We start from the raw sequence: 114544 nt of genomic DNA, 5'->3' as shown, positions 1-114544 counted from the left end.
AGCGTGGTCAATGTTCCGTCAGCGTTCAGCTCTACCTCGTCCACCGTGTAGCCCATTGTCTCCATCTGACGCGCACGGGTTGCACTCCACTTCTTCCTCTGTCTGGTCATGATCCTTCCTCCTAATCAAGCGCCGGTAGCGCTAGTTCGTCGTCGTTCTTGTCGTCTTCCTCGTCGGGGACCTCGATGAACCCGAAGCTCTCATCGAGGTCGTCATACGCTTCGGTCAACGGCTCATCCGGCTCGGCCGTTATCGCCGCCAGAGCCGAGCGCAGCCCATCACCCTTCGCACGATGTGCCATGATCACGTCGATGATGTCTTCATCACTGCTGTAGGCAAAGCGCACCCGTACCGGCTGTCCGGTCTCCTCCTTCACGAACCCGATCCCCGCGGTGCGGTAGCCGTTCTGCTTCAGCGCAGCAGGGATTCTGGTCGAGTCGAACCCTTCCGCGGCGGCGGGGCCACCGTCCATGAGGAACAGATCGTTGAAGTAGACCGAAGGCTGGCGCAGGACAATCTTGTTCACGAAGTTGCCACGCATACGACCGAGTAGTTCCTTGTCCGCCTCCTGAGTGGCGGCGATTACGAACACTCCCGGGGCGCGGCCGAGTGCCAGGATCTGGGTCAGCAAGGTGATGTACTTCGCCATGCCACGCTGACCTTGCAGATCGAGGAGCAGCGAGAGAATCTCGTCGATGATCAGGATGATCAACGGGTTCTCCGGCGTGTAGGCCCTGGATCGTCCCAGGTCCCCCGACTCGATGTCTGCCTTCGTGCTTCGAAGCCGGGTCATCATGAGCGTGTGAACCGTCTCGATCATCTCGGCAATCTTCGCCGTGCCGTAGGCCAGGTCCACAAAAAGCGAGGAGCTTTCGTAGTGCGGTAGCTCGTCGTGCTTCGGATCAGCCCCATAGAGCTTCACTCGCCCCTGCGCCTGCGCCGGAGCAAGCTGCCGGATCACAGCGTGAAGAGGGCCAGCCTTACCGGAGCCAGTGCTGCCGAGCACCAGGGTGTGATGGGTACCGAGTGACCAAACGCTTCCGTCTGCCTTCACAGCCATAGGGATGGACGCGAGGTCGTCCGACACTGGGTGCTCATCGAGGAACGCAGCGGTCTTCTTCATGCTGATGAGTCGGTCGTCCGGCGCCACCCGATGGGCGATGAACCGTACGGACGAGTAGTCCTCCGCGTCGGCAGGGTCTAGCGAGTGCAGCCCGAGTTGGGACTTGATTACTGCTGCGAGGTTGCGCACCTTCGCCTCGGCGGACCCGGCCAGCTTCAACGTGATCGAGAAGTGCTCCGGTCCGGCGTTGGCCGGTTGTTCGTGGTCCGGCAGCGCGGCGACGGTGATGCATGAGGCCGCGGCGTGCACCTGTGACCGTACGAGGGTGACAGCCTTCTTGCTCTCACGTCGAGGCCTCTTGTTCGCAAGCTTCACTGCCTTCGGGTACGGCGAGAGCCAGTGCACCTGCTTACGCTTCTTCTTCTCGGGGTCGTGACGCTTCTGGAAACGGTCTGTCGGCGCGTACAGCTCGATCACGTCAGGGTGTTCCAGCAGTTCCTGTTTGATCGAGAACGCCTCTCGTTCCTCCGCGGGCAACTTCCACAACGCTAGGAACCGAACGCCTTTGCCGATCAGGAGGCGGCCACCGACAGTCATCACAACAATCACTACGAGCAAGCCGATCACCACCGGGACGATGTTGTCTAGCAGCTCTTCCATCACTGGTCCTCCTTCCCGCTATCCGCAGGATCGTTCTGTAGGTCTTCGGGCATGTTGATGCGAAGGAACTCGCTGATCACGATGAGTTCAGCAAGCTCGTCCGCCGTGAAGTCAGCGTCGGTAAATCGCGGTCCGGGCATGTCAGTCCGCAATCGTGTCTAGGATCTTGAACGGAGTGCCGAAGCGATCCTCGATCGGCAGGATGAGGAGCTTCCCTGACTCGACCAGATTGAGTCCAGCATTCTTGTCGGCCTGCAGGATGCGCTTCGCGATGGACTCTTGAGCGGTGAAGTAAACCACCCGCTCGTACACAACCGGACGGGCTACCTCTTTCGCCATAGTGGCGAGAATCATCTCTAGCTCGCGCCACGATTTGTTCGACAGCTCGACCTCGATCAGCAGCGATTTCCCTCGTAGCGAGGATCGGTTCTTGTCCAGGTCGATCACCAGATCCGGCCAGTGAGCGTCCTTGAACCGCGGCGAGGTGGGGTCGGCGTTCGGACGACCGATGGTGCGTAACTCTGGGTACTTCAGGAGCAGGTCTCCGACTGCCAGCTTGCCCTCCCCGATTTCGGTCGCCGCTTGGTTGAGGGTGCGCTCGCGCCATGTGCCGAAACCGGGGTTGTCTTTGTCCCGCGCCTCGAGCATCTTCTGGATCGGACGCTGTTCGCGGCGCATCCTCGGTTCGCTGATGAGTTGATCGACTGTCACCGGGCCGATGCCGAGCTTCTTGGAGTAGACCCCGCCGATGAAGTTCGCCCCTACCTGTGCGATGGCCCGGTAGTGATTTTGGGTGCGTCGCTTCATGTCTTTCAGCACGTACTGATTCGGCTGCGAGTCCTCCAGGAGGTACCCGAAGCGCTGTGCCGCCGCAATCCCCGCCTCCGTAACACCCCACAGAAGGGAGACGCGATCATCCCGGGAGTACGTTGCCTGAACCATGCCGAGCTTTTCGAGACGCTTCAGCTTGTCGTGCATCCCGTCCGGCGTCAGCATGCGACCACCGGTTGATACGCGGCTCTCACGTGCGCGGAGGACGGTGGAGGCTGCGACGGTGGTCGCAACCTGAACCTCGTTGAGATAGGCGAGAAGCGGCGCATCGTTCTCAGTTACACGAGCGCGAGGGGTACCTCTGTGCGGGTGCGGCTTGCCCTTACCGAAACCCTTCTCACCGAAGCGGGGTTCACGATGCACCGGCGTCGGGCGGTTCGCGTCGCTGCGCGGTAGGACAACTCGCGGACCGGCGACGACCTGCTCGTCGTCGTCCTCATCGAGCATCGGGTTGAAGATGGGTGAATCGGTCATGATCTGCTCCTGGGTTGAACCGTCGAGTTCGCAATATCGCTTTAACTCGACGGTTCAGACTCGGAGCAGCTTTCGAAGAACCTACCGACCGTACTAGCGTCGAGCTGAAGCGACGGGACACCCCTTGGAACCACACGTCGCCTTTTGATTTTTCGGCGCGGTAATCTTGCCTTTCGGCTTCGCCGACCGGAAACGTCGTCCCCTGGACCCCTGTAAAAGCTCGATCCCTATATCCCTTATCTCAAGGGACTCATCCACTTCTGCAAGCTTCTGAACCTCCGACCACATCTCGCTAGCGCTGTTTGGTTCCGCTCTCATCACGGGGCCATGAGTCGTCTCTGTCGATAGAGCCTCGACTACGGAACACGACTCGTTTCGAGGGGTGCCCCCTTCTTGAACCTGCTCGATGCTTTGTGAAGCACCCGACCTTGCACACTTGAAAGGGCGACGGCACGCCCTTCAAACTTCCGTGCCGGTGGACTGGGACGACAAGCGACCCCAGTCCGAGAACTAGCAACACGAAGGTGTCGCACGCTCGTCAAGGTGCAGACACTCGACGTTTGGTCGCTCCGACGAGAACGTGTCGCACACTCGTGAAGGTGTCGCACGTTCCTAGGCGACCCTTCTAATCACGCTGGCAGCGAAAGTGCACACACTCTCTCTCGCGAGCACTGGCGAAGGTGCGCACACTCCGGTGTCAGTTACTGGCGAAGGCGTGCACACCCAAGTGGCAAGCGAACGTTGACGGTGCACACCGTCGCCAGCACTCCGTTCGCGCACGATCGGTGGCCGTAGCAAGTCGGTCTGCACCTTCGCCGGTGACCAGCCCAACCTTCGCGCGAACTACGCGCTGAGGGTGCGCACCTTCCGGCTGGCTCTCGAACGGCAGGCTTTTTTTAACTCGAGTTGATAGAAGACTACGAATCCACTTCGTTCGATTCAAGGTCGCCGGTTGACTCTCACACCGCCCGGCTTCCTCCCGCCCCCGTTGCGCTCGTGCTCTCGCGACGGGGGCGGTCGTTAGAGAAGCCGATATAGAAACTCGTCGCTGTGAGAGGCGACGCGAACGATTGAGGTGATCACGTTGAGAGTTTGACCTGACTGGGCATATTGGGGTCTGTAGTGGACGTGTCTTTTGCTGAACTCTCCGAGATGAGCGCCCCGCCCTTCACGTAAAGACCCGCGTCCGGGCACCCTTCGCACAACCAGCGCCTTGCACTCGGCTGGTAGGGAAGTGGCGAAGCAGTAAGGTGCCCGCCGAAAGAACCGGCAGAGCGGTGGAGGTGTACACCTTTGCAAGCTCGATTAGAGGGACGCTACGCACCTGGCTTTTCTGGGTCACTGGAACCTAGGGTGGGCGACTCGGACGGGTGCGAGAAACGAGCTACGGGTCGCCACCATAGGGAGCCGTGTATCCGCTTGCCTATCCGTACTACCGATAGCTACACCCACTTCAACACTTCCGGGAAGGAGACACCTTGACCACGTCCGATCCGAAACTTGCCCGCCTCGCACTCCAAGCCCTTCGTGCTCGCGACCGCTACTTCGCTTCCGAGCGGCAACGCATGGCCGTGGCATCGGCTCTCACGACGGGACGCTACGACGCGCTGTCCTCGCATCCTGAAGTGATGACGAAGTCAGTTACCGCCTACCGAGCTTGGATCGTCTGCGAGAAGGCCTACACCAGATACGTGAAGGACACGCAGCGATGACCAATGCGATGGAGACTCTGACGCTAGCTGTCATGCGCGTAGCGGCGGGCCAGGTCACCCGTCCTGCTCCACCGCCGACTTGTTGGCCGGACGAGGACGAGCACTTGCTCGTGCAGCGAACCAACGCCTACTACTCGTTCCTCCCCACCTCGCGTGTCTCAAACGCTCTCAGTACGCGAGGGGCAGGGCTGCCGGTCGGGGTGATGGATCACGAAGCCGACCGGCTCTACGGAGGTCTGTCCGAACTTTGGCTGCTGGATGAGGTGCAGGTCGGCACTTGGACCGTTCCGGGTGGCGATCCCCTTGACTTGCTGATCGAGGTCGCGCCCGCCTTGTGGGCGGACCTCCACTCTGAACTCATCGTGGACGACCTTCGATGGCGTGCACACGACGACGGTCCCTACCCGCACGCTCGTCTCCTGGCACAACTCGACGCGAGGAGGTGAACCGATGATCGATCGTGACCTCACCCGTTTGTGCGTGGACGCCATCAGCGCTCGAAGCTGGCGACAGTGGGTGCTCGAACAGGACGCACCGTGCCTTCCTCGCGAGGGCCACGACGCCTGACCTCAACATGCACGAAGCCCCCTGCCTCGAACGGTAGGGGGCTTCTTCGTTGTGGGACGCTATTCTTCGCTGCGGACCAACTGGACGATCTTCGCCAGGGGGACGCGCGCGATGCGGGCCGCCTCCCGAATACGCAAGGCCCAAGCAGTCAGATCCGGTGCGTCGTCGTCGCGGTCGAGAAGCAGGCTGTCCAGGGCGTGGGCGGTCGTCCTTGCATCGAGGAGCTGCTCGACTTGTTCGAGAAGCTCTGCGTGAAAGCGTACCGTGGGGGAAGTGTCGCCGCCGGATTTCAAAGATTCTCGGCCGCGGTACCACTGTTCAGCGTCCGCGATGTCAAGTGCTTTGGCAAAGGCACCGACCTTCTCTTGCACGCTCAGGTCTGCTTCGCGTAGTGATCGGCTTAAGCTCATGGCCCGAGCCTATCGACCTCGTTCGATCAAGACTCGTCAGTGCCGCCGTGTGCCACGCCACTCCGAACCCGCGCCGTGCGGCAGACTGTGGTCATGGCTCCCGCTCCGCTCGAACCCTCGTACCGCGCTCTACAGCAAGCAGCGAAGCGAGACCTTGGACTCCCTGCGCTGTCGCCGAAGCTTCTCGACTGCATCGCCGGCTCGCTCGCCTTCCTGCGAGACAACGCGACGAAGGCGCCGATCACGTCAAAGGTGCCGGGCAAGACCTACTTCGGCTTCGAGTACGGCACCCGCGCGTCGCGCGCAATCAACGAGGGCTTCTTCCTCGATGACGTGGACGAGGTTGTGACGACGGTGGAGGCGCTTCTACGCGGCGAGGTTCCGTCCGACCCGTTGGACCTGCACGCCGCCCTTTACAGCGCCGCTATCGCTTTCCCGGCCGTGACCGACATCACGAAGAACGGTGACCGAAAGTCGCCGGGGTCGTTCCTCGAGTTCTTCGTGGGACACCTCGCCGCGACCGCCTTCGACGCCATCCCCTCGCGACAGATCACCGTGCCGACACTCGACCTGCAGATGTCCCTGCCGACCGACTTCGTGTTCGACCTCGGCCCTAACCGCAGCCGCATTCACCTTCCGGTGAAAGCCTCGACCCGCGAGCGAGTGATCCAGGTTTGGGCGCATCAGCGTGTGCTCGACGGCATGCACGGTGTCAACCGGTTCCGCGGCCTGCTCGTCGTGCTTGCGGAGACGAACCGTCAAACCGCGGACAACACGGTGACAGAAGTATGCCTGCCCGACCAGTGGACGGCCTACCAAATGTACATCGCGCAACTGCATCGGGTGTACTACTTCGACGTGCCGGACAAGTACCGCAAGCTGCGCGAGCGGTACCCGTTCCTCGAGGTCAAGCCGTTCGCGGACTTCTTCTACGAGTACGACGAGATCGCCCAACCGAGTCTTTCGATGGAGACCCAGGTTGAACAGGCGATGGCCGAGACAGACTAGCTAGTCGGACTCGATTCGACCGGGCCAGCGTCGCGTCTTCGGAGCCTTCCAGAACACGAGGAAGTAGGAATGGTTCTTTCGAGCATGACGCTGGCGGATCTGACGACTCACGCCTGGCTTCGTCAGACGGGTCACGACGAAAAGGTCCTCGGTCTGGAAGCCCATCGGCTCAATCTCGTTGATGAGTTCAACGTGAGTGAGACGCTGTTTGTTCGCGCAGACCTCGTCCTGGCACTTCACGATGAACATTCCGCCGTCACGTAGGACACGCAAGGCCTCGCGAGCGGCGTCGAAGTACAGTTCGAGGACCGCCTCGTGGTACTTCGCTCCTGAGGTGCTCTGAGTCGCGTTGTTGCGGTAGTAGTTCTCGAAGTTCTGGTGACCGACGTGCGCACCCTGACCCGGAGTGTGCATGTACGGCGGATCGAGCACTACGGCGTCGATGCTGCCGGACTCGTAGGGCAGATCACGGCAGTCCACCCCGTCGCGCAGGTCGGTCGCCAGCAATGTGATGTCGGTGCGATCAACCTTGGACCAAAACGCCCCGTTGCCGAAGGTTACGTCTGCGACCGTCGCGCCGTGGTCCACATACAGATCGAGGATGTCAGGGAAGACGTCGGCGTTGTTGCCCGCGCTCGAGGACATGACGAGGTCGTTGGTAGCCGCCCCGCTCTGACGTCGCGCGGAACGAATCGGGAGGGCGGTCGGTTCAGGCAGCGAGGCCGGCTGATCGAGGTCCTGGTCCGGGCGCGAGATGAGCGTCATGGGTCAACCGTAACAAGCACTCGCCTGCCATGCGTGAGCGACGCGTAACGGTGCCCTTCCCGTTCCCGTCGTCCGGCGTGGCGCGCCCGCGCGGGGGACCGCATGACCGAGCCGATACGGTCCTTCGGGACTCTCAACGTCTCGCACCAGCCCGCAGGACAGCGTCTCGCAGCGTTCCACGGCGGCGACGACGCATGACCCGAGCGAAGCTCTGACCGGCTCAAACTGCCCCTGAGCGGGCGTCTACGCGGTCAATAAAGGAACACGCCTTGGCACGCGGTTCTCTCCGCTACCGCATCTAAAGGTCTTTCTGGAACGCGAGTGCCGCGATCCACTCCGTTCTTACTCGTCAAGCACCCCTGCCTTTTTCGCCAGAGCCACCATCGGGAGCTGTTGGTAAGCCTCCTCAAGCAGGACATTACGGCCAGCCCTTCGCCCTTCAACCCAGGCTGGGACCGAGATGAAGTTTCGGCCGTTCTCGAAGTCGGGTGCGGACTCGACTAGCGCCCGTCGCTCCCCTGCGTCCATGGCGACGAAGCGCTCGACGAAGTCCACGCCAACGACTGCCGTCAACCCGTCAGGCTTCGGTAGTGCCGTCTGCACGAAGGGCTGATCGACCATGTCGAAGTTACCTAGGGTGACCAGCAGCGAGAGCACCGGACGATCTCTGGGCAGGAAGTCGAGTGCTGCCGACCGATCCCTATAGAGGCCAAGTGTGCGATTGAGCTGTTTGATGCCTTTCGCCAACGCCGTCCGATGAGAATCGACGTGCTCAACCAGGCCCTCGCGGATACTCTGAGCCGGCATGGCGCTCTTGCACTCGACAAGTAGCACCACCTCCGGAGTGACTACAAACCAGTCGATCGTTCGTTGATCCCTCCCGTAAACCACTTCCGGGCGTACTTGCATTGCATCGTTCGACCGAAGTTGGCGCCCCACGTACTGCTCGAAGCGATTGCCAAGATCGTTGCGGAAGCGCACCCCCCACTTCTCCGATCCTGCGTAGGCCAAACCAACCGGTGAGGTCTTTAGGTTCAACGTGGGCGGACACGGCGCAAGCCACTTGTCTCCAAATGCGCCCCGAACGAGCGGTGTCGAAAGAAGCGGGTTGAAAGCGAATGGCTCTCGAAGGAACTTTTGCGCGTCAGCGTCCGCTCCGCTTTCCACGACATCTCGGCGGGCAACTTTGAACCTATCGATGTCCGTGGTGAAGTTGCGGACAGCAAACGAGTCGAAGCGCTCCGCTCCCCCGAGCGCCTCAGGAATCTCTTTCATCTCTCCATCCCACCTGAATGGAAACGGGTTGCCCTGATTGCAGCTGGCCCACAGCACCCCTCCGACTGTTACGAAGTCGGTCACGGACCCGCCAAAAAGCTCATCCTGCCACCCGGGTCGCATCACTTCGGGGAGGTAGGAATCGAGGAAGGGTGTCGTGTCGAACAGACACACGCATCTGGCCCAATCGCGCGTTGTCACCCGATTGAAGGGCCATTGCTCGTAAGCCCATCGCAGGAGAAGCCCATAGGTCGCCTGCGATCCATCGAGCTGTTGTGGTGTTTCAATGCGCGAGAACTCGCCCGCAATGTGTAGTAGGTCGATCTTACGGGGCTGCTTGCCCCCAGTCGTACCGCGCGTGATAGCGACCGCCGCCGCTCCAGCGAAGTTCCAAGGCAACTCCTCTTTCGGCCGCCCGTCGGCACCGAACGGGTTGCCGTCCCAGCCGAGGCAGCACTGAGACATGCCCTGAATTAGCAAGTCACGATCGAACCGTCGAATCAGGGAAATGAAGTCCTGATACCTCAGCAGGTTGGCGTCCGTCTTCACGCTCTGATCCTAAACCCACGACGAACGATCCGGCTCGGACTCCGCGACGAAGCCCCTTGAAACCATGGGTTTGACAGTCTCGAGTGACGTGCCTCGCTCAAGTTGATATTAGTGCCAGGGTTTCAAACCTTGGCACGAATCCGTCCCTTCAACACGGCGGCTCTTGCCCTACTCAAGGAGCATCGCACCATGTCTTTCACCGCATCTTCCTCTTTCGGGCTACTCATCGGCTTCTTCCTCGGAGTCGTCCAGCTCATCACCACCGTCCACTGATCGGGCTTCACACAAAGGACGAACACTCATGACTTTCATCGACCTCAACGACTTGAACGACCCGAACACGCAGAACTTCCTAATCAGCGCTACTGACCTCACCGAGAACAATCTGTTCGCCCGAGGTGTTGCTCGCGACTCGGAGGACTCTGAAGTCCTCGCTGATGCACTCACCGGCTGGCTTTACAACCACGCGGACGCCTGGCTCTTTGCCGAGGACATTGACGCCGCGATTGCCGTGATCGATGCGTTCTGGGCCGCTAACCCGATCTGGGACGAGCGTTACCCCACCTGATTCACCGGAGGGGCGGCGGTCGCCGCCCCTTTCCTTTTCAACTCTCAAGGAGTCTCCATGAAACACATCATCGGATACGCCCGCGTATCGACCGCGCAGCAGTCCACGGACTTACAGCGTCGGGCACTCACCGCTTCCGGCTGCACCGAACTCTTCATTGATGAAGCCGTGTCCGGCTCCCAGAATCATGATTCGGCGCAGTTCAAGGCCATGATGCGCAGGGTTAAGGAACTGCGTACACGTAACGCGACCGTGCTCGTGCGCGTGACGAAGCTAGACCGATTCTCGCGGTCGCTACCGCACCTGCTCGACAGCGTGGAGCACCTCGGAAACCTTGGGGCGTCGTTCGAAGCCGCAGACGACAGCTTCGTTTACGACGCGAACAGCCCGACCAGCGTGCTCATGCTTTCGATGCTCGGCGCGCTCGCGCAGTTCGAACGCTCTTTGATCAAAGCACGCATGGCCGAGGGTCGCGCCTACGCCAAGGCGAACGGCCGCATCTTTGGTCGCCGCCCGACCCTTACGCAGGCAGCGGTCGATGCGATCCGCAAGGAGCGGGCTGAGGACGGTACAACGGACCGCCAGCTCGCGAAGAAGTGGGACGTTTCTCGCACCCTGATTCAGCGGGTGCTGAACATCGCGGGCTACACGAAGCCGTACGTGACGGCTGATGAGTGGGACGCGGCGCGAAAGGCCACCGCAAAGAAGGGCTGACCAGTGAACGGCCCTGTGGCTACATCTACGACCACGAGTCGAACACGATCATCCCTAACCCGTCCTACCCCTGTTCCCTGATCGATCCAACCCTCACCGAGGAGAAAGGCAATGACTACCGCAAGTGACAGCATCCCGACCGCCGCCGAAGCACTGGCCCACTGGGGCTACATCTACCGCATCACGAACACGATCACCGGTCGTGTCTACATCGGCATTCACGCATCGAAGCCGTCTGAGACTTGGGACGGCTACCAAGGGTCCGGCACCTACTTGAAGCAGGAGCAGGACAGCTACGGAGTGAACTCGTTCACTAAAGAGTTCGTGGAGTGGGTCGAGTCGGAACCCGAGGCCGTCACCGTCGAGGCCAAGCACATCAGCGCCGCCCTTCGGACCGGCCCTTGCTACAACTCGAACAACGCATACTCCACCGAGCCGCTCGCGTCTGACGCACTCTTCCACTCGTTCGCGTTCAAAGCCTCCTTCCGTCCGACGAAGCGACTCAACGCGCTCGTGAACACGCTTGTCCGGCAGCAGCGTGACGCCGACTCGCTGGAAGAGAAACGCCGTCTGCAACGCACCATCGAGGCGCATCTTCTCGCACTCAATCTGAAACGCCTTCGCCAGGCCACCACGCAACGCAAGGACCGCAAGCCATGACCATCACCGCATCACACACCGCACCGCGCACTCCGTCGCTCCATCGCGTCGGGCAGGTCTTCTCGAAGATCACGTGGGCTGCACTCGCCGTCCTCGCGGTGCTTGTCGTCGGCCTCGCCGCCGCGCAAGCCTCCGGCGTGCTCACCCTCGACAGAATCCTCACCGGTTCGATGGAGCCGACCCTTCTGACCGGCGACTACGTGCTCTCGCGCGGGCCGTCCGGTCACGATCTTCACCGCGGCGCGATCATCGCCTACTCGAACCCTGCTGCGTACGACGGTCTGCGCATCACCCACCGTGTGCACTCCGTCACGACCGGTCGGGCCGTGATGCAAGGTGACCACAACCCGGGACCGGACCCGTACCGCATCGCTGAGTCCGACGTGCGAGGAGTGATCGTCGGACACATCGGCGGCTTCGGCGCACGCATCGTCGAGCAGTTCGTGGTGACTCCGCAGTGGCGAACCGATTTAGGTTCGCTGATCCATGACCACGACACCGCAGCCGTTCCCGCGCTACTCGGAGGCGCGCCTTGGGGTCTCGTCGCAGCCCTCGTTCTCATGGCGCTAACGGCGCTCCTGGACCGATTCGTACTGCGTCCGCGCGGGGAGTGATCGGCTGTCCTTGTACGGAAGCGATATGGGTGCTACCCAAACCTTCAAAGGAGCACCGCCATGCGCAAGCACAGAAAGGTCCAAGAAGACGGCTTCACGCTAATCGAGCTTGTCATCGTCGTAGTCATCATCGGCGTTCTCACCGCCGTAGCCATACCAACCTACGGGTCGATACAGGGCCACGCAACGGTGAACTCTCTCAAGACGGCGAATCACGATGCGCTCACTGAGTACCGCGCTGACGAGGCGGCCGGAATACTCACCGTCGGTACGAAGATCGACTACTACGACTACAACCGCGACTTCAGCAACGACGTTGACAAGGGCGAAATATCTTCACGCGTCACCGCCTACCGAACAATGACGTGGGTGAAAGCGGCGGTGATAAAGGCGGGTTACACCGGTGACTACTCCGAGTACGCAGACGGCGCAACCTGTGTGCAGTCCGTTCTGCACCCAAACACTGATCAGGCTGTCGTCCGAGTGAGCGGCGATCCTATCTGCAAGTACATGGGTGGTGATTACGGCTATGACTCGATCAAGTAGAAAGCGTAGCGATCAAGGTTTCACGCTCATCGAGCTTGTGATCATGGTCGTAGTGCTCGGCATTCTCACCGCGATCGCGGTCCCCTCCTTCCTCCTAATCAAGCGCACTGCGTTGGAGCACAACCTGAAGTCCGATACGCAGACCGCTGTTTCCGCCATGCAAACACGCGCCACAGCCGTTGGCGGGGTCGAGAGCATGACCGACGAAGAACGCTCGGTCATCAGTGGCAAGTGTTCCGAGGCTGTCAAAGGCGGGTACGCATACTGCACCGTCACGCGCGCGTTCACCGGCTACAACGTTCGGGAGAAGGACCCTACGTACGTCGGCGACGGCGTTTTCTGTTCCTACGCCGCCTCGCGGTACGCAGGAGCGATCATCACGCGCATAACCGTCTCCGACAAAGCCTGCCGACTGTTCGACGCCTTCAAGAAGGAGCAGGGCTGACATGCGTTTGATAGACCGTTGGTCATCCTTGTACGGAAGGAGAGGTTCATGAGGTACCACAAGACCGCAGAAGGCACGTGGATGCGCTGCCGTGCAATCACACGCCGCGGTCAGGGCGTGACCGATTGCCCCATCGGCGGTGACGGACACGTCTCCGGTCGTGCGGGGATCGCCGCTCGCGGCGGCGGCGTCGAGGCACGATGGGAGAACGGTGACCACGTACACGCGAAAGTGAGCTCTATGGGCGAGGACGGGACGTTCACCGTCACATCGCCGAAGGGCTTCCGGAAGGTGTACACCGCCGTAGGACGACTGCTCACCCTTCGGGAGCGGGCGAAAGCCACTCTCCGGTCCGAGTGACCCAGACTCGGGAGGGTCGATCACCTGACCCTGTTTGCAAACGACCTCAACGCGGTCGATCCTCCGCACATCTATAGCTGCGTTCTCACGCGGCAACACCCCAGATCCGTATAACTCATCGGATCTGGGGTTTGTGCTGAAACCACCCCGCTAGCTGCGCTTAGCACCCCTCTACTCCCGCGGACTAGTGCGGGACTTTTCGGCGGTGAGCATAGCGCTGTTTTGAGCTATCGACGGAAGGCGCAGAGGTGCGCGCTAGCTCGGCTCGAAAACTCTCCCAAACTTTTTTGCTGGCGGGGTTGTGGACTACTAGTCGCCTGTCAAAGTTGGCCCCATGACGAACACCGCTTCTTCCACCAAGGACACCGCCGCCGCCGTTGACGCCACCGAGGTTCGCCGCCTCGTCGCGATGGTGCGACACGAACTCTCGGAGACCCTGGCCGACGCCCGGCGTGCGAAGCCGTTCTACGCCGCAACCCAGGACGAGGCCGCCGCCAAGGCCAAGGCCGCATCGAAGGCGCTCAACGAGTTCGCCTCGACCCTCAACAAGATCAAGGTTCAGGGCTGACTCCATCGATCATCCAACGAAGGCCCCGGTTTACACCGGGGCCTTCCTCATGAGAGGACACCATGCCGACTTTCGACGCCACAGAGGCGCACAAGCGCGTGAAGCCGGAAATGATGGAGGCTTTCAAGCAGGCCCTTGCAGACGCAGACCGTGAAGGGCAGGAGGTGTACTCCGTCATCGTTGTGAACGGCGTACCGCTCATGTACTCAGTGCGCGACCGGGCCTGAACGAGCAAAGCCCCGCCTCCGCATGCTACGTGCGGGGGCGATGCTTTCAGACTGGGCGAGAATCACGCAGGCCACGTGCTCGCCGCTCGTGCGTGGTGAGCCTTCGCTCTACGGTTGGGAAGCGTGCGGCTTCCCGTTCAGTCGACACCCATTCCTCCACCTCGCGCAGCTCGGTGTAGTACGAGTCTCCATCGGTCGCGGATATGTGCTCGGTGTAGAGGCTCCATCGTTGCTCGTAGAGACCGTCTATCTCTTCGTCCTCGCCGTAGCGGTAGACCTCACCCTTGTGCGCGTCCACAAAGTCCTGGTGCAGGCGGCGCAACGCTTCGCTGATCCGCCGCCAATCCTTTGACCGTTCGGCGTCTCTTCAGGTGGTCTTCGGCGCGCCCTTCTTGGCCTTCTTGTCCGCGGCTTCCGATGCGGCCTTCTGCGCGCGTCGGTCAATCTCGTCTCGAACCTCGGTGGGTGATACCTCTCCGGCCCACGACTGCAAGGTCGAGTAGCCCACCCCCAGCACCTCTCGAACGGCGGCGATCAGGTCCAGCTTGGTCTTGCTGTCCCCGACGGTGTGCACCTCATCCCGTGCCTCTTTGAGCGGCACCGACAGGGTTTCAACGATGACCGCACGGCGTGCTGCCGACGTCGAGTCCACGCGCCGCTTGCTGGTCTTCAGGTACTCGGTCATCGCGGCAATGCCCTCAACGCCGGACACTGCGTCACTCTGAGCCTCCTCGCTCCACGTGTCGAGCCATGCTTGCTGCACCTTCTCCGGCAGCTTGTCGAAGTCTTTGATGGACTCCTTGCGAGCCGTGAGGTGATCCCCGGTAGGCAGATCGAAGTAGGTGACGCCGCTGGCGTCGGTGAGGCGTACTGCGGGCATCGGAAGTCCCCCTTGAATCAGTGAATCTGTACAGTCATGGTAGGGGCATGAGCATCTCTCGTTGGCCCGTTCCGCGACACCCTTCCGAGGGCCGACCGTCAGGAGGGCACTGTGGGCAAGCCAAAACCACCAAGCCGAGGTGAGCTCGATCCGCCACCGGAGGGCGGCTACCCAAGCGCCGCGGATCTTCCGGCCTTCCGGAAGATGAAACAGGAAGCCGCCGGACTCCGTTTCCTCGTCGCCTTTCGACCGTCAATGCGGAAAGAACTAAAGCGCCTCGAGAAGCAACTCGCACACCTCACCGACTCGATTGACCGCTTCTACGAGCTGCTCGCTGATCGACACTGGGTTTTCCACGGGTCGCTGAACCTCGACCGCTTAACAGAGGCTTTGACCGCTGGCCAGGCCGATCAGCTTCAGCTTGCCGTAATAGATCAATACGCCGATCCAGAGAAGATGAAGTTCGATCTGCTGCGCGCAAAAGCAGTGCCTGAACTTCGTCGCTACTCGACATTGATCGATCTCGCGTTCGATGACTACCTCAACGCTCGCTTCTACTCGACAACTCTCACCCTGCTTCCAATACTTGACCAGTTTGCGTCGGCGGTCAGCGATGATCGGCGTGGTCTACACTCTCTCGAAGAGCAGAAACTGATCGTCTCGAACTCACTTGTCGCTCATCACAAGGGGCTTGGTGCGACGCAAAAGTCCTTCACGAAGAGCTTCAACACTGTGAGTGATGAGCCTTTGCACGAGCTGCACCGCAACGGCATTCTTCACGGAAACTTCACAAACTTCAACAACATCATCGTTGCCTCGAAGGCATGGAACCGGCTGTTTGCGCTGCTCGATTGGCGAGAGTCACTGATCGAAGCGGCTCGACTACCGGAAAAACAGGTCAAGCTCACGGATGCTCTTTCCCAGCTGGCGGAGACTCGAGCGCGCACCAAGGTCATCGAAGCCTGGCAACCGCGCCCCGCGCGGTCGGTGTCGGAGCACGGTCAATCGGCAGTAGAGGAAGAGCCGGTCACGCAGGCGACAGTGGCCTTGCTCGAGGCATGGAAGGCGAAGAACTACGGCGCACTCGTTGCCTACCTCTCGGAGTCCTCGAAAGGGAAGACCAAAGGCGCGCATATTGGAGAGGTGCGCAAGCGCTTCGCCGAATCTACGCTAGATCATTTCGAGCTCGTCAGCGTCGAGATGCGCGGCGCGGCTGCTGGGCACGTCGTTGCGGACCTCACGGTTGATGGCGTTACGCAGCGCTCCGAGTTCCGAATGCTCTACACAGATGAACTCGGCCATGTGTATCCGGAAGGAGACCCGAAGGGGACATGGCGGAGCATCGCTACTGGTCCGGCTGCGATTGTCGGGAGGACTTGGCCCGCCAAGGAATAGCAAGCTGCTGGCACGACTACCTGACAGCTATTGAGAGCCGAGGACGGTGTGAGTTAGCTCTCCATTTTGCCCTTGCCCCCCACGAAAGCAACGGCCGCTAGGGCAACAACTCCGACGGTCGCCCCGACCACCGACAGGGTCTTGACGATGAATTGCTTGTTACGCTCGTCCTTCGCATCCACCTGATGTGCGGCGTCGAGAATCCGCTCGTAGAGGTCGCGCCGTTCCTCACTTGACAGGTTGTCACGGTCAAGCTCCTTGATGTAAGCATCCTGCGCCATCGTAAACGCTCGTTGAGCGCGCTTCTGACTCTTGTCGTTGGACTTGAAGGTGGTTGCAAGTTGCTCGTTGACCGCCCGGAGGGTTTCGGTCGCGAGCAGCTTGAAGTCAGGGAACTGCTCCGCGATCTTTAGGGCCACCTCGGTGTTCATTTCCGGCATCATCGCGACAAGCTTCATGACACCATCCCGCGAGAGATTGCGCCACGAGTCGATCCCAAGGGCCTGCTTTACGCCGTCTTCGCTCTGCTCCACCACTACTACTCCCTCGCCGAACCACGCTCTGCCGTTGCCGTTCCGGAGCGATCTTCAGTCATCATCTCAGACTGGTCAGGCTCCGGCCCGAGGCATGACACGTCAGTCGGATCGGCTGGTTCGGTGAACAGCTGCCAGAGTCGGTCCACCATCGCCGGATCGCTTTCCGCGGTGAGTGTCATCCCTTGCCACTCCTCCGCCGTCAATCTCGGCACCTCGGGGTGCGGTTGCTTCCACACGATGTCCACGCGCCGCTCTAGGGCACCGGGTGCTCGCGACGGCGCGCCTTTCTCGGCCTTCGCGATCAGCACCGCCTCCACCTCCGACCGGATCGCGTTCTGTTTCTCCTCGAAAGACGCTTGTGTGCTGTTCAGGGCGGCGCTCGTCGTCCACGCATGCTCTACACGGTTCGCAGGAGCGAGCACCGTCTGAGCGTAGAAGGCGTCTCGTTCCCTGGTGAGGTGGCTCTGCTTCTCTTCAAGCTTCTGCACCTGAGGGAAGACGACCGCCCCGCTCAGTTCGCCCCTGCTGTATGTCTCCATCAGCTCATCGATACGACCGACAACGCTGGCAAGTTCGTCCTCGCCGCTCCACACAGCCTGCTTGGGCTGCACGTCAATCGCACCACGGTACGCGCGTGCCGTCACGTACTCGAACACCTCCGTCGTGACGTACGCCTCCAGGCGCTTCGCGTTGATGGCCAGGTGTGTCGCGGCCTTCCCGCTGTTGCAGGAGTAACTGCTTCTCTCCACCGGATCGACGAGTTGTCCGTAGAGCTTTCCGCCGCAGACGCCGCAGCGAACCAGCGTCGAGAGCAGCCACTTGCCCTCTTTGACTCCGCGCCGTGTTCGACGCTCAAGCATGGCGAGACCGGCACTGCGCTCTTCGAGGGTGATGATCGGCTCCCAGTTACCCATCACCAATGCGCCGCTGTCGTCGTACAGAGGCTCGTGGTTCAAACTGCGCACGCCCGCGGTCTTCCAGCCGAAGAGAGTGCGTTTCACCGGCGTCCACCCCCATGACGACTTGCCGTCAGTAGTGAGTACGCCGTCCCGCTCCCACTGGCGGCGAATCGATGTGATCGATGCGCCAGCGATGATCGACCGCACCGCCTCACGGATCGCCTCCGCTTCGGCCGGCCGATGTGTCTTCCCATCGTGCTCGAAGCCGAACGCGCGGCGGTGCTGTAGCCCCGGTTCGCCGTTCAACGCCTTTTGCAGATTCGCTCGCTTCGTGCGCTCCGAGATGCGCTCGGCCTCGGCCGCATCCCACGCTGCGATGGTGAGCGCTACCGCTCGTCCGTCCGCCGTCGCCAGGTTGTGCTCGCCGGAGACCACCGTCCGAATCTCAACACCGTTGCTCTTGTAGAGCTCGATGAGTTCTAGGTACTCCCGGACGCGTCGAGTCAGGCGGCTGTTCGAGTAGGCGAGGATGTACTCGAACTCGCCAGCACGCGCTTGATCGAGCATGGCCGCGTACTGCTTACGCACCTTGTGCTTCGCCGTCTTGTCACTCGCACCGACATCGTTCTCCGGGTAGAACGCGACCACCTCGAAGCCGAGACGCTTAGCGAGGTCACGACAGTCCTTCTCCTGGCGCGCGATACCGAGGCCTTCACCTTCGCGGTCGTCGCTGATCCGCACGTAGATCGCGGCACGTCCTTGTGTCATGGACACCCTTCCTCGAGGGTTCGATCCTGACACATACTTTGACGACAACGCGCCAGGCCGTGGTCGCGTTCGTGATCCTGACCGCCGAGGCCGCTGCCGACGTCGACCGGACCTCCGCGTCGACCGAACTCCGCAACTGGGTCGGCAAGCGGATCGGCGCGATCGCGAAGCCGCGACAGGTCGTCATCGTCCCCGAGCTGCCGAAGACGCGGTCCGGCAAGATCATGCGGCGGCTCCTCCGCGACGCGGCCGAGGGCCGCCGCATCGGCGACACGACGACGCTGTCCGACCCGACGATCATGGCGACCATCGCGGAACTGATGTGACGCGGTGAACGTGCGGAGAGCCTCCAGGCCGGTCGGTCTGGAGGCTCTCCTGCTGTCCGCGGACGGGTCACGTCCGCCGGTGGTTCAGTCCGTCAACTCGACGATCAGCTCCACCTCGACGGGGGCGTCGAGCGGGAGCACCGCGACGCCGACGGCACTGCGGGCGTGGACGCCCGCTTCGCCGAAGACGTCGCCGACGAGCTGCGACGCGCCGTTGGCGACCCCGGGCTGGCCGGTGAAGGACGGGTCCGAGGCGACGAACACCGTCACCTTGACGACCTTCGCCACCCGGTCGAGCGACCCGGCGACGCTCTGCACGGCGGCGAGGCCGTTCAGTGCGGCCTGACGCGCCTGCGCGGTCGCGGTCTCGGCGTCGACCTCGGCGCCGACCTTGCCGGTGACCGGCAGTGCGCCGTCCACGAAGGGCAGCTGCCCCGCGGTGAAGACGTGGCTGCCGGAGACGACGGCCGGGACGTACGCGGCGACCGGCGCCGCGACGGCCGGGATCCTGAGGCCGAGCTCGCGCAGGCGGTCCTCGATGCTCACGCGTCGGCCTTCGGACGCTTCAGGTAGGCGACCAGGCCGCCCTCGGGGCCGGTGACGACCTGGACCAGCTCCCAGCCCTCGTCACCGAAGTTGTTGAGGATGGCGGTGGTGTTGTGGATGATCAACGGAGTCGTGAGGTATTCCCAGCGGCGCATGCGGTTCCTTGCCAGCCTTTCAGTCCGAGGTGTCGTTTAGGCTGCATCCTATGTCTGCCCAGAAGACGTCTGCCCGTCGGACCAAGCCCGTCTCCGCAGTCGGCGCCTTCATCGGTTTCGTCGGCTTCAGCGCGCTCGCCGGTCTGCTCGTCACGATCGGTGTCACGCCGGCCATCGCGGTCGCCGGTGTCACGACGACCTCGACGATCGGTGTGTTCGAGTCCCTGCCCGAGTACATCGAGCTCGGTGACCTCCCCCAGCGCAACGAGGTCCTGGCGTACCAGGGCGGCAAGCCCGTGCACCTGGCGACGGTCTACGACCAGAACCGCCAGGAACTGAAGTACGACCAGATCAGCGACAACCTCAAGAACGCCGCCATCGACGGCGAGGACAAGCGCTTCTGGGACCACGGTGGTGTCGACATGACGTCGCTCGTCCGTGCCGGCGTGGGCACGGTCGCGGGCGGTGGGCTCGGCGACTCCGGCGGTGGCTCGACCCTGACCATGCAGCTGGTCCGCAACATCAAGATGCAGCAGGCCCTCGAGCTCCCGACCCCGGAAGAGCGCCTGAAGGCCTACAACGAGGCGACGAAGGTCTCGGTCTCCCGCAAGCTCGAGGAGATGAAGCTCGCGATCGGGCTGGCCAAGAAGTACCCGAAGAAGGACATCCTCACCGGGTACCTCAACATCGCCTTCTTCGGTGACCAGACGTACGGCGTGCAGGCCGCGGCGCAGCACTACTACGGCAAGAACGCGACGGACCTGACCCCTGCCGAGGGCGCGTCGATCCTGGCGATCGTGCAGTCCCCGAACACCCGCAACCTGTCGGACCCCAAGTTCTACGACGCCAACGTCGCCCGACGTGACGTCATCCTCAAGTCGATGTACGCGCAGAAGCACATCGACAAGAAGCAGTTCGACGAGGCGATCGCGTCGAAGCCGGCCGACTACGTGCACCTGACCGACCCGACGCAGGGCTGCAAGGCCGCCGCCGGCAACGGTTCGCAGTTCTTCTGTGACTACGCGGTGCAGATCGTCAAGGAGATGTCGCAGCTCGGCGCCACGCAGAAGCAGCGTGACGCAGCCTGGCGCAACGGCGGGTACACGATCCAGACCACGCTGAACCTGGACCTCAACAACGCGCAGAAGGACCTGATCAATCAGTACGCCCCGAACACCGAGGCCCGCTTCAAGCTCGGTGGTGTGCTCAACTCGGTCGAGGCCGACACCGGTCGTGTCCTGACGATGGTGCAGAACAAGAACTACAACCAGCTCGCCGCATGTGGTTCAGAAGGCGCCGACCCCAACGCGTGCGCTCCGGCCACGGACACCGGGCTCAACCTGAGTGTGGACAAGCAGTACGGCGGCGGTGAGGGCTTCCAGACGGGTTCGACCTTCAAGCCGTTCACGCTGCTGAACTGGCTGCAGAACGGCCACGGACTGCAGGAGATCGTGAACGGCACACCGCGCACCTTCTCGAGCTTCACGCAGTGCAAGACCCCGATCTCCGCTGCGTACCCGGTGCGGAACGACGCGCCTGGTGAGGGCGGGAACATGACGGTCGAGAACGCCACCTACCGCTCGATCAACAACTCCTACGTCCAGATGGCCCAGAAGCTCGACTTCTGCGACATCCGCGACACGGCTGAGAGCCTCGGCGTGCACCTGGCACAGCCCCGCGCCACCTCGACCGAGTACGCGGACGACATGTCGAAGAAGACGACCACCGACGTCCGTACCAACCCGTCGTTCGTCCTCGGCACCAACTACATCGCGCCCCTGACGATGGCGGCGGCGTACGCCGGCATCGCGAACAAGGGCACGTTCTGCCGACCGATCGCGATCGACAACATCACCAACGCGGACGGCAAGTCGCTCGGTGGTCAGCCGAAGGAGTGCACGCAGGCCGTCGACCCGGAGGTCACGGCGACCGCCATCTACGCGCTGAAGAAGGTCCTGACCATCGGGACCGCGGTCAATGGCCGGACGCCGGACGGGATGGACGAGTTCGCCAAGACCGGTACCACTGACGACGCGGACCAGCTCTGGCTCGTCGGCGCCACCACGAAGGTCGCGACGGCTGCGTGGCTCGGGAACATCGAGGGCAAGCAGAGCCTCCGGGCTGTCTACGGTCCGAACGGCCAGTACGCCAGCTCCCGCACGGCGCTCTGGCGGCAGGCGCAGACCGTCGCGAACACCCAGTACCCGGGCGGCCAGTTCGAGACTCCGTCCGCAGCGGCGATCCGCGGCAACAGCATCACGGTCCCGAACGTCGCCGGTCAGAGCCCTGACGCGGCTCGTGCAACGCTCGCGAGCGCCGGTCTGACGTACGTCGACGGCGGCGTCCAGTCCGGCGGCGGGACCGCGGGGACGGTCTCGTCGACCAGCCCCGCCGCGGGGCTGCAGCTCTCGAAGGGCTCGAGCGTCACGGTGTACACCACCGACGGCTCGCAGGCGTCGATCCCCGACGTCGGCGGCAAGAAGGTCGACGACGCGAAGTCGACGCTGTCCGGTGCCGGGTTCACCAACGTGGCGATCGCCGGCGACTACGAACGCGGCAACGGGAAGAACGAGTGCACCGTCGCCGCCGTGGACCCGGGTGCCGGGACGGCCACCGCCAAGAGCACCGGGGTGACCCTGAAGCTGTTCGGCGACAAGGACGGCAAGGCGCCGAAGGACTGCCGATGACCCGCGGCCGCGGTGCCCTCGGCGTCCTCGCCGCGGGCGCCGCGGTCGGTGTCGCCTCGGCCGCCTGGGGCTCGCTCGTCGAACGCCGGCGCTTCGGCATCCGCTGGGAGACGGTCCCCGTCCTGCCCGAGGGCTCCCGCGACGTGACGGTGCTGCACCTCTCCGACATCCACATGGCCCCGTGGCAGGCCGACAAGCAGCAGTGGATCCGCGACCTCAGCCTGGTCGAGCCCGACTTCATCGTGAACACCGGCGACAACCTCGGCCACGAGACCGCCAACGCCGCCGTCGAGTACGCCCTCGAACCGTTCCGCGGCATCCCGGGGGCGTTCGTGTACGGCTCGAACGACTTCTTCGGCCCCTCGCCCCGCAACCCGGTCAAGTACCTCTCCGGCCCGAGCTCGATGCGTCCCTCCGCGCAACCGGTGAAGCTCGACGTCGATCGGCAGACGGCGTTCTTCGAGTCGCTCGGTTGGCTCGACCTCAACGACCACGCCCGCGCCATCGAGGTCCGCGGCTCCCGGTTCGAGCTCTTCGGTACCTCCGACGCGCACCGCGACTGGGACCGCCTCGACCTGCTGCCGGCGAACGTCGACGAGATGCGGTCCGAGGTCCCCTGGTCCGAGGACGCGTCCGGCCCCTCGCCCGTGTCCATCGGCGTCACCCACGCGCCGTACCGCCGGGTGCTCGACGCGTTCGTCACGCAGGGTGCGGACGTCGTCTTCGCCGGGCACACCCACGGCGGTCAGGTCGCCGTCCCCGGAGTCGGAGCCCTGGTGACGAACTCGGATCTGCCCCGGCGGTACGCCAGTGGCCTGCACCAGTGGCAGAACCGGACGCACTGGTCCTGGCTCAACGTCTCCGCCGGTCTCGGCACCTCGATCTACGCCCCGATCCGGTTCGCGGTGCGTCCCGAGGCCGTCGTCGTCACCCTCACCGCGCGGGGCTGAGGCCGACCCGGCACCCCGCCGGGCGTCCGCGCTGGTGTCCCGTGGCAATCGTGGGGCTGCGTCGACTGCTGCCACCTGCGTGGAAGCGGCTGACGTGCCGGGTCCAGCGACGCCGTGCTGTCGATGCCACGTCGGAGACCGAGCACGTCGGCCGGCAGGTGCCGCGACGGGCAGCAGGCCGCAGGTCGGCCAGGAGGCGCGGCTCAACTCCGCCCCGCCACCGTCGGACCGCGACGCGCCCGGCCGACATCGCGTGGTCGTGAGCACCCCCGAACATCGGATAGACTTCTGGGGTTGCTCCGGGAACGGAGTGATCGCACCGCGGGGTGTGGCGCAGCTTGGTAGCGCGCGTCGTTCGGGACGACGAGGTCGCAGGTTCAAATCCTGTCACCCCGACAGCCACGGCCCTGGTTCCACTCGGAACCAGGGCCGTTCTCTGTATCCGGGATCGCTTCGAGCCGCAGGCAGACCGCCTCGCCGGACCGCAGCAGCAGCCCGCCCGCGTCGCCGAACCGGGCACCGCCACCGTACGGGCAGGGCCACCGCGGCGCCGCGGTCCGTCGCCGCATAACCAGAACCGGTCCGAACCACGGGATCCCGCGGCGCGAACCGGTTCGAGCAGTGCCCATCCACCCGGAACCGGCTCAGGCGCAGCCGACGCCGGGCGCAGCCTGCCCCGGCCGAGCCGGCTCAGGCGCAGCCAGCCCCGGGCGAGCCCGCTCCCCTAGGCCGCGACGCCTGCGCGGACCAGACGGCCCTCGGCGTGCAGTCCGGCGACGACCTCGAGCGCCTGGTGCCGGTACCGCGACTGCGCGGCACCCGGGGCGACGATCACGCCGTCCGCACCGGTGGACTCGACCAGGTCGTTGATCTTCGCCGCGACCTCGTCCCGCGTGCCGTACGCCTGACGCTCCGTGCGTGCGGCGATGAAGCGGCGCTCGAGGTCCGAGAACTGGTACGCGCGGGCCTCGTCCATGGACACCGGCTCGGGCTTGGTGCCCTGACGCATCCGGATGAACGAGATCATGCCCGGAGCGCTCTGCTCCTCGACCACGGCCGGGTCCTCGTCGGTGACGACCTGCACGCCGATCAGGGCGAGCGGCTCGGACCGGAAGCGCGACGGCCGGAACGACTGGTGGTACAGCGCGAGCGCCGCCTCGGTGTTGTCCGAGGCGAAGTGGTGCGCGAAGGCGAAGGCGATGCCGAGGGCGCCGGCGACCTGGGCGCTGTAGCCGGAGGAACCGAGCAGCCAGAAGTCGGGGACGTCGCCGTAGCCGGGGACGGCGCGGATCCGCGAGAGCGGGTTGGACTCCTCCATCCCGGTGAAGAACCCGACGAGGTCGGCGAGCTGCTGCGGGAAGTCGTCGACGTCCAGGCGGTCGGTGCGGCGCAGGGCCATCGCGGTCGCCCCGTCGGTCCCGGGGGCCCGGCCGATGCCGAGGTCGACGCGGTCGCCGTAGAGGGCGCGGAGGGTGCCGAACTGCTCGGCGATGACCAGGGGTGCGTGGTTCGGCAGCATCACACCACCGGATCCGATGCGGATGGTGGAGGTCGCGGCTCCGACGGCGCTGAGCAGGACAGCCGGCGCTGACGAGGTGATGCCGGGCATGCCGTGGTGCTCGGCGACCCAGAACCGTTCGTAGCCGAGCTGCTCGGCCCGCACGGCCATGTCGATCGAGCCCTGCAGGGCTTCGGTGTTCGACTGGCCGTACTCGCGCGTGGCGAGGTCGAGGACGGAAAGGTGCAGGGGTGCGTCGCTCATGTCGGAGCCAACGTGAGCCGCCCCGTGACCATTCCGCGCCTCCCGGCCGGGAAGGTGCGTCAGCGCTCGGCCGCGCCGTCCAGCCGCCCGCCGGACTCGGTGAGGTAGCAGTTGGCGCAGAGTGACTCGTACTCGACGTCGGCGCCGTCGATGGCGACCTGCGACCCGTCGAAGACGAACTGGCCGTGGATCTTCCGCGCGTTGAACACGGCCTTGCGGCCGCAGCGGCAGATCGTCTTGAGTTCTTCGAGGGAGTGCGCGACCTCGAGCAGTCGTCGGCTGCCGGGGAACGCCTCGGTGCGGAAGTCGGTGCGGATGCCGTACGCCAGGACCGGGATCTGGTCGAGGACCGCGATCCGCAGCAGGTCGTCGACCTGCCGCGGGGTGAGGAACTGTGCCTCGTCGACGAGCACGCAGCTGACCGGGCGGACCATGCCGTCCAGGTGCGCGGACTCCGGGTCGGTGGCACCGGCCTCCGCGACGGCGGCGCGGACGTCGACGTCAGGGGGCAGGACCACGTCGACGGTGCGGGTCACGCCCAGCCGAGAGACGATCTCGCGGTCACCCTTCGTGTCGACCGCGGGCTTCGCGAGCAGGACGCGTTGGCCGCGCTCCTCGTAGTTGTAGGCGGCCTGCAGGAGTCCGGTGCTCTTGCCGCTGTTCATCGCGCCGAAGCGGAAGTAGAGCTTCGCCACTACGCGAGGAAGCCGTCCTCCGCCGCACGACGGATCAGGTCGGACTTCTTGGACGCCGGACGACCGACCTTCGCGTACTTCTCGCGGACACGGCGCAGGTAGGTCTTGGCGGTCTCGTACTGCACGTTCATCTGCGCGGCGACCTCGTTGGTGGAGTAGCCGGAGACGTACAGACGGAGTGCTTCTTCTTCGCCGTGGCTGAGCTTCGGTCGCTGGTGGGCGCTCGCGCCGGTGGGCAGCGGCCGCCATTCGCGCTGGGCGGGGGTCTCGCGGGCGACACCCATCACCTCGCGGGCGATGTCCATGACCTCACGCATCGGCAGGGACTTCGACAGGAAGGCGGCGGCGCCGGCGGCGAGCGACCGGTCGCGGGACTCACGGGCGTCGACGCTGGAGAGCACGATGACCTTCGCGCCGGCGGCGCGGCAGGTGCGGACCCGGGCCTCGATCGAGACCGGCTCCTTCAGCTGGAAGTCGAGGAACACCAGGTCGGTCGGGAAGCTGTCGCTGTGGACCATCTCGAGCCAGGTGTGTGCGGTGAGGGCCAGGTCGAAGTCGAAGGCGTTCACCGCGATCCAGCTCGACAGGCTGTCGAGCAGGACCTCGTGGTCGTCGAGGATGGCCAAACGCACCCGGCGCGAACCCGGGGTCGGCATCGACGGGCCGCCCTCCGCGAGCCGGTTCGGGTCAGTGCTGGTCATACGAGAACCTTAATGTCAGTGACGATGGTCGGACGGCGACGTCGGTGTCGGGGAACGTCACGCGGAGGACGGCGAAGTACGGGTCGAACGTACGGTGGATGCCGACGTCGGAGTCGGCGACCACCACGTCGAAGGTCATCGCGACCCGCGGGCTCGCACCGGCCGGTCCCCCAGGTGCTGCAGCCGGGCCGTCCGCCCCGAGTCCGGGCGCGAGCGCGCCGACGGGGGCCACGGTGATGCGGACACCGGCCGGGTCGACGGTGGCGGCACCGAGCAGCGCCCGCACGAAGGTCCGGACGACGGTCCGCTGGTCGGCGTCCATCGTCGCCACCAGGCCGTCGGGGTCGTGGACGGTGACGGCGGCGTCCCCGGACACCCGCACCGCGTACTCGAGCCAGGTCCGGTCCGCCTCGGCGACCATCGCCTGGCGGATGCCGTCGGCGATCGACCGGGCACGTTCTCGGTCGGCGTCGGTGATCGCGGCCCGGGTGCGGAGCTCGGCGAAGAACGGTGCGACGTCGCGCGCCAGGATCGTGGACCGGTCCTGCTGCACGCTCGCGGTGATGCCGTCGCGTTCGGCACGTTCGACGGAGTAGGACCCGGCACGGATCTGCACGCGTTCCGCGAGTCCCGCGAAGGTCCGCGCGAACACGGCAGCCGCGGCGGTCAGGACGAGGGTCGGTGCGGCTGCCAGGAACGCGGCCACGGAGACCGGGACGCCCGCCGGGTACACGGCGGCGACCGTCCCGGCGGTCACGGCGTTCACGACCGCCAGCACGACCCCGCCCACGACGAGGTCCGTCCACGGTCGGTACGGTGCGACCGAGACGATGCCGACGGCGCAGAGCAGCACCATGAAGTCGTTGACGAGGGACCGGTCCGGCCCCCACTGCGCCGCCGCACTCGTGACCGCCGCGGCCGCGAGCAGGGCGACGTGGGCGACGTACGCCCAGCGTGGGAAGGGCGCACGGAACGGACTGGAGGCGGTGATCACCACCACCGCAGAGGCCGCCAGCAGCAGGACGGTCAGGGCGCTCACCGTCGGGGTGCCGACGACGTCGCGGTCGAACAGGGACACCAGTGTGGCCCAGACCACCCCGCCGGCGCCGATCACGGCCGCCAGGGGACGGGACCCCATCGCGCCGAGCGGGTCGTACTGCTGCGCGGTCCGTCGAGCATCCGTGCGCCCGCGCACCGGGCGGCCAGCGGTCACGAGGCGCGCTCCACGTCGTCGTCGCCGGCGAGGTGCACGACCGGTGCGGGCCCGATCGCCGCCGTGTACGGGACGCTCATCATGACGCTCGTACCGGAGCCGGGCGACGACCACACCTGGACGTCACCGCCGACCCGGCCGATGCGTTCGCGGACCGAGTTCCGGAGGCCCATCCGGTCGGCGCCGGTCGCCTGCTCGTCGAACCCGCGCCCGTCGTCGACGACCATCACCGTGCAGGCGACGCCGTCGTCGAACACGCTGACCTCGGCGGTGTCCGTGCCGGCGTGCTTCGTGACGTTCGCCAGGCACTGGCCGACGGCCCGGACGAGCGCCGTCATCGCGTGCGGGTCCAGGCGGCCGACCGACGACGGATCCCCCGTCACGGTGACCTGGAGGCCCGTGGCACGCTGCTCGTCGAGCATGCGTTCGAAGGCGGCGACCGCCCCGGACGCGGTGTCCGCCGGGTCGGCACCGTCCGGCACGACGGGGTCACCGGCGAGCCAGGCGCGGCCGGTGAGCATCGCGACGTCGGACTCCATCGTGCGGGCGAGGTGCTCGTCCATCGGCCCGGCCGGCGCGAGGGCGATGGCGTTGAGGTGGTTGAGGACGGTGTCGTGCAGGATCGCCGCCGCTTCGGCCTCGATGCCGGCCCGGTACGCGGTCACGTGCTCTTCACGGGCCGATCGCAGCAGTTCGGGCTGGACGCGTTCCGACCGCGGCGTCGACCGGCTCACCGCGACGACGAGCGCGATCACGAAGCCGAGCGTCACCCAGGCGAGGACGAGGGGGTGGTCCGGGCCGCCGGACTGCACCGCTGCGACAGCGGTCACGACCCGTCCGACGACGAACCCGGACGCCGACCAGAGGGCGACCCGGACCGTGCCGCTGCCGGAGCCGCCGACGAGGACGAGCGGCACCACGACCAGGGACAGCAGGTACGAGGTCACCCAGGGGACGTCGGCGAGCTCGCGCTGCACGACGGTGGCGAACCACCACGCGCAGATCCCCCCGACCACGAGGAACGCGACCCCGGACCGCCAGGTCCCGACGTGGGTGTGCACCGCGATCATCACGAGCATCGGCACGACGGCCAGGACCGCGCCGAGGACGTGGTCGTTCGGGGCATCGAGACGGTAGAGCAGCAGCAGGACCGCGGCGGCGACGAGGGACCCGATCGCCGCGGCGTGGAAGGCGCGCACGGTCGACCACGCGTTCACCCGGGGGGCGAGATGCGTGGGGATGCCGAGCACCGGGGTGGTCCTTCCGTGCGGTCGATGGGTCACGGAACACTCGACCAGCGAGTGCTCTCCGCCGCCGACCGGTTGGGAGGTCGTTCGGCTGCGGGCGCGCCACGTTCGATCCAACCACGATGCACGTCGTGGTGTACCCCGATCAGATCCTCCGGCGGCAGACCGGACCATGCTAGCTGCGGCCACCGACCGTCTGCTGTCCCCCGGACTGCTGCGCGTGGCCCCTCGTGACCCCTCGACGACTCAGAACAGCCGCGGCCCGCCGGACCCCGCCGAAGGCGACGCTGCGCCCGATGCGGGCGCAGACGTGCTGACCGGCACCCGGGCAGCCGTCGTCCGCTGCCCGCCCGTCGGTGGCTGCCCGTTCGTCGGGCGCTGCCCGTCCGTCGGCCACTGCCCCTTCGTCGGCCGGTACTCCGCCCGGTGGGCGTACCCGGGGTCGGCGCGCTTCAGCGGCGACTGGTCGGACGTTCGGGGGACGGCGTCGTCCGAGAAGCCCATCGACCCGGTGGCCGGGTCGACCTGGCCGAGCGACAGCCCGTGCTCGCGGAGGATCGGCCGGACCCGCTCCGCCAGCCAGCGCCGGTAGTCCTTCGGCGCGTAGGTGTTGTCGAGGTACATCGACCGGTAGCGCCCGACCAGGTCCGGGTGAGTGCGGCCGAGCCACTCGTACCACCACGGCTTGATGCCCGGCTTGAGGTGCAGCGCCGAGTACATCAGGCTCGTGGCGCCGGATGCCGCCGCACGACCGACGGCGTCCTGCAGGTGCGCGCGCGTGTCGGTGATGTACGGCAGGACCGGCATGAGGAAGACCGAGCAGTCGAGCCCGGCGTCACGGACGGCCCGCACCGTCGCCAACCGGGCCGAGGTCGTCGGCGTCCCCGGCTCGACCGACTGCTGCAGGTCGTCGTCGTACACCGCGATCGACATGGCGATGTCCACCGGCACGGACTTCGCCGCCTCGGCCAGCAGCGGGATGTCCCGCCGCAGCAGGCTGCCCTTGGTGAGGATGCTGAACGGCGTCCCCGACTCCGCCAACGCCCGGATGATGCCGGGCATCAGCCGGTAGCGCCCCTCGGCCCGCTGGTACGGGTCGGTGTTCGTGCCGAGGGCGACCGGGTGCCGGTCCCAGCTCGGCTTCGCGAGTTCCCGCGTCAGGACGTCCGCCACGTTCGTCTTCACGACGATCTGCTGGTCGAAGTCGGCGCCGCCGTCGAACTCCAGGTAGGTGTGCGTCGGCCGGGCGAAGCAGTAGACGCACGCGTGACTGCACCCGCGGTACGGGTTGATCGTCATCCCCCACGTGCCGCCGTCCGCTCCCCCGACCTTGTTCAGCGCCGACTTCGCCAGGACCTCGTGGAACGTGACGCCGGCGAACTCGGGCGTCGTCACACTCCGGACGAACCCGCTGTTCGACTCGAGCCCGGGGAGCATGTCGCTCCGCTCGGCCGTGATCGCCTGTCCGTCCCACCGCATGCCCCCATTCGAACACACGTTCGAACGAGACGCAAGACGGTGGGGTTCAGCGGTGCAGTCCGAGCACCGCCGCAGTGCGCTCGAGCGTGGCGTCCGCCAGCGCGGCGTCGTCGCCGAGGTCCTGCCCGTAGGTCGGGACCATCTCGTGGACGGCGCCCTGCCAGCCGTCCCACCGGTCCGGGAAGCACTTGCGGAGCATGCTCAGCATGATCGGGACCGCCGTCGACGCGCCCGGTGAGGCACCGAGCAACCCGGCGATCGACCCGTCCGCGGACGTGATGACCTCGGTGCCGAACTGCAGGACGCCGCCCTTGTCCTTGTCCGGCTTGATCACCTGGACGCGCTGCCCGGCCGTGATCCGGTGCCAGTCCTCCGGCTCGGCAGCGGGCATGAAGTCACGGAGGGCGTCGAACTTGGCCTGCTTCGACGCCAGGAGCTGCCCGACCAGGTACCGCACCAGGTCGAAGTTCGAGAACGCGACGCTGAGCATGGGCCGCAGGTTGTGCGGACGGATCGAGGCGAACAGGTCGAGGACCGAGCCCTGCTTGAGGAACTTCGGGCTGAACCCGGCGTACGGGCCGAACATCAGCGAGGCGCTGCCGTCCACGATGCGGGTGTCCAGGTGCGGCACGGACATCGGCGGAGCACCGACGCTCGCCTTGCCGTAGACCTTCGCTGAGTGCTTCTGCACCACCTCGGGGTCGTCGGTGCGGAGGAACTCGCCGGACACCGGGAAGCCGCCGTAGCCGCGGATCTCGGGGATGCCGGACTTCTGCAGCAGCTGCAGGGCGCCACCACCCGCGCCGACGAAGACGAAGTTCGCCGCGATGCGCTGCTTGGTGCGACCGACCTCGTTGCGGACGTCGAGCACCCACCCGTCGGACACCTTCGAGCGGACGATCTTGGTCACGCGGTGCGACGGCTCGAACTCGAGTCCGTCGATCTCGAGCTGGTCGAACAGCTGCCGCGTGAGCGACCCGAAGTCGACGTCCGACCCGGCGGCGGAGTACGTCGCCGCGATCGGCTGGTCCTTCTTGCGACCGGGGATGAGCGCCGGTGCCCACTTGCGGATCTGCTCGGCGTCCTCGCTGTACTCGAGGCCGGCGAAGAGCGGGTGGTCCTTCATGGCGTCGTAGCGGGCACGCATGTAGGCGACGTTGTCCGCGCCCCACACGAACGAGATGTGCGGGGTCGGGTTGATGAAGCTCGTCGGGTCGGGCAGGGTGCCGTCCTCGACCAGGTGCGACCAGAACTGGCGCGAGACCTGGAACTGCTCGTTGACCGTCACGGCCTTCGCGATCTCGACGCGACCGTCCGGCAGCTCCGGCGTGTAGTTCAGCTCGCAGAGCGCCGAGTGGCCGGTCCCGGCGTTGTTCCACGGGTTCGACGACTCCTGCGCAGCCGAGCCGAGCCGCTCGTACACGCGGATCTTCCAGTCCGGCTCGAGCCGGTGGATGATCGCGGCGAGCGTGGCGCTCATGATCCCTCCTCCGACGAGGACGACATCGATGGGGTCCACCTGCTTCACTGCCACCCGTCGAGCCTACCTCCGACCGCTGACCACCGGCCCGGCGTGCCGACAGACGGACGGGAGGCGCGTCACCAGCTGGTGACGCGCCTCCCGTCCGGGCGGCCAGCCGTCGGTCAGACGCGGACCGCGCGACGCGCGATGACGACCTCGGCGATCTGCACGGCGTTCAGCGCCGCGCCCTTCCGCAGGTTGTCGTTGCTGACGAAGAGCGCGAGACCGTGTCCGGCGGGTGCCGACTGGTCGGCGCGGATGCGACCGACGAAGGTCGGGTCCTGCCCGGCCGCCTGCAGCGGGGTCGGCACGTCGGAGAGTTCGACGCCCGGGGCGGACGCGAGCACCTCGGTCGCGCGCTCCGGCGAGAGCGGACGCGCGAACTCGGCGTGCACCGAGATCGAGTGACCGGTGAAGACGGGCACGCGGACACAGGTACCGGCGACGAGCAGGTCCGGCAGGTCGAGGATCTTCCGGCTCTCGTTGCGGAGCTTCTGCTCCTCGTCGGTCTCGCCCGAGCCGTCCTCGACGATGCTGCCGGCGAGCGGGACGACGTCGAACGCGATCGGGCGGACGTACTTGACCGGCTCCGGGAACGTCACGGCCGAGCCGTCGTGGGTGAGCGCTGCGGTGTCCTGCTCGAGTGCGGCGCGCGCCTGCCCGAGGAGTTCCTCGACCCCCGCCAGGCCGCTGCCGGAGACCGCCTGGTAGGTCGTCGCGACCAGGCGACGCAGGCCGGACTCGGTGTCGAGCGCCTTGAGGACCGGCATGATCGCCATCGTCGTGCAGTTCGGGTTCGCGATGATGCCCTTCTCGGCGGCGTCGATCGCGTCCGGGTTCACCTCGCTGACCACGAGCGGGACCTGGGGGTCGAGTCGCCAGGCGCTCGAGTTGTCGATGACCAGAGCACCGGCCGCGGCGAAACGGGGTGCCAACGTGCGGGACGCCGTCGCACCGGCCGAGAAGAGCGCGATGTCGATGCCGGACGGGTCGGCGGTCTCGGAGTCCTCGACCACGATCTGCTGGCCACGGAACGGCAGCGTCGTCCCCGCGGACCGGGCACTCGCGAAGAAGCGGACGGTGTCGGCCGGGAAGTCGCGCTCCTCGAGCAGGCGGCGCATCACGGCACCGACCTGACCGGTGGCGCCGACGACCGCGACGGTGAGCTGGCTGATGTCGTGCTGCATGGTGCTCCTGCTCGGGTTCAGCGGCCGGTGCCGGCGTAGACGACGGCCTCGTTGTCGGCGTCGAGGCCGAACGCCTCGTGCACGACGCGCATGGCCTCGTTCAGGGTGTCGGCGCGGGTGACGACCGAGATGCGGATCTCCGACGTCGAGATCATCTCGATGTTGATCGAGGCGTCGTGGAGCGCGCGGAACAGTTGCGCGGAGACGCCGGCGTTCGTGCGCATGCCGGCGCCGACCAGGGCGAGCTTGCCGATCTGGTCGTCGTACTGGATGCCCTCGTAGCCGATGTCCGACTTCGAGACCTCGAGCGCCGTCAGCACGCTCTGGCCCTGGTCCTTCGGCAGCGTGAAGGAGATGTCGGTCCGGCCGGTCGAGGCCGCCGAGACGTTCTGCACGATCATGTCGATGTTCGCGCCGGCGCGGGCCACGATCGTGAAGATCTCGGCCGCCTTCCCGGGCTGGTCGGGCACACCGACGACGGTGATCTTGCCCTCGGAGAGGTCGCCGGCGATGCCGGTGATGATCGGTTCTTCCACGGTTTCCCCCTCGGCAGGGTTGTAGACGATGGTGCCCTCGACGTTGCTGAACGAGGAACGGACGTGCAGGGTGACACCGTGCCGGCGGGCGTACTCGACGGCACGGATGTAGAGGACCTTCGCACCGGAGGCTGCGAGCTCGAGCATCTCCTCGGTCGTGACCCGGTCGATCTTGCGGGCCTTCGGCACGATGCGGGGGTCGGCGGTGAAGATACCGTCGACGTCGGTGTAGATCTCGCAGACGTCGGCGTCGAGCGCGGCGGCCAGGGCGACGGCGGTCGTGTCGGAGCCACCGCGGCCGAGGGTGGTGATCTCCCCCGTGGTGCGGTTGAAGCCCTGGAAGCCGGCGACGATGGCGACGTGCCCGGCGTCGAGCGCCTCCCGCACGCGCTTCGGGGTGACGTCGACGATGCGGGCCTTGCCGTGCTGGGCGTCGGTGAGCATGCCCGCCTGGCTGCCCGTGTAGGACGAGGCTTCGACGCCGAGGCTCTTGATCGCCATCGCGAGGAGCGCCATCGAGATCCGCTCGCCCGCGGTGAGGAGCATGTCGAGCTCGCGGCCGGCCGGGATCGGCGTGACCTCGTGCGCCAGGTCGACGAGTTCGTCGGTGGTGTCCCCCATCGCGGACACCGCCACGACGACGTCGTTGCCGGCCTTCTTCGTCTGCACGATGCGCTTCGCGACGCGCTTGATGCTCTCGGCATCCGCGACGGACGAACCACCGAACTTCTGCACGATCAAGGCCACGGGCACGCACTCCTGGGGACGGTTCTCCGCGACGTCACGCGGCTCGACAATCGTAGACGGTGTTCCACGGATGTTGCGTCCGAGCGGGTCGGCACGCAACGATCCCGCGTGGCTCGAGGGCCCCGCGGAACCGGGCCGGTCAGCCGCCGACGACCCGACGGCCCTCGAAGGCACGGCCGAGGGTGACCTCGTCCGCGTACTCCAGGTCGCCGCCGACGGGCAGCCCCGAGGCCAGGCGGGTCGTCCGGATGCCCATCGGGACGAGCAACCGGCTGAGGTAGGTCGCGGTCGCCTCGCCCTCGAGGTTCGGGTCCGTGGCGATGATGACCTCGTCCACCGTGCCGTCGGCGAGGCGGACCATGAGCTGCTGGATCCGCAGGTCGTCCGGTCCGATGCCGTCGATCGGGCTGATCGCGCCGCCGAGCACGTGGTACAGCCCACGGAACTCGCGGGTGCGCTCGATTGCGGCGACGTCCTTGGCCTCCTCGACCACGCAGATCGTGGCCGGCGAGCGTCGGGGGTCGCGGCAGATGCTGCACTGCACGTTCTCAGTGACGTTGCCGCAGACCTCGCAGAAGCGGACCCGCTCCTTGACGTCCGCCAGGAGCTCCGACAGGCGGGTCGGGTCGAACGACTCGGTCTGCAGGATGTGGAACGCGATGCGCTGCGCCGACTTCGGGCCGATGCCGGGCAGCCGCCCGAACTCGTCGATGAGGTCCTGCACGATGCCGTCGTACATCAGATCGTCCCCTCGTTCAGCGACGTCTCCTCGATGAACTGGGCGCCGAGGATCTCACGCACGACCGCCTCGCCGTACCGCCCGGGCACCGGTGCGCGGCGCACACCGGACCGGGCCGGTGCCTGCTGGGCCTGCTGTGCGGGGGCGCTCGACGGCTGCTGGGCGCTCTGCTGCGCGGCGGCCGGCTGCTGGGTTGCCGTCTGCTGCGCGGCCGGCTGCGACGGGGCGCGGCCCGCCGGGGCGGTCCGACCGTGGCCGGGGTCCGGGAACGGGGCGCCGTCGTCGAACGGCTCGTCGTCCAGCGGGTAGTCGTCCACCGGGATGCCGGCGGCCGGCACGGGAGGCGCGGCGGACCCACCCGGGGCCGCTGCGGTCGCCGACGCCCCACCTCGGGCGCGGTCCTGGCCACCGGGGGTCGTCCCGCTCGCCGGCTGCGGCGGCGTGCTGGCCGCGGCAGGTGCGGCCGGTGCCGTGGGTTCGGCAGGAGCGACGGTCGCGTCCGAGGGCACCGTGCCGAACGGGGCACCCCAGGCGGGGACGACGTCCTCCGGCACGGCGCCGGTGGTCGGGTCCGAGGCGGGGATCGTCGCGACGGCCCACTCGGTGACCGGGCCGGCGTCCTGGGCTGCGGGCTGCTCGGCGGCAGGCCGTTCGGCAGTGGATCGCTCGGCGGACTGCTCCGCCGCGCGCTGCTCGTGTGCGCCCTGCTCGTGTGCGCCCTGCTTCGATGCCGGACGGTCCGCTGTCGGACGGTCAGCTACCGTCGGTGCTGCCGGGGCGCGGTCGGACTGCGGCCGGGCCGTGTCGTCCGACGTCGTGCCGGTCGTCTGGTCGGACGTCCGCTGCGGCGCCTGCGCCTGCCGTGGCTGTCCGGCCTGCGGCGACTCCTGCGCGGGCCGATCGGCCTGCTGTGGCTTCGCGTCGCGCTCGGTCGGGTGGCCGGGTGCCGACTGCGCGGGTGCCGGCTGTGCCGGCGCCTCCTCGGCCCGTGCCGGCTGTGCCGGTTCCGACTGCGCGGGGGCCGGCTGTGCGGGTGCCTGCTTCGCCGGGGCCTGCGCCGGCCGGGCACCGGCAGCGCCCGGTCCACGCGCGACGAACTTCACCCGGAAACCGAGCAGGTCCGTGATCGCGCTGCGCAGGTGCTCGCTGACGCTGGTGTCCGGCCCGCTCATCTCCTTGAACGAGGCCACGTCCTGCTGGCTCGGGAAGGTCAGGGTCAGGACGTCGTCCTTGAGCGCGGTGACCTGCGCCGTCGCCACGACCGCCCACGCGGACCGCTTGGCGCGCTGCACGTGCTCGACGATCTGCGGCCAGGTGTCCCGCATCTGCTGCAGGCCCACCGGTGTGACGGAACGGACCGCGGGCTCGGAGCCGATGACGGTGCCGACGCCGGTCGAGGACGGCGAAGCCTGCCCCTCGGGCTCGGCCTCCGCTGCCGGGGCGGCGGCTTCCGGGTGTCGGGCAGCGGGAGCGTTCGACGGCACCGCCGCGGCCCACGATGCGGCGGCGTCCCGCGCAGCTTCGCCCGGACCCTCGTCGGCGTGCGCAGCCTGGGCCTCCGGGGCAGCAGGTGCGATGGGGGCAGGCGCCTTGCTGACCGGAGCGGCACCCGTCGGGGCGGTCTGGACAGGAGGCGCGGCAGACGTCTCCGGGGTCGCCGCAGCGGTCGGCGGTGCAGCGACCGGTGCCGCAGCAGACGTCGTCCTGGCGGCCGGGGCCGCAGCAGGCATCGTCTCTGCCGGAGCCTGGTGCCCCCCGGCATCGCCGACACCGACTCGGCGCTCGAGGCGCTCGACGCGGGCGAGCGCTCCGCGCTGGGTGTCGTCCGCCTCGGGCACGAGCATCCGGGCGACCATGAGTTCGAGGTGCAGTCGGGGCGAGGTCGCGCCGGTCATCTCGGTGAGCGCACGGTTCGCGATGTCGGCGCCGCGGGACAGCGCGGTGGCACCGAAGACGCCGGCCTGGCGGGACATCGTGTCGAGCTCCTCGGGCGAGACGCCACGGAGGACCGCTCCGGCGCTCTCGTTCGTGGCCGCGACGACGATCAGGTCACGGAGTCGTTCGAGCAGGTCCTCGACGAAACGGCGCGGGTCCTGGCCGGTCTGGACCACGCGGTCGATCGCCGAGAACGCCGACGCCGGGTCGGCCACGGCGAGCGCGTCGACCACGTCGTCGAGCAGGGCGGCGTCGGTGTACCCGAGCAGGGCGACGGCCCGCTCGTAGGCGATCGCGCCGTCTTCGCTGCCGGCCATCAGCTGGTCGAGCAGCGACAGGGTGTCCCGGACCGAACCGCCGCCGGCCCGGACCACGAGCGGCAGCACGCCGGGTGCGACGGAGACGGACTCCTGCGCGCAGAGCTGCTCGATGTACTCGAGCATGGTGGCCGGCGGGACCAGGCGGAACGGGTAGTGGTGGGTCCGCGACCGGATGGTGCCGATGACCTTCTCGGGCTCGGTGGTGGCGAAGATGAACTTGACGTGCTCGGGCGGTTCCTCGACCAGCTTGAGCAGCGCGTTGAAGCCCTGCGGCGTCACCATGTGCGCTTCGTCGAGGATGAAGATCTTGTAGCGGTCGCGGGCCGGGGCGAACACGGCGCGGTCGCGGAGGTCGCGGGCGTCGTCGACACCGTTGTGGCTGGCGGCGTCGATCTCGATCACGTCGAGGGAGCCGCTGCCGCCACGCGCGAGTTCGACACAGCTGGGGCAGACGCCGCACGGGGTGTCGGTCGGGCCCTCGGCACAGTTCAGGCAGCGGGCGAGGATGCGCGCCGAGGTGGTCTTGCCGCAGCCGCGCGGGCCGCTGAACAGGTACGCGTGGTTGACGCGGTTCGTACGGAGTGCGGTGCGGAGCGGGTCCGTCACCTGCGACTGCCCGATCAGCTCGGCGAAGTTCTCGGGCCGGTAACGGCGATACAGGGCGGTGACCACGCGACCAGGGTAGTCGGGACCGCCGACACCTCGACACCGCTCTCCACAGCCAACCGGCGGCACTCGCAACAGAGCGAGAGCACGCCCCGGAAACGAAGAAGACTCCTCACGCACGCAACCCACACAGCCCCGGTGTCGGTCGCGAGCACGCCCCGGAAACGAAGAAGACTCCTCACGCACGCAACCCACACAGCCCCGGTGTCGGTCGCGAGCACGCCCCCGAAACGAAGAAGACTCCTCACGCACCCGCCAGAGCCCGGTTACCCTTGCTGCGTTTCCGCCCTGGGGGAGTTGGCCTGGATGGCGTCACGTGAGGAGCCGCTGAACACTCTACCGGACGGAAGGAGGAGCATCGAACCCATGAAGATCGCCATCGCAGGGGGACACGGCCAGATCGCCCTGGTCCTCGAACGCCTCATCTCCGACGCCGGCCACGACGCCATCGGCATCGTCCGGAACCCCGCGCACGTCTCCGACGTCGAGCAGACGGGTGCGCGAGCACTCGTCGCCGACCTGGAGCAGCTCAGCGAGGAGGAGCTGGCGCTCCGGCTGCGCGGCGTGGACGCGGTGGTGTTCGCTGCGGGTGCTGGGCCGGACAGCGGCGCCGAGCGGAAGCTGTCGGTCGACCGGGACGCCGCCCTGCTGCTCGCCGAGGCGGCGGTGCGTCTCGACATCGACCGCTTCGTGATGATCTCGTCGATGGGTGCCGACGCGTACGACCCGGAGCGCGCGAAGGTGCCCGCGCAGAACGAGGACGACGTGTTCCAGGTGTACCTCCGCGCGAAGGCCGAGGCGGACGCGAACGTGCGGATGCGCCGGTTCCGCTGGACGATCGTCCGTCCAGGGCGCCTGCTCGACACGCCGCCGCAGGGCACGGTGACGGTGGGTCGCACGGTCCCGCGCGGGTCGATCCCCCGCGCGGACGTCGCGGCCGTCGTCCTGCACGCGTTGCTCGACGACTCGGCGGTCGGCAAGCAGTTCGAGGTCACCAGCGGCGACACCCCGATCCCGGCCGCGCTCAACGCGCTCGGTTGACGGACCGGACCAGCTGACGGACGCCAGGCCCACCACCGGTCCGGTGGTGGGCCTCCCGTCCGTCACGGGTCGCGTCGAGCGCGACACCGGCCGGCGGCGCGACGCGGGTCAGAGCGCGACGGCTGCCGACTGCCGAGCGATCTCGAGTTCCTCGTCGGTCGGGATGACGAGGACCGCGACCCGGGAGGCGTCCGTCGAGATGCGGCGGGCCTCCTTGGAGTGCAGCTCGTTGCGGTCCGGGTCGATCTCGATGCCCAGGTGCTCGAGCCCCGCGAGCACGCGACGGCGGAGCAGCGCGTTGTTCTCCCCCACCCCGGCGGTGAACACGACGGCGTCGAGCCCGCCGAGCTGGGCGGTGTAGGCGCCCACGTAGCGGCGGATGCGGTGGCGGTACACGGCGAGCGCCGCCTCCGCCGTTTCGTCACCCTTCGTCGCGGCGTCCTGCACGTCGCGCATGTCGCCGCTGCCGGTGAGGCCGAGGAGCCCCGACTGCTTGTTGAGCATGGTGTCGAGTTCGTCGAAGGACAGCCCGGCCTCGCGGTGCAGGTGGATGAGGACGGCGGGGTCGAGGTCGCCGGAGCGGGTGCCCATCACGAGCCCTTCGAGCGGCGTGAGCCCCATCGACGTCTCGATCGACCTGCCGCCGTCGATGGCGGCGGCCGACGCCCCGTTGCCGAGGTGCAGGACGATCGTCTTGAGCTCCGCGAGCGGCCGGTCGAGGAAGACGGCGGCCTGCTCGGAGACGTACTTGTGGCTCGTGCCGTGCATGCCGTAGCGGCGGATCTGGTACTGCTCGGCGAGGTCTGCCGGGATCGCGTAGGTGTACGCGTGCGGCGGCATCGTCTGGTGGAACGCGGTGTCGAACACGGCGACGTGCGGGACGTCCGAGAAGACCTGCTTCGCGGCCCGGATCCCCTCGAGGTTCGCCGGGTTGTGCAGGGGCGCGAGGCTCGACAGGTCGTCGATCTGCTGCTCGACCTCGTCGGTGACGACGGTGGCCTGGTCGAAGCGGGTCCCGCCGTGCACGACACGGTGCCCGACGACGGCGGGCGGGTGCTCGTCGAAGGACGGCCCGACCTTGCCGAACGCGTCGATCATCGCCTGGAAACCGGCGGCGTGGTCGGGGACCTCGGCACTGTCGTTGGAGGAGGTCTCCCCCGTCACCGCGTTGGTGTGCTTCCACGACCCGCGGGACTCGCCGATGCGTTCGACGAGACCGGACGCGAGTGTGCGCTCGTCGTCGAGTTCGATGAGCTGGTACTTGAACGAACTCGAGCCGGAGTTGACGACGAGGGCTGCACTCACGAGGGGTCGCTTTCTGTTCGGGTGGTCGGCGCTGCCGTGCCGGCCTGGATCGCGGTGATGGCGACGGTGTTGACGATGTCGCTGACGAGGGCGCCGCGGGACAGGTCGTTGATCGGCTTGCGCAACCCCTGCAGGACCGGCCCGATCGCGACCGCACCGGCCGAGCGCTGCACGGCCTTGTACGTGTTGTTGCCGGTGTTGAGGTCCGGGAAGATGAACACGGTGGCCTGCCCGGCGACCGGGGAGCCGGGCATCTTCGTGCTCGCGACCGTCGGGTCGGCGGCGGCGTCGTACTGGATCGGCCCCTCGACGGGCAGGTCGGGGCGACGCTCGCGGACGAAGGCGGTGCCCGCTCGGACCTTGTCGACGTCCGCCCCCGACCCGCTGTCGCCGGTCGAGTAGCTGAGCATCGCGACCCGGGGCTCGATGCCGAACTGGGTGGCCGTCTCGGCGGACGAGATCGCGATGTCGGCGAGCTGCTCGCTGGTCGGGTCCGGGATCACGGCGCAGTCGCCGTAGACCAGCACCCGGTCGGCCAGGGCCATCAGGAACACGCTCGACACGATGGAGGTGTCCGGCCGGGTCTTGATGATCTCGAACGACGGTCGGATGGTGTGTGCCGTGGTGTGCTTCGCGCCGGAGACCATGCCGTCGGCCAGGCCGAGCTGCACCATGAGCGTGCCGAAGTACGACACGTCGGTGACGGTGTCGCGGGCGAGCTCGATGCTCATGCCCTTGTGGGCGCGGAGGGCCGTGTACTCCTCGGCGAACCGTTCCCGCAGTTCCGGGTCGAACGGGGAGAGCAGCTGCGCCGCGTCGAGGTCCAGGCCGAGCTCGGTCGCCCGGGCACGGACGGCGGCCGGGTCACCGAGGATCGTCAGGTCGCACACCTGCCGCTGCAGCAGTGTCGAGGCGGCGCGGAGGATGCGGTCGTCGTCACCCTCGGGCAGGACGATGTGCTTCCGGTGCTCGCGGGCCCGGTCGATGAGCCCGTGCTCGAACATCAGCGGTGTCACCACTCCGGACGGCGTCACCTGGAGTCGGGCGAGCAGGGCCTCGGCGTCCACGTGTCGTTCGAAGAGCGCCAGGGCCAGCTCGGCCTTCCGGGGCGAGTCCGCGGCGAGCCGACCGCGCGTCTGGGTGATCCGGAGCGCGGTGTCGTAGGTGCCGAGGTCGCTCTGCGCGATCGGCAGCGAGCTCGACAGGCCCTCGAGCAGCCGGGCGATCGGCGGCGCCGTCTCGAAGCCGCCGTTGAGGATCACCCCGGCGACGCTCGGGAACGTCTCCGACTCGTTGGCGAGCAGCGTGGCGATGAGGACGTCGTTGCGGTCGCCGGGGACGACGACGATGCCGCCCTCGATGAGCCGCGGGAGGACGTTCTCCATGCTCATGCCGGCGACCACGGTGCCCAGGGCCTCTCGGTCGAGCAGCGCGTCGTCACCGCGGACCAGGGTCGCCCCGGTCGCGGCGAGGAGGGCACGCACGGTCGGGGCGACGAGGACCGCGTCCTCCGGGATCGCCCACACCGGGGCGTCCGGGTGGTGGTCGTGCACCGCGGTGGTGACGCTCGCCACGATCGACTCGAGGGCGTCCGGGTCCGTCCGGTTCACCACGACGCCGAGGAGCTGGGCGTGCTCGGCGCGGAGTTCGCTCGTGGTGACGTCGGCGACCTGCGCCATGTCGTCCGCGGTCCGGGGCGCACGCTCGGCCGAGTCCCGCCCGCCGAGCACCAGGAGCACCGGGGCTCCGAGGTTCGCGGCGACCTTCGCGTTGAAGGAGAGCTCGGTGGGGCTGCCGACGTCGGTGTAGTCGGAGCCGAGGACGACCACGGCGTCGCAGCGCCGCTCGACCTGGCCGAAGCGGGTGATGATCGTCGCGAGGGCCGCGTCCGGGTCGGCGTGCACATCGTCGTAGGTCACCCCCACCGCGTCGTCGTACGGGATCCCGACGGCGGTGTGCTGGAGCAGGAGCTCGAGGACGTAGTCGGGCTCGGCGACCGACCGCGCGACCGGTCGGAAGACGCCGACGCGGCCGACGGTGCGGGCGAGCGTCTCGAGCACGCCGAGTGCGACGGTGCTCTTCCCGGTGTGTCCTTCTGCTGACGTGATGTAGATGCGGGTCGACACCTTCCCCAGGGTAGACCTCGCAGGTGCTTGGACCTCCGGAGCACCCGTGAGGGCCGATGGTCGTGAGCACCCTCGCCGACCTGTACCATGGGGTGTCGTCACCGCGAGGTGGTGGCACGGAGGATTCGCCTAGTGGCCTATGGCGCACGCTTGGAAAGCGTGTTGGGTGCAAGCCCTCGGGGGTTCGAATCCCCCATCCTCCGCAGATCGAGACGGAACCCCCGCAGCGCACGCTGCGGGGGTTCCGTCGTTCCGGGCTGTGTCCCACCTGTTCCCTGGTGGGCCTGGTGGGCCTGTCCGGCCCGTCTCGCCGGTCCGGCCTGGAGGCCCGCCCACCGCTGGTCCCCCAGGCTGCGGACCAGCACGCACCCCGTCCGCTGGACACCGTCCACGAAGCGGCGTCCGGCCTGTCCCGGTGCCGATCTCTCCCCTATGCTGACCGGACCGAGCACGCCGGAGGGACCCGGTCGGCTCAGGAGCATCGGACGGCACGAGCGCCGTCACGGGACCGACTGCGAGTCGGACCCGGCGCGAGCGTCGCCCATGCGGTCGAGCCCCGGTACCCGGGGTGGCCGGCGGGCGATCCGGTGCGGTTCGGGGACGAGGAGGCCTGCCGTGGGGGCAACGACGGCACGAGCGACACCGCTCGACACCAGCACCGCAGACGTGGTCATCCGACCGCGGGCTGCTCTCGTGCGCTCGACGGCGCTGAGCATCGGCTTCTCGGCCGTCCCGATCGCCGTCGCCGTCGTCTGGGTCGCCGTGCCGAACGGCCCGTGGCTCGTCGTCGGCGGCGTGGTCGGGCTCTTCACCGCGGCCGTCCTCGCCGTGTTCCTGCGCCTGCGGTCGTCCTTCGTCGCGCTCGACCCGGACCGGGTCACGATCCGCGGGATCCTCAGCGCTCGTCGCTCGTTCTTCCGGTCCCAGGTGCACGAGATCGTGCTCGCCGTCACCCACGGTGCCGCGGTCGACCGCACCAGTCGCGAACTCGTCGCCGTCGATGCGGCCGGTGACCCACTCTTCCGGATGCGGGGCGAGGTCTGGGGCGACGACGGGATCGACCGCCTTGTCGACGTCCTGGACGTCCGGACCACCCGGCTCCCCCGGCCGATGTCGTCGCGGGAGTTCGCCCGGCGCTGGCCCGGCATCCGCGCCTGGTACGAGCGTCCCCGGGCGTACGTGCTCGTCGGCGGCGTGACCGTGCTGCTGGTCGCCGGGCTGCTGATCGCCGAGGCCCTGGGGCTCGGGCGGCGCTAGCGAGGGCTCCTGCCGTCGGGCACCGACTGCACCCGGCACCCGAGTACGCCGACCGTCACCGGCGCCGGCGCAGCGTCGAGAACACGCCCCGGACGACCTCCTTCGCGATCGACCGTCCGAGCGAGCTGCCGAGCGCACCACCGAGCAGGTCGCTCAGCGGGTCGCCGCTCGACCGCGAGGTCGACGACCGTCCCGACCGTCCCGACCGCGCCGACGAGCGCGATCGCCGTTCCGCTGCCGCGCGGTCGGCACGCTCGACGTCCCGCTGCGCCTTCTCGTACTCCGCCTGCGCTGCCGCGCGTTCCTTCGCCTCGCGCTTCGCGTCCGCTGCCGCTCGGCGCGCGGCCTCGGCCTGTGCCGTCGCGGCCGCACGCTCGGCGTCGGCAGCCGCCTCGGCAGCTGCCTCGGCTGCGTCCTCCGCCGCCGCCTGGGCCGCCGCCGACTCGAGCCGGCGGGCGAGCATCTCGTGCGCCGAGTCCGGGTCGACCCGGGTGCCGTAGGTCGCGAGGAGCGGCGAGGCGTCCACACGCGCCCGCATCACGTCGGCGGGCATCGGGTCCATCGAGCCGCGCGGTGCCCGGAGCCGGGTCCACGCCACCGGGGTCGGCGCACCGCGTTCGTCCATCACGGTGACGATCGCCTCACCGGTCGCCAGGGAGGTCAGCACCTGCGCCAGGTCGTAGTCGCTCGTCGGGTACGTCGACACCGCCGCGCGGAGGGCCTTGGCGTCGTCCGGGGTGTGCGCACGGAGCTGGTGCTGGATGCGTGACCCGAGCTGCGCCAGGACCTCGCTCGGCAGGTCCTCGGGGCTCTGGGTGACGAACACGATGCCGACGCCCTTCGAGCGGATCAGCCGGACGGTCCGGACGATCTGGTCGCGGAAGTCCTTCGAGGCGCCGTCGAACAGCAGGTGTGCCTCGTCGAGGAAGAACACGAGTTCCGGACGGTCGCGGTCCCCCACCTCGGGCAGCTCGTTGAACAGTTCGGCCAGCAGCCACATCAGGAAGGTGGAGAAGACCTCCGGCCGGTCCTGCACGCCCGGCACCTCGAGCAGGCTCACGATGCCCGGTCCGTCGGCCGTCCGCCGGAGGAACAGCCGGGTGTCGATCTCCGGCTCGCCGAAGAACTGGTCGGCGCCGGCGTCGGCGAACGTGATGAGCTCGCGGAGGATGACGCCCGCGGTCTGCTTGGACAGCCCGCCGAGCTCCGCCAGTTCCGCCGTGCCCGCGGCGCTGGTCAGGAAGGTCAGGACACTCCGCAGGTCGGTGAGGTCCACCAGGGGCAGCCCGGCGCGTTCGGCGTAGTGGAACACCAGGCCGAGTGAGGACTCCTGCGTGTGGTTCAGCCCGAGGACCTTGGCGAGCAGCAGCGGACCGAAGCCGGACACCGTCGCCCGGATCGGCACCCCGGTCCCCTGCCCGCCCAGGGAGTACAGCTCCACCGGCACGGCTGCGGGTGACCAGTCCTGGCCGATCCCCGTCGTCCGCTCGAGCAGGCGGTCGCTCGGCGCACCGGGCAGCCCGAGGCCGGAGAGGTCGCCCTTCACGTCCGCGGCGAAGACCGGCACCCCGGCGGTGGCGATCTGCTCGGCGAGCAGCTGGAGGGTGCGGGTCTTGCCGGTGCCCGTCGCACCGGCCACCAGGCCGTGCCGGTTGAGCATGCCGAGCGGGATGCGGATCGGCACGTCGGGGACCGCGTCGCCGTTGACGAGGACGCCGAGCTCGAGCACGCTGCCCGCGAGCTGGTAGCCCTGCCGGACGGCGGCGACCGCCTCGGCACCGAGCGGACCGGACGCCACTGGCGCCACGGGTGCCGCGGGCGGTGCAGGCGCCACGGGCGCCACGGGCGGTGCAGACGCCACGGGAGCCACGGGCGCTGCGACCACAGGCGACGCGACGGGCGTCGGCTCGGCGTCGGACGTGCGCCGAGCCTCCGGAGCGGGCTGCAGGGCGGCCGCGAGCTCCTCGGCCCGCCGCGCCGCGTCCTCTGCCAGTCGCACCGCCTCGTCCGCTGCCGCGCGCGCAGCCACCGCCGCTGCCCGTGCCTGCTCCACCGCGTCGTCGTCCATGCGGCACAGCCTAGGGACGCGCCGCTCCCGCCGTCCGGACGTCCGGACGCCCTGTGGAGAACCCGGTCAGTGCGTCAGCGCCGGGACGGTGCGCGGCCGGACCACGACCCAGAGCACCAGGATCGCGACGGCCGCGGTGGAGCCCATCACGAGCGCCATCGGGGTGGCGGTCGCGATGCCGAGCAGCCCGACGACCGGGGAGATCAGCCCGGCGACGCCGAAGTTCAGGGCACCGAGGAGCGAGGCGGCGGTCCCCGCCTCCTTGCCGTGCGAGGCGAGTCCGATCACCTGCACGAGCGGGAACGAGAACCCGCACGCGGCGATGTAGAACCACAGCGGGACGAGCACACCGATGAGCCCGGCGCCGAGCTGGTCGAGGACCACGATCGCCAGGGCAGCGAGGAACAGCGTCGCGGTCGAGCACGCCAGGATCCACTGCGGACCGACCCGCTGCGCCAGTCGCGACGAGATCTGCACACCGAGGACGACGCCGACCGAGTTCACCGCGAAGAGCAGCCCGTACTGCTGCGGATCGAGCCCGAACACCCCCTGGAACAGGAACGGCGACGCGCTGAGGTACGAGAACAGCCCGCTGAACACCATCGCGCCGATCAGGGCGACGCCGACGAAGATCCGGTCCGAGAAGAGGGCACGGTACCGCTGCCCGATGGTGGAGTGCCCGGCCTCCTGGCGACGCTCCTTCGGCAGGGTCTCGACGATGAGCAGGATCGACGCGATCACGACGGCGGTGCCGTAGCAGGCGAGGAACACGAAGATCCCGCGCCACGAGACGAACCGGAGCATCTGCGAGCCGATGAGCGGTGCGAGGATCGGCGCCAGCCCGTTGACCATCGCCAGACGCGAGAGCATCCGGACGAGCGGCTTGCCGCCGAACAGGTCGCGGACGGTCGCCATCGCGACGACGCCTCCGGCCGCGGCGCCCATGCCCTGCAGCACGCGGAACACGGCGAGGACCTCGACGTTCGGCGCGAGGGCGGCGCAGATCGACGCGACGACGTGCACGCTCGTCGCGACGATGAGCGGCAGTCGGCGACCGACCTTGTCGCTCCACGGACCGACGAGCAGCTGCCCGACCGCGAAGCCGAGGGTCGTCGCCGTCAGGGTGAGCTGGACGGCACCCTCGGAGATGCCGAGGTCCCGCTCGAGCGACGGGAACGCCGGCAGGTACAGGTCGATCGTGAACGGCCCGAGCGCGGTGAGCGCACCGAGCACGAAGACGTAGACCAGACGCTGGGCACGGGTCAGCGAGTCGCCGGGGTGCAGGACGATCTTGTGGGAACCGGTGGTCGCGGGCGCGGACACGAGGGGATCCTCCGGAGGGGATGAGAAGAGGGTGGGATCGGCCGCTCGAATCGATTCGGTCCGTTCCACCATGGTACGGGTTCGTCCGGACGGGCGACAACCGTCGGACGGGACGGTCCGCGCTCCACGGCCTGGCTCGGCGTCGGCCACGCGGCCACGCGGCCACGCGGCCACGGTGCCGCCCACGCCCCGGAGGCACGCCGTGCGTCCCCGACGCCGGTGCGGCAGACGTGTGGCCGGGCCGGCGGTGCGGCACACCCGTGGCCGGGCCGGCGGTGCGGCGGACGCGTGGCCCGACCGGGCGGTGCGGTACCGTCGGACTCCCGACCGCGCGCACGTCGCGGGACCGATCGAGATGGGAGGAGCGTCATGGTCGACGCTCGGATCCTGCACACCACCGCGGCGCTCCGCGAGGCCGTCCTGCGGCTCGCCGCCGACCGTCCGGTCTCGCAGATCACGGTCGCCGACGTCACCCGCGCCGCCGGCATCAACCGCGCGACGTTCTACTCGCACGCGGTCTCCCCCGGCTCGCTGCTCGCCGAAGTCCTGACGCCCGAACTCGACCGCATCCGGCAGGACGACTCCGACGCCCGGCGCGCGGCCGTCGACCACGGTGCCGGCCCGGACGAGCTCGCCGCGATCACCCGCCGCGGCATCAACGCGGTCGTCGACCACGTGACGGCGCACCGCGAGATCTACGCGCTCGCCCTCCCCGACCCGGCGGACGCCTCGTTGCACCGCCTGCTCGTCGACCACTTCACGGAGTCGAGCACGACGCACATCCGCGAGCTCGACCCGGCCGTCAAGCCCGAGATCATCGACGAGGTCGCCGCCGGCTTCGTCGCGCAGGGCTTCGTCGGCGCGATCGAGGCCTGGCTCGGCGGCCCGCGACGGTCCCGCAAGGCCCTGGTCGAGACGATCACCCGATCGTTCCCGGCCTGGTGGAGCTGACCCGAGCCTCCGGCCCGAGCGCTACTGGCCCGCGGGTTCCTCGCCCTGCTCCGCGGGTTCCTCGCCACGCTGCAGCGACGACACCGTGTCGACCGCCCGACTGACCAGCGCCGCGTCCGAGTCGCCGCCGTCGACGCGGTAGTCCGAGGACAGTCCGTCGTTGCCGCCGCCGGAGGACGGCAGCGCCCCGTCGAGCGCGACCACCACGACCCCGGCGTCGTGCGCGGTGCGGAGCTCGGTGCGGAGCGCCGACGCATCCGCGGCACGGACCAGCAGCGCCTTCGCACCGGTCCGCACCAGGTCGCGGACCGCCGCACGCTGCCGCGCGGGCTGGTCGCCGGTGGCGACGCGGATGTCCGGGCGGAAGCCGGCCTCGGTCAGCTCCTCGCGGAAGCGGGTGGCGAGGGAGCGGCCGTCCCCCGAGTCGCTCGGCGTCCCCGCGTCCTCGGTCAGGACGACACCGATCACCGCGTTCTCCGCGAAGCCGCCGTCGGAACTCGTCAGGTCGGTGCTCCGGACCGGTGTCGGCGCGGCCGTCGTGGTGCCGGTGCAGCCCGCGAGCACGACCGTCGTCGCCGCGAGTGCGGCGGTCAGGACGGCGACTGCGGTGCGGCGCACGGTTCCTCCTCGTTCCGGGTCTGCCAGGCTACCCGTCCGACACGGGCGGGGGCGGGACCGGTCCGAGCCGGCGGACGGCGACGAACCCCACGAGGGCGATCACGGTCATCGCCACGAACACCAGTGTGAAGGCGGCCGGCTCGTCCTGACCGCCGGCAGCCGTGAACAGCAGCCCGGCGACCGCGAGCCCGACGACGCTGCCCGCCGCGTCCGCGATCGTCAGGGCGGAGCTCGCGAAGCCGTCGTCGCCCTCGCGGGAGAACCGGAGCGTCAGCATCGACGTCCGCGGGTACGCGACCCCCATGCCCGCACCACCGACGAACCACCCGGCGACGAGCACCCAGGCGGGCAGGTCGAACAACGCCACCGCGAGGGCCACCAGCAGGCTCACCAGCACCAGTCCGAGGCCCGCGGCGAACGCACGGGCGGCGGGCAACCGCTCCTCACCCAGTCGTCCGTGCGCCCAACTGGCCGACGCCCAGCTCAGCGCCGCCACGGTGAGGGCGAGCCCGGCCGTGGCGGCGCTCAGCCCGTGCTGGGCCTGCAGCAGGAACGGCACGTACGCCTCGCTGCCGAAGAAGCCCGCGGCCAGGACCCCGCGGAGCAGGACCACCGACGGCAGACCGGGGCCGCCGGTGAACGTCCGGCGCGGCAGCAGCGGACGGAGTGCCATCCACGCGCCGACGAGCCCGACGACGACCGAGGCGATCCGGACCGGCACGGGCAGGTCCGGGGCGAGGTTGAGCAGCAGGACCGCGACGGCGGCACCGACCGACCACCCGATGCGGCCGCCCTGCCAGGGAGGGCGTGCCTCCAGGACGGGTGCGTGCAGCCGGCGGAGCGTCGGGACCAGGCACGCGAACGCGACCACCGCGATGCCCAGCGCACCCGCGAACACCCAGTGCCAGCCGAACGCGTCGGTGACGATGCCCGCGAGCGCCGGACCGATCAGTGCCGGCACGACCCACGCGGCCGCGAACCCGGCGAACACCGCGCCGTGCAGCTCGGCGGGGAAGACCCGCGCGACCAGCACGTAGAGGACGACGTCGATCGCGCCCGCGCCGAAGCCCTCGACCAGTCGTCCGGCCAGGAAGACCGGCATCGTCGGGGCGAGCATCACGACCGCGGTACCGAGCGCGAAGAGCGCGGCGGACACCCACGCGACGACGCGGCCACCCGCGCGGTCCGTCCAGTTGCCCGCCAGCACCATGCCCGGCACGCCGGCTGCCAGGGGCGCCGCGAAGCTCAGGGAGTACAGCGCCTCACCGTGCAGGTCGGCGGCGATCACGGGCATGATCGTCGTCATCGCCAGGTTCTGGAACGCCGAGACGGCGACGATCGCGACCATGCCCACGGTGGCGACGAGGTGTCGCGGCTCGAAGAGGCTCGGCTGCGTCGCCGTCGTGGAGGTCACCGGTTCATCGTAGGACGGGATGCCGGTCGCCCGGCCCTGACTCTGGGCCGGGGCTTGGGCCTGGCTCCGGCCCCGGGGCCCCGCGGCGCCGGGCTCCGGGCCCGCTGGTCAGCGCTCGAGCGCCTGCTGCACGTCCGCGACCAGGTCGCCGGCGTCCTCGATGCCGACCGACAGGCGGACGACGTTCTCCGGGACGGCCAGCTCGGTGCCCTTGACCGACGCGTGCGTCATCTCGCTCGGGTACCCGATGAGCGACTCGACCCCGCCGAGCGACTCCGCCAGGGCGAACAGCTCGGTCGACTCCGCGAACCGCTTCGCCGCCTCGGGACCCCCGGCGAGCGCCACCGACAGCATGCCGCCGAAGCCGCGCATCTGCTTCGCGGCGACGTGGTGCCCCGGGTGCTCCGGCAGGCCCGGGTAGTAGACGTGCTCGACGGCCGGGTGCGCGACGAGCGCCTCGGCGACGGTCTGGGCGTTGGCGGAGTGCCGCTCCATCCGGACGCTGAGGGTCTTGATGCCGCGGATCGTGAGCCATGCGTCGAACGGGGACGAGATCGCGCCACCGCCGAACTGCACGAACGCGACCTGCTCGGCGAGCTCCTGGTCACGGAGGACGACGGCACCGCCGACGACGTCGGAGTGACCGCCGAGGTACTTGGTCGTCGAGTACACGACGACGTCGGCGCCGAGTGCGATCGGCTGCTGCAGGGCGGGCGAGGCGAAGGTGTTGTCGACGACGACCAGGGCGCCGGCCTCGTGCCCGATCGCGGCGAGCAGCTCGATGTCGGCGATCTTCATGAGGGGGTTCGTCGGGGTCTCCACCCACAGCACGGTCTTCGCCGGGCTGTCGGCGAGCGCGGCACGCACCCGGTCCGGGTCGCTCATCTCCACCGTCACGAGGTCGATGCCCCACGGCACGTGCAACCGGTTCGCCAGCCGGTGGGTGCCGCCGTACACGTCGTTGCCCATCACGATGCGGGCGCCGGGCTCCAGGTAGGCGCGGAGCAGGGCGTCCTCCCCCGCCAGGCCGGACGAGAACGAGTAGGCCGCGACACCGCCGTCCAGGTCGGCGAGCAACGTCTGCAGCGAGTCCCGCGTCGGGTTGCCGGACCGCGAGTACTCGTAGCCGCCGCGCAGGCCGCCGATGCCGTCCTGCACGTAGGTGGAGGTCAGGTAGAGGGGCGGGATCACGGCGCCGGTGGGGCCGTCGGGCTCCTGGCCGGCGTGGATGGCGCGGGTGCTGAACTCGGTCATGTCGCGGGTGCCCCTTCCGGGAGGCTCGGTGCGGTCTGGGTGGGTCGGGTCGCGGCGGCCGTCGGTGCCGGCTGCGTCGCCGTCTGCGGCTGCGCCGCCGCTGGCTGCGTCGCGGCCGGCTGCGCCGCCGCCTGCTGCTGCTCGGGTGTCGGTCGGGTGGACGTCACTCGGACAGGTAGGTCAGGAGGTCGTGGCGGGTGAGGACCGTGACCGGCTTGCCGTCGTTCACCACGAGCAGGGCGTCGGCGCTCTCGAGCGCCTTGCGTGCAGCCGACAGCGACTCCCCGATGCCGATGAGCGGCAGCGGTTCCCCGACGAACGGTGTGAGGGCGTCGGCCATACCCGCTGCACCGGTGAAGACGTGGCCGAGCAGGGCCTTCTCCTCCACCGCACCGGCGACCTCGCCCATCACGACCGGCGGTTCGGCGCTGAGGACGGGCATCTGCGAGACGCCGTACTTCGTCATGATGTCGATGACGTCGCGGATGGTGTCCGACGGGTGGGCGTGCACGAGGTCGGGCAGGCGACCGTCCTTGCCGGCGATCAGGTCCCCGACGGAGCGTTCGTCGTCGGTCTCCGCGAAGCCGTACGAGCGCATCCACCGGTCGTTGAAGATCTTGCCCAGGTAGCCGCGGCCGCCGTCGGGCAGCAGGACCACGACGACGTCGTCCTCGGACAGGGACTCGGCGGCACGGAGCGCGGCGACCACGGCCATGCCGCTCGACCCGCCGACGAGCAGCCCCTCTTCGCGGGCGAGGCGCCGGGTCATGGCGAACGAGTCCGCGTCGGAGACGGCGATGATCTCGTCCGGGATCCCGGCGTCGTAGGCGGCCGGCCAGAAGTCCTCGCCGACGCCCTCGACCAGGTAGGGGCGTCCGGTGCCGCCGGAGTAGACGGATCCCTCGGGGTCGGCGCCGACGATGCGGACCCGGCCGTCCGACGCCTCCTTGAGGAAGCGCCCGGTGCCGGAGATCGTGCCGCCCGTGCCGACGCCGGCGACGAAGTGGGTGAGCTGACCCTCGGTGTCGCGCCAGATCTCGGGACCCGTGGTCTCGTAGTGACTGCGCGGCCCGTTGGGGTTGGCGTACTGGTTGGGCTTGTAGGCGCCGGGGATCTCGCGCACCAGGCGGTCCGACACCGAGTAGTAGGACTCCGGGTCGTCGGGCGCGACGGCGGTCGGGGTGACGACGATCTCGGCGCCGTACGCGGTCAGGACGTTCCGCTTGTCCTCGCCGACCTTGTCCGGCAGCACGAACACGCATCGGTACCCGCGCTGCTGGGCCACCAGAGCCAGCCCGACACCGGTGTTGCCCGAGGTCGGCTCGACGATCGTGCCGCCGGGGCGCAGGTCGCCGGAGGCCTCGGCCGCGTCGATGATCCGCGTCGCGATGCGGTCCTTCGACGAACCCCCCGGGTTCAGGTACTCGACCTTGACCAGGATCGTCGCCCGGATGCCCTCGGTGACACGGTTCAGGCGGACCAGCGGGGTGTCGCCGACCAGGTCGACGACGGAGTTCGCGTAACGCACCCGTCGAGTCTAGGCGGCGCACTCCCGCTGTCCACGAGTGCGTCGCCCGGTGTCCACGGAGTGCGTCGCCCGGTGTCCACGGAGTGCGCCGTGCCGTGTCCACGGAGTGCGCCGTGCCGTGTCCACGGAGTGCGCCGTGCCGTGTCCACGGAGTGCGCCGTGCCGTGTCCACGGAGTGCGTCGTGCCGTGTCGACGGCGTACGCCGCCCGGTTCCCGGTGCCTCGGATCCCAGCCGACCGATCGCGTGGAACGACGCCGGCGACCCGGGTCCGGACCCGTGCCGCCCGCAGCGCGAGCCGGGTCAGCCCCGGGCGGCGACGACCGGGTCGCTCTGCTGCTCGTGGAGCGTCGCGTACGTCCCGCCGAGGGCGAGGAGTTCGTCGTGCGTCCCCTGCTCGACGATCTGCCCGTGGTCGAGGACGAAGACCACGTCGGCGTCCCGGATCGTCGACAGTCGGTGCGCGATGGAGATCGTCGTCCGCCCACGGGCAGCGGTGTCGAGCGCTGCCTGCACGATGCGCTCGGAGATCGAGTCGAGGGCACTCGTCGCCTCGTCGAGGACCAGGACGGGCGGGTCCTTGAGCAGCACCCGAGCGATCGCGATCCGCTGCTTCTCGCCACCGGACAGCCGGTAGCCCCGCTCCCCCACGATCGTGTCGTAGCCGTCCGGGAACGACGCAATCGTCTCGTGGATGTTCGCCGCCCTCGCCGCCTGCTCGAGCTCGGCGTCCGTCGCGTCGGGCTTCGCGTAGCGCAGGTTGTCGCCGATGGACGAGTGGAACAGGTACGTCTCCTGGCTCACGATGCCGATGTGCGCCATGAGGTCCTCGTGCTCGATGTCGCGGACGTCCTGCCCGGCGAACCGGACCGAGCCCGCGGTGGCCTCGTAGAGCCGCGGGACCAGGTACGAGATCGTGGTCTTGCCCGCTCCGGAGGGTCCGACGAACGCCGCGAACTGGCCCGGCTGCAGCTCGAACGAGACACCGCGCAGGGTCGGCTTGTCCGGCTCGCCGTCCGGGTAGGCGAAGGAGACGTCGTCGAACGCCACGTGCCCGACACGTCGCTCGTCGACCGGCTTCGCGGTGGCCGAGTCCGTGATCGCCGGTTCGAGGTCGAAGTACTCGAAGATGCGGGCGAACAGGGCGCCGGAGGTCTGCAGGTCGAGCACGACCCGGAGCAGACCGACCGTCGGGAAGAGCAACCGGGACTGCACGGTCGTGAAGGCCACGATCGTGCCGGCGGTGATCGGGACCCCGCCCTCGATCAGGTACGCGGCCACCAGGTAGATCACCGCGGGGATGATCGACAGGAAGATCTGCACGATCGCGAAGAACCACTGACCGGACATCTGCTGGCGGACCTGCAGGCCGATCTGGTTGCGGTTCTCGTCGCCGTAGCGGTGGATCTCGCTGCGCTGCTGGTTGAAGCTCTTCGCGAGCAGGATCCCCGACACGCTCAGGGTCTCCTGCGTGATGGACGTCATGTCCGACAGCGACTCCTGCGTCTGCGCGGCGATCCGGGCGCGGACCTTGCCGACCTTCCGCTGCGCGATGACGAGCAGAGGCAGCAGCACGACGGCCACGAGGGTCATCTGCCAGCTCAGCAGCAGCATCGCGACGACGGCGGCGATGACCGTCACGGTGTTGCCGAGCACCGACGAGATGGTGTTGTTCAGGACGCTGGCGACGCCGCCGACGTCGTTCTGCAACCGGCTCTGGATCACGCCGGTCTTGGTCCGCGTGAAGAACGCGAGCTCCATCCGCTGCAGGTGTCCGAACAGCCGCATCCGCATGGCGCCCATGACCTTGTTGCCGACCGTCGCGGTCAGGTAGGTCTGCCAGACGCCGATGCCGGCGCTCAGGATCCACAGCCCGATCATCCCGCCGACGAGCACGGCGAGCACGGGCACGTCGGGGCGTCCGCCGGGCGGGAAGAGCCCGCGGTCGAAGGCCTGCTGGGTCAGGAGCGGCGGGATCACCGAGACGGCGGCACCGATGAGGACGAGGACCACGGTCAGGCTGATCGAGCGACGGTGCGGGACGAAGAGCCCGGCGATGCGGCGGAGCAGGTGCGGGATCTGGGGCGCTTCCGCGTTCGCGGCGCGCTGCGCGTCCGGGTCTCCGCTGGAGATCCGGCTGCGACCGTGCCCGCCGCCGGGTCCACCGCCACGCATCCCACCACCACGCATCCCGCCGCCACCGGCGACGGAGCCCATCTGACTCATCGACACCCTCTCCACGCCTCGCGGCGTCGTCCTCGCATGAATGTACGCCCGCGCACCGACCCGGCCGGCCCCGTTCGCCGAGGGCTGTGGACGGAGGTGATCCGGGCCTCCCGTGTGCAGGAGCGGACGCGACCGGTTTGGATGCCGTCCGAGGGCCGTGGGACGATGACCCGTCCCCCGCTCGTGCCCCCGTGAGGTCCCATGTCGTCCGCGCCGTCACTCGCCCACCAGCTCCTCCGGCGGAAGCCGGTGGAGCAACTCCGTGCCGAGGCCGCGGAGGGCGTCGACGGGCAGCCGCTCCGCCGGACCCTGGGCGTGTGGCACCTGACGATGATCAGCGTCGGTGCGACGCTCGGCACCGGCATCCTGGTCGTCCTCGGCACCGCCGTGCCGCTCGCCGGACCCGCGGTCTGGATCTCGTTCGTCCTCGCCGGCGTCGCCGCACTGCTCTCGGCGCTGTCCTACGCCGAGATGGCCGGGGCGGTCCCGACCTCCGGGTCGAGCTACTCGTACACCTACGCGACGATGGGCGAGGGCATCGCCTGGGTCTGCGGGTGGTGCCTGGTCCTCGAGTACGCGGTGTCGGTCGCGGCCGTCGCGGTCGGGGCCAGCGAGTACGTCGACGAGACGCTGCGCGTGTTCGGGCTGCACCTGCCGGCCGTGCTCTCCGCGCCTCCCGGTGACGGCGGTCTCGTGAACCTGCCGGCCGCCGCGCTCGTCCTCGTGGCGATGCTCGTCCTGCTGCCCGGGGCGAAGGAGAGCGCCTGGGTGAACACGCTCATGGTGCTCGTGAAGATCGCGTTGCTCGTGTTCTTCGTCATCGTGGCGTTCTCGGCGTTCCGGATCGGGAACTTCGAGCCGCTCGCGCCGATGGGTGCCGCGGGCGTGAGTGCGGCGGCCTCCCGACTGTTCTTCTCGTACATCGGGTTCGACGCCGCGTCGACCGCCGGCGAGGAGGCGAAGAACCCCCGCCGCGACCTGCCGCGCGCAATCATCGGGTCGATCGCGCTCATCACCGCGCTGTACATCCTGGTCGCCGTCGCGGCGATCGGGGCGCGGTCGTGGACGTCGTTCTCCGCCGACGAGGCCTCGCTCGTCCGCATCGTCGTCGACGTCACCGGGCAGCCCGTCGTCGCGCTCGTGTTCTCGATCGGCGCCGTGATCGCGATCGCCAGTGTCGTCCTCACCGTGCTCTACGGCCAGACCCGGATCTTGCTGACGATGGCGCGCGACGGTCTCGTGCCGAAGGTGTTCGGGCGGGTGTCCGCGCGGACCGGGACCCCGATCGCGAACACGCTCATCGTCGGCATCGTGGTCACGATCGTGTCGGCGCTCGTCCCCCTCGGCGAGCTCGCCGACGCGACGAGCATCGGCACGCTCATCGCGTTCGCCCTCGTGAACATCTCGGTGATCGTGCTCCGCCGGACGCAGCCGGACTTGGAACGGTCGTACCGCGTGCCGTTCTTCCCCGTGGTACCGGTCCTCGGCGTCCTGTTCTGCCTGTTCCTGGCGGTCACGCTCGGTGCGGGAACGTGGATCGCGTTCGGCATCTGGATGGTCGCCGGCGCGGTGCTCTACGTGGCCTACGGACGCCGCCACAGCACACTGGCCTAGCGCGGCCGCCCCGCGCCGCGCGCCGCGCGCCGGCCGGCGGCCCCGGCGCCGAGCCTCGGCTGGGCGGACACTTTGCGGCGGCTGGCGCACGGAAAGTGTCCGCTGGGGCGAGCCTCGCTTCCCCGCCGGCTGCTGTGGAGAACGGCGTGAGTGCACCGGAACCGGCCGGGAGGCCCGCATCGCGTCCGGCAGCGCGAGCCTCGGTTCCATGGAGATCACCGAGCCGACCCTGCTCCGCGCCGTTCCGACGGATCCGTCGACCGCGAGGACCCTTCGCCGACAGTGCGCAGCGGGGAAACTGACCCGAATCCGCCCGGGAACGTACGTTGCAAGTGCCGAATGGGTCGGACTCTCCCCGTCGTCGCAGCACCGGACCATCGCACGAGCGCTGGCCCCGGAACTCGGTTCCTCCTCCGCGTTCTCGCACATCACCGCAGCGATCCTGCACGGATGGCCGCTGATCGGTCCGGCGCCCGAACGGGTCCACGTGGTCGACCTCGACGCGACATCGGTGACCCACCGACTCGGCGTCGTCCGGCATGCGCCACAGGAAGCGGTGCCGATCGACCTGACGCACCAGTTCCACGGCGTGCGCGTGACCAGTCCCCTCGTGACGGCGGTGTTGGTCGCGACCACGTCTGACCCGAGCACCGCCGCCGTGGCGATCGACCACGCCGTCCGCAACGGGTCCGTCGACCCGGCGTCCCTCCAGCTCGCTCTCCCAGAACCGCCAGCCCGCGGGTCGCGTCGCGCTCGGCTCGTCGTTGCGGCTCTGGATGCACGGCACGAGTCAGTCGGCGAGTCCTACACCGCAGTCCGCCTGGTCGAGCTCGGCGTCGGTCCGGCCCAGCCGCAGTACGGGTTCCGGTTACCGGACGGCACCCTCCGACGGGTCGACTTCTGGATCCCCTCGCTCGGTGTCGTCCTCGAGTTCGACGGACAGCAGAAGTACGTCGACCCCACGATGCTCGCGGGCCGCGATGCAGCGCAGGTCCTCTGGCAGGAGAAGATCCGCGAGGACCAACTCCGCGCCCTGCCGGGAGTCCGCACGGTGATCCGTGTCACCTGGTGGCACCTCGCCGACCCCGAGCGACTCCGCACGCTCCTCCGACAGCACGGCATCCGCGTCTGAGGCGGAGCAGCAGCGCCGAGGCTCGGCTCCGCGGACATCTTGCGCGATCCAGACGGCGCAAAGTGTCCGCCCAGCCGAGGCTCGGCGCCCGCGGCCGGCCCCGCCCGCCGCACCGCACCCCGCGCACACGACGAAGGCCGCCGCCCCGAGGGGCAGCGGCCTTCGTGACCAGAAGGTCGGACTCAGACGAGCTCGACGGTGGCGCCGGCGGCCTCGAGGGAAGCCTTCGCCTTGTCGGCGGCTTCCTTGTTCGCGCCCTCGAGCACCTTGGCGTCGGCGGTCTCGACGAGCGCCTTGGCCTCGCCCAGGCCGAGCGACGTGAGGCTGCGGACCTCCTTGATGACCTGGATCTTCTTGTCACCGGCCGACTTGAGCACGACGTCGAACTCGGTCTTCTCCTCGACCTCCTCGGCGGGGGCAGCAGCGCCACTGACCGCAGCAGCGGCGACGGGGGCGGCAGCGGTGACCTCGAAGACCTCTTCGAACTTCTTCACGAAGTCAGAGAGCTCGATGAGCGTGAGCTCCTTGAAGGCCTCGATGAGCTCGTCCTGCGAAAGCTTCGCCATGATTTTCTCCTACTACTCAGTACGTGATGTGGTTGTGGAACGCGTGCCTGGTCAGGCCGCGGACTCCTGCTTCTCGCGGAGGGCGTCCACCGTGCGGACGGCCTGCGAGAGGGGTGCCTGGAACAGGTACGCAGCACCGAACAGCGAGGCCTTGAAGGCGCCGGCGAGCTTGCCGAGCAGCACTTCGCGGGACTCGAGGTCGGCGAGCTTGTCCACCTCGGTCGCGGAGAGCGGGTTACCGTCGAAGTAACCACCCTTCACCACGAGCTCGGGGTTCGCCTTGGCGAATGCACGCAGCGACTTCGCCACGGCGACGGTGTCACCGTGGACGAAGGCGAGAGCGGACGGACCAGCGAGCTCGTCGTCGAACGACGTGATGCCTGCTTCGTTGGCCGCGATCTTGGTCAGCGTGTTCTTCACCACGGCGTACGTGGCGTGCTCACGGATCGAGTTGCGGAGCTCCTTGAGCTGCGCGACCGTGAGACCGCGGTACTCGGTGAGCAGAACGGCGTTCGAGCTACGGAAGGACTCCGTGAGCTCGGCGACCGCAGCTTCCTTGTTCGCCATGGTTCTCCTTGGGGTTCTTGCTGGCAGCCCCGGGTCCCATGGCTGTGGTGAACACAACCCGTACATGGAAAAAGCTCCGGCGCAGAGGCTCGGAGCTGCTCCCGCACGATGTGTGGGAGTGGTTCTGAACACCTGCGCGGGCGCCCTCATGACGAGGACCTTCGGTCACTGTCCATGCGTGAGCAGGGCAGCGACAACCAGCGGTCTTTGGCTGAACAGAACCGTACCACACCTCGGCGGCGGTCCGGAAGCACGGACCGGCCGGGAGGCCCGCCTCACCCCCGCCCCGCCGGTCGCGCTCAGGAGCGCTCCGGCACCGCGTCCCACGCGCCAGCACCAGCACCAGCACCGTCACCGTCACCGTCACCGTCGACGAGCGCCGCCCGATCGGGCAGGTGCACCGTGAACACCGTGTCCCCCGGCTCACTCGTCACGCTGACCCGCCCGCCGTGGGCCTGCACGACGGCGTCCACGATCGCGAGTCCGAGCCCCGTCGACCCCGCGGTCCGCGACCGCGAGCTGTCGGCGCGGGCGAACCGCTCGAAGAGCTTCGGCAGGAACTCCGGCGCGATCCCCTGCCCGTCGTCGCGGACGGTCAGGTCGACGCCGCCGTCCTGGCACGGTGCGATGCCGACCGTGATCCGGGTGCCGTCGGGCGTGTGGGTGCGGGCGTTGGTGACGAGGTTGACGATCACCTGGTGCAGGCGTGCCGCGTCGCCGACGACCTCGACGGGTTCGGCGGGCAGGTCGACCTCGATCGGGTGGTCCGGCGAGGCAGCGTGGGCGTCGTTGACGGCGTCGAGCACCAGGCCGGTCAGGTCGACGTCGGCGAACTGGATCTCCCGGCCCTCGTCGAGCCGCGCCAGGAGCAGCAGGTCCTCGACCATCGAGGTCATCCGGACGGACTCCGACTCGACCCGGCTCATCGCGTAGACGACGTCGGGCGGCAGGTCGGCACCCATCCGGCGGGTGAGTTCGGCGTACCCGCGGATCGAGGCCAGGGGCGTGCGGAGTTCGTGTGAGGCGTCGGCGACGAACTGCCGGACCTTCTGTTCGGACCGTTCGCGGGCCTGCATGGCGTTGCCGATGTGTCCGAGCATCCGGTTGAACGCGGTGCCGACGCGGCCGACCTCGGTCGCGGGGTCGGCGTCGGGCACGCGGACGCCGTCGAGCGCGTCGCTGCGGTCGAGGGGCATCCGGGCGACGGTCGAGGCGGTCTCCGCGACGCGGTCGAGCGGCCGGAGCGCCCGTCGGACGGCGGCGGTGGCGACGGCCGAGGCGACGAGGAGCGCGAGCACGGTGACGACGAGCACCACGCCGAGCAGCTTCCACACGCTCTCGTACACCGGGGCGAGTGGCAGGCCGACGACCAGGACGGCGTCGCCCAGCACCGGGTTGTCGACCTGCACCGCGGCGACCCGGTACTTGCCGAGCTCCCCACCGAGGTCCATCGTCGCGGGGTCGACTCCGACCTTGACGTCGCCGAGCCGGTCCAGCTGCGCGGCGGTCAACTGCCCGCGAGAGCTGTCCTCCTGCAGGACGATGCCCCCGGCGCGGCCACCGGAGAAGTAGTAGGCGGTGAGGGTGCCCGCTGCCTGGCCGAGCGGTTGCAGCAGGTCGTCGTTGGGACGCTGCCCGTTCGGCGACTGCTCACCCTGCCCGAACTTCGTGCTGGCGCGGGCCGTCGCCTTCTGCAACTGCCCGTCGATGGCACCCGTCTGGATGCTCGCGAGCGCGATGATGCTCCCCGCCCCGATCACCGCGCTGACGGCGACGACCAGGGCGACGATGCTCAGGACGAGCCGGCGACGGAGGGTCATGCGGGAGGCCGGGGTTCAGGCGGTGGGCTTGATGACGTACCCGACGCCACGCACCGTGTGGATCATCGGCTCCTCGCCGACGTCGATCTTCTTGCGCAGGTAGGAGATGTAGATCTCGACGACGGAGGACTTGCCGCCGAAGTCGTACGACCACACCCGGTCGAGGATCTGCGCCTTCGACAGGACGCGCCGCGGGTTGCGCATGAGGAAGCGGAGCAGTTCGAACTCGGTCGCGGTGAGTTCGATCGACCGGCCGGCGCGTGTGACCTCGTAGGACTCCTCGTCGAGCACCAGGTCGCCGACGACGATGCGGGAGTCCCCGGCCTCGCTGACGGAGATCTGCGAGCGGCGGATGAGTCCGCGGAGGCGTGCGACGACCTCCTCGAGCGAGAACGGCTTGGTGACGTAGTCGTCGCCGCCGGCGGTGAGCCCGGTGACGCGGTCCTCGACGGAGTCCTTGGCGGTGAGGAACAGCACCGGGGTGTCGTCGTTGTTCTGGCGCAGTCGGCTGAGGACCTGCAGGCCGTCGAGGTCCGGCATCATCACGTCGAGCACCATCGCGTCCGGCTTGAACTCCCGCGCCGTCGTCAGGGCGTCCTGCCCGCCGTTCGCGCTGCGGACGTCCCATCCCTCGTAGCGGAGCGCCATCGAGAGCAGGTCGGTGAGGCTGGCTTCGTCGTCGACGACCAGGATGCGCAACGGCGAACCGTCGGCACGGGTGAGGCGCGGGGGTGCGGAGGGCTGCGAGATGGTCACGTCTTCGAGTATCGAGGGTTTCCTATGAGCCGTCTGTGGCCCGTCCTGGTGCGCCCTGTGGATCGTCCGCGTCGACGTGGATGGCTGCGTCGTTAGCCTGGCGACGATGCTGGTCTCCCCTGCTTGGCCCGACGGCGCGCTGCGTGTCGACACCGCTGCGATCGCCGCCCTCGTGGACGGTTCCGCCGATCCCGCGACCACGGTCGACGCCACGGCCGGGAGGCCCGCCCCTCCCCCGGCGCACCGGCTCACCGTCGCGCAGACCCTCGCGTCCACCACCCCGCCACTCGTCGCCGGGACCGCCGGACAGGTCCTCGCGACCCTCGCCGCGGTCGCCGCCGCGGACGTCGCGACCGCCCGGGTGGTCGAACCCCACCTCGACGCGCTGACGATCCTGGCGCAGGCCGGGGTGGCGGTGCCCGCGGGGTCGACGTGGGGTGTCTACGCGGCCGAGGCCCCGGGCCTCCGTCTCGAGGGGCACCCGACCGAGGACGGCGGTGTCGTCCTCGACGGAACGAAGCCCTGGTGCTCGCTGGCGTCGACGCTGTCGCACGCCCTGGTCACCGCGCACGTCGGCCAGGAACGTCGGCTCGTCGCGGTGTCGCTGCGCCAGGACGGCGTCGTGCCGCACGACGTTGCGTGGGTGGCCCGTGGGCTGCCGGACGTGCCGAGCGGCCCGGTCGGCTTCTCCGCCGTCCGGGCGGACCCGGTCGGCGAGCCCGGCTGGTACCTCCGCCGTCCGGGCTTCGCGTGGGGTGGCATCGGCGTCGCAGCATGCTGGTGGGGTGGTGCTGTCGGGCTGGCACGGGTGCTCCGCTCGCACGCCGCCGCCCGACCGGACTCCGAACTGCTGCAGGCCGCACTCGGTTCGGTGGTCGCCGACCTGGCCGACGCCGAGGACGCCCTCGCCGGTGCCGCCCGCCGGATCGACGACAGCGCCGACAGCGCCGACAGCTCCGACCAGACCGACGCGACCGATGACGGCACCGACTGGCCGCTCCTCGCCCAGGTGGTCCGCTCCCGGGTCCGCCGCGCCGTCGACGCCGTCCGGACCGAGGTCGTCCGGTCGATCGGCCCCGGCCCGCTGACGAGCGACCCCGCCGTCGCCGCACGGGTCGCCGACCTCGAGCTCTACGTGCTGCAGGACCACGGCGACCGTGACCTGGCCCGCATCGGCCGGATGGTGCTCGAGCGCGGCGGTGTCGCGTGGTGAGCTTCGACCACCGGGCTCCGGGGACCGACCCGGACGCCTGGACGCCCGTGCTCGACCGGGTCGACACGGCGCCGATCGCACTGGACGGGTACGACCGGGTGCTCGTCGTGGCACCCCACCCCGACGACGAGACCCTGGGTGCCGGCGGGCTCATCGCGGCCGCGGCCGACGCCGGACTGCCGGTGCACGTGGTCCTGGTCAGCCGGGGCGAGGGTTCGCACCCGGACTCCCCGACGACCAGTCCGGAGGACCTCTCCGTCCGTCGTGCCGAGGAGTTCCGGACGGCGCTCCTGGCGCTGCACCCCACGGTGACGTGGTCGGTGCTCGACGTGCCGGACGGCGGACTCCGCGAGCAGCCCGAGACGCTGGCGGACGCACTGGCCGACCACCTGTCCGCCGAGGCAGACCCTCCCGGAGCCGGCCGCACCCTGGTCGTGGCGCCGTGGCAGGGCGACGGCCACCGGGACCACCGCGTCGCGGGTGAGGTCGCTGCGCGCCTCGTCGCGGACACGCCCGACGTCGACCTGCTCGCCTACCCCGTGTGGGCGTGGCACTGGGACGACCCGGTAGCACCGGCCCTGCCCCTCGCCCGGCTCCGGGCGCTGCCGCTGTCCTCCGCCGTGCTCGACCGGAAGCGCCGGGCCCTCGACGCCCACGCCTCGCAGGTCCGCCCGCTGTCGTCGGCGCCCGGGGACGAGGCGATCGTGGACGACCGGCACGCCCGACACCACATCCGCGACCGGGAGTGGTTCGTGGACGTGCGCACCGACTCCGCGACGACCGAGCCCACGGCGCCCTCCCGCTCCCGCGAGTCCTTCGACGCCCACTACGACCGGAAGCCCGAGGGGTGGGACTTCGACGGCTCCTGGTACGAGCAGCGGAAGCGTGCCGTGACCCTGGCCGCGCTCCCCCGACGCCGCTACCGGTCCGCACTCGAACTCGGCTGCGCCACCGGGGTCCTCACCGCCGCGCTGACCGAGCGGGCGGACGCCGTCCTCGGCACCGACATCTCGCGTGCGCCGCTCGAGCGGGCCCGGCGGCGAGCGCCCTCCGCCCGGTTCGTCCAGGCCGCCCTGCCCACCGAGTGGCCGGACGGCCGCTGGGACCTCGTGGTGATGTCCGAGGTCGGCTACTACCTCTCCCCCGCCGACCTCGACGTCACGATCGACCGCGTGCTCGCGTCCCTCGACGACGACGGTGTGCTCGTCGCCTGTCACTGGCGGCACCCGGACAGCGACGCCGTCACCGACGGGGACACGGTGGACGCTCACCTGGCGGCCCGCTGGCCCCGGCCGGCACTCGTCCGCCACGTCGAGCCGGACTTCGTCCTCAGCGTCCTGCCCGGCCCGTCGGTCACGAGCGTCGCGCGGGCAGAGGGACTCGTCCGGTGACGCTCCGCCTCGACGTCGTCGTCCCGGCCCACGACGAACAGGACCGGATCGTCGCCTGCCTGGAGGCACTGGCCACCGCCGTCTCGAACCTCCGGCACGAGCGCCCCCACGTCTCGGTCCACGTGAGCGTCGTCCTCGACGGCTGCACCGACGACACCGCGGCGCTCGTGCACGCCCACGCGGACGGAGCCGCCTGGCTCGACACCCTGGTCACCGACCACGTCGGCGTCGGTCGGGCGCGGTCGCTCGGTGCCGCACACGCCCTCGCCCGACCGGTCGCCGGCGCCCTCGTCAGCGCCGGACGGCAGCGCACCGACGAGCCGGCAGTCGACCACGACGACGCCGACCTCGACCAGCGCTGGCTCGCCCACACCGACGCGGACTCCCGGGTCGCGGCGGGGTGGCTCGTGCAGCAGCTCGACGCCCTCGTGTCCGGCGCCCACGTCCTGGTCGGTGCCGTCGTGCCCGATCCGGACGACCTCGACGCCGTGGTCCTCGCACGGTGGCAGGCGACGCACCCGCCCGGGGCGACCCTCGGCCACGTGCACGGCGCGAACCTCGGCATCCGGGCGGACGCCTACCGTGCGGTCGGCGGGTTCGACCCGGTGCCCGAGCACGAGGACGTCCGGTTGGTGGCGCGCGCCCGCGCGCTGGGCCTGCGGGTGGACGCGACCACGAGCCTCCCGGTCGTCACCAGCGGTCGGTTCGACGGCCGGACACCGGGCGGGTACGCGGAGCACCTCCGCCGCACCTACGGTGACGCGTCCTGACCTCCTTACCGTCCTGATAGCCGACCGAAGGGGTGCCCTCGGCACCCCTTCCTAGGTTCTCCTCGTCGGCCCCCGCCGCGTGGTCCACGCGACCGGTGCTCCCGGGCCGGCCCCCACCGAGGAGAACCATGTTCCTGACCTACCTCAGGCGCGAGCTCACGAACCGCAGGAAGCAGACCGCCGTCATCGCGGTCGGGATGGCGCTGGCCATCGCGCTCGTCGTCATCGTCTCGTCGATCGCGAGCGGCGTGCAGTCCGCCCAGTCGAGCGTCCTGCAGTCCGTGTACGGCGTCGGCACCGACATCACCGTGACGAAGACCGAGACCCCGACCTCGAGCAGCACCGGGCGGCCGTCGTTCGCCTTCGGCGACCAGGGCTCGTCGCGCAGCAGCAGCGGCTCCACGGACCTGTCGCAGTCCCGCCTGGCAGTGTCCCGCGGGTCGGGCACCCTGACCGCGGCGAACCTGGCGACGGTCACCGGCACGGACGGGGTCGAGGCCGCGACCGGCGTCCTGACGCTCGAGAACAGCACCTTCTCCGGGCAGGTCGAGCAGAACGACGGCAGCAGCAGTGGCAGCAGTGGCAGCGCAGCACAGGGCGGCCCGCACAGCAGTACCGACCAGGGCAGCGGCACCGGCCAGGGCGGCGGGTTCGGCGGCGGGTCGTTCAGCGTCGACTCGTTCACCGTCACGGGCATCCCGGTCTCCGGCGCCACAGTCGGCCCGCTCACGAGCACCGAGACGACGAAGGGGCGCACCTTCACCGCGGCCGACGCCGGCAAGGACGTCGTCGTGCTCGACGCGGCGTACGCGACGAGCGAGTCGAAGGCCGTCGGCGACACCGTGTCGATCGGCGGGAAGACCTTCGACGTCATCGGGATCGTCGCCTCGACCGGGTCGGCGTCCACCACCGGCTCGAACACGTACATCCCGCTCGACACCGCGCAGACGCTCGCCGACCTGTCGGGCAGGGTGACCTCCGTGTACGTCTCCGCGGAGTCGTCCGCCGACGTCGCGACGATCAAGGCCGCCCTGCAGAAGGAGCTGTCGAGCGCCACCGTCTCCACCGAGTCCGACCTCGCCTCGAGCGTGTCCGGCTCCCTGGCGACGGCATCGACCCTCGTGTCGAACCTCGGCCGGTGGCTGTCGATCGTCGTCCTGGCGGCGGCGTTCCTCATCGCGATCCTGTTCACCGTCTCGGGCGTGACCCGGCGGACCCGGGAGTTCGGCACCCTCAAGGCGATCGGCTGGTCGAACGGCCGCATCACCCGGCAGGTCGCGGGCGAGTCGCTCGTGCAGGGGCTGATCGGCGGCGTCATCGGCGCGGCAGCCGGACTCGTCGGCATCCTCGTCGTGAACGTCATCGCCCCCACGGTCTCGGCGAGCGCCGCCACCAGCACCCGGAGCGGCCCCGGCGCGGGCGGCGGGATGCCCGGCGCAGCGGCGACGGCGGCAGCGGGCAGCGGCACGACCGGTGGCGCCCCCGCGGGCGGCTTCGGCGGTGGCGGCCAGACGACGGCGACCACCGACGTCGTCCTGCACGCCCCGGTCACGGTCGAGGTGATCCTGCTCGCCATCGGCCTGTCGGTGCTCGGCGGGCTGCTCGCCGGTGCGCTCGGCGGATGGCGGGCCTCCCGGCTCCGTCCGGCGGAAGCGCTGCGGAGCGTGGCGTGATGCCGGCGGACCAGCACGACCCGACCGGTACGACCGGCACGACCGGCGCCGGTGCGACCAGCGCCGCTCCGCCTCGCCCGACCACCCCGACGACCGACTCAGGAGCCATCGTGACCAGCACCGAGACCGCACCCGCCTCCGGTGGCGTGCCCACCGCCTCCCGGAACGTCTACCGCCTGTCGGGTGTGACGAAGACGTACCGGCAGAAGAACCGGACCGTGACCGCGCTGGCCGGGGTGGACCTCGAGATCCCGCAGGGGCAGCTCGTCGCGGTGCAGGGGCCGACCGGCGGTGGCAAGTCGACGCTGCTGCAGATGCTCGGCGCCCTCGACCGGCCGAGCAGCGGTTCGGTGTTCCTGGGCGATCGGGACGTCGCCTCCCTCGGCGACCGTGCCCTCACCGACGTCCGGGCGACCGAGATCGGCTTCGTGTTCCAGAGCTTCAACCTCATCCCGACCCTGACCGCACTGGAGAACGTCGAGACCGCGTTCGCCGGCAGCCTCGCCAACCGGTCCCGCGCCGAGGTCCGCGAGCGGGCGAGCACCGCCCTGCGCGAGGTCGGCCTCGCGGAACGGCTGGACCACCTGCCCGCCGAGCTCTCCGGTGGGCAGCAGCAGCGCGTCGCGATCGCCCGCGCGCTGGTGAAGGACCCGACGGTCCTGCTGGCGGACGAGCCGACCGGGGCGCTCGACGAGGGGACCCGCGACGAGATCATGGGCCTCATCGAGCGGCAGTGGAAGGACCGCGGGTTGACCGTCGTCATCGTGACGCACGACTCGTGGGTGGCGCGGCGCGCGGAGCGGCGGCTGCGCATCGAGCAGGGGCAGGTCCGCGACGTGTAGTCGCGGCTGCGCCGGTGCGCGGGGGCTGGGGGGCTGAGGCGGCAAAACACCGGTGTTCGTGGGTCGCGCCGCGGATGTCCGCGGCGCGACGCACGAACACCGGTGTTCCACGGAGCTCGGCCGCGCCGGCCGGGCGGCCGCGCCGGCCGGCCGGCGCGACTGGCTGCCGCGTCCGCCGCGCCGCAGCCGCGTCAGCCCGCAGCGACCGGGTAGTCGCAGTACGCGAACCACGACGAGTCCGGCGCCCACGGCGGCACGTTCACGGTCCCCTGCCCACCGTCGAGGGCGACCAGCGTCTCCGGCACCACCGCGATCCGCGCACCTCGCGCCAGGACCCCGGGCAGCAGCCGCAGTTCCACCCGGTGGTCGGCCGGGTGCCCCTGCACGCCGGCCTCGTACGACAGGTACAGCAGGTGCGCGCCGTCCGGGGACACGTGCGGGAACCAGTTCACCCGCTCGTCGCCGGTGATCTGCACGGGGTCGGTCGACCCGTCCCGGAGCGCCGCGAGCTGCGCCGTGCCCGGGCTGAACCGCTCCGTGTTGAACAGCAGCGTTGCGCCGTCCGGGGTCCACGCACACCCGTCGTCCGGGCGCGCATCGCGGGTGCGGAAGGTCGTCGCGCCGGTCACCGGGTCGACGAGAGCGACGTCGGTGGTCCAGACGCCCTCGGGTGAGCGTTCTCCGACGATCGCGGCGAGCGCGGAGCCGTCGGGAGCGATGCCGTGCAGGTAGTACTTCCGCACCGTCGGCAGCACGGCGGCGGTGTCGGTGATCCGGACCCCGGTGCCGCCGGCGGGCAGGGGCACCCGGTAGAGCTCACCGTCACGCCCGCTCACCACGACGGACTCCCCCGAGGGGTCGAGCACGTGGTCGTTGTTGATCTCGGGGACGCCCACCATCGGCACCGGGACGAGCGCGGTCTCGTCGAGGACGGTCCCGACCGCGGGCACCGGCAGCAGCCAGAGGTCACCGTCCGCGTTGAGCACCAGGGTGTCGGCGTCGAGGACGTTCGGCGCCTCGACCAGCACCGTGTCCGAGGCGAACACCAGCCGCGCGGTCCGCGCCTCGACGTCGTACACGTGCACACGGCTGCGCTGCCCGGGCAGCAGCTGCCGCCCACGGATCTCGGTCATGCGTCCATCCTGTCGTGCGTCGTCGTGGTCGGAGTCGGGGCCGTGGTGCGGTCGTGGTTCGGCGCGCTGCCGCACAACGGAATCCGTCCCGAACCACGGGAGTCCGCGGTTCGGAACGGATTCGGGAGGTGCAGTCCGGGCCGCACCACGCTCGGGGGGCGGGCAGGCGCGCGCGGGCCGCACCACGGACGGGAGGCGCGGTGCGGGACGGACCCGCACCGCGCCTCCCGTCAGGTGGTTGCGGCTACTTCACCGCGCCGGCGGTCAGGCCGGCGACGAACTGGCGCTGCACCACGAGGAACGCGATGACGACCGGGATCGAGACGACCAGCGAGGCCGCCATGATCTGGTTCCAGTACACGTTCGTCTGCGTGGAGTACTGCTGCAGACCGACCGCGAGCGTGGAGCCGAGACCGTTCGTCATGACCGAGGCGAAGAGGACCTCGCCCCAGGCCGTCATGAACGAGTAGATGCCGACCGCCACGAGACCCGGGCGGGCCGAGGGCAGGATGATCCGGAACAGCGCGCCCATCGGACCGGAGCCGTCGACCATCGCGGCCTCGTCGAGCTCGCGCGGGATCGTCTCGAAGTAGCCCGCGAGCATCCAGATCGAGAACGGCAGCGTGAACGTCAGGTACGTGATGATCAGGCCGAGCCAGCTGCCCACGAGCTGGATGCCGAGCGAGTTGCCGAGGTTCGTGAAGATCAGGAACAGCGGCAGCAGGAACAGCACGCCGGGGAACATCTGGGTCGAGAGCACCGTCGTGGTGAAGGCGGTCTTGCCCTTGAAGTTCCACCGCGACACCGCGTAGGCGGCGAACGTGGCGATGATCAGCGAGAACACCGTCGCGACCGTGCAGACCACGAGCGAGTTGATGAAGTACCGGCCGAGCGGGACCGTCGACCACATGTCGATGAACGGCTGGAACGTGATCCGCGACGGGATCCACGTGAAGTCGTTCTGCACGTCGCCGAGCGGCTTGATGGCGGTCGTGATCATGACGTAGAGCGGCACCACCGTGAAGACGGTGAGGAGTGCCAGGACGATGACCTTGAAGGACTTCGCCCCCGTTGTTTCACGCACGGACGGACCTCCGGTTGGTGACGGCCAGGTAGATGCCGGTGACGACGAGCAGGAAGAGGAGGAGCAGGACGCTCATCGCGGCACCGGAGCCGAAGTTCCAGGTGATGAACGACGCGTTGTAGATGTGGAAGCTCAACAGGTCGGCGGCCGGCGGCTGCGCGGTCGAACCGAACAACACGAACGGTGTGTTGAAGTCGTTGAACGTCCAGAGGAACATCACCAGCACGAGCGTGACGTTCACCGGGCGGACCATCGGCAGCGTGATCGAGCGCCACTGTCGGAACGGCTTGGCACCGTCGACCGAGGCGGCCTCGTAGACGTCGGCCGGCACGGACTGCAGACCCGCCATCAGCATGAGGAACGCGAACGGCCAGGTCTTCCAGATCGCCACGACGACGACGGCCACGAAGGCGTTGTTGCCGATGAGCCAGAACGGTGCGTCGGAGCCGAACAGGTGCAGCTGGTCCACCAGGACGTGGTTCAGGGCGCCGGAGTCACGCTGGAACATGAACTTCCACGTGATGACGCCCGCGTACATCGGCAGGGCGTAGGGCACCAGGAACAGCGTGCGGAAGAGCCCGCGGCCGAGGAACGGCTTCTGCAGGGCGACCGCGGCGGCCATGCCGAAGCCCCAGGACAGCCCGACCACGAGGATCGTGAAGGCGCAGGTGATGAGGAACGAGCTGAGCAGCCCACGGCCGATGGCCTGGTCGAAGTCGACCGCGACGGAGTAGTTCCGCAGCCCGGCGAAGGGTGCGGCGCCCCAGTTCGCGATGAAGTACTTGGTGAGCTGCACGAAGCTGATCCAGATGCCGACGAGCATCGGCACGATGTGGATCAGCAGCTCGAAGAGGATCGCGGGGCCGACGAGCGCGTACGGGAGCCACGGGACGCGACGCTTCCCGCGGGGCGGCGGCCCCGAGAGGGTCGGCGCCTTGGTGTGCGTCAGGTCGATGGCCTCGGAGTCTGGCAGGACCGTCGTGGACATGGGCAGGCCTTCCGGCTGGTGGAGGGGGTTCGAGAGGTGGGGCGGGAGGCCCGGACCCGACCTGACGGTCGTGGTCCGGGCCTCCCGTCGGATCAGCCTGCGGCCTGGGAGACCTGGTCCTGGGCCGTCTGCAGCGCGTTCTTGATGTCCTTGTCGGACACCGTCGAACCCGTCGCGATCTTGGCGAACATGTCGTTCATCGCCTTGCCGACCGTGGACTCGAACTGGTCCTCGGCGGGCACCAGCGGGAGCGGCTTCGCCTTGTTGTTGTAGATGTCGAGGAACGTCTTCGTCTGCTCGTCCGTGACGGAGTCAGCAGCGGCGGCGAGCACCGGCAGTGCCGCGTACGGCTTGTCGAGCGTGGTCTGCGTGTCCGCGCTCGTCATGTACTTGACGAACTTCAGCGCGCCCTCCTTGTTCTTCGTGTTCTTGAAGACGGAGAGGTTGATGCCGGCCGGGAAGCTGGCGATCTGCTCGCCACCGGTCGGGGCGGGCAGCGGGACGACGCCGTACTCGTCCGACTTCATGCCGAGCGAGTTGATGGTGTTGTTCGCGTTGTTCTGGTTGAGGATCATCGCGGCCTTCTTGTTCGCGAAGTCCGTGACCGACTGGGTGGCGTTGTCGTACTGCGCGTTCGAGGGGTTCGCGGCCTTGGCGACCTGCATGAGGTCGATGTAGCGCTTGATGCCGTCGACGTTCTTGCTCGAGGTGAAGGTCGGCTTGCCGTCCTTGTCGAACCACTCGCCGCCGTTCTGCGCCGAGTTGATGAACGCGAAGTGCGCGTTCTCGGTGTAGGACCCACCGGCGAGGCTGAACCCGTAGGTGTCACCCTTCGTCAGCTTCTTCGCCGCGGTGACCAGGTCGTCCCAGTTCGTGGGCGGCTCGATGTTCGCGTCCTTGAGCATCTGCTTGTTGTAGAACAGGCCGTAGGCGAGGCCGTAGAGCGGGACGCTCGTGACCGTCTTGTCGGGGGCGCCACCGGTCGAGAGCGCGACCTTGCCGAACTTGTCGGCACCGCCGATCGCCTTCATCTCCGAGTCACCGAACTCCTGGAAGGCGCCGGTGGCCTGGAGCGAGGTCGCCCAGGTGTTGCCGATGTTCACGACGTCCGGGCCCTGGCCCGAGGTGACGGCGGTCTGGATCTTCGTCTGCAGGTCGTTCCAGCCGATGACCTGGAGGTTGACCTTGATCCCGGTCTCCTTGGTGAACTTCTCGAGGACGGGGGTCAGCACCTCCTTGTCGTTCTGCAGGGAGGTGCCCTGGTTGGACGCCCAGTAGGTGAGCGTCTTCGAGTCGCCGGCGGAACCGGACGACCCGGAGGAGCAGGCTGCGAGGCCGGTCACGGTGAGTGCCGCGGCCGCGGTGATGGCCAGTGCGCGGATGGCAGTGCGCATGAGGCTCTACTTTCTCGTCGTTGAGATCTTGCAGGAGGGTGGTGGTGGTGCCGGGTCGTGCTTGGTGCTGCTGGGTGCTGCTGTGTGGGACGGGGCAGAGCCGGATCGGACCAGGGTCCGGTCGGGCCGGAGCCTGGTCAGGCCAGGGTCTGCTCCGCGGGGTCCCAACCCTCGGGGAGGGTCGGGGAGGGTGCGACCGTGCTCTCGACGAGCACGGTCTCACCACGTTCGGCTGCCTCGGCGATGGAGACCATCACGTCGAGGACGTGGAAGGCGAGGGCACCGGGGACCCGGTTCTCCTCACCCGCACGGAGGGAGCGGGCCAGGTCGACCACGCCCGTCCCCCGCGAGTAGGTGGACCCGACGGCGGGGATCGTCTCGGGCTCGTCGGCGCCGAGCGCGTACAGCTCGGTGTCGCCGTCGAAGTCGTTCGGGTCGGGGAAGACGACCGTGCCGGTCTCGCCCGCGATCTCGACGAAGCCGGTGCGGCCCCGGTCGGACTCGAACGAGAAGACGCTCTGCGCGCTGCCGCCGTTCTCGAACTGGATCAGCGCCGAGTGGTTCGTCGGGACGTCGACCGGGAACTCGGTGCCGGCCTTCGGGCCCGAGCCGATCGTGCGGGTGGCGCGGGACCTCGACGCGGTGGCGGTGACCTTCGCGACTGGTCCGAACGCCTGCACGAGGGTCGTGATGTAGTACGGGCCGATGTCGAACAGCGGCCCGGCGCCGTACGCGAAGAGGAACTCGGGGCTCGGGTGCCAGGACTCCGGGCCGGGGCTCTGGAACAGGGTGAGCCCGTTGAGCGGTGTGCCGATGCGGCCGTCCCGGATGGTGCGGAGCGCGGTCTGCAGGCCGGCGCCGAGGAACGTGTCCGGCGCGACGCTGACGGTCTTGCCGGCGGCGACCGCGGCGTCGCGGAGCTGCGCGGCACTCTGCCGGTCGAGCGCGTAGGGCTTCTCGCCCCAGACGTGCTTGCCGGCGGCCAGGGCCTGCAGCGCGACCTCGACGTGCGCGGCCGGGATCGTGAGGTTCACGACGATCTCGATCTCGTCGATGGCCAGCAGCTCGTCGACCGTGCCGGAGCCCGGGACGCCCCACTTCTCGGCCTGCGACGCGGCCCGGGGCAGGTCGATGTCGGCGATGAAGCGGACCTCGACGTCGGGGAAGACGGTCAGGTTGGACAGGTACTGGTCCGAGATGACCCCGGCGCCGATCACGCCGACGCCGACGCGTCCCGACCGGGAGGCGGTGGTCGCGGTGTCCGCGGACGTCGCAGTGGTCCCGGTGCCGCTGGTGGTGGTGTCGGTGCTCATGCGTGTGCTCCTGCCAGGAAGGCGTACGAGTCGCGGACGGCCTGCACGACGTCGCCGTCGTGGTCGTCGAGCTCGATGACCTGCTGGGCGTCCGGCGCGGCGGCCACGATGTCCCGCACGGGCATGACGCCGTTGCCGACCGCGACCTGCTGCTTGTCGTCGTGTGAGCCGTCGCCGTCCTTGACGTGCAGGAAGCGGACCTGGTCCCCGAGCCGACCGAGGACGGCCACCGGGTCGTCACCGCCGACCTTCGCCCAGTAGGTGTCGAGCTCGAGGACGACGGCGTCGGAGAGTGCCCCGGCGAAGACCTCGAAGGCGCTCGTGCCGTCGATGCGGTTCGAGAACTCGAACGCGTGGTTGTGGTACCCGAGCGCCAGGCCGTGGTCGGCGGCGCGGGGGGCGAGGTCGTTGAACGCCAGGGCGATCGCCTCGACGTCCTCGCGGGTGGTCCAGCGGGCTTCGTCGACGTGCGGGTCGATCAGGGTGCCGAGCCCGACGGTGACGCTCGCGCTGAGGATGCGCTCGAGTTCCTGCTCGTCCGCGTCCACCAGACGTGCGTGCCCGCTCGGCGCGGTCAGGCCGGCCTGCTGCAGGGCGGCCGCGTACTCGTCGGCACGGTCGACGAAGCCGAAGAGTTCGACGTTCGTGAAACCGATGTCGGCGATCGTCGCCAGGGTTCCGGGGAGGTCCGTCGTCAGTGCGTCACGCACCGTGTAGAGCTGGACCGAGAGCGGGTGTACCACCAGGTGTTCTCCTCATCGAGATGGGTCTTCGTTGACCGATCGTCACACTATGGGCGCTTTTGTCGGCGGTCAAGCAAAAGTTCGAAGAGGTTCGACGACCTTCGTTGCGTGGCCCGGAGGATGTGTGGTTCACTCCGACCATGGTCGACGTGACGCGGACGGCAACGACGCCGCCGGTCGGGGCCAGCGAGCTCTTCCAGATCCTGCGTGACGGCGTCCCGCGGACCCGTGGCGAACTCGCTGCCCTCACCGGGATGGCGCGCTCGACCATCGGCGTGCGCATCGACGCCCTCGTCGACGTCGGACTCGTCGGCGCCGTCGACACCGCCGCCTCGACGGGCGGTCGTCCGCCCGCGCAGATCGCCCTGCGCCCCGCCGCCCGGCTCGTCGTCGCCGCCGACCTCGGTGCCTCGCACGGCCGCGTCGCCGTCACCGACCTCGTCGGCACCCAGCTCGCCACCCGCGAGGCCCGGATCGACATCGCCGCCGGCCCCGTGCCCACGCTCGAGTGGCTCGTCGGCGTCGTCGACGAACTGCTCGACTCGGTCGGCCGAGCCCGCGACGACGTCATCGCGTTCGGCATCGGGCTGCCCGGCCCCGTCGAGTTCTCCACCGGGCGTCCCGCGAACCCGCCGATCATGCCGGGCTGGGACGGGTTCGACGTCCCCGGGTGGCTCCGCCAGCACGTCCGGGCACACGTCCTCGTCGACAACGACGTGAACATCGCCGCACTCGGTGAACGCGCGCACGGCTGGCCCGGCCTCGACCACCTGCTCTTCGTCAAGGTCGCCACCGGCATCGGCTCCGGCATCGTGTCGGAGGGTCGGATCCAGCGCGGCGCGCAGGGCACCGCTGGTGACATCGGGCACGTCCGGGTCTCCCGCGCGGGCGACGTCCCCTGCCACTGCGGCAACACCGGATGCCTGGAGGCCGTGGCCTCCGGTCCGGCGATCGCCCGCGCACTCCGCGCCAAGGGCCACGACGTGCACACCAGCGCCGACGTCATCGACCTCGTCGCGCGGTCCGACCTCGACGCGATCGGCGCCGTCCGCCAGGCGGGCCGCGACATCGGCGAGGTCCTCGCCACCTGCGTCTCGCTCATCAACCCGTCGGTGATCGCCCTCGGCGGCTCGATCACCCAGGCCGGGGAGCACCTGCTCGCCGGCGTCCGGGAGGTCGTCTACTCCCGCTCGATGCCGCTGGCCACCGAGCACCTCGTCATCGCGCAGTCCCGCGCCGGCTCGATCGCCGCGCTGCAGGGCGCCGCAGCCCTCGCGATCGCCTACGCGCTCTCCCCCGCGGGCGTCGACGAACTCGTCACCCTCGCCGAGGGTCGGCAGCTGGTCTCCTGACCGGTCCCGTCCGACCGCGCGGCGGTTTCGCGGGTGCCGGTGGTCGGGTGGACAATCGGGGTGTGACGATCGTGCAGCCCACTCTCTGGGGCGACCTGGATGACGGGTGGGAGGCCCAGCCCGGCTCCGCCACGTCGGCTCGCGCAGGCACGTCGGCTCGCACAGACACGTCGGCCGGCACGTCCGCCGCCGGTCGCCCCGGCGCTGCCCGGCCGGCCCGCGCGCACGACGCCTTCACGGCTCTCCGCGGGCACACCGAACGGATCGTCGCGCACTCGTCGGACCGCGTCGCCTGGCTGCGGGCCCGTGCGATGGGCATCACCGCCACCGACGTCGCACGCCTCGCGTCCCTGCACGCCGTCGACGCGGTCGTCGCCGACAAGCGCTACGGCTCGCGCTTCGCGGGCAACGTCTACACCGAGCACGGCAAGGAACGTGAACCCGTGATCGCCTCGTGGGTCGCGGCGACGCACGGCATCCAGCCCTCCGCGCACCTGTTCCACGCGGCCACGAACCGGGCGCACCTGGCGACGCCGGACGGGGTCGGCCTGGACCGCGACGGACGCCTGCTCCTGGCCGAGATCAAGACGACCGCGAACGGCTTCACCCGCGTGCCGCGCCACTACATGCGGCAGGTGTGGTGGCAGCAGTACGTCCTCGGCGCCGACCGGACCCTGTTCGTCTGGGAGAAGCACGACGACTTCGTGCCGGTTGCCGACGAGCCCGAGTGCCGCTGGATCGACCGCGACGACGACGCGATCCGTGGGCTCATCGCACTCGCGGACCTGGTGCTCGACCGACTGCGGGACGCTCGCTGACCGGGATCAGCCGGACGCGGGACAACGCGACGACGATCAGCCCCATCAGGCCGATGAACACCGCGACGCCCAGGCAGTAGAGCGCGACGACGCCGTAGCCCGACTTCGGGTCGAGGAACGGGTACGGCACCCAACCGTCCGTCGCACCACGGATCACGACGACCACGAGCCACACCGCCGGGTAGATCAGGAACCACCAGACGTCACGGAAGAACAGCCGGCTGCGGTCCGAGAACAGCAGCCAGTCCAGCACGACGTAGAGCGGGATCCACCGGTGCAGGACGTCGTTCGACCAGGACTCCCCCACGGCCTGTCCGACCTGCACGAGCAGGGTGTTGTAGACCAGGCCGGTCGTCGCGATGTAGACCGTCGCGGCGCCGCGGAACAGGTCCAGGCGACGTCCGGTGTCACGGCGCCGGGCTGCGGCCACGACGGTGAGGACGAACACGACGGCGACCAGGATGTTCGACTGGTTCGTGAAGTACCCGAAGAAGTTCCAGAACACGAACCCGTCCCCGAGCGCAGCCTGCAGGTCGTGCCCGATGGCTGCGACGATGGCGATCGCGGCTGCGAGCCGCAGGACGTTCACGAAGATCCGCACGGGTTCACGGTACTGGTCCGCCGGGCTGTCCGGGGAACGCGGAACGGCCGGGGAACGCAGAACGTCCGGGAACGCAGAACGGCCCGCACCGGAGTGCGGGCCGTCCTGGTCGTGCCGTGGTGCTGGGGATCAGTGCGATCCGCTGCTGATCAGGATCAGAAGACGTTGACGTCCAGCGGGATGCCCGGGCCGAAGGTCGTCGAGACGGCGCCCTTCATGATGTAGCGGCCCTTGGCTGCGCTCGGCTTGAGACGGACGATCTCGTCGAGCGCGGTGGTGATGTTCTCGTCGAGCTGCTCCGGCGTGAACGAGGCCTTGCCGACGACGAAGTGCACGTTGGAGTGCTTGTCGACGCGGAACTCGATCTTGCCGCCCTTGATCTCGTTCACGGCCTGGGCCACGTTCGGGGTCACGGTGCCGGTCTTCGGGTTCGGCATGAGGCCACGCGGCCCGAGCACCTTGCCGAGACGACCGACCTTGCCCATGAGCTCCGGGGTCGAGACCGCGGAGTCGAACGAGGTGTAGCCCTCGGCGACCTTCGCGATGAGCTCGTCGCCACCGACCTCGTCGGCGCCGGCGGCGATGGCGGCCTCAGCGGCTGCACCCGTCGCGAAGACGATGACGCGGGCGGTCTTGCCGGTGCCGTGCGGGAGGATGACGGTGCCGCGCACCATCTGGTCCGCCTTGCGCGGGTCGACGCCGAGCTTCAGTGCGACCTCGACGGTGGAGTCGGTCTTCGCAGAGCCGGTCTCCTTCGCCAGGGCGACTGCCTCGGTCGGGGTGTAGAACTTGTCGGCCGCGATCTTCGCGGCCGCGGCGCGGTACGCCTTGGACTTCTTCGCCATGGTGGTCTCCTTGCGAGATACGTGGTTGACGAGCCGGCGCGGCTCTCCCACGGTGAGTACTGGGGTGTGGAGGGTGAGGCTCAGGCCTCGACCGTGATGCCCATCGAACGAGCGGTACCGGCGATGATCTTCGTCGCCTGCTCGATGTCGTTGGCGTTCAGGTCGGCCTGCTTGGTCTCGGCGATCTGACGGATCTGGTCCGCCGTGATGCGTCCGGCCTTCACCGTGTGCGGCGTCGCGGAACCCTTGTTCACACCCGCGGCCTTCTTGATGAGCTCGGCTGCCGGCGGGGTCTTGAGGATGAACGTGAAGGAACGGTCCTCGTAGACGGTGATCTCCACCGGGATGACGTTGCCGCGCTGCGACTCGGTCTGGGCGTTGTACGCCTTGCAGAACTCCATGATGTTCACGCCGTGCTGACCGAGCGCCGGACCGATCGGCGGTGCCGGGTTGGCGGCGCCCGCGTTGATCTGCAGCTTGATCAGGCCCGTGACCTTCTTCTTCGGTGCCATGTTTCGCTTTCCTCCTGGGATCGAACGCACGGGGATCCGTGCACTCTCCCGCGTCTCCGGCGGTTCCGGATCGCGGTGACGGACCCGCAGCGCACGAGGCGCGCGGACCCAAACTCGAACAGTCTAGTGGATGGTGTCCAGCGTCAGAGCTTGGTCACCTGGTCGAAGCTGAGCTCGACCGGCGTCTCGCGCTCGAAGAGCGAGACGAGCACGGTGAGCTTGCCGCTCTCCGGCTTGATCTCGGAGATCGACCCCGGCAGACCCGCGAACGAGCCTTCCTTGATGGTGATCGTCTCGCCGACCTCGAAGTCGACCTCGGCCTGGGGCTGCGCCTGGGCGAAACCGCTGCCCTTCGCGCCGCCCTTGGTCGGGGCGGCCTCGGCGACCTGGACGAGGGACTTCAGCATGCCGAAGGCCTCGTCGAAGCGGAGCGGGGTCGGGTTGTGCGCGTTGCCGACGAAGCCGGTGACACCCGGGGTGTGGCGGACGACGGACCACGAGTCCTCGTCGAGGTCCATGCGGACGAGCACGTAGCCGGGGATCCGGACGCGGGTGACCAGCTTGCGCTGCCCGTTCTTGATCTCGACGACGTCCTCCATCGGGACCTCGGCCTGGTAGATGTAGTCCTCCATCGACATCGAGACCATGCGGTTCTCGATGTTGGCCTTCACGCGGCGCTCGAAGCCCGCGTAGGAGTGGATGACGTACCACTTGCCCGGCTTCATCCGCAGTTCGGCCTTGAACGCCTCGTACGGGTCGACCTCGGACTCGTCGTCCTCGTCCTCGGCCGTGATCGTGACCTCGGTGTCGGGGGCCAGCTCGACCTCGGACTCCGGGGCGATCGCACCGAGCGTGTCGGCGGACTCTTCGGCGGCGACGGTGGCGCTCGCTTCGGCCGGGGTCTCTTCCTCGAGCTCGGACTCTTCCTCGAGCTCGGACTCTTCCTCGTCCTCGACGGCTTCGACGGCGGCCTCGGCCTCGTCGGGGCTGTCGATCTCGAGGGCGTCGTCCACGACGGCGTCGGCTTCGGGGTCACGCGACTCGGCGAGGGCGTCCAGCGTCTCGTCGAGCTCGGCGGCGACGGTGCCGTCGTCCGGCTCGTCGCTCAGGCCGAGGGACTCGTCGTCCTCGTCCTCGACGGAGATCGCGCGCTCCTCGGCGGAGTCGGTCGAACGGAGTTCGCTCGTCTCGACGTCGCCTTCCTGGTTCTCCTCGACCTCGGAAGACTGCTCGGCAGCGGTCGCGAGGTCGATGTCGTCGCGGGAGTAGTCAGACACAGTCGGTTCTTTCCGTTCGATGGTGCGGATCGGGATGGCGCTCGTGTCCCGGGCAGGGAACGGGTCACCGTCTCCGGAAGACCGTACCCCGAGGAGGACCGGAGCGGTCGGACCTGCGGTCAGGCCGGGCGCGCCAAGACTGCAGCACGCCGGGGTTCGTGCCAGCTGGGTCAGGCCGTGGGGCCGTTGCCGAACACGTAGCCGACGCCGAGACCGAACACGAAGTCGAGGATCGACACGAGGACCATCATGACGACGACGAACACGAGCACGACGCCCGTGTAGCTGAAGAGTTCCTTGCGGGTCGGGGTGACGACCTTGCGCAGCTCGCCGAAGACCTGGCGGATGAACAGTGCGATCGCGGCGAAGGGGCCACGGCGCTGTGCGCGGTCGACCTTTGCCTGGGCGACGACGTCGTCGGTCGTCTCCACGTCTTTGCTCGCCACTTCAACCCTTCCCGATGTGCAGGGCGGACAGGACTTGAACCTGCAACCTGCGGTTTTGGAGACCGCTGCTCTACCAATTGAGCCACCGCCCTTCGGAACGTCCACCCGTACGGGATCCGGTCGTTCCAGGGAGAAGAAGTCTGTTTCCGACAGACTTCAACCGCCGCAGAACAGTGTACGGGAGTCCCGACGGCGGTGTCCACTTGACGGATGCTCCGGCGCGGCGCGTCGGTAGGCTGACCCCGTGAGCACCGAAGCCGCCAGCCCTCAGCCCACCGACCGCACCCAGACCACCGACCGCAGCGAGACCGCCGCCGGCACCCGGCCGCGCATCGCCTCTCGGATCGCCGCCATCGCCGAGTCCGCCACCCTCAAGGTCGACGCCAAGGCGAAGGCGCTGAAGGCCTCCGGTCGCCCGGTGATCTCGTTCGCCGCGGGCGAGCCCGACTTCGCCACCCCGGCGCACGTCGTCGACGCCGCCGTCGCTGCGGCGCAGGACCCGGCGAACCACCGTTACACCCCGGCCACGGGCCTCCCGGACCTCAAGCGTGCGGTGGCCGACAAGACGGCGCGGGCGTCCGGCATCGCCGTCGACCCGTCGCAGGTCATCGTCACGAACGGCGGCAAGCAGGCCGTCTACCAGGCGTTCCAGACCGTGGTCGACGCCGGCGACGAGGTCCTGCTGCCCGCGCCGTACTGGACGACCTACCCCGAGGCCGTGCGCCTCGCCGGCGGCGTCCCCGTCGACGTCTTCGCCGGCAGCGACCAGGACTACCTGGTCACCGTCGAGCAGCTGGAGGCAGCGCGAACGCCGAAGACCAAGGCGCTGCTGTTCTGCTCCCCCTCGAACCCGACCGGGGCCGTGTACTCCGCCGAGCAGACCCGCGCCATCGGCGAGTGGGCGCTCGAGCACGGCATCTGGGTGATCAGCGACGAGATCTACCAGGACCTCGTCTACGACGGCCTGACGTTCTCCGGCGTGCTCGAGCAGGTCCCGGCCCTGGCGGACACGACGATCCTGGTGAACGGCGTCGCCAAGACGTACGCCATGACCGGCTGGCGGGTCGGCTGGATGGTCGGCCCGGCGGACGCGATCAAGGCCGCGTCGAACCTGCAGTCCCACCTGTCGTCGAACGTCGCGAACGTCTCGCAGCGCGCTGCGATCGCCGCACTGACCGGCCCGCAGGAGCCCGTCGCCGCGATGCGGGACGCCTTCGACCGCCGACGGCAGGCGATCGTCGCGGGCCTCAACGCGATCCCGGGCTTCGTCACGCCGGTCCCGCAGGGCGCCTTCTACGTCTACCCCGACGTCACCGCGCTCCTGGGTCGCGAATGGGCAGGCAGCACGCCGACCACGACGCTGGAGCTGGCGGACCTGATCCTCGAGCACGCCGAGGTCGCGGTCGTCCCGGGCGAGGCCTTCGGTCCCTCCGGGTACCTGCGCCTGTCGTACGCGCTCGGTGACGACGACATCGCCGAGGGCGTCGCCCGTCTCGCCCGCCTGTTCGGCTGACCTCGGCGACACCCCGGTCACGACATCGCGCCCCGTCTGGACGGGGCGCGATGTCGTTGCGGGGCACGACGTCGCTGCGGGGCACGACGTCGCTGCGGGGCACGACGGGGTCCGGGTCGGTCACGACGGTCGCCGCGACGCACGGCCGGGAGGCCCGGCCCGCGTCCGACAGGTCCGGACCGCCGGTCAGGCGAGCAGGTCCCCGACCACGACGGGCTCCGGCACGAGCGTCACGCCGAAGCGGTTCGCGACCGTCACCTGCACGTAGCGCGCGAGTTCGGCGACCTGGGCGGCCGTCGCTCCCCCGCGGTTGGTCAGCGCCAGGGTGTGCTTCGTGGAGATCCCGGCGCGGGACCCCGGGACGCCGTAGCCGCGGTGCACGCCCGCGTGCTCGATGAGCCAGGCGGCGCTGAGCTTCACGTCGTCGCCGACCTGCCAGCGCGGGGCGTCGACGGGCATCGTCCGGGCGAACTCGGCCGACACGATCGGGTTCGTGAAGAACGACCCGGCGCTCCAGGTGTCGGGGTCCGCGTCGTCGAGCACCATGCCCTTGGACCCGCGGAGCCGCAGCACCTCGGCGCGGACGTCGGCGGGGGCGACCCGGGTGCCGAGCTCGACGCCGAGGGACCCGGCGAGCTGGGCGTAACGCACGGGGACGCCGTCGCCGGTGGCCGTGCCGAGCCGGAACTCGACGGTCAGGACGACGCCACGGCGCCCGTGCTTGAGGGTGCTCGTGCGGTAGCCGAGCGCCAGCTCGGACGCGGGGACCCAGGAACGCTCCCCGGTCTCGGCGTCCAGGAAGTCGACCGCGGTGAGCACGTCGGAGAGCTCGACCCCGTAGGCGCCGATGTTCTGCACGGGGGCGGCACCGACCGTGCCCGGGATGCCGCTGAGGGCCTCCAGTCCGGTCCACCCGCGCTCGACGGTCGTGGCGATGAACGCGTCCCACGGCTCCCCCGCGGCGACCCGGACGGTGACGCCGTCGGCGTCCGTCTCGGCGTCGATCCCGCGGGTCCGGACCACGACGACGGTGCCGGGGAAGCCCTGGTCGGCGACCAGCAGGTTGCTGCCGCCCCCGAGGACCAGCCAGTCGTCCTCGTCCGACCAGGCGTCGACGACGTGGGCGACGAGTTCGTCGGTGGTGTCGGCGACCAGCAGGCGGCCGGCCGGTCCGCCGACGCGGAGGGTCGTCAGCTCGGCGAGCGTCGTGTCGGCCACGGTCAGTGGAACGCCACCGTGACCTGCGCCTTGCCCAGCACGGTCTGCCCGGCGGCGGTCACGGTGAGGTCGATGCGCTGCGGTCGGCCCTGCTCGTCGAGGGTGCCGACCTTGGCGACCACGCCGACGTCGGCACCGTCGGTCGGGTCGACGACGACGGGTCGGGTGAAGCGGACGCCGTACGAGGCGACCCAGCCGCGGTCGCCGAGCCACTCGGCGACGGGCTGGACGGCGAGGCCCATGGTGAGCATGCCGTGCGCCAGCACACCGGGCAGCCCGACCGAGGCGGCGACGTCGTCGCGGTAGTGGATCGGGTTGAAGTCCCCGGAGGCACCGGCGTAGCGGACGAGCGAGTCGCGTGTCAGGTGGACCTGGCGCTCGGCGACGACGGTACCGACCTGCGGGTCGGAGGTGGTGTCGGTCATGCGTCATCTCCTCGGACGACGAGGGTGGACGTGGCGGTGACGACGTGCTGGCCGTCGGCGTCGACCACGGTCGACTCGGCGGTGACCATCGCGTTGCCGCCGAGGGTCTTCACGCTCGTCACGGCGAGGGTCGCGGTGAGCTCGTCCCCGGCGACAATCGGTCGCACGTACGCGAACTTCTGCTCGCCGTGGACCACCCGCGAGAAGTCGATGCCGGCGTCCGGCTCGGCGAGGAGCTGTGCGAGCGTCGCCTCCTGCACGACGACCGCGAACGTCGCCGGAGCGACGACGTCGGCGTGCCCGGCGGCCCGGGCGGCCGCGGGGTCGGAGTGGATCGGGTTCGTGGCGAACACGGCGCGGGAGAACTCGCGCACCTTCTCACGACCGACCAGGTACGGCGGGGCCGGCGGGAACGTCCTGCCGACGAGCTCGGGGTTCACTGACACCGCAGCAGTCTACCGAGACCCCGGACGCAGGTGATCGGTCGCACGCACGGTGAACCACCGGGAACCGGCAGATAGATGAATCCGCATCGGTTATGCTGGCGACGCGCCGGTCTGGGGACGGCCGCGCGGTCCGCGGGGAGTGGCGATGGAGACGACGACCGAGTACACGGTGCTCGAGCACCACCGCTGCACGGCGGTGGAGCTCGTCGACGCGGCGCTGCGTGCGCACGGCCACCGCGTTGTCAGTGCGGACGGGCTCCTGGCCGTCGCCTCCGGCAACCGGCTCGCGACCGCTCTCCTCGGTGCGCTGGTCCGACCCGCGCAGCAGTACCGGCGCTACGAGGTCGCGCTGTCCGCGACGCCGGGGCACGCGGTGCTCACCCTGCGGCACGCTGACCACGGCGCTGCGGTCGTCGGCGGCATGATCGGGGCGAACCGCCGGCGGGAGGCGTGGCACCGCGTCGCCTCTCTCGTCGAGACGACCCTGCACGGTGGCGGGATCCTGCTGCACCGGACGGACCGCATCGACACGTCGGGCATCACGCTGCGCTGAGGCGGTCCGGAGGTCCGCGCCGGTCGGGCCGGGCCGGGCTGGGCCGAGCCCGTCCGCCGCGGGAGTGACAGCGGCGCTCGGCCGGACGCCGCCGACCAGTCGGCTCGGTGTCCGGGTCCGGGTGCGGGTGCGGGTCCGGGTCCCGGCGGGCCGCGTTCGGACGGGAGGCACGACACCGGTCCGTGGGAAGCGCCACGACCGCAGGGGCCACCGTGGGAACGACGACGACCGCGGACGACGACAGCCCGCGGACCGACGACGGCCCGGCGAACGACGACGGCCCGGGAACGACGAAGGCCCGGCACTGCTGCGCCGGGCCTTGCCGTCTTGACGTCGTTCCCGCTGATCTGACCTGTCCGACCAGCACGGTAGCGAGGGCGGGACTTGAACCCGCGACACCACGATTATGAGCCGTGTGCTCTAACCAACTGAGCTACCCCGCCATGGATCCGCAGTGATCACCGCGAAGTGACGACACTGCGAGTCAGAGCCCCGAGTCAGGATTGAACTGACGACCCCTTCCTTACCATGGAAGTGCTCTACCACTGAGCTATCGGGGCGAGTACCGCGAGCGGCACCACACGAGGATAGCAGACCCGCGACGGTGGTCCGGAACCGACCGTGACGCCCGGGCGTGCCGTCCGCGAGGGCTAGTTCGCGTTCGCGCGGAGCCACGCCAGCGGGTCCACCGGGACGCCGTTGATGCGGATCTCCAGGTGCAGGTGCGGGCCCGTGGAGTTGCCCGTGCTGCCGACCAGACCCACGGTCTGCCCGACCTTGACCTGCTCGCCCTGCACGACCTGGAACGAGTTGTCGAGCATGTGGCCGTAGACGCTGACGAACTGCTTGCCGTCGACGTCGTGCTGGATCCAGACGTCGTTGCCGAAGCCGCCGTCGTTCGCCTGCACCTTGATGACGGTGCCGTCGGCCACCGCACCGATGGCGGTGCCGGCACCCGGGGCGAAGTCGACACCCTGGTGGAACGTCGAGCAGAAGGAGCACCCGGCGACCTGACGTCCCCCGAAGCCCGACGAGATCGGGACGCCGACCGGGAACGGCCACTGGATCGTGCCGTTCGCGTCGTTCGTGAACGTGGAGGAGTCGGTGGCCGTGCCAGCTGTCGCGGAGATGCTCCGCTGGGCCTGGGAGACGGTGTACGCGTCGCGGTCGACCGTCCCTTCGACGGCGTCGCCCACGGAGAGCGACTGCGCGTCCTGCATGGAGGCACGGACGGTGGCCGCACCGGGCTGCGGGACGTACACGGCCTGTGCGGGCAGCGACGTCGAGACGACGAGCCCGGCGCTGAAGAGCAGGGCGCCGACGACGGTCACGCGGGACGCGGTCCGACGGAAGGAGGCACCGGAGCTGCGGGTCGGTCGGCCAGCAGCAGCGGCGGTGCGGGTGATGTGCCGCGTGGCGCGGTCGACCCGGGGGCCGGCGGCGACCGTCGGCGCGGCAGCACGGACGGTCTTCGGGGCCGCGGTCCGTGCCGCGCGCTTCGTCGTCTGGGTCCGACGGGCAGCCGCGGGACGGGTGGCTGTGGGCCGGGTGGCTGCGGGGGCCGGGGTGCTCTCGGCGAGCGGCGCGACGACCGGGGAGGACGGTGCCGGCGGCGTCAGCGGTGCGGCGCTCGACGACGGGAGGACCGGCGACGAGGGTGCCGGCGGCGTCGCCGGGCCGGACAGAGCGGACTCGGAGCGGGCGGGCTCCGGGCGGGCGGGCTCCGGGCGAGCGGACTCCGGGCGGGCCGCGTCGCTGGAGGTCACCGTGCGGTCGACGTCCGACCGGCGGCGGGACGTCTTCGCGGCGGCGCGTTCGGCTTCGATCCGAGCTCGTCTCGTCAGGTGCACGGACGGCGTCGCCCCGGGGGCGTTGCGGTCGATGGTCGTGGGCGTCTGCGAGGAGTCGAGCATGCGTTCGGTGATGATCCTGAGTTCGAGGCACGGGCGCTCGTCGGTAACGAGCAGGTAACGGGACTCCTGAACGGTAGCAAAGGACCTCTGTCCCCGCCAGTCGCGTGCACGCCTGTGCAGACCCCCCAGAGCGGGCGGCTCGGGCTCGGTTCGGGGCTCAGTCGCCCAGGACGTCGTCCTCGAGCGTGCGGACCAGGGTCGCGAGGTCCTCGACGATGCTCGGCGCGGCGAAGAGGAAGGACCGCGTGTCGCCGACCTCCCACGTGCGGACGTCCGCACCGGCGGCTGCCGCCACGATCGAGCCCGCCGCCACGTCCCACGGGTTGATGCCGCGTTCGTAGTAGGCGTCGACGGTGCCCGCGGCCACGGCGCAGCAGTCGAGCGCCGCGGCTCCGGCCCGGCGGACGTCGCGCACCTCGGTGATGAGGCCGGCGAGGACGGCGGCCTGCTCCCACCGGCGTTCGGCGGTGTACCCGAAACCGGTGGCGACGAGCGTCTCGGCGAGGGACTCCGGCGCCGCGACGGCGAGCGGTCGTCCGTCCAGGGTCGCCGCTCCCCCGGCGACGGCGCGGTACACCTGGCCGGTGGCGGGGGCGATCACGACGCCGGCGACGGGCTCCCACGTCGCGGGGTCCGGCACGCCGCGGACGACGCCGATGCTCACGGCGTAGACGGGGCTGCCGTAGAGGTAGTTGACGGTGCCGTCGATCGGGTCCACGACCCAGGTGAGGCCGGAGGTGCCGGTGGCAGCCCCGGACTCCTCGCCGAAGAAGGCATCGTCGGGACGTGCTTCGCTGATGCGTCGGCGGATGAGCGCTTCGACCTCGCGGTCGGCGGCGGTCACGACGTCGGCGATGCTCGACTTCCGGTCGGCGACCTCGACCCCTTCGGCTCGACGCTGCACCGCGAGCGCGGCGGCCTCGCGGGCGATCGTCTCGGCGAGGTCGGCGAGGGCGTCAGGGGCAGCAGACACGGGAGCATTCGACATACCCCGATCCTGCCCGAACAGCCGATCCCCCGCCGCTCCGCCCGACTCAGCCCCCCCCCGCCCGTTCGCCGAACCCCCGGCAACGCAGAAATGGCCCCGTCCGAGGACGGGGCCATTCGTGGAAGCCAACACGAATGGTTGGCTAGCACAGTGGCGAGTGAGGGATTCGAACCCCCGGAGGCATACGCCGGCTGATTTACAGTCAGATCCCTTTGGCCGCTTGGGTAACTCGCCATGTGCGCACCCGGCCCGTGTCGTCACCGACCGAAGGCGCGCTGAAGAGCATAGCCGATGTCCGGAGGTGCTCGCGACCACGGTCCGACGCTGGCCGGTCGGCGTGGGTGGGACGGGCCTCCCGGAACGTGGCGGCGTGCCGCCGGATAAGCTCTCCGGCATGGCAGACAGCTCCTTCGACGTGGTCAGCAAGGTCGACAAGATGGAGGCGGAGAACGCCCTCAACCAGGCGGCGAAGGAGATCGAGCAACGCTACGACTTCAAGGGCGTTGGCGCGTCCGTCGCGTTCAGTGGCGAGGACGTCCTCATCAAGGCCTCGACCGAGGAGCGCGCCCTGGCCGTCCTCGACGTGCTGCAGACGAAGGCGATCAAGCGCGGGATCAGCCTGAAGAGCCTGGACGCCGGCGACCCCTACCCCTCGGGCAAGGAGTTCCGCATCGAGGTGACGTTCAAGAACGGCATCGAGCAGGACATCGCGAAGAAGATCGGCGCGGTCATCCGGGCCGAGGCACCGAAGACGGTGAAGAGCCAGGTGCAGGGCGACGAGCTGCGGGTGTCGTCGAAGAGCCGCGACGACCTGCAGCAGACCATCCAGCTGCTCAAGGGCCAGGAGTTCGACGTGCCCCTGCAGTTCATCAACTTCCGCTGACCCGCGCTCCCCGCGCAGACACCGACACTCACCGTGGAGCACTGGCTCGTCGTCGCGTTGATCATCCTCCTGGTCCTGTTGGACCTGGCGATCCGCGCCTTCTCCCTCGTCTACGTCCCGATCGACCGGAAGCCGCAGACGGCGACGGGCTGGTTGTTGGCGATCTTCCTCATCCCCTACATCGGGTTCATCCTGTTCCTGGTCCTCGGGTCGACGAAGCTGCCGAGGTCGCGCCGTGAGAAGCAGACGGAGATCAACCGGTACATCCTCGAGCAGACCGAGGGCATCGAGCGGGTCCGGCGGGACCACCCGTGGCCGGCGTGGCTGGAGAGCATCACCCGCCTGAACCGGCAGCTCGGGGCGATGCCGCTGGTCGGCGGCAACCAGGCCGAGCTGTACCCGCACTACGACGACGCCTTCGCGGAGATGACGCACGCGGTCGACGAGGCTCGGCGGTTCGTGCACGTCGAGTTCTACATCGCGTCGCTCGACGACACCACGCGGCCGTTCTTCGAGTCGCTGGCCCGGGCACAGGCCCGTGGGGTCACGGTCCGGTTCCTCATGGACCACTGGGCGAGCCGGAGCTACCCGTACTTCAAGGACACCCTGGCGTTCCTCGACGCGGCCGGCATCGAGTGGCACCTGATGCTGCCGCTGCTGCCGATGGAGGGCAAGTTCCAGCGTCCGGACCTCCGCAACCACCGGAAGATCCTGGTGGTCGACGGTTCGGTGGCGTTCACGGGGTCGCAGAACCTCATCGACCGCTCGTACGACACGAAGACGAACATCCAGCGTGGCCTCCGGTGGCGCGACTTGTTCGCCCGGTTCGAGGGTCCGGTCGTCGCGGGCATCAACGCCCTGTTCGTCACCGACTGGTACAGCGAGACCGACGAGCTGCTGCTCCGTGAGAGCGACCCGGTGCACCGCGCTGACCGTCAGGACTCCCTGGACTGTCAGGTCGTGCCGTCCGGGCCGGGTTTCGACGGTGAGAACAACCTGCGCCTGTTCAACGCGCTGCTGTACTCGGCGCAGGAGCGGGTGTCGATCACGTCGCCGTACTTCGTGCCCGACGACTCGATGCTCTACGCCATCACGACGACGGCGCAGCGCGGGGTCGAGGTGGAGTTGTTCGTCGGCGAGATCGGCGACCACGCGATGACCTGGCACGCGCAGCGCTCCTACTACGAGGGGCTGCTCCGCGCCGGCGTGAAGATCTGGCTGTACCGCGCGCCGACCGTGCTCCACGCGAAGCACTTCACGATCGACGACGACGTCGCCGTGATCGGCTCGTCGAACATGGACATGCGCTCGTTCACCCTGAACCTGGAGATCTCGGTGATGGTGCGCGGGAAGTCCTTCGTCGACGCCCTGCGCGACGTCCAGGACGACTACCGCGCGGCCAGCCGCGAGCTGACGCTGGACGAGTGGCTGACCCGCCCGCGTCGGTCGCGGGTGTTCGACAACGTGGCGCGGCTCACCGCGGCGCTGCAGTAGCGCGCCGTCGCCGAGCCGGTCTGCTGGCCGGGAGGCCCGGTCCCCGTCCGCCCCGCCGGTCACCTCAGGCGCGGGGTCGGTTGCCGGGCGCCGGCGCCGCCGCGGGTGCCGCCGCCGGGGCGGGGACCGCTGCGGCGATCCGCGCGGTGAGCCGTTCGAGCGGCCCGCGGCCGAGGAACCGCCGCCAGAGCATCGCGAACAGCACCGCGCCGACCACGAATCCCCACCACGTCGTCGGTCCCTGCGGCATCTCGGGCCAGGCGGCGATCACGACGAGGTGCAGCGCGTACACGGTGAGCGGCATCGACCCGACGGCGGACAACGGGAACGCGATGCGGGTGACGAGCGGCCCGTGTCCGTCGACGAGCAGCCGGCAGAGCGCGATCACGGCGACGGCGATCGCCGCGGTGCCGACGACGTCGACGATCGAGGACGAGTGGTCCCGCGGCGACAGGAACACCTGGGCGACCGCCTGGCCGGCGTCCGAGCCGGAGGGGACGAACGGCACGCCGGGGAACGCGGACGTGGTGTCGAACGGGATCGGCGCGGCGGCGTTCCCGACGACGTAGGCGGCGACCGCGACCACGGTGCCGGACGCGAGGAGCAGGACCTGCTGCACCGAGCCTCCTGGCCGGGACCGGGCGACCGCGAGTCCGACCAGGACGTACGTCCAGAAGGTGACGACGGGGTAGACCAGCCCGAGCTGCACACCGAACATGCCCGCGTCGGCGTAGAGCGGCGCGATCGCCAGCGCGACGGGCGCCGCGGCGACCGCGCAGGTGGCGGCGGCGAGGAGCAGCGCCCACCGCGGCCACCGGAGGACCGGCAGGGCCAGCAGGAACAGGGCGCCGTAGGTGGGCAGGACGACGTAGACGGGCGTCTGCAGTGCCATCAGGAGCAGTCCGACGACGACCACCACGACGGCGCGGAGCGCCAGACGGGCTCGGACCCGACCGATCTCCGGCGGACCCGGTGGGCGGTCGCGGCCGCTGACGAGCCCGATCGACACCCCCGCGAGCACCGCGAAGAGCGCGGCGGACCGGCCGTTCACGACGGCGCCGAAGCTCGTCGGATCGGCCCAGTCGACGTCCTCGGCGACGTCGCCGACGTGGGCGGCCACCATGCCGAAGAGCGCGAGTGAGCGGGCCACGTCGACCCCGACGAGCCGCCCGGACGAAGCGGCGCCCGGCACCCCGAGCCGGGGTACCGGGCGCTGCGTCGTCATGGTCGGACTCGCGAGCCGGTCAGGCCTGCGAGTCGGCGCGGGAGCCGCGCAGCGAGACGTCGATCATCTCGTCGCGGGGCACGACCTTGACCCGTGCCCGGCCCTGGGGCTCGCCGAGTGCGATCTCGTGCTGGTCGAGGGCGTGCCAGCCGTCGAGGTCGGTGAAGTCGACACCGCGCTCGCGGAGCAGTGCCGGGATCGCCGCTTCGGACGGGTCCTCCGGGCTCCACCACGTGCCCTGGTCGGTGACCACGTGCTGCACGGTCTCCATCGCGTCCGACTTCGTGTGCCCGATCAGTCCGACCGGGCCGCGCTTGATCCACCCGGTCGCGTAGACGCCGGGCATCCGGTTGCCGTCGGCGTCCAGCACCTGGCCCTCGTGGTTCGGGATGACGCCGTAGCGCTCGTCGAACGGGACGCCCGGCAGGGGTGAGCCGACGTACCCGACCGCGCGGTAGAGGGCCTGGATCGGGACCTCGCGGATCTCCCCCGTGCCCTCGACGCCACCCTGGCCGTCGGGACGGGTGCGCTCGTACCGGATGGCGCGGAGCGTGCCGTCGTCGTTGCCGAGCAGTTCGAGCGGCTTGGCGTAGAAGTGCAGGTGCAGGCGACGGCTGGCCGTGCCGACCTCGCGCTTCCGCCACTGCTGCAGGACCCGGTCGATGACGGTGACCTGCTTGTTCGTGGCGATCGCGAGCTTCGAGGCCTCGTCGTGGTCGAAGTCCTCGTCGTACACCACCATGTCGACGTCACGGAGCTCGCCGAGTTCACGGAGCTCCAGCGGCGTGAACTTCACCTGCGCCGGACCGCGGCGGCCGAACACGTGCACGTCGGTGACGGGCGAGGCCTTGAGGCCCTCGTAGACGTTGGCCGGGATCTCGGTCGACAGCAGGTCGTCGGCGTGCTTCGCGAGGATGCGGGACACGTCGAGTGCGACGTTGCCGTTGCCGATCACGGCGACGCTCTCGGCGGTCAGCGGCCAGGTGCGCGGGACGTCGGGGTGCCCGTCGAACCAGCTGACGAAGTCGGCGGCACCGTACGAGCCGTCGAGGTCGATGCCGGGGATGTCGAGGTCGGCGTCCTTGATCGCGCCGGTCGAGAAGACGACGGCGTTGTAGTGGCGCTTCAGGTCCTCGAGCGTGATGTCCTCGCCGAAGCGGACGTTGCCGAAGATCCGGATGTCGCCGCGGTCCAGGACGTCACGGAGGGCGTTGACGATGCCCTTGATGCGGGGGTGGTCCGGCGCGACGCCGTAGCGCACCAGGCCGTAGGGGGCCGGGAGCTGCTCGAACAGGTCGATCGAGACGTCGAAGCCGCGCGCCTCCCGCAGGAGGATGTCCGCGGCGTAGATGCCGGCCGGACCGGCGCCGACGATGGCGAGTCGGAGGGTGGGCACTGATCGGTCTCCAGTTTCGTTCAGGTCAGCGGCTGCGGTCGACGACCGTCTCCGCGAACCGGGTGAGGGCGCGTTTCACGGTGCCGTCCGGCAGGGGTGCCAGGGCGGCGACCGCTTCGTCGGCCCAGCTCGCGGCGAGGGCCCGGGTCGCCCGGGTGGCCTCGTGCTCGCGGAGCTCGGTGACGGCGCTCTGGTACGCGTCCGAGTGGACGGCGTCGTCGGGGGCGTCGCGGACGTGCTGCTCGATGCGGGCGAGGAGGGCCGCGGCGCCCTGGTCGGTGGCCGCACGACGGCGCAGCTGCAGCAGGGGCAGCGTGTCGACGCCGGCGCGGAGGTCGTTGCCGGCGATCTTGCCGGTCTTGTCCTTCGCCGGCGCCAGGTCGATCACGTCGTCGACGAGCTGGAAGGCGACGCCGACCTTCTCGCCGAACGTGCCGACGGCCTCGAGCAGCGAGCGATCGGCCCCGGAGAACAGCACGCCGGCGCGGGCGGCGGTCGCGATCAGGGAACCGGTCTTGTCGCTGAGCACCTGGATGTAGTGCTCGACCGGGTCGTCGTCGGGCTGCGGGCCGGTGGTCTCGTGGAGCTGCCCCATGCACAGGCGCTGGAAGGTCTCGGCCTGCATCCGGATGCCCTCGGGCCCGAGGTCCGCGGTGATGAGCGACGCACGGGCGAAGAGCAGGTCCCCGGTGAGGATCGCGATGTTGTTGCCGTAGGTGACGTGCGCGGCCGGGACACCGCGGCGGACGGGTGCCTCGTCCATCACGTCGTCGTGGTACAGCGACGCCAGGTGGGTCATCTCGACGCTGACCGCGGCCTTCACCACGTGGTCGGTCACGCCGTCGCCGAGCTGCGCGATGAGCAGCGTCAGGGTCGGACGGATCCGCTTGCCGCCCGCCGAGAGCAGGTAGCGGCTGGTGGTGTCGGCCAGGGTGTCGGCGGAGCGCATGGCGTCCTCGAGCCCCTGCTCGACGTGCTCGAGCCCGTCGTCGACGGCGGCGATGAAACGACGGTCCGCCGGGGTGGCGAACAGCCGCTCACCGATGCCCAGGGACGCTCGGAGACTCGGTGCGCGTCGGGCGACCGGGACACTCGGGTTCAACTGCTGCTCCGTACTCGCGGGTGGCGGTGGACGCGCGGGGTGGCGGTGGGGACCTGGGCCGCAGGCCTAGGCCTCGGGCTCCACGCGGGGCTGCTCGCCCGTGGGCTGGTGCTCGCGACGCGCCTTGGCACGGCGGGCGGCGGACTCGCGCACGCTGCCCTCGACCGGCTTGCGGCCACGGTGCAGCGCGACGATGCCGGCGGTGAGGTTGCGGTGCGCGACCATCGTGAAGCCGACGCCGCGGAGCCACTGGCTGAGGACCTGCTGGTCCGGCCACGCCTCGATCGACTCGGCCAGGTAGCGGTAGGCCGCCGGGTTGCTGCTCGAGAGCTTCGCGATGCCGGGCAGGACCCGCTTGAGGTACGTGGTGTAGCCGAACCGCAGCGCGGCGAGCGGCGGGGTGGAGAACTCGCAGATGACCAGGCGGCCGCCGGGCCTGAGCACCCGCAGCATCTCGGTCAGGGCCTGCATCGGGTCGTTGACGTTGCGCAGCCCGAACGAGATCGTGACCGCGTCGAACGACTCGTCGTCGAAGGGCAGGTGCTCGGCGTCCCCCTCGACGAAGGTGATCTCGGGGTGGCGTTCGCGACCGACCGCGATCATGCCCGACGACAGGTCGAGGGCGGTGACCTCGGCACCCTTCTTCGCCAGGGCAGCGGAACTGGTCCCGGTGCCGGCAGCGAGGTCGAGCACACGCTCGCCCGGCTGGGGGTCGACGGCCTTCACCGTCGCGACGCGCCACAGCGGTGCGTTGCCCGCCGACAGGATGTCGTTGGTCAGGTCGTACTTCGCTGCGACGTCGTCGAACATGGCCGCCACTTCGTCCGGCCGCTTCTGCATGTCCGCTCTGCTCACCCGGTCATCCTAGAGGCCGCGGCCGGACGCTTCCCGGTAGGCGTGCAGGCGCGCGGCATCCCCGGGCGCGCCCCGACGCGTAGCATCGGTCCGTGACCCGTTCCACCACAGCGGTCCAGCCCCTCACGGTGTCGACCCGGATCCTCGACGACCCGGGAGCCGTGCTCCGCCACACCCTCGCCGGACACCCGATGGCCTTCGTGCGGGGCGGCGACGGGATCGTCGGGATCGGCGAGGCCATGCGCTTCACGTTCTCCGGCCCGACCCGGATGCGCGACGCCTCGGCGCTCTGGCGGGAGATCGTCGCGGCCGCCGTCGTCGACGACCCGGTCCGGCTCCGTGGCAGCGGTCTGGTGGCGTTCGGCACCTTCGCGTTCGCCGACGACTCCGCCGCCACGAGCGTCCTCATCGTGCCGCGCGTCGTGGTCGGTCGCCGTCGGGGTCGGGCGTGGATCACCGCGATCGACACCACCGACACCCCTGCTCCCCTGCCCTTCACGAGCACCTCGGTGCCGGTCCCCCGCGTCGGCCCGCACGTCTCCGTCGCGCTGCAGCCCGGCGCGGTCGACGAGGACGCCTACGCGGCCTCGGTCGCCGCCGCGGTCACCGCCATCACGGCCGGTCGTGCGCAGAAGGTCGTCCTGGCCCGCGACCTGGTCGGGACCCTGCCGCCCGGCGCCGACCGCCGTGCGGTGCTCCTCGACCTGGCCGCCGCCTACCCGACCTGCGTCACCTTCGCCGTCGACGGGCTCATCGGGGCGACCCCGGAGACGCTCGCCCGGACGGAGGGGCGCACCCTGACCGCTCGGGTGCTCGCCGGCAGTGCCGCCCGGGGGACGGACGCCGAGAGCGACCGGGTCGCCGCCGAGACCCTCGCCGCGAGCACGAAGGACCTGGAGGAGCACGCCTTCGCGATCTCGAGCCTGGTCGCGTCGCTGCGGCCGATCGCCGCGGACCTCCGGGTCGACCCCGAGCCGTTCCGTCTGCAGCTGCCGAACGTGTGGCACCTGGCCAGTGACGTCGAGGCCGTCCTGCCCGCCGGCGTGACCGCGCTCGACGTCGCCGACGCACTGCACCCGACCGCCGCGGTCGCCGGGACCCCGACGGACGTCGCGGTCCGGCTCGTCGCCGAGCTGGAGGGCGTGGACCGCGGACGGTACGCCGGTCCCGTCGGCTGGTTGGGCGCCTCCGGGGACGGCGAGTGGATGCTCGCGCTCCGGAGCGCGCAGATCGACGAGGACGGCACGGTCCGCGCGTGGGCCGGCGCCGGGATCGTCGCGGGCTCCGAGCCGGCGCGGGAGGTCGCGGAGACGCGGCTGAAGTTCCGACCGATCGTCGACGCGCTGGCCTGAGTGCTCACGCGCTGGCCTGAGTACTCAGTCGGCCAGCGGCACCTCGATGACCACGCGCTCGGCGGGGTCGGTGAGGACCCGCTCCAGGTCGCCCCACGTCTCGGCCCGGCGGTACTCCCAGCCCAGGCCGGTCACGACGCGTTCGACGTCGACGTGCTGCGGGGTCGTCATCATCCGGCGCATGTCCTCGGGCGCGGTGGTCGCCGCCACCTCGAGCCCGCGGAAGATCGCACCGCCGCCGTCGTTGCCGACGACGACCTGCAACCGCGGCCGTGCTTCCTCGGTCCCCGTGACGAGTCCGCCGAGGTCGTGCAGGAAGGTCAGGTCGCCCACCACGACGCGGGTGGTGCCGAGGGCGCCGGACTCGGCCTCGAGCGCGGTCGCGATGCCGAGCGCCGTCGAGATGGTCCCGTCGATGCCGGCCAGTCCACGGTTGGCGTGCACCCGGATCTTCTTGCCGGCGACCGTCGCGTCGGCGACGCGGATGATCTGCGACGCGCCGAACACCAGACGGTCGTGCGGCCAGGTGACGCCCCACACCGCCTCGGCGAGCATGGCGCGGTCGACGGGCCGACGCCGCAGCGCGACCTCGTCCCTGAGGAACCGGTTCCGCTCGGCCCGGTCCGCCGAGCGCTTGGCGTCGAGGTCCGGTCCGGCGTCGCCCTCGCCGAGCAGCGCGCGGCTCGCGCCGACCCAGCGGCCGACCCAGGCGCGGTGCGCGGCCCCGGTCCGACCGGTGACGCGGACGTCCGACACGACCTGCGTCGTGGCGTCCGGCCGGGAGGCGCGGGCCGGGTCGAACACGTCGGCTCCGGCTCCGCGGACCACGATCGTCTCGACGTCGGCGCGCTGCAGGAGCACCGGCACCTCGCGGCTGAGCGTCGGGTGGCCGAGGACCACCGCGCGACGGACCCGGCCGCCGAGGTCGTCGTCGCGCAGGAGCTCGCGGTAGGCGGCCGCCAGGTTCCGACCGAAGCGTGCTCCGCTGGAGACCTCGGCGAGCAGCGGCGCCCCGAGTTCCCACGCGATCCGCTCAGCCTCGGCGCCGGCGTCGTGTCCGGCGATGACCACCGTGGCGGGCTCGTCGTCGGGTGCGAGCTCGGCGACGGGCAGGGCAGCCGTCGTCCGGCGGGTGGCGTACGCGCGGTCCACCTGGTCGTCGGGCACACCGTCGACCCGGTCGAGTCCGGCGGACAGCGGTTCGCGGAAGGCGAGGTCGAGCTGGACCGGACCGGGCTGCCCGGCGTGACCGGCCGCGGCGGCGACGGCTTCCCGCACCAGCGCGCGGACCGTGGCGCGGACGTCGTCGTCGACGCCGTGCGCGCTCGGTGCCTGGACGTCGCGGACGAAGGACACGGCGGGCCCGAAGACCCCGGGCTGCACGGTGGTCTGGTTGCTGCCGATGCCGCGGAGTTCGGCCGGCCGGTCGGCGGAGACGACGATCATCGGCACGCCGGAGTGGTGCGCCTCGAGCACGGCGGGGTGCAGGTTGACGACCGCGGTGCCCGACGTCGTGACGACCGCCGCGGGACGACCCGACTCCACCGCGAGCCCGAGGGCGAAGAACCCGGCGGTCCGCTCGTCGAGCCGGACGTGCACGGTGATGCCGCCGGCGCGCTCGAGGGCGACGGCAGCCAGGGCCAGGGCCTGCGAGCGCGAGCCCGGGCTGACCACGACGTCGGTCACGCCGGCGCGGGCGAGTTCCTGCAGGAAGGCGACGGCGAAGTCGGTCGCGGGGCTGCCGGAGCCGGCGACCGTGTCATCGGTGACACCACCGTCACCGATCGGGGCGGCCGTCGTCGTCGCCGTCGTGGAACTGGTCTTCGAGGGATCGGAGGGTTGCGTCGTCCTGGTCCTTGTCATCGCTCTTCCGCCCGGCAGGTGTCGTCCCACCGAGGAAGTCGGGGTCGTCTTCGGGACCACGGTACCCGGCACCACCGCCACCGCTGCCGCGCGTCCCGGTGGTGGGTGTCCGGCCGAGCAGGAACCACAGCACACCGCCGAGGACGGGGAGGACGACGACCAGCAGGACCCAGATGCCCTTGCGGAGTGACCGGACGCGGGTGCGCGGCATGGTGGCGCAGTCGATCAGGGCGTACACCGTGAACGCCACGGCGGCGACGACGATGACGAGCCACAACCTGACCATCCTCGAAGCCTAGGCCGGCCGGCTGTGACCGCCCTGGCCTTCGTCCGGTCGCCGTGGAGACCGGCGTCCGTACACTTGCAGGGTGAAAGCGTGGCTCGTCTACACCTTGGCTCGGCTCGGCATCTTCGTCGTGGCACTCGTCCTGCTGCTCGTGATCGGTCTGCCCTGGTACTGGGCGGCGATCGGTGGCGCCCTGATCGGGCTGCTCGTGTCGTACATCGCGCTGCCGGGTCTGCGCAGTGCCGTGACCACGAGCATCGCCGAGCGTCGGGCCCGTCCGGAGCGTGACGCCGACAGCGACTTCGAGGACGACTTCGTCGACACCGCCGACGCGGGTGCCACCACCAGTGCCGCCGACGTGGCCGCCCCGACCGACCCCGACGTCACGCTCCGGAAGCGCCCCGACGAGGCCTGACCGCTACGGCTGGACGGCGAGCGTGATGCCGAGCACCACGCCGTACGCCAGCGCCGAGAACGACGACAGCTGCAGGGCCGTGATGAGCTCGCGCGGCTTCCGTGACGTCACGCCGATCAGCAGCGCCGGCAGTGCGAGCAGCAGCGAGAAGTACGTGAAGCCGGACCGGAAGTACAGCAGCACGAACCAGATCAGGACGACGTAGGGCAGCAGCAGGAAGAGCGCGAAGAGCACCCGTGCCACCGTGTCGCCGACCACGACCGCGAGCGTGCGCTTGCCGGCGGCGGTGTCCTCGCCGATGTCGCGGATGTTGTTCACCATGAGCACCGCGCAGGCGAACAGACCGGCGGCGACCGCGGCGGCCCACCCGCTGAGGGTCGCCTGGCCGATGAGGACGTACTGGGTGCCGAGGACCGCGACCAGGCCGAAGAACACGAAGACGAAGACCTCGCCCAGGGCGTTGTAGCCGTAGGGCTTCTTGCCGCCGGTGTAGAACCACGCGGCGACGATCGCGGCCGCCCCGACGAGCAGCAGCCACCACAGCTGCGTGAGCACCACGATGACGATGCCGGCGACCGCGGCGAGACCGAAGAACGTCAGCGCGACGGTGAGCACCGTGCGCGGCTTCGCCAGGCCGGCACCGGTCAACCGGGCCGGGCCGACGCGGAACTCGTCCGTGCCGCGGACCCCGTCGGAGTAGTCGTTGCTGTAGTTCACGCCGATCTGCAGGAACAGCGCGACGGCGAGTGCGAGCAGGGCGATCGCCAGGTGCGCATCGGCGCCGAGGAAGGACCCGAAGTCACCGGCCGCCTTGCTGTCCACGTAGGCGACGGCGGTGCCGAGCACCACGGGCACGACGCCGAGGGTCAGGGTCCGCAGGCGCGCCCCACCGATCCAGTCGCGCGCAGTCGCCCGCCGGGCGGTGCGCTGCGGGGCAGCGGCCTTCGCCGGGTTGCCGGACCGGCGCTTCGGACGTCTCGTGTTCTTCGCTCGTGCCACGACCGCCAATCGTACCGGCGCGGCCGGGAGGCCGGACTCACCCCGGTGGATCGGCCAGCGTCCGCACCGCGCGCCGGTCGGGTTTGCCGGACGCCAGCATCGGCATCCGGTCCACGACGAGCACCTCGGCCGGGCGGGCAGCACGTCCGAGGGCGTCCCCGACCCGGGCGCGCACGACCTCGAGGTCGATCGGCTGCTCGGTGACGACGACCGGCACCTCGCCCCACTCCCCCGATGCCCGGCGGGTGACGACGGCACCGTCCTGCCCGGGGAGCTCGCGGACGATGCGCTCGACCGCCCCGAGCGGGACCTTCTCGCCCCCGGAGATGACGACGTCGTCGAGTCGCCCGGTCACCCGGATCCGACCGTCGACGATCGTCGCGGTGTCCCCGGTCCGGTACCAGCGATGCCCGTCCCGCTCCGTGAAGGCCGCCGCCGTCCGTGCCGGGTCGTCGAGGTACCCCTCGGCGAGCATCGGCCCGGCCAGCTGCAGTTCCCCGTCGACGAGCTCGGCGCGGACGGTACCGAGCGGCACGCCGTCGTACACGCAGCCGCCGCTCGTCTCGCTCGCCCCGTAGGTCGTCACGACGCGCACGCCCGCGGCCCGAGCACGCTCGCGGAGGGCCACCGGTGTCGCCTGTCCGCCCACCAGGACCGCGTCGAACCGGGCGAGGGCCGCCGTCGCCCGCGGGTCGTCGAGCACCCGGGCGAGCTGCACCGGCACGAGCGACGTGTAGCGCCGGGGAGCCGCGGGGCCGACGACGAGCCGGTCGGCGCCGTCCGCGAACACCGTCGCGTCGAAGTGTCCGGACGGCAGCACGACCGGGGTGGTGCCGGCGGCGATCGACCGCGTCAGGACGTTGAGGCCGGCGATGTAGTGCGTCGGCAGCGCGAGGAGCCAGACGCCCGGTCCGCCGAGGGCCGCGTCCGCGGCGGCGGCGCCGGCGAGCAGTGCCTCCGAGGACAGCGCGACCCGCTTGCCGGTCCCGGTGGAGCCGCTCGTCTCGACGACCAGGGCGACCCGCTGTGGGACGTCGGCCGGAGGCGGTGACGGCAGCGCCGGGGCCCCCTCGGCGACGGGGAGCAGTGCGGGGCCGCCGGCGAGTGCCGCCTCCAGGCCGCGGAGCACGGCCGACGGGTCGGACGCACCCAGCGCGACGAGCGGACGGACCATCAGTAGTGCCAGGGGAAGGCGGTCCAGTCGGGCGAGCGCTTCTCGAGGAACGAGTCGCGGCCCTCGACGGCTTCGTCGGTGCCGTAGGCGAGACGCGTGGCCTCGCCGGCGAAGACCTGCTGCCCGACCATGCCGTCGTCGACCGCGTTGAAGGCGTACTTGAGCATCCGGATCGCCGTCGGCGACTTGCCGAGGATCGTCTCGCCCCAGCGGATCGCCTCGCGCTCCAGGTCCTCGTGCGGCACCACCTTGTTGACGGCACCCATCTCGTAGGCACGCTGGGCGGAGTACTCCTCGGCCAGGAAGAAGACCTCGCGCGCGAGCTTCTGACCGATCTGCTTGGCGTAGTAGGCGCTGCCGTAGCCGCCGTCGAACGACCCGACGTCGGCGTCGGTCTGCTTGAACTTCCCGTGCTCGGCGCTGGCGATCGTCAGGTCGCAGATCGCGTGCAGCGAGTGTCCGCCGCCGGCCGCCCAGCCCGGGACGACCGCGATGACGACCTTCGGCATCATCCGGATGAGGCGCTGGACCTCGAGGATGTGCAGCCGGCCCATCGACGCCTGCGCGGCGGCCGGGTCGACCCCCTCCGGCGGGGCGCCCTCGTCGCCGACGTACTGGTAGCCGCTCCGGCCCCGGATGCGTTGGTCGCCACCGGAGCAGAACGCCCAGCCGCCGTCCTTCGGGCTCGGGCCGTTGCCGGTCAGCAGGACGACGCCGACGCGGGGGTCCTGGCGGGCGTCGTCGAGTGCGCGGTACAGCTCGTCGACGGTCCGCGGGCGGAAGGCGTTGCGGACCTCCGGGCGGTCGAAGGCGACGCGGACCATGCCGCCGGAGACGTGCTTGTGGTACGTGATGTCGGTGAACCGCTCGGCGATCGGAGCGGTGGTCCAGACGTCGGGGTCGAACAGGTCGGAGACGGCAGAGGGCATGCTCCGAACCTACCGCTGGGCTCCGGCCCGGGCGCTCGCTCGAGCCGGACTACCGGCCGCCCATGCCGGACAGCATCTCCGGCGCCACGATGACGAGCAGGACGATGAGGATCACCGGGTTCGCGAAGAACGCCACGACGACGCCGACCACGCCGTACCAGCGGCCGAACGAGCCGACCGCGGCGATGAAGCCCAGGACCGCGGCGACCAGGGTCAGGAACACCACGACGAAGCAGATGCCGAACGCGAACGTCGTGTCGCCGCCCATGAACACCGCGAACGCGCTGGCGTCCACCGCGGCCGCGACGACCGCGAGGCCGAGGGCGATCTTGCCGGTGATCGGGTTCTTCCGACGCCGTGCTGCGGGCTGCCGGGTGACGTCGACGGTACCCTGACGCATCAGCCGCGCGAACTCGTCCGTCGCCACCGAGCCTCCTCATCCGTCCCCGACCGGCAGCCATGACCGGCGCCGGCACTGCCGACCGGTGGTCGACCGCAGCGATGCTAGTGCGCTGCCCTGGCGGTCTACTCCGAGAGTCCGGGAGGCACGCTGGACGGCCCTGCGAAGATGACCGGGTGCCCGATGTGACCCCGCCCACGCCCACCGTCGTCCCCGAGCTGCCCGACCTGCTCGCGACCGCCCGGGTGGTCGCGCTGCCGATGCGGGTCCGGTTCCGCGGCATCACCGTCCGCGAGGCCCTCGTGCTCCGCGGCCCCGAGGGCTGGACCGAGTTCTCCCCCTTCGTCGAGTACGACGATACCGAGGCCACCGCCTGGCTCCGCGCGGCCGTCGACTTCGGCTGGACGCGGCACCAGCCCGGTGCCGACAGCGTGCCGGTGAACGCCACCGTGCCCGCGATCCCCGCCGAGGATGTCGCCGACCTGCTCCGCCGCTACCCCGGCTGCACCACCGCGAAGGTGAAGGTCGCCGAGCCCGGCACGAGCATCGAGGACGACGTCGCCCGCGTCGCCGCGGTCCGTCGGGCGATGGGCGAGGACGCCGAGGTCCGCGTCGACGCGAACGGGCTGTGGGACCTCGAGGAAGCGACGGCCGCCCTCGGACGACTCGCCCCGTTCCGCCTGCAGTACGCCGAGCAGCCCGTCGCGTCGGTGGCGGACCTCGCCGCACTGCGTGCCCGGGTCGCCGGGCTCGGCGTCCGGATCGCCGCGGACGAGAGCGTCCGGAAGGCCGCTGATCCCCTCGCCGTCGCCCGTGCCGGCGCCGCGGACGTCCTCGTCGTCAAGGCGCAGCCCCTCGGCGGGGTCACCGCGGCCCAGGCGGTCATCACCGAGGCGGGGCTGCCCAGCGTGGTCTCCAGTGCGATCGACACCTCGATCGGCCTTGGCATGGGCGCGTTCCTGGCGTCACGGGCGATGGCGCCCGGGTACGCGGCCGGGCTCGGCACCGCGGCGATGTTCGCCGGCGACGTCACCGCGGACCCGCTGCTGCCCATCGACGGCCGGATCGCGGTGCGGCGGGTCGAACCGGACCCGGACCTCCTCGACCGGTGGGCGGCCTCGCCCGAGCGCACGGCGTGGTGGCTGGCGCGGCTCGGCCGGGTGCACGCGCTGCTCGCAGCGCGGTCGGCTCAGCCGACCCGGCCGAGTCGGCCGTAGGGCCGCACCGCACGACGGACGAGAGGCCCGACACCAGCTGGTGTCGGGCCTCCCGTCCGTTCCGTGGGTCGCGTCCGCCCCGTGGTCGCGCGCGCTGACCGGGGCGTCCCGATCACCGGGCCGTGAAGATCACAGACCCGAGTAGCTGTGCAGCCCCTTGAAGAAGACGTTGACGACCGAGAAGTTGAACATCACGGCAGCGAAGCCGATGAGCGCCAGCCACGAGGACCGGGCACCACGCCACCCGCGGGTCGCCCGCGCGTGGATGTAGCCGGCGTAGAGGGTCCAGATGATGAACGTCCAGACCTCCTTCGTGTCCCAGCCCCAGTAGCGACCCCAGGCCCGCTCGGCCCAGATCGCACCGGCGATGAGCGTGAAGGTCCAGAGCACGAAGCCGACCAGGATCACGCGGTAGCTGAGGACCTCGAGCCGGTCGGCGTCCGGCAGCGTCTCCATGAAGCGCAGGCGGCGCGAGACCGGGCGGCCCTGACGGTAGGTCTGGACCAGCTGCGAGACCGCCAGGCCCGCGCCCAGGGCGAAGAACCCGGTGCCGGCGATGGCGACGAAGACGTGGATGACGAGCCAGTACGACTCGAGCGCGGGGACGAGCGGGCGCACCGGCACGTAGTAGTTCACGGTGGCGATGCCGAGCAGGATGATCGCCAGGCCGGTGATGAACACGCCCAGGAACTTGAGGTCCTGCCAGAACTGCACGAGCAGGAAGACGGCGATGATCAGGCCGGTGCCGGTCAGCGAGAACTCGAACATGTTGCCCCACGGCACCCGGTCGGCCGCGATGCCGCGGAGCACGATCGCGCCGATGTGGACGACGAGGGCCAGGATCGTCATGGCCATGCCGACGCGCTCGAACTTCGAGCCGCGCTGGCCGCGGCCACCGCTGCCGTCGTCGCCCGCGCGCTTCTGCTGGACCCGTTCGAGGACGACGGTGCCGCCCTGGACGGTCGCGACCGTGGCGACGCTCGCGTCGTCACGGTCCGCGGCAGGCCCACCGCGGCTGGTCTCGAGCCCGACGTCGCCGGCGCGCTTCGCCATGTCGAGCGCGAAGGAGATGAACGCGATGACGTAGACCGCCATCGCGGAGTACGTCAGCACGACCGAGTAGGTCGCAAGGGTCGTCGTGTTCACTTGCTGATCCTAACGCCGAGGTCCGACATGTGCTTCTGGGCGATGTCCGCCACCGCGCGTTCCAGGTTGGGGTCCTCGCCACGCGCGAGGCCGGCGTACTCGAGGTCGAACCCGTCGTCCTCGGCACCGGTCCGCCGCACCGCCTTCACCCACACGCGGCGGCGCGGGACGAACAGCGAGGTGAGGAGGCCCAGGACCGCCAGGATCGCGAAGAAGGCGACCCAGAGCTGGGACGGGTCGTGGTGCACGTCGAGGGACACGTAGCGCTTGACCCCGTCGAACGTGATCGATCCGGCGCCGTCCGGCAGCTGCTTCGTCTGGCCGGGCTTCATCGCGAGGCTCGGGGTGTCCGACTGCCGGCCCGCGATCTGCTGCAGGCCCTTCGTCGAGAGCTGGTAGACGCTCTGCGGGACACCGTCGTCGAGGCCGAGGTTGCCGGTGTACACCTGCAGCGACAGCATCGGGTTCTTGGTGTCCGGGTAGTTCGACGTGAAGGCCCCGGCGTTCGTCCCGCTGGTCTGCTGCACCGCGGTCGGGTAGAAGAAGCCGATCATGCCGAGCTGGTCGGGTGAGGCGTCCGGCACCTTGATGACCCCGGTGGAGGTGTAGTTGCCGTCGTCCGGCAGGAACGGCACGACGTCCTGGAACGCCACGTTGCCCTTGCCGTCGCGGACGGTGACCTGCATCGCGTAGCCGTTGCCGAGCAGGTAGACGTTCGTCCCGCCGATCGACAGCGGCTCGTTCACACCGAGACGACTGGTCTTCGCGGTGCCGTCCTTGGTGCGCGCGGTGACGGTGGCCGAGTAGTCGGTCGCCTGCCCCAACGCGTCGAGGTTGCGCTCCTCGTACTTCGTCGTGAACTTGTCGAGCGTCAGGTTGTAGGGCGTCAGGTCGTTCGGCGAGAACCAGCGTCCGGGGTTGAACGAGTCGTACGCGCCGATGACGTTGGTGAACGACTGCCCCTCGACCAGCAGCCGCTGTCCGGTGTAGCTGAACCCACCGCCCAGACCGACGGCCAGCAGCACGCCGACGAGCGCCGAGTGGAACACCAGGTTGCCGGTCTCCCGCAGGTAGCCGCGTTCGGCACTGACCGAGTCGCCGAACCGCTCGACGCGGTAGCCCGACTTCTTCAGCTGGGTCATGGCCGTCGTGACCGCGTGGTCGACGGACGGGAGGCCCGTGGCCGCGCCCGTCTGGCCGCTCACCGTCTCGCCGTCCACCGTCTGGCCGCCCATCGTTTCCGGGCTGATCGTCACGGACCGGTACCCGGCCAGACGGCCGAGGCGCGCCGGGGTCTTCGGCGGCCGGGTGCGGAGCGCCTGCCAGTGGTGCCGGGTCCGCGGCACGATGCAGCCGATGAGCGAGATGAAGAGGAGCAGGTAGATCGCCGAGAACCACACCGAGGTGTAGGTGTCGAAGACCTGCAGCTTCTCGAGCACCGGGGTCAGGTCCGGGTGGCTGTTCTTGTACTGCACGACGCCGTTCGGGTCCGCCTGCGTCTGCGGGACGAGCGAGCCCGGGATCGCCGCGAGGGCGAGGAGCAGCAGCAGGAACAGCGCCGTGCGCATGCTCGTCAGCTGCCGCCAGGCGAACCGGAGGTAGCCCAGCAGGCCGAGCTTCGGCTGCGTGATGCCGTCGGCACCGCTCGTGGCGACGGGTGTGCCGTCGACGTGGTCGGCGGGGCGCTGCGGGTCGGACGAGCTGTCGGTGCCGGTGCTTCCGGCGTCCGTCACGTCGTCCTTGTCGGTGTCAGACCGCGGGGACATAGCTCTGGATCACCGCCCCGACGCTCGACATGACGGCCGACCAGATGCCGGTGACCATGAGCAGACCGATGACGATCAGGATCGCTCCTCCGATGATGTTGACGGTGCGCATGTGCCGCTTGACGACACCGATCGCGCCCGAGGCCCAGCCGGCGCCGAGGGCGACGAGCAGGAACGGGACGCCGAGCCCGATGCAGTACGCGATGCCGAGCACGACACCCTGCCAGGCGCTGCCGGACTGGAAGCTGATGAGGTTGATGGCCGCCAGGGTCGGGCCGATGCAGGGCGTCCACCCGAGGGCGAACACGATGCCGAGCAGCGGGGCGCCGAGCAGGCCGGTGCGCGGGGTGAAGTTCGTCTTGACGGTCCGCTGCAGGAACGTGAAGCGGCCGATGAACACCAGGCCCATCGCGATCACCACGATGCCCATGAGCTGGACGATGAGGTCGCGCCAGCGCACCAGCCAGAAGCCCACGGCGCCGGCGGCCGCGGACCCGAGGACGAAGACGACCGTGAAGCCGAGCACGAACAACAGCACACCGAGCAGCACTCGCCCGCGCGAGTGCCGGCTGCCGTCCGCGATGCCGCTGACGTAGCCCAGGTAGCCCGGCACGAGCGGCAGGACACACGGGGACAGGAAGGACACCAGTCCGGCGAGCGCCGCCACCGGCAGGCCGATGAGGAGCTGCCCGCTGAAGATCGCGTCGGCGAAGGGGTTCCCGCTGGACACGGGTCAGGACGCCTTGCCGGTGAGCTCGTCGTCCACCAGGGTCTTCAGGATGCTCGGGCCGTCGACGGCGCCGAGGACACGGGCCGCGACCCGGCCCTTCTTGTCGAGGACGATCGTGGTCGGCACGGCGTTCGGGGCGATGTCGCCGGAGAGCGCGAGCTGCATCGCGCCGCTGCGGGCGTCGAGCACGGTCGGGTAGTCGACGCCGAACTTCCGCTCGAACGCCTTCGCGGTGCCGGCCTCGTCGCGGACGTTGACGCCGATGAAGTACACGTCGTCGTCGGCGAACTCGTCCTGGACCGTGTTGAGGTACCCGGCTTCGGCGCGGCAGGGCGGGCAGCCGGCGTACCAGAAGTTGATGACCACGACGTCGCCGCGCATGGCCTTCGCGGAGAGCTCGTCACCGTCCATCGACTTCGCGGTGAAGTCGATCGGGTCGGTCCGCTTGTCGGCCGCGACCTCGGTCACCGCTCCGGTGCCGGAGATGTAGTTCTGGGTGGTGCCCTTGCCGTACTGCGCGGCGAGGCCGTCGTTCGAGGAGCTGCACCCGACGAGCGCGAGTGCGGCGGCGAGGGCGATCGCGGCGGCCCCGGCGGTCCGGAGGCGCGTGACACGAGCGCGGTTGGTTCGGGTCGTGCGGGTCACACTGCTCCTTCGTCGACGGCTGACCCGCGGAGGTCGGCCGCCGGGTCCGCGTACCCGACCTCGGTGAAACGACCGGCGGCGGTGTCGGGTACCCGCTGGAGGCTCGTGATGCTGGACAGGTCGCACCGGCGCTTGCGCGGGTCGTGCCAGAGCGGTTCCCCCGCCAGGCGACGGTGCACCATCCAGATGGGGAGTTGGTGGCTGACGAGGACGACGTCCCCACCGTCGACGCTCTCCCACGCGGTGGTGACGGCGGCGAGCATGCGGTTCGCGATCGACTCGTACGCCTCGCCCCAGCTCGGACGCCAGGGGTTCGCGATCCACGGCCACTCGGCCGGGCGGCGGACGGAGCGCTTGGTGAACCCGGGAGGCTGACCCTCGTACCGGTTCGTCGGCTCGATGAGGCGTTCGTCGAGTCGGACGTCGAGACCGTACGCGGCCGCCCAGGGTGCGGCGGACTCCTGCGTGCGCTGGAGCGGCGAGGCGACGATCGCGCGGACGTCGACCCCGGCGTCCTTCCAGGCGGCGGCGGAGACCCCCGCCATCCGGGTGCCGAGCTCGCTCAGACCGAAGCCCGGGAGCCGCCCGTAGAGGACACGGTCGGGGTTGTGGACCTCGCCGTGCCGCACGAGGTGGATCGTGTTCGCGGGCATGGGTTCCAGTGTAGATCGGTCCGGCTCGCCCACCCGCCGCACAGCAGATCCACGGCTGCACAACCGTTCAGTGCGCCGTCACCCGAGGTGGCCGGAGAGCCGTCCGTGCAGTGCGATCGACCCGGTGTTCAGGTTGACCACCTCGACGGTGGACCCGTGCTGGGCGAACCGCTGCTCGATCCCGTCGAGGGCCGCCACGGTGCTGGCGTCGAAGACGTGGGCGTCGGTCATGTCGATGACCACGTGTTCCGGGTCCGCCGCGTACGAGAACCGGGTGACCAGGTCGTTCGACGACGCGAAGAACAGCGCCCCGCGGACCCGGTAGCGCACGGTGTGCTCGTCGACGGGTTCGCGGACGACCTCGACCACGTGGGCGACGCGGCGGGCGAAGACGAGTGCGGCCGCGACCACACCGGACAGGACCCCGGTCGCCAGGTTGTTCGTCGCCAGGACCACCAGGACGGTGATGACCATGACCGCCGTCTCCCCCAGGGGCATCCGGCGGAGCGTCCGCGGTCGGATGCTGTGCCAGTCGAAGGTCGCGACGCAGACCATGAGCATGACCGCGGTCAGGGCGGCCATGGGGATCTCGGCGACCACGTCGTGCAGCACGATCGTGAGCACGAGGATGGCAGCCCCTGCAGTGAAGGTCGACACCCGGGTCCGGGCGCCGGCGGTCTTCACGTTGACGACGGTCTGGCCGATCATCGCGCAGCCGCCGGTGCCGCCGAAGAACGCGGCCGCGATGTTCGCGATGCCCTGACCCCAGGACTCCCGCCAGGCGCTCGACCGCGTCTCGGTGACGGCGTCGACGAGCTGTGCGGTGAGCAGGGTCTCGATGAGCCCGACGACCGCGACGCCGAACGCGTACGGCGCGATGAGCTGCAGCGTGTCGAGCGTGAACGGCACGGTGACCCCGTTGAACCCGGGCAGTGCCGTCGGGAGCGCACCCTCGTCGCCGACGGTCGGGACGGCCACGCCGAACAGGACGGTGATGCCGGTGATCACGACCACGGCGATGAGCGGTGCCGGGACCGCCTTCGTCAGGAACGGGACGCCGATGATGAGCCCGATGCCGAGCGCGGTCAGGGGCCAGACGACGACGGGGACGTCGGGGCCGAACAGGTTCGGCAGCTGCGCGGTGAAGATCAGGATCGCGAGCGCGTTCACGAACGCGACGTTGACGCTGCGCGGGATGAAGCGCATCAGGCGGGCGACACCGAGGAACCCGAGCGCCAGCTGGACCAGGCCGCCGAGCACGATCGTCGGGACCAGGTAGGCGACGCCGTGGTCGCGCACCAGTGGGGCGATGACGAGGGCGACGGACCCCGCGGCGGCGGAGATCATCGCCGGACGGCCGCCCACGATCGAGATGACGATCGCGAAGACCACGCTCGAGAAGAGTCCGACGGCCGGGTCGACGCCCGCGACCACCGAGAACGAGATGGCCTCGGGGATCAGGGCGAGCGCGGTGACCACGCCGGCCAGGACCTCCCGGGTCAGCAGGCGCGGCGAACGGAGGGCGGACAGGACGCTCGTCGCGCGCGGGACGGTGCTGGTGATCGACATCGGTGGGGACCCTACCGTCGTGTGAGGGTTGGCGCGACCCGGGCGCGCTCCCGACCTGCTCTGCCACGATGGCCGACATGACCGACCCGGACGTCCCCGCCACCATGCACATCGGTGAACTCGCCGACCGCACCGGGATGTCGCTCCGGTCGATCCGGCACTACGACGAGGTCGGCCTGCTGGTGCCGAGCGGTCGGACGTCCGGCGGCTTCCGGGTCTACACGGCCGGGGACCTCGAGCGTCTGCTCGTCATCCGCCGCATGAAGCCCCTCGGGTTCACGCTCGAGGAGATGGCCGGACTGCTGCGGGTCGTCGACGGACTGGCGACCGCGGACCCCACCGAGGCGTCCACCCTGGCGGCCCGGCTCGACGAGTTCCTCGAGGACGCCCGGGCCCGGCACGCCAAGCTGCTGCAGCGGGCCGCGATGGCCGAGGAGTTCATCGGCACCCTGGGTCGGCTGCGCGCGTCGGTCTGATCGGACGCTCGACCGGTTCCGGCCCCGCACCACTCGGCGAGGGGCGACCGGCGACCGCGACCCCGACCGAAGAGAGGGGTGGCCAGGCCGCAGCACCGGGACCCTCCGTCACGAGTCCCTCCCCGTGTCCTTCCGCGACCTGGCCACGAGGACGACGGTAGGGACCTGCCGGAGCCGGGGCGGGCCTCCCGGTCGTCCCTGTGGATGAACGCTCCGAGCAGTGCCGCTGTGCAGGGAGGGGCGGAGCCCGGACCGAGTTCGCCACCGGCACGCCACGGGCACGCCCGGCCGGTAGACTCGACGACCGTGATCGAACGCACCCGCATCGCCGACCTCGCAAGCCTCCCCGACGGCCCCGTCTCCGTGGCCGGATGGGTCGAGACCGTCCGCGATCAGAAGAAGGTGCAGTTCGTCGTCCTCCGCGACGAGAGCGGCGCCGTCCAGCTGGTCAACCCCGCCACCCGTGAAGCCGTCGAGGGTGACGACACCTCCGCCGCGGCGCTCGCCACCACCGAGACGATCTCGGGTCTGGCGCACGGCTCCTTCATCCACGTGACCGGCACGCTGAAGGCCGACGAGCGCGTCAAGCTCGGCGGGCTCGAGGTCAAGGTGGGCGAGCTCACCGTCGTCAGCGCCGCCATCCCCGAGACACCGATCGCCGACGACTCCTCGCTCGACAAGCGTCTCGACTGGCGTTTCCTCGACCTGCGCAACCGCAAGCAGAACCTCATCTTCCGCATCCAGACCACGATGGAGCACGCGTTCCGCACCTACTGGGTCGAGCGCGACTACATCGAGATCCACACCCCGAAGCTGATGGCGTCGGCGTCCGAGTCCCGCGCCGAGCTCTTCCAGCTCGAGTACTTCGAGACCACCGCGTACCTGTCGCAGTCGCCGCAGAACTTCAAGCAGATGGCGCAGCCCGCGGGCTTCGGTGCCGTGTTCGAGATCGCCGACGCCTTCCGCGCCGACCCCTCGTTCACCTCGCGCCACGCCACCGAGTTCACCAGCGTCGACGCCGAGTTCTCGTGGATCGAGTCGCACGAGGACGTCATGGCGATGCACGAAGAGGTCCTGGTCGCCGGCATCACCGCGGTCAAGGAGAAGTACGGCAAGGACATCGAGGAGGTCTTCGGCTTCGAGCTGCAGGTCCCGTCGACGCCGTTCCCCCGCGTGACCCTGGCCGAGGCCCGGACCATCGTCGCCGAGAGCGGCCACGACGTCGTCCGCGCCGACGGCGACCTGGACCCCGAGGGCGAGCGCCGCGTGTCGGCCTGGGCCAAGGAGCACCACGGCTCGGAGTTCGTCTTCGTCACCGACTACGACGCCTCGATCCGGCCGTACTACCACATGCGCCACGCCGACGACCCGACGCTCACGAACAGCTACGACCTGCTGTTCAACGGCGCCGAGATCTCCACGGGTGCGCAGCGTGAGCACCGTGTCGACGTCCTCACCGCCCAGGCGGAGGAGAAGGGCCTCGACCCCGCCGAGCTCGGCTGGTACCTGGACTTCTTCCGCTACGGCGTGCCGCCGCACGGCGGGTTCGGGATGGGTCTGGCCCGCGTGCTCATGCTCATGCTCGGCGAGCCGTCCATCCGCGAGGTCACGTACCTGTTCCGCGGCCCGACGCGCCTGACCCCGTAGGCAGCGCGGCGGCGCGAACCGGCATCGGCACGGGCCGCCGCTGGCGCGGATCGGCATCGGCACGGGCCGCCGCTGGCGCGGATCGCCGTCGCACAACTGGAACCGGCTCGAACCACGAAACTCCGTGGTTCGAGCCGGTTCTCGTTGTGCGGTGCCAGAGCGCACCGGCCGGGGGCGGCGGCGCCGGACCGACACCAGCGCCGGCACCCGCGCTGCCCGGGCTCAGTCCTGCCCGGACTCAGTCCTGCCAGTCGATGGCCGCGCGGCTGGTGACCATCGCGCGGATCTCGGCAGCGGCGGCCTGGTGGTCCGGGTGGAACTGGTACTCGTCGAGGCCGGCGAGGTCGTCGAAGGTCGCGACGACCGCCAGGTCCTGGTTCTTCCCCGGGTAGGCGACGTTCTCGACGACCTCGAGCGACCGGATCGAGCCGACGACCCCGACGAGACCGGTGAGCAGTTCGCGGACGCGGGCGACGGCGACGTCGCGGTCGAGGTCCTCGCGCAGGGTCCAGGAGACGACGTGGCGGATCACGCGCGGGCCTCCGCGAGTTCGATCGCCCGGGCGAGTCGCTCGGCATCGACGTGCCAGTTGCTGTGCACGCGGCCGTCGACGAGCACGACGGGGATGTCCTCGGCGTACTCCTGGCGGAGCGCGTCGTCGTCGAGGATCGACCGTTCCTGGAGGGTCGTGCCGGGGTGCGCGGACACGACCTGTTCCACGACGGGTCGCGCGTCGTCGCAGAGGTGGCATCCGGGCTTGGTGAGGAGCGTCACGGCGGGCATGGCTCCAGGGTAGCCCGGCGCCTCCGACGACCGGCCGACGGCTCGGCTTCCCCGGATCGGCGGGCATCGGCGCAGTGGAAGCCGGTTCGACACCGCCCCGGGAAATGCGAAAGCCCCGGCGAACCGGGGCTTCAGCGGCAAGTCTTGCGACTTACTTCTTGTTGCGACGCTGGTGACGCGTCTTGCGAAGGAGCTTGCGGTGCTTCTTCTTCGCCATGCGCTTGCGACGCTTCTTGATGACAGAACCCATGTGGACCTCGCTCGGACTGATGGTGATGTACGGACACCGGGCCGATGAAGCCGCGGAAAATCAACCTGCCCGAGTCTACCGGAGGGCTGACGCGATGTCGAACGGCGCCGGAACGGACGGTGGACGCCCGGGGCGGATGCGTCGGGTCAGCCGACGTCGGCGATGCCGCCACGGAGCATCTCCGCGACCGCCGACTCGGGGACCCGGAAGGACCGACCGAACCGGATGGCGGGGAGCTCGCCGGCGTGCACCATGCGGTAGACCGTCATCTTGGAGACACGCATCATCTCGGCGACCTCCGCGACGGTGAGGAAGCGCACGTCGTCGAAACTGCCGGTCATGATCCGCCTTCGGGCTGGCTTGCTTGTTGTGACCTGTGTGGTCTCTGGACACTGTAGAGGCGCGTGAGCCTCGCTGTCCAGCAGCTGGTCAGTCGTCCTCGGGGCGCTTCGTGAACCGACGGCGGCTGCGGTCGACGACACGCTCCCACCCCTGCTGCGCGCCGGTGAACGCCACGGTCGCGCGGTGCGACGCCTCGGCCATCACCCGGCCCAGTTCGGTCCCGACCTCGACGGTCCCCCTGCCGCCCGGCGCACCGCGGCGGAACGACACCGGCTGGCCGTCCGGTGTCCACGACGTCGTCGCCGGGGTGCCGTCGGCGTCCACCGCGTTCGTGAACGGGACGACCCAGTCCTCGATGCCGAGCAGGGGCTCCGGGTCCAGGCGGTAGTAGCGGTGTTGGCCCTCTTCACGGCTGGTGACGAGCCCGATGTCGCGGAGCACGCGGAGGTGCTTCGACACCGTCGGCTGGCTCACGCCGAGGCGCAGCACGAGCTGTCCGACGCTGAGTTCGCCGCCGGTCGCGTCCGCCCCGTACGCGGTGAGCAGTTCGCCCAGCAGTGCCCGCCGCGTCGGGTCCGCGACGACGCTGAAGATGTCGGCCATGGGGAGAGGCTAACCGGCGCGGTGCGGATGTACCATGACGAACCGTCCCGCCCATGTCCCCGGAGGCATACGATGCTCGACCGCACCGAGCCGGTTCCCGCCCCGGGTACCGCGTCGGCCCGGCGACACCCCGGCCGCATCAGCACGGCGCTCCGGTCCTCGCCCTCCCGCCTGGCGATCCTGGTCTTCGTCGTCCTGATCTTCCTGTTCACGGGGCTGTTCATGACGCCGATGGCCGCCGCGGACGGCACCACGACGCACTTCTCGGACGCCCTGTTCACGGCGGCGAGCGTGGTGTGCGTCACCGGGCTCGCGACGGTCGACATGGCGACGCACTGGTCGGTGTTCGGCAAGGTCCTCGTCGTCATCGGCACGCAGATCGGCGCGCTCGGGGTGCTGACCTTCGCGTCGATCCTCGGCCTGGTGGTGACGCGCCGACTCGGACTCCGCGCGAAGCTCATGGCCGCGGGTGACTCGAACCCGCTCCGCACCCACCACGGTGCCGTGCCGGAAGGGCAGGCCGTCCGACTCGGTGACGTCGGCACGCTGCTCCTCACCGTCGCGGTGAGCACCCTGTCGATCGAGATCGTCCTGGGCCTGCTGCTGCTGCCGAGCGTCCTGGTGACGGGGATCCCGTTCTGGTCCGCGGTGGGTGACTCGTTCTACTACGCGGCGATGGCGTTCACGAACACCGGGTTCGCGCCGAACGCCGAGGGACTCGACCCGTTCGCGCACGACTACTGGTTCCTCAGCCTGCTCATGGTCGGGGTCGTCGCCGGGTCGATCGGGTTCCCGGTGATCCGCACCCTGACGAAGCAGCTGCGCTCCCCCAGGCGGTGGCCGATCCACGTCAAGCTCACGCTGGTGACGAGCGGCGTCCTGCTGCTCGGCGGTGCGGTGACCTACATCGCGCTCGAGGCGTCGAACCCCGCCACGTTCGGGCGGGAGGGCGCCGGCCGGACTGCCTTCCAGGCGCTCTTCCTGTCGACGATGACGCGGTCCGGTGGGTTCTCGCTCGTGGACTTCGACGAGCTGCACGGGTCGAGCCTGCTGGTCACCGACATGCTCATGTTCATCGGTGGCGGCTCCGCCTCCACCGCCGGCGGCATCAAGGTCACCACGCTCGCCGTGCTGTTCCTGGCGGCCGTCGCGGAGGCCCGTGGCCGGCAGAGCATGGAGGCGTTCGGCCGGCGGATCCCCAGTGACGTCCTCCGCGTCGCCGTGGCGATCGTGCTGTGGGGTGCCACCATCGTCGCGATCGCCACCGTCGTGCTGCTGCAGATCACGCACGAGCCGCTCGACCGCGTCCTGTTCGAGGTGATCTCGGCGTTCGCCACGTGCGGGCTGTCGTCCGGCGTCTCGTCGGCCCTGCCGGACTCCGGCAAGTACGTGCTCGCCGCCACGATGTTCCTCGGCCGGGT

General features: G+C 69.8%; 111 protein-coding genes, 6 tRNA genes and 1 other RNA gene (2 of these 118 only partly in view). 40 read left to right on the top strand and 78 right to left on the bottom strand.

Translation table 11 applies throughout. The annotated features are described in order from the left end of the window. From JOD51_RS05820 to JOD51_RS05810, 3 genes are all read right to left on the bottom strand, one after another. Positions 1 to 110, bottom strand: the start of a protein-coding gene (locus JOD51_RS05820) for a hypothetical protein (RefSeq protein ID WP_204607425.1). 364 nt of this gene lie to the left of the window's left edge; 110 of the gene's 474 nt are visible here — the first part of the coding sequence; the start codon lies at positions 108 to 110; the stop codon falls past the left edge of the window. Positions 111 to 121: 11 nt separating this feature from the next. Next, the gene (locus JOD51_RS05815) at positions 122 to 1723 is read right to left on the bottom strand and encodes an FtsK/SpoIIIE domain-containing protein (RefSeq protein WP_204607424.1); all 1602 of its coding nucleotides are present in this window, start codon (positions 1721 to 1723) and stop codon (positions 122 to 124) included. Positions 1724 to 1864: 141 nt separating this feature from the next. Continuing rightward, positions 1865 to 3028, bottom strand: a complete 1164-nt coding sequence (locus tag JOD51_RS05810; protein WP_204607423.1) for a hypothetical protein — start codon at positions 3026 to 3028, stop codon at positions 1865 to 1867. Between the two features lie 1478 nt (positions 3029 to 4506). Between JOD51_RS05810 and JOD51_RS05805 the strand changes: the two genes are divergently transcribed. Both JOD51_RS05805 and JOD51_RS05800 read left to right on the top strand, forming a co-directional pair. Then, complete coding sequence (locus JOD51_RS05805; protein ID WP_204607422.1) at positions 4507 to 4740, top strand: hypothetical protein; 234 nt, start codon at positions 4507 to 4509, stop codon at positions 4738 to 4740. Beyond that, positions 4737 to 5186 carry a hypothetical protein gene (locus tag JOD51_RS05800; RefSeq protein WP_204607421.1) on the top strand — a complete coding sequence of 150 codons (450 nt, stop codon included), beginning with the start codon at positions 4737 to 4739 and terminating at the stop codon, positions 5184 to 5186. Before JOD51_RS05805 ends, JOD51_RS05800 begins: the two co-directional genes overlap by 4 nt. A gap of 180 nt (positions 5187 to 5366) precedes the next feature. On the opposite strand, the gene JOD51_RS05795 is transcribed toward JOD51_RS05800, so the two are convergent. Beyond that, complete coding sequence (locus JOD51_RS05795) at positions 5367 to 5717, bottom strand: hypothetical protein (RefSeq protein WP_204607420.1); 351 nt, start codon at positions 5715 to 5717, stop codon at positions 5367 to 5369. Positions 5718 to 5810: 93 nt separating this feature from the next. On the opposite strand from JOD51_RS05795, the gene JOD51_RS05790 reads away from it, so the two are divergent. Beyond that, complete coding sequence (locus JOD51_RS05790) at positions 5811 to 6725, top strand: hypothetical protein (RefSeq protein ID WP_204607419.1); 915 nt, start codon at positions 5811 to 5813, stop codon at positions 6723 to 6725. Here the strand turns inward: JOD51_RS05790 and JOD51_RS05785 are convergent, their stop codons facing one another. Continuing rightward, the gene (locus JOD51_RS05785) at positions 6726 to 7490 is read right to left on the bottom strand and encodes a DNA methyltransferase (protein ID WP_204607418.1); all 765 of its coding nucleotides are present in this window, start codon (positions 7488 to 7490) and stop codon (positions 6726 to 6728) included. Between the two features lie 342 nt (positions 7491 to 7832). Further along, on the bottom strand, positions 7833 to 9314 hold the full coding sequence (locus JOD51_RS05780; protein ID WP_204607417.1) for a hypothetical protein: 1482 nt from the start codon (positions 9312 to 9314) through the stop codon (positions 7833 to 7835). Between the two features lie 301 nt (positions 9315 to 9615). Between JOD51_RS05780 and JOD51_RS05775 the strand changes: the two genes are divergently transcribed. From JOD51_RS05775 to JOD51_RS05735, 9 genes are all read left to right on the top strand, one after another. Beyond that, positions 9616 to 9882, top strand: coding sequence for a hypothetical protein (locus JOD51_RS05775; RefSeq protein WP_204607416.1), 267 nt, complete (start codon positions 9616 to 9618; stop codon positions 9880 to 9882). A 57-nt stretch (positions 9883 to 9939) separates the two neighbouring features. After that, positions 9940 to 10596, top strand: a complete 657-nt coding sequence (locus tag JOD51_RS05770) for a recombinase family protein (protein ID WP_204607415.1) — start codon at positions 9940 to 9942, stop codon at positions 10594 to 10596. A 111-nt stretch (positions 10597 to 10707) separates the two neighbouring features. After that, positions 10708 to 11256, top strand: coding sequence for a GIY-YIG nuclease family protein (locus tag JOD51_RS05765; RefSeq protein ID WP_204607414.1), 549 nt, complete (start codon positions 10708 to 10710; stop codon positions 11254 to 11256). Beyond that, positions 11253 to 11870, top strand: a complete 618-nt coding sequence (locus tag JOD51_RS05760; protein ID WP_204607413.1) for a signal peptidase I — start codon at positions 11253 to 11255, stop codon at positions 11868 to 11870. Before JOD51_RS05765 ends, JOD51_RS05760 begins: the two co-directional genes overlap by 4 nt. Positions 11871 to 11930: 60 nt before the next feature. Next, positions 11931 to 12416, top strand: coding sequence for a prepilin-type N-terminal cleavage/methylation domain-containing protein (locus JOD51_RS05755; protein ID WP_204607412.1), 486 nt, complete (start codon positions 11931 to 11933; stop codon positions 12414 to 12416). After that, complete coding sequence (locus tag JOD51_RS05750) at positions 12400 to 12861, top strand: type II secretion system protein (RefSeq protein ID WP_259558947.1); 462 nt, start codon at positions 12400 to 12402, stop codon at positions 12859 to 12861. The genes JOD51_RS05755 and JOD51_RS05750 overlap by 17 nt, the downstream gene beginning before the upstream one ends. 48 nt (positions 12862 to 12909) lie before the next feature. Further along, a complete protein-coding gene (locus JOD51_RS05745) occupies positions 12910 to 13221 on the top strand; it encodes a hypothetical protein (RefSeq protein WP_204607410.1) in 312 nt (103 codons plus the stop codon). A gap of 334 nt (positions 13222 to 13555) precedes the next feature. Beyond that, the gene (locus tag JOD51_RS05740; RefSeq protein ID WP_204607409.1) at positions 13556 to 13789 is read left to right on the top strand and encodes a hypothetical protein; all 234 of its coding nucleotides are present in this window, start codon (positions 13556 to 13558) and stop codon (positions 13787 to 13789) included. A gap of 62 nt (positions 13790 to 13851) precedes the next feature. Next, on the top strand, positions 13852 to 14016 hold the full coding sequence (locus tag JOD51_RS05735; protein ID WP_204607408.1) for a hypothetical protein: 165 nt from the start codon (positions 13852 to 13854) through the stop codon (positions 14014 to 14016). Between the two features lie 46 nt (positions 14017 to 14062). Here the strand turns inward: JOD51_RS05735 and JOD51_RS05730 are convergent, their stop codons facing one another. Together JOD51_RS05730 and JOD51_RS05725 are read right to left on the bottom strand one after the other, a co-directional pair. Next, on the bottom strand, positions 14063 to 14314 hold the full coding sequence (locus JOD51_RS05730) for a hypothetical protein (RefSeq protein ID WP_204607407.1): 252 nt from the start codon (positions 14312 to 14314) through the stop codon (positions 14063 to 14065). 69 nt (positions 14315 to 14383) lie between these two features. Continuing rightward, positions 14384 to 14896, bottom strand: a complete 513-nt coding sequence (locus JOD51_RS05725) for a hypothetical protein (protein WP_204607406.1) — start codon at positions 14894 to 14896, stop codon at positions 14384 to 14386. 111 nt (positions 14897 to 15007) lie between these two features. Here JOD51_RS05725 and JOD51_RS05720 point away from each other — a divergent pair, with 111 nt between their 5' ends. Next, entirely contained in the window at positions 15008 to 16291 is a 1284-nt protein-coding gene (locus tag JOD51_RS05720) for a hypothetical protein (protein WP_204607405.1), read from the top strand. 53 nt (positions 16292 to 16344) lie between these two features. Here the strand turns inward: JOD51_RS05720 and JOD51_RS05715 are convergent, their stop codons facing one another. Further along, positions 16345 to 16827 (bottom strand): hypothetical protein, encoded by a 483-nt coding sequence (locus JOD51_RS05715; protein ID WP_204607404.1) that lies wholly within the window; start codon positions 16825 to 16827, stop codon positions 16345 to 16347. A gap of 2 nt (positions 16828 to 16829) precedes the next feature. Next, positions 16830 to 18494: a recombinase family protein gene (locus JOD51_RS05710; RefSeq protein ID WP_204607403.1), complete on the bottom strand. Its 1665-nt coding sequence runs from the start codon at positions 18492 to 18494 to the stop codon at positions 16830 to 16832. 38 nt (positions 18495 to 18532) lie between these two features. On the opposite strand from JOD51_RS05710, the gene JOD51_RS05705 reads away from it, so the two are divergent. Further along, complete coding sequence (locus JOD51_RS05705) at positions 18533 to 18820, top strand: AMP-binding enzyme (protein ID WP_372377719.1); 288 nt, start codon at positions 18533 to 18535, stop codon at positions 18818 to 18820. An 84-nt stretch (positions 18821 to 18904) separates the two neighbouring features. Here JOD51_RS05705 and JOD51_RS05700 read toward each other — a convergent pair whose 3' ends face one another. Together JOD51_RS05700 and sp36 are read right to left on the bottom strand one after the other, a co-directional pair. Then, positions 18905 to 19366 (bottom strand): RidA family protein, encoded by a 462-nt coding sequence (locus JOD51_RS05700; protein ID WP_204607402.1) that lies wholly within the window; start codon positions 19364 to 19366, stop codon positions 18905 to 18907. Then, the gene (gene sp36 / locus JOD51_RS05695; RefSeq protein WP_166781082.1) at positions 19363 to 19521 is read right to left on the bottom strand and encodes a Sp36 family protein; all 159 of its coding nucleotides are present in this window, start codon (positions 19519 to 19521) and stop codon (positions 19363 to 19365) included. Before sp36 ends, JOD51_RS05700 begins: the two co-directional genes overlap by 4 nt. A gap of 50 nt (positions 19522 to 19571) precedes the next feature. On the opposite strand from sp36, the gene JOD51_RS05690 reads away from it, so the two are divergent. The 3 genes from JOD51_RS05690 (at position 19572) to JOD51_RS05680 (ending at position 23554) form a co-directional block, all read left to right on the top strand. Next, on the top strand, positions 19572 to 22208 hold the full coding sequence (locus tag JOD51_RS05690; protein ID WP_204607401.1) for a transglycosylase domain-containing protein: 2637 nt from the start codon (positions 19572 to 19574) through the stop codon (positions 22206 to 22208). Next, a complete protein-coding gene (locus JOD51_RS05685; protein ID WP_204607400.1) occupies positions 22205 to 23158 on the top strand; it encodes a metallophosphoesterase in 954 nt (317 codons plus the stop codon). The genes JOD51_RS05690 and JOD51_RS05685 overlap by 4 nt, the downstream gene beginning before the upstream one ends. A 322-nt stretch (positions 23159 to 23480) precedes the next feature. Then, positions 23481 to 23554, top strand: a tRNA-Pro gene (locus tag JOD51_RS05680). A 328-nt stretch (positions 23555 to 23882) separates the two neighbouring features. Here the strand turns inward: JOD51_RS05680 and JOD51_RS05675 are convergent. From JOD51_RS05675 to ffs, 12 genes are all read right to left on the bottom strand, one after another. After that, on the bottom strand, positions 23883 to 24920 hold the full coding sequence (locus JOD51_RS05675) for an LLM class flavin-dependent oxidoreductase (protein ID WP_204607399.1): 1038 nt from the start codon (positions 24918 to 24920) through the stop codon (positions 23883 to 23885). 59 nt (positions 24921 to 24979) lie between these two features. Then, complete coding sequence (locus tag JOD51_RS05670; RefSeq protein ID WP_204607398.1) at positions 24980 to 25615, bottom strand: thymidine kinase; 636 nt, start codon at positions 25613 to 25615, stop codon at positions 24980 to 24982. Continuing rightward, the gene (locus JOD51_RS05665) at positions 25615 to 26316 is read right to left on the bottom strand and encodes a DNA-binding response regulator (RefSeq protein WP_239539788.1); all 702 of its coding nucleotides are present in this window, start codon (positions 26314 to 26316) and stop codon (positions 25615 to 25617) included. Before JOD51_RS05665 ends, JOD51_RS05670 begins: the two co-directional genes overlap by 1 nt. Next, positions 26303 to 27529: a hypothetical protein gene (locus tag JOD51_RS05660; RefSeq protein WP_204607397.1), complete on the bottom strand. Its 1227-nt coding sequence runs from the start codon at positions 27527 to 27529 to the stop codon at positions 26303 to 26305. The genes JOD51_RS05665 and JOD51_RS05660 overlap by 14 nt, the downstream gene beginning before the upstream one ends. Continuing rightward, on the bottom strand, positions 27526 to 28779 hold the full coding sequence (locus tag JOD51_RS05655; RefSeq protein ID WP_204607396.1) for a sensor histidine kinase: 1254 nt from the start codon (positions 28777 to 28779) through the stop codon (positions 27526 to 27528). The genes JOD51_RS05660 and JOD51_RS05655 overlap by 4 nt, the downstream gene beginning before the upstream one ends. 243 nt (positions 28780 to 29022) lie before the next feature. After that, positions 29023 to 30255, bottom strand: coding sequence for an Rv2578c family radical SAM protein (locus JOD51_RS05650; RefSeq protein WP_239539786.1), 1233 nt, complete (start codon positions 30253 to 30255; stop codon positions 29023 to 29025). Between the two features lie 46 nt (positions 30256 to 30301). Then, positions 30302 to 31789, bottom strand: a complete 1488-nt coding sequence (locus tag JOD51_RS05645; protein WP_204607395.1) for a malate:quinone oxidoreductase — start codon at positions 31787 to 31789, stop codon at positions 30302 to 30304. A 110-nt stretch (positions 31790 to 31899) separates the two neighbouring features. Then, positions 31900 to 32964, bottom strand: coding sequence for an aspartate-semialdehyde dehydrogenase (locus JOD51_RS05640; RefSeq protein ID WP_204607394.1), 1065 nt, complete (start codon positions 32962 to 32964; stop codon positions 31900 to 31902). A gap of 17 nt (positions 32965 to 32981) precedes the next feature. Then, a complete protein-coding gene (locus JOD51_RS05635; RefSeq protein ID WP_204607393.1) occupies positions 32982 to 34247 on the bottom strand; it encodes an aspartate kinase in 1266 nt (421 codons plus the stop codon). A gap of 139 nt (positions 34248 to 34386) precedes the next feature. Then, complete coding sequence (recR, locus tag JOD51_RS05630; RefSeq protein ID WP_204607392.1) at positions 34387 to 34986, bottom strand: recombination mediator RecR; 600 nt, start codon at positions 34984 to 34986, stop codon at positions 34387 to 34389. Next, complete coding sequence (locus tag JOD51_RS05625; protein WP_204607391.1) at positions 34986 to 37913, bottom strand: DNA polymerase III subunit gamma and tau; 2928 nt, start codon at positions 37911 to 37913, stop codon at positions 34986 to 34988. Before JOD51_RS05625 ends, recR begins: the two co-directional genes overlap by 1 nt. A 226-nt stretch (positions 37914 to 38139) precedes the next feature. Beyond that, positions 38140 to 38236, bottom strand: an RNA gene (ffs, locus tag JOD51_RS05620) — signal recognition particle sRNA small type. A 37-nt stretch (positions 38237 to 38273) separates the two neighbouring features. Between ffs and JOD51_RS05615 the strand changes: the two genes are divergently transcribed. After that, complete coding sequence (locus tag JOD51_RS05615; RefSeq protein ID WP_204607390.1) at positions 38274 to 38948, top strand: NAD(P)H-binding protein; 675 nt, start codon at positions 38274 to 38276, stop codon at positions 38946 to 38948. Between the two features lie 108 nt (positions 38949 to 39056). Here the strand turns inward: JOD51_RS05615 and JOD51_RS05610 are convergent, their stop codons facing one another. Both JOD51_RS05610 and pta read right to left on the bottom strand, forming a co-directional pair. Next, entirely contained in the window at positions 39057 to 40253 is a 1197-nt protein-coding gene (locus tag JOD51_RS05610; protein WP_204607389.1) for an acetate/propionate family kinase, read from the bottom strand. Continuing rightward, complete coding sequence (gene pta, locus JOD51_RS05605; RefSeq protein WP_204607388.1) at positions 40250 to 42379, bottom strand: phosphate acetyltransferase; 2130 nt, start codon at positions 42377 to 42379, stop codon at positions 40250 to 40252. Before pta ends, JOD51_RS05610 begins: the two co-directional genes overlap by 4 nt. Positions 42380 to 42497: 118 nt before the next feature. Here pta and JOD51_RS05600 point away from each other — a divergent pair. Together JOD51_RS05600 and JOD51_RS05595 are read left to right on the top strand one after the other, a co-directional pair. Then, positions 42498 to 42582: transfer RNA gene (locus tag JOD51_RS05600), tRNA-Ser, on the top strand. 412 nt (positions 42583 to 42994) lie between these two features. Then, positions 42995 to 43636: a hypothetical protein gene (locus tag JOD51_RS05595; RefSeq protein WP_204607387.1), complete on the top strand. Its 642-nt coding sequence runs from the start codon at positions 42995 to 42997 to the stop codon at positions 43634 to 43636. Between the two features lie 55 nt (positions 43637 to 43691). Here JOD51_RS05595 and JOD51_RS05590 read toward each other — a convergent pair whose 3' ends face one another. Both JOD51_RS05590 and JOD51_RS05585 read right to left on the bottom strand, forming a co-directional pair. Beyond that, on the bottom strand, positions 43692 to 45704 hold the full coding sequence (locus JOD51_RS05590) for a helicase HerA-like domain-containing protein (protein ID WP_204607386.1): 2013 nt from the start codon (positions 45702 to 45704) through the stop codon (positions 43692 to 43694). A gap of 66 nt (positions 45705 to 45770) precedes the next feature. Next, positions 45771 to 47027 carry a multidrug effflux MFS transporter gene (locus JOD51_RS05585; protein ID WP_259558916.1) on the bottom strand — a complete coding sequence of 419 codons (1257 nt, stop codon included), beginning with the start codon at positions 47025 to 47027 and terminating at the stop codon, positions 45771 to 45773. Between the two features lie 369 nt (positions 47028 to 47396). Between JOD51_RS05585 and JOD51_RS05580 the strand changes: the two genes are divergently transcribed. Beyond that, complete coding sequence (locus JOD51_RS05580; RefSeq protein WP_204607384.1) at positions 47397 to 47978, top strand: TetR/AcrR family transcriptional regulator; 582 nt, start codon at positions 47397 to 47399, stop codon at positions 47976 to 47978. Positions 47979 to 47999: 21 nt separating this feature from the next. Here the strand turns inward: JOD51_RS05580 and JOD51_RS16940 are convergent, their stop codons facing one another. From JOD51_RS16940 to JOD51_RS05555, 5 genes are all read right to left on the bottom strand, one after another. Continuing rightward, positions 48000 to 48596, bottom strand: coding sequence for a substrate-binding domain-containing protein (locus JOD51_RS16940; RefSeq protein ID WP_204607383.1), 597 nt, complete (start codon positions 48594 to 48596; stop codon positions 48000 to 48002). Between the two features lie 28 nt (positions 48597 to 48624). Further along, entirely contained in the window at positions 48625 to 50010 is a 1386-nt protein-coding gene (locus JOD51_RS05570; protein WP_204607382.1) for an MFS transporter, read from the bottom strand. Positions 50011 to 50118: 108 nt separating this feature from the next. Next, on the bottom strand, positions 50119 to 51264 hold the full coding sequence (locus JOD51_RS05565) for a cystathionine gamma-synthase (RefSeq protein WP_204607381.1): 1146 nt from the start codon (positions 51262 to 51264) through the stop codon (positions 50119 to 50121). A 163-nt stretch (positions 51265 to 51427) separates the two neighbouring features. Next, positions 51428 to 52792, bottom strand: coding sequence for a cystathionine beta-synthase (locus JOD51_RS05560; RefSeq protein ID WP_204607380.1), 1365 nt, complete (start codon positions 52790 to 52792; stop codon positions 51428 to 51430). A 302-nt stretch (positions 52793 to 53094) separates the two neighbouring features. After that, positions 53095 to 55008, bottom strand: coding sequence for an ABC transporter ATP-binding protein (locus JOD51_RS05555; RefSeq protein WP_204610883.1), 1914 nt, complete (start codon positions 55006 to 55008; stop codon positions 53095 to 53097). Positions 55009 to 55218: 210 nt separating this feature from the next. Between JOD51_RS05555 and JOD51_RS05550 the strand changes: the two genes are divergently transcribed. Both JOD51_RS05550 and JOD51_RS05545 read left to right on the top strand, forming a co-directional pair. Next, positions 55219 to 56631, top strand: coding sequence for an amino acid permease (locus JOD51_RS05550; protein ID WP_204607379.1), 1413 nt, complete (start codon positions 55219 to 55221; stop codon positions 56629 to 56631). 208 nt (positions 56632 to 56839) lie between these two features. Further along, entirely contained in the window at positions 56840 to 57763 is a 924-nt protein-coding gene (locus JOD51_RS05545; RefSeq protein ID WP_504739243.1) for a type IV toxin-antitoxin system AbiEi family antitoxin, read from the top strand. Between the two features lie 182 nt (positions 57764 to 57945). Here JOD51_RS05545 and rplL read toward each other — a convergent pair whose 3' ends face one another. The 4 genes from rplL to JOD51_RS05525 form a co-directional block, all read right to left on the bottom strand. After that, positions 57946 to 58329, bottom strand: a complete 384-nt coding sequence (rplL, locus tag JOD51_RS05540; protein WP_204607377.1) for a 50S ribosomal protein L7/L12 — start codon at positions 58327 to 58329, stop codon at positions 57946 to 57948. Between the two features lie 51 nt (positions 58330 to 58380). Next, positions 58381 to 58896: a 50S ribosomal protein L10 gene (gene rplJ / locus JOD51_RS05535; protein WP_111051486.1), complete on the bottom strand. Its 516-nt coding sequence runs from the start codon at positions 58894 to 58896 to the stop codon at positions 58381 to 58383. 299 nt (positions 58897 to 59195) lie between these two features. Beyond that, positions 59196 to 60716, bottom strand: coding sequence for a sensor histidine kinase (locus tag JOD51_RS05530; protein ID WP_204607376.1), 1521 nt, complete (start codon positions 60714 to 60716; stop codon positions 59196 to 59198). 15 nt (positions 60717 to 60731) lie between these two features. After that, positions 60732 to 61472: a response regulator transcription factor gene (locus JOD51_RS05525; RefSeq protein WP_204607375.1), complete on the bottom strand. Its 741-nt coding sequence runs from the start codon at positions 61470 to 61472 to the stop codon at positions 60732 to 60734. A 106-nt stretch (positions 61473 to 61578) separates the two neighbouring features. Here JOD51_RS05525 and JOD51_RS05520 point away from each other — a divergent pair, with 106 nt between their 5' ends. From JOD51_RS05520 to JOD51_RS05500, 5 genes are all read left to right on the top strand, one after another. Beyond that, positions 61579 to 62685 (top strand): acyl-CoA dehydrogenase family protein, encoded by a 1107-nt coding sequence (locus JOD51_RS05520; RefSeq protein ID WP_204607374.1) that lies wholly within the window; start codon positions 61579 to 61581, stop codon positions 62683 to 62685. After that, positions 62682 to 64076 carry a PIG-L family deacetylase gene (locus tag JOD51_RS05515; RefSeq protein ID WP_259558903.1) on the top strand — a complete coding sequence of 465 codons (1395 nt, stop codon included), beginning with the start codon at positions 62682 to 62684 and terminating at the stop codon, positions 64074 to 64076. The genes JOD51_RS05520 and JOD51_RS05515 overlap by 4 nt, the downstream gene beginning before the upstream one ends. Beyond that, positions 64073 to 64846: a glycosyltransferase family 2 protein gene (locus tag JOD51_RS05510; protein ID WP_204607372.1), complete on the top strand. Its 774-nt coding sequence runs from the start codon at positions 64073 to 64075 to the stop codon at positions 64844 to 64846. The genes JOD51_RS05515 and JOD51_RS05510 overlap by 4 nt, the downstream gene beginning before the upstream one ends. A 128-nt stretch (positions 64847 to 64974) precedes the next feature. Further along, entirely contained in the window at positions 64975 to 66519 is a 1545-nt protein-coding gene (locus tag JOD51_RS05505; RefSeq protein WP_204607371.1) for an ABC transporter permease, read from the top strand. A gap of 110 nt (positions 66520 to 66629) precedes the next feature. Continuing rightward, complete coding sequence (locus JOD51_RS05500; RefSeq protein WP_259558899.1) at positions 66630 to 67361, top strand: ABC transporter ATP-binding protein; 732 nt, start codon at positions 66630 to 66632, stop codon at positions 67359 to 67361. A gap of 191 nt (positions 67362 to 67552) precedes the next feature. On the opposite strand, the gene JOD51_RS05495 is transcribed toward JOD51_RS05500, so the two are convergent. The 6 genes from JOD51_RS05495 to JOD51_RS05470 form a co-directional block, all read right to left on the bottom strand. Further along, complete coding sequence (locus JOD51_RS05495) at positions 67553 to 68494, bottom strand: TolB family protein (protein WP_204607369.1); 942 nt, start codon at positions 68492 to 68494, stop codon at positions 67553 to 67555. A 244-nt stretch (positions 68495 to 68738) separates the two neighbouring features. Continuing rightward, positions 68739 to 69578, bottom strand: a complete 840-nt coding sequence (locus JOD51_RS05490; protein ID WP_204607368.1) for a carbohydrate ABC transporter permease — start codon at positions 69576 to 69578, stop codon at positions 68739 to 68741. Then, entirely contained in the window at positions 69571 to 70566 is a 996-nt protein-coding gene (locus JOD51_RS05485; RefSeq protein ID WP_204607367.1) for a carbohydrate ABC transporter permease, read from the bottom strand. The genes JOD51_RS05490 and JOD51_RS05485 overlap by 8 nt, the downstream gene beginning before the upstream one ends. Positions 70567 to 70658: 92 nt before the next feature. Continuing rightward, positions 70659 to 71960, bottom strand: coding sequence for an ABC transporter substrate-binding protein (locus JOD51_RS05480; protein WP_204607366.1), 1302 nt, complete (start codon positions 71958 to 71960; stop codon positions 70659 to 70661). Between the two features lie 137 nt (positions 71961 to 72097). Beyond that, positions 72098 to 73273, bottom strand: a complete 1176-nt coding sequence (locus JOD51_RS05475) for a Gfo/Idh/MocA family protein (protein ID WP_239539782.1) — start codon at positions 73271 to 73273, stop codon at positions 72098 to 72100. Further along, on the bottom strand, positions 73270 to 74016 hold the full coding sequence (locus tag JOD51_RS05470; protein ID WP_204607365.1) for a sugar phosphate isomerase/epimerase family protein: 747 nt from the start codon (positions 74014 to 74016) through the stop codon (positions 73270 to 73272). Before JOD51_RS05470 ends, JOD51_RS05475 begins: the two co-directional genes overlap by 4 nt. A gap of 140 nt (positions 74017 to 74156) precedes the next feature. Between JOD51_RS05470 and JOD51_RS05465 the strand changes: the two genes are divergently transcribed. Further along, positions 74157 to 75368 carry an ROK family transcriptional regulator gene (locus JOD51_RS05465; RefSeq protein WP_204607364.1) on the top strand — a complete coding sequence of 404 codons (1212 nt, stop codon included), beginning with the start codon at positions 74157 to 74159 and terminating at the stop codon, positions 75366 to 75368. Positions 75369 to 75430: 62 nt separating this feature from the next. After that, entirely contained in the window at positions 75431 to 76186 is a 756-nt protein-coding gene (locus JOD51_RS05460) for a YqaJ viral recombinase family protein (protein ID WP_259558896.1), read from the top strand. Here the strand turns inward: JOD51_RS05460 and JOD51_RS05455 are convergent. From JOD51_RS05455 to JOD51_RS05430, 6 genes are all read right to left on the bottom strand, one after another. Further along, the gene (locus JOD51_RS05455; protein WP_204607363.1) at positions 76137 to 76787 is read right to left on the bottom strand and encodes a Pr6Pr family membrane protein; all 651 of its coding nucleotides are present in this window, start codon (positions 76785 to 76787) and stop codon (positions 76137 to 76139) included. The genes JOD51_RS05460 and JOD51_RS05455 overlap by 50 nt on opposite strands. A gap of 155 nt (positions 76788 to 76942) precedes the next feature. Next, the gene (gene rplA / locus JOD51_RS05450) at positions 76943 to 77632 is read right to left on the bottom strand and encodes a 50S ribosomal protein L1 (protein WP_204607362.1); all 690 of its coding nucleotides are present in this window, start codon (positions 77630 to 77632) and stop codon (positions 76943 to 76945) included. An 80-nt stretch (positions 77633 to 77712) separates the two neighbouring features. Continuing rightward, positions 77713 to 78144, bottom strand: coding sequence for a 50S ribosomal protein L11 (gene rplK / locus JOD51_RS05445; protein WP_110824626.1), 432 nt, complete (start codon positions 78142 to 78144; stop codon positions 77713 to 77715). 143 nt (positions 78145 to 78287) lie between these two features. Then, the gene (nusG, locus tag JOD51_RS05440) at positions 78288 to 79421 is read right to left on the bottom strand and encodes a transcription termination/antitermination protein NusG (protein WP_204607361.1); all 1134 of its coding nucleotides are present in this window, start codon (positions 79419 to 79421) and stop codon (positions 78288 to 78290) included. A gap of 170 nt (positions 79422 to 79591) precedes the next feature. Continuing rightward, positions 79592 to 79867, bottom strand: coding sequence for a preprotein translocase subunit SecE (secE, locus tag JOD51_RS05435; protein WP_204607360.1), 276 nt, complete (start codon positions 79865 to 79867; stop codon positions 79592 to 79594). Between the two features lie 19 nt (positions 79868 to 79886). Continuing rightward, positions 79887 to 79959, bottom strand: a tRNA-Trp gene (locus JOD51_RS05430). A 239-nt stretch (positions 79960 to 80198) separates the two neighbouring features. Between JOD51_RS05430 and JOD51_RS05425 the strand changes: the two genes are divergently transcribed. Continuing rightward, positions 80199 to 81380: a pyridoxal phosphate-dependent aminotransferase gene (locus tag JOD51_RS05425; protein ID WP_204610877.1), complete on the top strand. Its 1182-nt coding sequence runs from the start codon at positions 80199 to 80201 to the stop codon at positions 81378 to 81380. 186 nt (positions 81381 to 81566) lie between these two features. Here the strand turns inward: JOD51_RS05425 and JOD51_RS05420 are convergent, their stop codons facing one another. From JOD51_RS05420 to JOD51_RS05410, 3 genes are read right to left on the bottom strand one after another with little or no spacing between them, the layout of a single operon-like run. Further along, on the bottom strand, positions 81567 to 82604 hold the full coding sequence (locus JOD51_RS05420) for a UDP-N-acetylmuramate dehydrogenase (RefSeq protein WP_372378310.1): 1038 nt from the start codon (positions 82602 to 82604) through the stop codon (positions 81567 to 81569). After that, positions 82601 to 83023 (bottom strand): MaoC/PaaZ C-terminal domain-containing protein, encoded by a 423-nt coding sequence (locus JOD51_RS05415; protein ID WP_204607358.1) that lies wholly within the window; start codon positions 83021 to 83023, stop codon positions 82601 to 82603. Before JOD51_RS05415 ends, JOD51_RS05420 begins: the two co-directional genes overlap by 4 nt. After that, positions 83020 to 83469, bottom strand: a complete 450-nt coding sequence (locus JOD51_RS05410) for an FAS1-like dehydratase domain-containing protein (RefSeq protein WP_204607357.1) — start codon at positions 83467 to 83469, stop codon at positions 83020 to 83022. The genes JOD51_RS05415 and JOD51_RS05410 overlap by 4 nt, the downstream gene beginning before the upstream one ends. 145 nt (positions 83470 to 83614) lie before the next feature. On the opposite strand from JOD51_RS05410, the gene JOD51_RS05405 reads away from it, so the two are divergent. After that, positions 83615 to 84022: a hypothetical protein gene (locus tag JOD51_RS05405; protein ID WP_204607356.1), complete on the top strand. Its 408-nt coding sequence runs from the start codon at positions 83615 to 83617 to the stop codon at positions 84020 to 84022. 369 nt (positions 84023 to 84391) lie between these two features. On the opposite strand, the gene JOD51_RS05400 is transcribed toward JOD51_RS05405, so the two are convergent. From JOD51_RS05400 to JOD51_RS05380, 5 genes are all read right to left on the bottom strand, one after another. Beyond that, positions 84392 to 84465: transfer RNA gene (locus JOD51_RS05400), tRNA-Met, on the bottom strand. A gap of 45 nt (positions 84466 to 84510) precedes the next feature. Continuing rightward, a tRNA-Thr gene (locus JOD51_RS05395) sits at positions 84511 to 84582 on the bottom strand. A 90-nt stretch (positions 84583 to 84672) separates the two neighbouring features. After that, complete coding sequence (locus JOD51_RS05390; RefSeq protein WP_204607355.1) at positions 84673 to 85935, bottom strand: M23 family metallopeptidase; 1263 nt, start codon at positions 85933 to 85935, stop codon at positions 84673 to 84675. Between the two features lie 157 nt (positions 85936 to 86092). Further along, positions 86093 to 86908: an inositol monophosphatase family protein gene (locus tag JOD51_RS05385; protein WP_259558890.1), complete on the bottom strand. Its 816-nt coding sequence runs from the start codon at positions 86906 to 86908 to the stop codon at positions 86093 to 86095. Between the two features lie 166 nt (positions 86909 to 87074). Then, positions 87075 to 87157: transfer RNA gene (locus tag JOD51_RS05380), tRNA-Tyr, on the bottom strand. Positions 87158 to 87317: 160 nt separating this feature from the next. On the opposite strand from JOD51_RS05380, the gene JOD51_RS05375 reads away from it, so the two are divergent. Together JOD51_RS05375 and cls are read left to right on the top strand one after the other, a co-directional pair. Further along, positions 87318 to 87806: a YajQ family cyclic di-GMP-binding protein gene (locus JOD51_RS05375; protein WP_204607353.1), complete on the top strand. Its 489-nt coding sequence runs from the start codon at positions 87318 to 87320 to the stop codon at positions 87804 to 87806. Between the two features lie 33 nt (positions 87807 to 87839). Further along, a complete protein-coding gene (gene cls, locus JOD51_RS05370; protein WP_204607352.1) occupies positions 87840 to 89300 on the top strand; it encodes a cardiolipin synthase in 1461 nt (486 codons plus the stop codon). Positions 89301 to 89364: 64 nt separating this feature from the next. On the opposite strand, the gene JOD51_RS05365 is transcribed toward cls, so the two are convergent. The 4 genes from JOD51_RS05365 to JOD51_RS05350 form a co-directional block, all read right to left on the bottom strand. Beyond that, the gene (locus JOD51_RS05365; protein ID WP_204607351.1) at positions 89365 to 90525 is read right to left on the bottom strand and encodes a heparan-alpha-glucosaminide N-acetyltransferase domain-containing protein; all 1161 of its coding nucleotides are present in this window, start codon (positions 90523 to 90525) and stop codon (positions 89365 to 89367) included. A 19-nt stretch (positions 90526 to 90544) separates the two neighbouring features. Next, a complete protein-coding gene (locus JOD51_RS05360; protein WP_204607350.1) occupies positions 90545 to 91921 on the bottom strand; it encodes an FAD-dependent oxidoreductase in 1377 nt (458 codons plus the stop codon). Between the two features lie 25 nt (positions 91922 to 91946). Next, positions 91947 to 93023: a polyprenyl synthetase family protein gene (locus JOD51_RS05355; protein WP_204607349.1), complete on the bottom strand. Its 1077-nt coding sequence runs from the start codon at positions 93021 to 93023 to the stop codon at positions 91947 to 91949. A 66-nt stretch (positions 93024 to 93089) separates the two neighbouring features. Continuing rightward, the gene (locus JOD51_RS05350) at positions 93090 to 93878 is read right to left on the bottom strand and encodes a demethylmenaquinone methyltransferase (protein ID WP_204607348.1); all 789 of its coding nucleotides are present in this window, start codon (positions 93876 to 93878) and stop codon (positions 93090 to 93092) included. 92 nt (positions 93879 to 93970) lie between these two features. Between JOD51_RS05350 and JOD51_RS05345 the strand changes: the two genes are divergently transcribed. Beyond that, the gene (locus JOD51_RS05345; protein WP_204607347.1) at positions 93971 to 95230 is read left to right on the top strand and encodes an isochorismate synthase; all 1260 of its coding nucleotides are present in this window, start codon (positions 93971 to 93973) and stop codon (positions 95228 to 95230) included. 24 nt (positions 95231 to 95254) lie between these two features. Here the strand turns inward: JOD51_RS05345 and menD are convergent, their stop codons facing one another. Beyond that, the gene (gene menD, locus JOD51_RS05340) at positions 95255 to 97093 is read right to left on the bottom strand and encodes a 2-succinyl-5-enolpyruvyl-6-hydroxy-3-cyclohexene-1-carboxylic-acid synthase (RefSeq protein ID WP_204607346.1); all 1839 of its coding nucleotides are present in this window, start codon (positions 97091 to 97093) and stop codon (positions 95255 to 95257) included. Continuing rightward, positions 97008 to 97379: a PLDc N-terminal domain-containing protein gene (locus JOD51_RS05335; RefSeq protein WP_204607345.1), complete on the bottom strand. Its 372-nt coding sequence runs from the start codon at positions 97377 to 97379 to the stop codon at positions 97008 to 97010. The genes menD and JOD51_RS05335 overlap by 86 nt, the downstream gene beginning before the upstream one ends. An 82-nt stretch (positions 97380 to 97461) precedes the next feature. Here JOD51_RS05335 and JOD51_RS05330 point away from each other — a divergent pair, with 82 nt between their 5' ends. Continuing rightward, positions 97462 to 97794, top strand: a complete 333-nt coding sequence (locus tag JOD51_RS05330; protein ID WP_204607344.1) for a DUF4229 domain-containing protein — start codon at positions 97462 to 97464, stop codon at positions 97792 to 97794. Between the two features lie 3 nt (positions 97795 to 97797). Here the strand turns inward: JOD51_RS05330 and JOD51_RS05325 are convergent, their stop codons facing one another. Genes JOD51_RS05325 through JOD51_RS05310 form a run of 4 tightly spaced genes read right to left on the bottom strand, consistent with a single transcriptional unit; the run spans position 97798 to position 101323 of the window. Continuing rightward, positions 97798 to 98802 carry a 1,4-dihydroxy-2-naphthoate polyprenyltransferase gene (locus JOD51_RS05325; protein ID WP_204607343.1) on the bottom strand — a complete coding sequence of 335 codons (1005 nt, stop codon included), beginning with the start codon at positions 98800 to 98802 and terminating at the stop codon, positions 97798 to 97800. A 28-nt stretch (positions 98803 to 98830) separates the two neighbouring features. Beyond that, positions 98831 to 99967, bottom strand: coding sequence for an AMP-binding protein (locus tag JOD51_RS05320; RefSeq protein ID WP_204607342.1), 1137 nt, complete (start codon positions 99965 to 99967; stop codon positions 98831 to 98833). Further along, positions 99967 to 100896 carry a 1,4-dihydroxy-2-naphthoyl-CoA synthase gene (locus JOD51_RS05315; protein WP_204607341.1) on the bottom strand — a complete coding sequence of 310 codons (930 nt, stop codon included), beginning with the start codon at positions 100894 to 100896 and terminating at the stop codon, positions 99967 to 99969. Before JOD51_RS05315 ends, JOD51_RS05320 begins: the two co-directional genes overlap by 1 nt. Positions 100897 to 100945: 49 nt before the next feature. Then, positions 100946 to 101323 (bottom strand): hypothetical protein, encoded by a 378-nt coding sequence (locus JOD51_RS05310; RefSeq protein ID WP_204607340.1) that lies wholly within the window; start codon positions 101321 to 101323, stop codon positions 100946 to 100948. Positions 101324 to 101472: 149 nt separating this feature from the next. Here JOD51_RS05310 and JOD51_RS05305 point away from each other — a divergent pair, with 149 nt between their 5' ends. Continuing rightward, a complete protein-coding gene (locus JOD51_RS05305; protein ID WP_259558877.1) occupies positions 101473 to 102513 on the top strand; it encodes an o-succinylbenzoate synthase in 1041 nt (346 codons plus the stop codon). Positions 102514 to 102642: 129 nt separating this feature from the next. Here JOD51_RS05305 and ccsB read toward each other — a convergent pair whose 3' ends face one another. The 6 genes from ccsB to JOD51_RS05275 form a co-directional block, all read right to left on the bottom strand. Continuing rightward, positions 102643 to 103659: a c-type cytochrome biogenesis protein CcsB gene (gene ccsB / locus JOD51_RS05300; RefSeq protein WP_372377695.1), complete on the bottom strand. Its 1017-nt coding sequence runs from the start codon at positions 103657 to 103659 to the stop codon at positions 102643 to 102645. Continuing rightward, entirely contained in the window at positions 103656 to 105425 is a 1770-nt protein-coding gene (gene resB, locus JOD51_RS05295) for a cytochrome c biogenesis protein ResB (RefSeq protein WP_204607339.1), read from the bottom strand. Before resB ends, ccsB begins: the two co-directional genes overlap by 4 nt. Next, positions 105409 to 106155 (bottom strand): cytochrome c biogenesis CcdA family protein, encoded by a 747-nt coding sequence (locus JOD51_RS05290; protein WP_111074371.1) that lies wholly within the window; start codon positions 106153 to 106155, stop codon positions 105409 to 105411. Before JOD51_RS05290 ends, resB begins: the two co-directional genes overlap by 17 nt. A gap of 3 nt (positions 106156 to 106158) precedes the next feature. Then, the gene (locus tag JOD51_RS17515; RefSeq protein WP_204607338.1) at positions 106159 to 106800 is read right to left on the bottom strand and encodes a TlpA family protein disulfide reductase; all 642 of its coding nucleotides are present in this window, start codon (positions 106798 to 106800) and stop codon (positions 106159 to 106161) included. Continuing rightward, entirely contained in the window at positions 106797 to 107453 is a 657-nt protein-coding gene (locus JOD51_RS05280) for a histidine phosphatase family protein (protein WP_204607337.1), read from the bottom strand. The genes JOD51_RS17515 and JOD51_RS05280 overlap by 4 nt, the downstream gene beginning before the upstream one ends. A gap of 78 nt (positions 107454 to 107531) precedes the next feature. Next, the gene (locus JOD51_RS05275) at positions 107532 to 109022 is read right to left on the bottom strand and encodes a SulP family inorganic anion transporter (protein ID WP_204607336.1); all 1491 of its coding nucleotides are present in this window, start codon (positions 109020 to 109022) and stop codon (positions 107532 to 107534) included. Between the two features lie 77 nt (positions 109023 to 109099). On the opposite strand from JOD51_RS05275, the gene JOD51_RS05270 reads away from it, so the two are divergent. Both JOD51_RS05270 and aspS read left to right on the top strand, forming a co-directional pair. Further along, complete coding sequence (locus tag JOD51_RS05270; protein WP_204607335.1) at positions 109100 to 109498, top strand: MerR family transcriptional regulator; 399 nt, start codon at positions 109100 to 109102, stop codon at positions 109496 to 109498. A gap of 306 nt (positions 109499 to 109804) precedes the next feature. After that, positions 109805 to 111145 (top strand): aspartate--tRNA(Asn) ligase, encoded by a 1341-nt coding sequence (gene aspS, locus JOD51_RS05265; RefSeq protein WP_204607334.1) that lies wholly within the window; start codon positions 109805 to 109807, stop codon positions 111143 to 111145. Between the two features lie 238 nt (positions 111146 to 111383). Here aspS and JOD51_RS05260 read toward each other — a convergent pair whose 3' ends face one another. The 5 genes from JOD51_RS05260 to JOD51_RS05240 form a co-directional block, all read right to left on the bottom strand. Continuing rightward, positions 111384 to 111677: a Dabb family protein gene (locus JOD51_RS05260; protein WP_204607333.1), complete on the bottom strand. Its 294-nt coding sequence runs from the start codon at positions 111675 to 111677 to the stop codon at positions 111384 to 111386. Further along, positions 111674 to 111928 carry a glutaredoxin family protein gene (locus tag JOD51_RS05255; protein ID WP_204607332.1) on the bottom strand — a complete coding sequence of 85 codons (255 nt, stop codon included), beginning with the start codon at positions 111926 to 111928 and terminating at the stop codon, positions 111674 to 111676. Before JOD51_RS05255 ends, JOD51_RS05260 begins: the two co-directional genes overlap by 4 nt. 151 nt (positions 111929 to 112079) lie before the next feature. Beyond that, positions 112080 to 112178: a 30S ribosomal protein bS22 gene (locus JOD51_RS05250; protein WP_003792170.1), complete on the bottom strand. Its 99-nt coding sequence runs from the start codon at positions 112176 to 112178 to the stop codon at positions 112080 to 112082. 146 nt (positions 112179 to 112324) lie between these two features. Further along, positions 112325 to 112519, bottom strand: coding sequence for a helix-turn-helix domain-containing protein (locus JOD51_RS05245; RefSeq protein WP_111074377.1), 195 nt, complete (start codon positions 112517 to 112519; stop codon positions 112325 to 112327). Positions 112520 to 112607: 88 nt separating this feature from the next. Next, positions 112608 to 113123, bottom strand: a complete 516-nt coding sequence (locus JOD51_RS05240) for an ArsR/SmtB family transcription factor (protein ID WP_204607331.1) — start codon at positions 113121 to 113123, stop codon at positions 112608 to 112610. A gap of 72 nt (positions 113124 to 113195) precedes the next feature. On the opposite strand from JOD51_RS05240, the gene JOD51_RS05235 reads away from it, so the two are divergent. Next, a protein-coding gene (locus tag JOD51_RS05235; protein WP_204607330.1) for a TrkH family potassium uptake protein crosses the window boundary here: on the top strand, positions 113196 to 114544 show its 5' portion. It continues 88 nt past the right edge of the window; the window shows 1349 of its 1437 coding nt (coding positions 1-1349); its start codon is at positions 113196 to 113198; the stop codon falls past the right edge of the window.

It is taken from the genome of Curtobacterium herbarum, assembly GCF_016907335.1.
GTDB lineage: Bacteria > Actinomycetota > Actinomycetes > Actinomycetales > Microbacteriaceae > Curtobacterium > Curtobacterium herbarum.
Note: the sequence above shows the minus strand (reverse complement) of the source record. Positions and strands in the feature narration are given on the sequence as shown.

Bases quoted from the DNA above. Each gene is read 5' to 3' on its own strand.
- JOD51_RS05405 (WP_204607356.1), top strand. From the start codon at position 83,615: ATGGAGACGACGACCGAGTACACGGTGCTCGAGCACCACCGCTGCACG.
- JOD51_RS05810 (WP_204607423.1), bottom strand. From the start codon at position 3,028: ATGACCGATTCACCCATCTTCAACCCGATGCTCGATGAGGACGACGAC.
- JOD51_RS05590 (WP_204607386.1), bottom strand. From the start codon at position 45,704: ATGGACGACGACGCGGTGGAGCAGGCACGGGCAGCGGCGGTGGCTGCG.
- JOD51_RS05690 (WP_204607401.1), top strand. From the start codon at position 19,572: ATGTCTGCCCAGAAGACGTCTGCCCGTCGGACCAAGCCCGTCTCCGCA.
- JOD51_RS05275 (WP_204607336.1), bottom strand. From the start codon at position 109,022: ATGTCGATCACCAGCACCGTCCCGCGCGCGACGAGCGTCCTGTCCGCC.
- JOD51_RS05555 (WP_204610883.1), bottom strand. From the start codon at position 55,008: ATGGGCTCCGTCGCCGGTGGCGGCGGGATGCGTGGTGGTGGGATGCGT.
- rplA (WP_204607362.1), bottom strand. From the start codon at position 77,632: ATGGCGAAGAAGTCCAAGGCGTACCGCGCCGCGGCCGCGAAGATCGCG.
- JOD51_RS05640 (WP_204607394.1), bottom strand. From the start codon at position 32,964: ATGCAGCACGACATCAGCCAGCTCACCGTCGCGGTCGTCGGCGCCACC.
- JOD51_RS05315 (WP_204607341.1), bottom strand. From the start codon at position 100,896: ATGCCCTCTGCCGTCTCCGACCTGTTCGACCCCGACGTCTGGACCACC.
- JOD51_RS05710 (WP_204607403.1), bottom strand. From the start codon at position 18,494: ATGACACAAGGACGTGCCGCGATCTACGTGCGGATCAGCGACGACCGC.
- JOD51_RS05685 (WP_204607400.1), top strand. From the start codon at position 22,205: ATGACCCGCGGCCGCGGTGCCCTCGGCGTCCTCGCCGCGGGCGCCGCG.
- JOD51_RS05815 (WP_204607424.1), bottom strand. From the start codon at position 1,723: ATGGAAGAGCTGCTAGACAACATCGTCCCGGTGGTGATCGGCTTGCTC.
- JOD51_RS05800 (WP_204607421.1), top strand. From the start codon at position 4,737: ATGACCAATGCGATGGAGACTCTGACGCTAGCTGTCATGCGCGTAGCG.
- resB (WP_204607339.1), bottom strand. From the start codon at position 105,425: ATGTCCCCGCGGTCTGACACCGACAAGGACGACGTGACGGACGCCGGA.
- JOD51_RS05770 (WP_204607415.1), top strand. From the start codon at position 9,940: ATGAAACACATCATCGGATACGCCCGCGTATCGACCGCGCAGCAGTCC.
- JOD51_RS05520 (WP_204607374.1), top strand. From the start codon at position 61,579: ATGCTGGTCTCCCCTGCTTGGCCCGACGGCGCGCTGCGTGTCGACACC.
- JOD51_RS05615 (WP_204607390.1), top strand. From the start codon at position 38,274: ATGAAGATCGCCATCGCAGGGGGACACGGCCAGATCGCCCTGGTCCTC.
- JOD51_RS05255 (WP_204607332.1), bottom strand. From the start codon at position 111,928: ATGCCCGCCGTGACGCTCCTCACCAAGCCCGGATGCCACCTCTGCGAC.
- JOD51_RS05760 (WP_204607413.1), top strand. From the start codon at position 11,253: ATGACCATCACCGCATCACACACCGCACCGCGCACTCCGTCGCTCCAT.
- sp36 (WP_166781082.1), bottom strand. From the start codon at position 19,521: ATGCGCCGCTGGGAATACCTCACGACTCCGTTGATCATCCACAACACC.
- JOD51_RS05375 (WP_204607353.1), top strand. From the start codon at position 87,318: ATGGCAGACAGCTCCTTCGACGTGGTCAGCAAGGTCGACAAGATGGAG.
- JOD51_RS05530 (WP_204607376.1), bottom strand. From the start codon at position 60,716: ATGACCCTCCGTCGCCGGCTCGTCCTGAGCATCGTCGCCCTGGTCGTC.
- JOD51_RS05795 (WP_204607420.1), bottom strand. From the start codon at position 5,717: ATGAGCTTAAGCCGATCACTACGCGAAGCAGACCTGAGCGTGCAAGAG.
- menD (WP_204607346.1), bottom strand. From the start codon at position 97,093: ATGACAAGGACCAGGACGACGCAACCCTCCGATCCCTCGAAGACCAGT.
- JOD51_RS05505 (WP_204607371.1), top strand. From the start codon at position 64,975: ATGTTCCTGACCTACCTCAGGCGCGAGCTCACGAACCGCAGGAAGCAG.
- JOD51_RS05240 (WP_204607331.1), bottom strand. From the start codon at position 113,123: ATGGCCGACATCTTCAGCGTCGTCGCGGACCCGACGCGGCGGGCACTG.
- JOD51_RS05245 (WP_111074377.1), bottom strand. From the start codon at position 112,519: ATGACCGGCAGTTTCGACGACGTGCGCTTCCTCACCGTCGCGGAGGTC.
- JOD51_RS05735 (WP_204607408.1), top strand. From the start codon at position 13,852: ATGCCGACTTTCGACGCCACAGAGGCGCACAAGCGCGTGAAGCCGGAA.
- JOD51_RS05270 (WP_204607335.1), top strand. From the start codon at position 109,100: ATGACCGACCCGGACGTCCCCGCCACCATGCACATCGGTGAACTCGCC.
- JOD51_RS05790 (WP_204607419.1), top strand. From the start codon at position 5,811: ATGGCTCCCGCTCCGCTCGAACCCTCGTACCGCGCTCTACAGCAAGCA.
- JOD51_RS05485 (WP_204607367.1), bottom strand. From the start codon at position 70,566: ATGTCCACGACGGTCCTGCCAGACTCCGAGGCCATCGACCTGACGCAC.
- JOD51_RS05745 (WP_204607410.1), top strand. From the start codon at position 12,910: ATGAGGTACCACAAGACCGCAGAAGGCACGTGGATGCGCTGCCGTGCA.
- JOD51_RS05550 (WP_204607379.1), top strand. From the start codon at position 55,219: ATGTCGTCCGCGCCGTCACTCGCCCACCAGCTCCTCCGGCGGAAGCCG.
- JOD51_RS05765 (WP_204607414.1), top strand. From the start codon at position 10,708: ATGACTACCGCAAGTGACAGCATCCCGACCGCCGCCGAAGCACTGGCC.
- recR (WP_204607392.1), bottom strand. From the start codon at position 34,986: ATGTACGACGGCATCGTGCAGGACCTCATCGACGAGTTCGGGCGGCTG.
- JOD51_RS05740 (WP_204607409.1), top strand. From the start codon at position 13,556: ATGACGAACACCGCTTCTTCCACCAAGGACACCGCCGCCGCCGTTGAC.
- JOD51_RS05725 (WP_204607406.1), bottom strand. From the start codon at position 14,896: ATGCCCGCAGTACGCCTCACCGACGCCAGCGGCGTCACCTACTTCGAT.
- JOD51_RS05545 (WP_504739243.1), top strand. From the start codon at position 56,840: ATGGAGATCACCGAGCCGACCCTGCTCCGCGCCGTTCCGACGGATCCG.
- JOD51_RS05320 (WP_204607342.1), bottom strand. From the start codon at position 99,967: ATGGTCCGTCCGCTCGTCGCGCTGGGTGCGTCCGACCCGTCGGCCGTG.
- JOD51_RS05675 (WP_204607399.1), bottom strand. From the start codon at position 24,920: ATGAGCGACGCACCCCTGCACCTTTCCGTCCTCGACCTCGCCACGCGC.
- JOD51_RS05465 (WP_204607364.1), top strand. From the start codon at position 74,157: ATGGTCGACGTGACGCGGACGGCAACGACGCCGCCGGTCGGGGCCAGC.
- JOD51_RS05775 (WP_204607416.1), top strand. From the start codon at position 9,616: ATGACTTTCATCGACCTCAACGACTTGAACGACCCGAACACGCAGAAC.
- JOD51_RS05665 (WP_239539788.1), bottom strand. From the start codon at position 26,316: ATGACCAGCACTGACCCGAACCGGCTCGCGGAGGGCGGCCCGTCGATG.
- JOD51_RS05495 (WP_204607369.1), bottom strand. From the start codon at position 68,494: ATGACCGAGATCCGTGGGCGGCAGCTGCTGCCCGGGCAGCGCAGCCGT.
- rplL (WP_204607377.1), bottom strand. From the start codon at position 58,329: ATGGCGAAGCTTTCGCAGGACGAGCTCATCGAGGCCTTCAAGGAGCTC.
- JOD51_RS05475 (WP_239539782.1), bottom strand. From the start codon at position 73,273: ATGAGCACCGACACCACCACCAGCGGCACCGGGACCACTGCGACGTCC.
- JOD51_RS05335 (WP_204607345.1), bottom strand. From the start codon at position 97,379: ATGGTCAGGTTGTGGCTCGTCATCGTCGTCGCCGCCGTGGCGTTCACG.
- JOD51_RS05480 (WP_204607366.1), bottom strand. From the start codon at position 71,960: ATGCGCACTGCCATCCGCGCACTGGCCATCACCGCGGCCGCGGCACTC.
- JOD51_RS05755 (WP_204607412.1), top strand. From the start codon at position 11,931: ATGCGCAAGCACAGAAAGGTCCAAGAAGACGGCTTCACGCTAATCGAG.
- JOD51_RS05415 (WP_204607358.1), bottom strand. From the start codon at position 83,023: ATGACCGACACCACCTCCGACCCGCAGGTCGGTACCGTCGTCGCCGAG.
- JOD51_RS05580 (WP_204607384.1), top strand. From the start codon at position 47,397: ATGGTCGACGCTCGGATCCTGCACACCACCGCGGCGCTCCGCGAGGCC.
- JOD51_RS05250 (WP_003792170.1), bottom strand. From the start codon at position 112,178: ATGGGTTCTGTCATCAAGAAGCGTCGCAAGCGCATGGCGAAGAAGAAG.
- JOD51_RS05785 (WP_204607418.1), bottom strand. From the start codon at position 7,490: ATGACGCTCATCTCGCGCCCGGACCAGGACCTCGATCAGCCGGCCTCG.
- JOD51_RS05280 (WP_204607337.1), bottom strand. From the start codon at position 107,453: ATGCCCGCGAACACGATCCACCTCGTGCGGCACGGCGAGGTCCACAAC.
- JOD51_RS05650 (WP_239539786.1), bottom strand. From the start codon at position 30,255: ATGCGGTGGGACGGACAGGCGATCACGGCCGAGCGGAGCGACATGCTC.
- JOD51_RS05390 (WP_204607355.1), bottom strand. From the start codon at position 85,935: ATGCTCGACTCCTCGCAGACGCCCACGACCATCGACCGCAACGCCCCC.
- JOD51_RS05565 (WP_204607381.1), bottom strand. From the start codon at position 51,264: ATGACCGAGTTCAGCACCCGCGCCATCCACGCCGGCCAGGAGCCCGAC.
- JOD51_RS05750 (WP_259558947.1), top strand. From the start codon at position 12,400: ATGACTCGATCAAGTAGAAAGCGTAGCGATCAAGGTTTCACGCTCATC.
- rplK (WP_110824626.1), bottom strand. From the start codon at position 78,144: ATGGCACCGAAGAAGAAGGTCACGGGCCTGATCAAGCTGCAGATCAAC.
- JOD51_RS05365 (WP_204607351.1), bottom strand. From the start codon at position 90,525: ATGACGACGCAGCGCCCGGTACCCCGGCTCGGGGTGCCGGGCGCCGCT.
- rplJ (WP_111051486.1), bottom strand. From the start codon at position 58,896: ATGGCGAACAAGGAAGCTGCGGTCGCCGAGCTCACGGAGTCCTTCCGT.